Origin of the sequence: Rhodococcus ruber NBRC 15591, from assembly GCF_001894945.1 — a bacterium.
GTDB classification, from domain to species: domain Bacteria; phylum Actinomycetota; class Actinomycetes; order Mycobacteriales; family Mycobacteriaceae; genus Rhodococcus; species Rhodococcus ruber.
In genome coordinates this window covers 171331-285314 of record NZ_BCXE01000001.1, presented here as the reverse complement: position 1 = coordinate 285314, position 113984 = coordinate 171331, and the positions used below count along the sequence as shown (strand labels likewise).

The following is a 113984-nucleotide window of genomic DNA, read 5'->3' as shown; positions in this document are numbered from 1 at the left end:
CTCCATCACCGACCTGCAACTCGTCCAGGGTCTGCTCGCGATGGTCCCCATGTCGGCGGGGGCGCTGCTGCAGTTCGTCCTGGCACTCGTGATCATGGCGGTGCTCTCCCCGCTGCTGACCCTGGTCGCCCTCGTCACCGTGCCGGTGATCGCCGGGGTGGTGGCCCTCGTCCGGCCCAAGCTGTTCGCGGCGACGTGGTCGGCGCAGCAACGCGCCGCCGACCTGGCCCAGCACGTGGAGGAGACCGTCACCGGGGTGCGGGTGGTCAAGGGGTTCGGGCAGGAGGGCCGCGCCGTCGACCAGCTCGAACAGCACGGTCGCGCCCTCTACGCCGAGCGCATGCGCGCCGCCCGGATCAACGCCGCGTTCGCCGCCCCGATGGGGGCCATCCCGCAGCTCGGGCTCGTCGCCGTGATCGCGCTCGGCGGCTGGCTGGCCCTGCAGGGCACCGTCACCGTCGGCACGTTCCTCGCGTTCGCCGCCTACCTGGCGACGATGACGGCGACCACCCGCACGCTGTCGTCGGTGGTGATCATGGCGCAGCTCTCCCGGGCGGCGGTCGAGCGGGTGTACGAGGTGATCGACACCGAACCCGACGTCGCCGACCCGCCGCACCCGGTGCCGTTGCCGGAGGGACCGCTCGGGCTGGTCCTCGATTCGGTGACCTTCGGCTTCGAGCCCGGCCGGCCCGTCCTCGACGGTCTCGATCTCGAACTGGCGCCGGGCGAGACCGTCGCCGTGGTCGGCGCCGCCGGCTCCGGCAAGACCGCGCTGTCGCTGCTGCTGCCCCGGTTCTATGCCCCCGAGTCCGGGACGGTGTACGTCACCGCCGCCGACGGCGAACGAATCGACGTCGGGGCCCTGCGTGCCGAGCAGTTGCGCGAGGCGGTGAGCCTGGTGTTCGACGAGCCGTTCCTGTTCTCGGACACGATCGCCGCGAACATCGCGCTCGGCCGGCCCGAGGCGAGCGCCGAGGAGATCCGCGCCGCCGCGCGGGCCGCGTGCGCGGACGAGTTCGTCGAGGCGCTCCCCGAGGGGTACGACACCGTGGTCGGCGAGCGGGGGCTGACGCTCTCCGGTGGGCAGCGGCAGCGGGTCGCGCTGGCCCGTGCGTTGCTGCTCGATCCTCGGGTGCTGATTCTCGACGACGCGACCTCGGCCGTGGACGCGGAGACGGAGGCCGCGATCTTCGCGGCGCTGCGGGCACGCCCGAAGCGCACCACGCTGATCCTCGCGCACCGGCGGTCCACGCTCTCCCTCGCCGACCGGGTCGCGGTGCTCGACGGCGGCCGCGTGGCCGACTCCGGAACGGTCCACGAACTCGAGACGCGCAATGCCCTGTTCCGGGCCCTGCTCACTGGCGACGAGGACGAGGCGCCCGAGCCGGAGCGCACCGACGGGCACGCCCTCGGCGCGTTGTGGCCGGAGGCGGCGCCCGGCTCCGATCCGGTCGTGGTGCGGGCGGCCGCACCGCAGGGGGGCCCGGGCGGTGGCGGCCGCGGCGGCGGTCCGATGAGCGGCGCCCTCGGGTCGGTCGCCCCGACGCCGGCGCTGCGCCGGGCGGTCGAGGCGTTGCCCCCGGCCACCGAGCGACCGGGGCTGGACACGGCACAGCTGCGGCGCCCCGACCCCGAGTTCCGCCTCTCCCGGACGCTGCGGCCGGTGCGGTGGCTGCTGGCGGCGGTGGTGTTGTGCCTGGCGGTCGAGTCGCTGACGTCGATCGCGTTCCCGTCGATCGTGCGCTACGCCGTCGACCGGGGCGTCACGCCGGGCGAACCCGGCCCGTTGTGGGCGGCCACCGCCGTGGGTGCCGCGCTGGCGCTGCTGGCGTGGCTGGTAGTGGCGCTGCTCACCGTGCTCACCGCGCGTGCCGGTGAGCGGGTGCTGTTCGGGTTGCGGGTGCGCAGCTATGCGCACCTGCAGCGGCTGGGGCTGGACTACTACGAGCGGGAACTGTCCGGCCGCATCATGACCCGGATGACCACCGACGTCGACGCACTCTCGTCGTTCATCCAGACCGGGTTGTCCACGGCGGTCGTGAGCGTGCTGACGCTGGCCGGGATCTCCGTCGCCCTGCTGGCCACCGACCTCACCCTGGGGCTGGTGGCGCTGGCGGTGGTGCCGCCGCTGCTCGCGGCGACACTGTGGTTCCGGCGGGTCTCGTCCACGGCCTACTCGGTCTCCCGTGAACGCATCTCGCTGGTCAATGCGGACTTCCAGGAGAACATCACCGGGTTGCGGGCAGCCCAGGCATACCGCCGCGAGGAATTCGCGGCCCGCCGGTTCGCCGAACGCGCCGATGCGTACCGGCGCAGCCGGATGCGCTCCCAGCGGGCCATCTCGCTGTACTTCCCGTTCATCGCGCTGCTGTCCGACCTCGCGCTGGCCGCGGTGGTGTTCGTCGGGGCCCGGGAGGTGGCGTCGGGCGCGACGACCGCGGGCGTGCTCGTCGCATTCGTGCTCTACCTCGGTCTGTTGTTCGGTCCCATCCAGCAGTTGTCGCAGGTGTTCGACAGCTATCAGCAGGCCCGGGTGGGACTGCGCCGGATCGGTGACCTGCTGCGGACCGAGAGTTCCCTCGAGACGGGCGGCACCGGCACGGTGCCGATCCCGGGACATCTGCGCGGCGACGTACGGCTCGAGCAGGTCGGGTTCCGCTACGCGGGTGCCGACGCGGACGCGCTCACCGGCGTGGACCTGCACTTACCGGCCGGTTCGACGGTGGCACTGGTCGGACGCACGGGGGCCGGCAAGTCCACGATCGTCAAACTGCTGGCCCGGTTCTACGATCCGACGTCCGGTTCGGTGCGCGTGGACGACGTCGACCTGCGCGGCTACCGACTGCCCGAGTACCGGGCCCGGCTCGGCGTCGTCCCGCAGGAAGCGCATCTGTTCACCGGCACCGTCGCGAGCAACATCGCCTACGGGCGGCCCGACGCGGAGCGCACGGCGATCGAGGCGGCGGCCCGCGCAGTGGGGGCGCTCGACATGATCGCCGGTCTGCCGGGCGGCATGCTGCATCCCGTCGGCGAGCGGGGGCAAGGCCTGTCCGCCGGGCAACGTCAGCTCGTCGCGCTGGCCCGGGCCGAACTCGTCGATCCGGACCTGCTGCTGCTCGACGAGGCCACCGCGACTCTCGACCCGGGCACCGAACGCGCGGTGCTCGCGGCGGGCGAGTCGGTGACCCGCAGCCGCACCGCCGTGGTGGTGGCCCACCGATTGGCGACCGCGGCCCGCTCCGACCTGATCGTGGTGGTCGACGGCGGGCGCATCGTGGAGACCGGATCGCACGACGCGCTGCGTCACGCCGGAGGCGTGTACACGACCCTCTGTGATGCGGCCCAAATGCGGGCAGGGAATAATCGGCTGTCGAGAACCGTCGTCGATGGGGACCCCGTCGACTCAGAGATTGTGAGGTAGGTCTCGACCGTGGCAGAGCTTTTTTGTTCGTCACAGTCGCGGGCTAGCCTCATATACATAGGCACTCCGATCGGGTACCGAAGAAAGAAACGAGGCGAACAACTGCCGTGAGCAGCAGCTCTACTTCCCAGTTCGGACAGAACCAGTGGTTGGTTGACGAGATGTACCAGCGGTTCCAGGACGATCCGTCGTCCGTGGACGCCAGCTGGCACGAATTCTTGACGGACTACTCCCCGGAGGCGGCGGTCGCAGGTGGCGCGAACGGTGCCACGCAGACCCAGCGTCCGGCGCAGAGTTCCGCTCCGACCTCCACCGAATCCACTCCCGCCTCGAAGGCCGCCCCGGCCGAGACTCCGCCGAAGGCCACCCCCGCCCCGGCGAAGTCCGACACCGCCCCGGCGAAGTCCGACACCGCCCCGGCGAAGGCCGGCACCGCCCCGGCGAAGGCCGCTCCGAAGCCGGCCGAGCCCGCCGCCAAGCCGGCGGCCGCGAAGCCGGCCCCCGCGAAGCCCGCCGCCAAGCCGGCCCCCGCGAAGCCCGCCGCTTCGGCTACCCAGGAAGAGTCCAAGGTTCTCCGTGGCGCTGCTGCTGCCGTCGCGAAGAACATGAACGCCTCGCTTTCGATCCCGACCGCCACCAGTGTGCGCGCCATCCCTGCGAAGCTGATGGTCGACAACCGGATCGTCATCAACAACCACCTCGCCCGTACCCGCGGCGGCAAGGTGTCGTTCACCCACCTGCTCGGCTACGCCATCGTGCAGGCGGTGAAGGCGTTCCCGAACATGAACCGCCACTTCGCCGAGATCGACGGCAAGCCGAACGCGGTCACTCCCGCGCACACCAACCTCGGGCTGGCCATCGACCTGGCCGGCAAGGACGGCAACCGTTCGCTCGTCGTCGCCGCGATCAAGAACTGCGAGTCGATGAACTTCGCGCAGTTCTATTCCGCGTACGAGGACATCGTCCGTCGTGCGCGCGACGGCAAGCTCACCGCCGAGGACTTCTCCGGGGTCACCATCTCGCTGACCAACCCGGGCGGCATCGGCACCGTGCACTCGGTGCCCCGCCTGATGCCGGGCCAGGGCGCCATCATCGGCGCCGGCGCGATGGAGTACCCGGCCGAGTTCCAGGGTGCCTCCGACGAGCGCATCGCCGAGCTCGGCGTCGGCAAGCTCATGACGTTGACCTCCACGTACGATCACCGCATCATCCAGGGCGCGGAGTCCGGCGACTTCCTGCGGACCGTCCACAACCTGCTCATCAGCGACGATTTCTACGACGAGATCTTCCACACGCTGCACATCCCCTACGAGCCGGTCCGCTGGCGCAAGGACGTGCCGGAAGGCGCCGTCGACAAGAGCACCCGCGTCCTCGAGCTGATCGCCGCCTACCGCAGCCGCGGCCACCTGATGGCCGACACGGATCCGCTGCAGTTCGTCAAGGACAAGTTCCGGTCGCACCCGGACCTCGACGTCACCACCCACGACCTGACCCTCTGGGACCTCGACCGGGAGTTCAACGTCGGCGGCTTCCACGGGCAGCAGCGCATGAAGCTGCGCGACGTGCTGTCGGTGCTGCGGGACGCCTACTGCCGCCACGTCGGCGTGGAGTACACCCACATCCTCGACCCCGAGCAGCAGCAGTGGCTGCAGGAGCGCGTCGAGGCGCACCACGTCAAGCCGACCGTGGCACAGCAGAAGTACATCCTCAGCCGCCTCAACGCCGCCGAGGCGTTCGAGACGTTCCTGCAGACCAAGTACGTCGGCCAGAAGCGGTTCTCGCTCGAGGGCGCCGAGTCGGTCATCCCGATGATGGACGCGATCATCGACCAGGCCGCCGAGCACGAGCTCGACGAGGTCGCCATCGCGATGCCGCACCGCGGCCGCCTGAACGTGCTGGCCAACATCGTCGGCAAGCCGTACTCGAAGATCTTCACCGAGTTCGAGGGCAACCTGAACCCGGCCGCTGCCCACGGATCCGGCGACGTGAAGTACCACCTCGGCGCCGAGGGCAACTACATCCAGATGTTCGGCGACAACGACATCAACGTCTCGCTCACGGCGAACCCGTCGCATCTCGAGGCCGTCAACCCGGTCCTCGAGGGCCTCGTGCGCGCCAAGCAGGACATCCTGGACAAGGGCGAGGGTGGCTTCACCGTCATGCCGCTGCTGCTGCACGGTGACGCGGCGTTCGCCGGCCAGGGTGTCGTGGCCGAGACCCTCAACCTCGCGCTGCTACGGGGCTACCGCACCGGCGGCACCGTGCACATCGTCGTCAACAACCAGGTCGGCTTCACCACGGCCCCCGAGCACTCGCGGTCGTCGGAGTACTGCACCGACGTCGCGAAGATGATCGGCGCGCCGATCTTCCACGTCAACGGCGACGACCCGGAGGCGTGCGTGTGGGTGGCCCGCCTCGCCGTGGACTTCCGCGAGAAGTTCAACAAGGACGTCGTCATCGACATGATCTGCTACCGCCGTCGCGGCCACAACGAGGGCGACGACCCGTCGATGACGCAGCCGGCGATGTACGACGTGATCGACACCAAGCGCAGCGTCCGCAAGAGCTACACCGAGTCCCTCATCGGTCGTGGCGACATCTCGCTCAAAGAGGCCGAGGACGCGCTGCGCGACTACCAGGGCCAGCTCGAACGGGTCTTCAACGAGGTCCGCGAGCTCGAAAAGTTCAAGCCGGAGCCGTCCGAGTCGGTCGAGCTCGACCAGACGCCGCCGGCGAAGCTGACCACCGCGGTCGACAAGTCGGTGCTCGAGCGGATCGGCGACGCGTTCGTCAACGTCCCCGAGGGCTTCTCCGTGCATCCGCGCGTCAAGCCAGTCATCGAGAAGCGTCGCGAGATGTCCCGTGAGGGCCACATCGACTGGGCGTACGCCGAGCTGCTCGCGTTCGGTTCGCTGGTCGAGCAGGGCGCGCTGGTGCGTCTGGCCGGCCAGGACTCGCGCCGCGGCACGTTCACCCAGCGTCACGCGGTGCTCATCGACCGCAAGACCGGCGCCGAGTACACCCCCCTGCAGCAGGTCGCGGCCGAGGGCGGCAAGGGCGGCAAGTTCATGGTGTACGACTCGGCGCTCACCGAGTTCGCGGGCCTGGGCTTCGAGTACGGCTACTCCGTGGGCAACCCCGAGGCGCTGGTGCTGTGGGAGGCGCAGTTCGGCGACTTCGTCAACGGCGCGCAGTCCATCATCGACGAGTTCATCTCCTCCGGCGAAGCCAAGTGGGGCCAGCTCTCCGACGTGGTGCTGCTGCTGCCGCACGGCCACGAGGGCCAGGGCCCGGACCACACCTCGGGCCGCATCGAGCGGTTCCTGCAGCTGTGTGCGGAGGGTTCGATGACGGTGGCCATGCCGTCCACCCCGGCAAGCTACTTCCACCTGCTGCGCCGGCATCACCTCGACGGGATCCGCCGTCCGCTGGTGGTGTTCACGCCGAAGTCGATGCTGCGCAACAAGGCCGCGGTCAGCAACCTCGAGGACTTCACCAACGGTAAGTTCCGCTCGGTGTTCGAGGAGCCGATGTACGAGAGCGACGGCGGCGACCGCGAGAAGGTCACCCGGGTTCTGCTGACCTCCGGCAAGCTCTACTGGGAGCTGAAGGCCAAGAAGGACAAGGAGAAGCGGGACGACGTCGCGATCCTGCGGATCGAGCAGCTGTACCCGGTGCCGCGCCGGCGTATCGCCGAGGCACTCGACCGGTACCCGAACGCGCACGAGTTCTTCTGGGTGCAGGAGGAGCCGGCCAACCAGGGCGCGTGGCCGTTCCTGGGCCTGGCGCTGCCGGAGATGCTGCCCGAGAAGCTGTCGGGCATCAAGCGGGCGTCGCGCCGCGCGATGTCGGCGCCGTCGTCCGGGTCGAGCAAGGTGCACGCTGTCGAGCAGCAGGAGATCCTGGAGAAGGCGTTCGGTCAGTAGGTCACCGGCGGTACCCCGCGGTTCTCACACGAGCCGGGTCGCGCCTGCCCTTCGGGGCAGCCGGCCCGGCTCGCGCCGTTTCCTACGATCCAGCGACGTGACCGAATGTCACATCCGGTCGATCGAATCGACTGGATGTCACATTCGGCCCGCCGGCAGCCAGGGCGAGCGCCGGCAGAGCCGCGACGGCCAGGTCCACGAACTCCTCGCGGGTGAGCTGCGGGTCCCGCAGCCAGGCGATCGTGGTGTCCTCGACGAACGCGATCCAGCCGCGCACCGCCAGGGTTACGGCGGGGCCGGCGTCGATGCCGATGCGGTGCAGGTGCGCGACGGTACGTTCGACCATCGCGGTGCGGGTGTCCTCGAAGACCTGTCGCATGTCCGGATCCCCGCTCGCGGTGCCGCGCAGCATCGACAGGTAGGTGTCGCGGTGGTCGGTGACGTAGTCGACGTACGCGACGATCGTGCCGCGCAGCATGTCCATCGGTTCGAGGCTGTCGTCGGGTGCGGTGCGCTCGAGCATGTCGCGGCTGGTGTGCCGGACGAGTTCGACGTGGAAGTCGTGCTTGGACGCGAAGTAGTGGAACAGCAGCCCGCGCGACACCCCGGCCTGATCGGCGATCTCCTCCACGGAGATCTGCTCGAGCGGCCGTTCGGCGAGCAGCTGGACGCCGAGGTCGACGAGCTGGGCTCGGCGCTCGGCAGGACTGAGCCTGGTGCGCTTGACGATGTTGCCCTTCACAGGTGCCATGCAAACATTCTTGTTGAATCGTAGTCAACAGCTATTGACCCCCACTCAGTATGGCCCTACGCTCATTTACATGAGTCTTCCGGTAACAGACACCATCGCCACCGATGCGCACCCGCGTCAGGTCGACACGCTGATCATCGGCAGCGGGTTCGCCGGACTCGGCGCCGCCGTCCGACTGACGCAGGCCGGCAAGGACTTCGTGGTCCTCGAACGCGGCTCGGAGGTCGGCGGCACCTGGCGCGACAACACGTACCCGGGCGCCGCGTGCGACGTTCCCTCCAATCTGTACTCCTACTCGTTCGCCCTGAACCCGGGCTGGACGCGGTCCTTCTCGCCTCAGCCCGAGATCCAGGCCTACATCGCCTCGATCGCCGACAAGTACGACGTGCGCCGCCGCACCGTCTTCGGCTGCGACGTGCAGACCGTCCGCTGGAACGACGCCACCCACCGGTGGGACGTGCAGACCACCAAGGGCGCGTTCGAGGCCCGGATCGTCGTCTCCGCCGTCGGCGCGCTGTGCGAACCGGCGCTGCCCGACATCGAGGGCATCGACCGGTTCCGGGGCGAGATCTTCCACTCCGCCCGGTGGAACCACGACGCGGACCTCACCGGCAAGCGCGTCGCCGTGATCGGCACCGGCGCCTCCTCGATCCAGATCGTGCCCGCCATCGCCGGCAAGGTCGCCCACCTCGACGTCTACCAGCGCACCGCGCCATGGGTGCTGCCGCGCGCCGACCGCGAGTACACCCCCGTCGAGCGGCTCGCGTTCCGCCACCTGCCCGGATTCCAGCGCCTGTCCCGCGCCCTGCAGTACCTCACCCGCGAGACACAGGTCGTCGGCCTCGCCAAGGCACCGGCGTTCATGAAGCCGCTCGAGCTCGCCGCCCGCACGCACATCCGCCGCCAGATCGCCGACCCCGAGCTGCGCCGCAAGGTCACCCCGGACTTCCAGATCGGCTGCAAGCGGATGCTCATCTCCAACAACTACTACCCCGCGCTGGCCCGCCCGAACGTCGACCTGGTCACCGACGGCATCGCGGAGGTCACCGCGGACGGCATCGTCACCCGCGACGGCACCACCCGGCAGGTCGACGCCATCGTCGTCGCGACCGGTTTCCACGTCACCGACTCGCCCACCTTCGCCGGCATCTTCGGCAAGGACGGCCGCAGTCTCGCCGACGTCTTCGACGCCACCGGCATGCAGGGCTACAAGGGTGCCGCGGTCGCCGGGTTCCCCAACATGTTCTTCCTCGTGGGACCGAACACCGGCCTGGGCCACACCTCGATGGTGTACATGATCGAATCCCAGCTGAACTACGTCGTGGACGCGATCGAGACCATCGACCGCCATCGGATCGGCACCGTCGAGGTGCGCGCCGAGGTGCAGGACGACTACAACCGCAACCTGCAGGACGCCCTGAAGCGCAGCGTGTGGAACAACGGCGGCTGCGCGAGCTGGTACCTCGACAAGCACGGCAACAACACCACCCTGTGGCCGAGCTTCACGTTCGAGTTCCGCCGTATCACCCGGCATTTCGATCTGGATGCCTACCGCAGCGTCGCTGCGGCAGATCTCCCCCCGGTCCCGGCGCAGACGCCGGCGGCCGTTCGTGACACCGATGAGACCGACGCCCGGAAGGTGGCAGCACAGTGAGCGAGTTCGCAGGAAAGGTAGCTGTCATCACCGGCGCCGGATCGGGCATCGGCCGCGCTCTGGCGCTCGAGCTCGCCCGGCGCGGCGCCCGGCTGGCCCTGTCCGACGTCGACACCGTCGGGCTGGAGGAAACCGCGCGCCGGGCCCGCGATCTCGGCGCCGAGGTCAAGGCCGACCACCTCGACGTCACGCAGCGCGAGGCGGTGCTCGACTACGCCGACGCCGTCGCCGCCCACTTCGGCCAGGTCAACCAGATCTACAACAACGCCGGCATCGCCTACCACGGAGAGTTCGAGCGCTCGGAGTTCAAGGACATCGAGCGGATCATGGACGTCGACTTCTGGGGCGTGGTCAACGGCACCAAGGCGTTCCTGCCCCACGTCGTCGCGTCCGGCGACGGACACATCGTCAACGTCTCGAGCCTGTTCGGGCTGCTGTCCATCCCCGGTCAGAGCGCCTACAACTCCGCGAAGTTCGCCGTCCGCGGCTTCACCGAGTCCCTGCGCCAGGAAATGCTGATCGCCGGGCACCCCGTCAAGGTCAGCTGTGTCCATCCCGGCGGCATCAAGACCGCGATCGCCCGCAATGCGGCCGTCCCGGCGGGCGACGACCAGGAGTCCTTCGCCCAGTTCTTCGACCGCAAGCTGGCGCGCACCAGCCCGGAGGACGCGGCCCGCACCATCGTCGAGGGGGTGCGCAAGGGCCGGCCCCGGATACTCGTGGGCGCCGACGCGAAGGTCCTCGACGCCTGGGTACGCGCGGTGGGCCCGTCCTACCAGCGTGTCGTCGCATTCGTCAGTGGCCGCTTCGTGCCCAGGGGCTAGGGTCGCGGTCATGCCACAGCTCCCCCTGCCCGTCGTGCGGGCCGCGTTGCGTCCGGCGTACCGGCTGGCCCTCAACGCCCGGTTGCCGTACTCCGCCCAGCGACGGCTGCTCGAGCTGGTCGCCCCGATCCAGACCCTGCCCGAGGGCACGGTGGTCCGGCAGGTCACGCTCGCGGGCCGGCCGGCCGAACGCGTCACCGTCGGCGCCACCGAACGTCCCACCGCGGTGCTGTACCTGCACGGCGGCGCGTACACGGTGGGCTCCCCCGCCACGCACCGGTCCCTGGCCGCGCACCTGGCCGCGGCCTCGGGTTCGGCGGTCTACGTGCTCGACTACCGGCTGGCTCCCGAGCACCCCTACCCCGCCGCCCTGGACGACGCGGTCGGTGCGTACCTCGAGCTGGTGACCGAGCACGGCGTGACCCCGGGGACCGCCCCGATCGCCGGGGATTCGGCCGGGGGCGGGCTGGCGGTCGCGACGGCGCGACGGCTGATCGACCGGCACGGGGTCCGTCCCGCCGCCCTGGGTCTGATCGCACCGTTGGCCGACCCCGGCTCGCGCGACTTCCCGTTCGACCGGGACACGGTCCTCAACGCCGCCTGGATCTCGGCCTCGGCCCGCGCGTATCTCGGCGGGCACGACGCCGCCGACCCCGGCTACGCGCCCCTGCGGGGAGACCTGAACGGGCTGCCGCCGACGCTGATCCATGTCGGCACCGGCGAGATGCTGTACCCGCAGGTCACCGAGTTCGCCCGCAAGCTCCGCGACGCGGGTGTGGAGGTGACGGTCACCGAGCAGCGCGATCTGTGGCACGTGGCCCATCTGCAGGCCGCGCTGGTGGGTCAGGCCGCCGACGCGGTGGCACAGCTGGGCGGGTTCCTGCGTTCACACGTGCTCGGTGAGCCAGGCCTGCGCGACGACCGCTGAGTCCTCGCCGCCGTCGATCCGGCCGAGCATCTCGGCCAGGTCGGCGGTGGTGAGCTCGCCCGCGACGAGGCTCAGAGCCTCGAGCTGACGTTCCCCCAGGACGTGTTCGCGGAACACGGGGACGACGTTCTGGGCAGCGAACACCGGTGGCTCCGTGGCAGTTGCGTCCTCCGGATCCGTCCCGGGCGCGCGGTCCGGTGCGTCCTCGAGCGCGACCCCCGAGGTGTCGCGCGCGACGACCGAGGTGGTGGTCAGCGCGGCCGCGCTCGCACCCTGCGTGGCCGCGTGCAGCGCCACGTCGTCGTCGCCGGACTCGACACGGCCCGGGACGCAACCTCTTTCGGCCAGGTCCCGCAGGCCGTCGTTCACCTCGAACCCGCCGGACACCGTCACGGTCAGTTCGCCGCACCGGCCGAGAATTCCGGCCACTTCGGTGGTGCCGAGCCGCTCCGCGGTGGCATCGGACACGAGGAGCATCGAACGATCCTGGGCGGCAGCATAATCCGTGATCGCCAGGTCGTCGGGCAGGGAACGGGCGAGGGCCTCGAACACGTCCTCGGCGTCCGTGTCCGGGGCAGCCGGAGCGAAGTACCGCAGCAACCGGCCGGTGTAGTCCGGCACGAGGGTCACCTCGGCCGCGTCCAGCGCCGCCAGGTATCCGGCCCGGTCACCGAGCCCGGTTCGCAGTTCGGTACGGGTTCCGCTTCCGGCCAGGGCGCCGGCGTAGATGCGGGCCAGCAGTTCGCTCGCGACGTCGTCCCCGGATCCGACGACCACCGTGGCGGCATCCGCCGACTCGTCGAGAACCGACGGGCCGCACCCGGTCAGCACCGCGACGGCGACCGTCAGCCCGGCCGCCGTCCGTCCGAATCCCCCGCCGCGCCGTCTCCTCACGTTCCACACGTTGCCCATCCTCGCGCATCCCCGGAAAGCCGAACGCCCCGGCCGGAACCTGGGTGCGGGCTCCGGCCGGGGCGTGCGGTCGATCGCGTCAGTCGGTGACGCCCTCGGCCCGTGCCGCGGCCGCGACGGCCTCGGCGACGGCGGGCGCCACCCGCGGATCGAGAGGGCTCGGGACGATCTTGTCCACGGCCAACTCGTCACCGACGACCGAGAGGATGGCCTCGGCGGCGGCGAGCTTCATGCCTTCGGTGATGCGCCGGGCACCGGCGTCGAGCGCGCCCTTGAACACACCGGGGAAGGCCAGCACGTTGTTGATCTGGTTCGGGAAGTCGCTGCGCCCGGTCGCCACGATCGCGGCGTGCTTGGCGGCGATCGTCGGGTGGATCTCCGGGTCCGGGTTCGACAGCGCGAACACGATCGCACCGTCGGCCATCTCGGCGACGATCTCCTCGGGCACCGTGCCGGCCGAGACGCCGATGAACACGTCCGCACCGCTCAGGGCCTCGATCAGGCCGCCGTGCCGGCCGGCCGGGTTGGTCCGCGCGGCCAGGTCGACCTTGACCTCGTTCAGGTCGGTGCGCTCGCGCGAGACGATGCCCTTCGAGTCCAGCACGGTCACATCCGCGGCGCCGGCGGCGAGCAGGATGTTGGCCACCGCCACGCCGGCCGCGCCGGCACCGGAGATGACGATGCGCAGGCCGGACAGCTCCCGGTTCTGCACCTTGGCCGCACCCTTGAGCGCGGCGAGCGCGACGATCGCGGTGCCGTGCTGGTCGTCGTGCATGACCGGGCAGTCCAGCGCCTCGATCACGCGCTTCTCGATCTCGAAGCAACGCGGGGCCGAGATGTCCTCGAGATTGACCGCGCCGAAGCTCGGGCGCAGCCGGATCAGGGTCTCGACGATCGCGTCGGGGTCCTTGGTGTCGAGGACCAGCGGGATCGAGTTCAGGCCGGCGAACTTCTTGAACAGGGCGGACTTGCCCTCCATCACCGGCAGCGACGCGCGCGGGCCGATGTCACCGAGGCCGAGGACGGCCGAGCCGTCGGAGACGACCACCACCAGGCGGTTGGTCCAGGTGTAGCGGTCGGCGAGGGTCTCGTCGGCCGCGATCGCGCGGGAGACCTGCGCGACGCCGGGCGTGTAGGCGATCGACAGGTCCCGCTGCGTCTCCAGCGGTGCGGTGAGCTCGACGGACAGCTTGCCGTCGACGTGGCTGCCGAAGATTTCCTCGTCGGTCAACTCGACCTTCTGGGGGGTAGGTGCATCAGACACGATTGACACGATGACACTCCTGCTCGAGCCGGAACCACTCGGGTTCCGGTTACTGCGAAGTAGCTGCGCGACGGACATCGGGTGCAGCGCTTCGCCAAGGACATTTCGGTGAAGCTTCCGGGCGCGATCACGGTTACCGCTGTACAACGCTGTACGACTTCCGGAGCGTGATGGCGCCGAGGCGGGTGAGCCCTGGCGACGAGCCCTCTACAGGGTCTGCCATCTTCGTCCGGCTTCGAGGCGGTGGCACCGAGGCCGGATTGAGGAAAAGTTTGCCACCTTCACAAGCCAACAATCAAATCGGTATTTCTTGCGAATGTCTCACGATTTTCGGCGCTCACCTGTGAGTTTGGACAGCCGAGCCGCAATGTCGACCCCACGATCGGGGTCGTTCCGAGGCAAAAGCCCGAGATGCCGACCGGTTACCTGCCGGTAACGCACGGGGGTCCGAACGTCAGCCCCACCACTGGGTGAACATCAGAACCGCGCCCGTGAGATAGACCACAGCCACGCCCGCGACCGCGGCGAGACCACGCCGGCGGTCCGCGAACAGCTGCGCGGCCGTGGCGACGAGCGCCGCGACGACGTGCGCGGACAGCGACGCCGAACCCGGCCCCGGGAAATCCCGCTTGTCCCCCAGGTACTGCGCCACCCAGACCACCGCTGTCAGGACGATCACCGCGCCGCACACCACACCCGACAGGGCTCGCAGTCCCCGCACGACGAACCCGTCCCGACTCGGCGTCCCACCGCGGGGCGATGCCGCCGCGGGCGCCTCGTAGGCGTCGCGCCCGGAGCGGTGAGCGGAGTCGTCGTAGAAGTCGTCGTGCCCGACGGCGCGGTCGTCGCGGCGCGCCGGGCGGCCCCAGGTGCTCATCCCTCGAGCACCTCGACCCCGGTGGCCCGTGCCGTCAGCGCCTCGAACGCCTCGGGGTCCGTCGTGTACCGGCCGAGCGGGACGGCCTTGTTGCCGCCGTGGTAGTCGGACGACCCCGTGACGAACAGATCGAGCTTCGCCGCCATGTCCCGCATGAGCTGCGCGTCGGCCGGAGCGTGGTCCGGATGGTCCGCCTCGAGGCCGCCGAGGCCCAGTTCCGCGAGTTCCTCGATGTGGTCGAGTGCGAGCAGCCGGCCCCGGGACCGGGCACGGGCATGCGCCACGACGGTGACACCGCCGGCGTCGGCGACCATGCGCACGGCCTCCGACAGCGGAGTGTCCGCCTTGGTGACGTAGTAGCGACCCCGCGACGACAGCAGGTCCGCGAACGCGGCCTCGATGCTCGGAACGACCCCCGCCTCCACCAGCGCGCGCGCCAGGTGCGGCCGCCCGGCCACCGGACCGGCGGCGGTGACGATCCGTTCGGGATCGACGGGCAGCCCGTCGGCGGCCATCCGCTCGGCCATCGTCCGGATACGGCCCACCCGCTCCCCGCGCAGGCGCTCCCGCTCGACCGCGAACGCCTCGTTCCGCGGGTCGAACAGGTAGGCGAGCAGATGCACCGCCACGGGCCGGCCGTCCTCACCGCGTCCGGTGCACGACATCTCCATGCCGCGGATCAGCCGCAGTCCCGCAGGCAGGGCGTCGGCCGCCGCGTCCCAGCCGGCGGTGGTGTCGTGGTCGGTCAGGGCGACCACGTCGAGCCCGGCCTCGACCGCGGCACGGACGAGTCCCGCCGGGGTGTCGGTCCCGTCGGAGGCCAGCGAGTGGGTATGCAGATCGATACGCACCCCACCAGTGTGTCAGGTGCCGTCGTGCGGCCCCGGCGGGCGGTCCGGGGCGGGTTAGCATGACGCTGCGACCGCCCGGACGGGCCGGAGCGTGCTGCGCGGAAGGGAACCGATGCCGAACCTGCCCTCGCACCCGTCGCGCCGGACCGGCGCCCCGGCGTCCACCCTGCGCGTCCCCGCCGAGCGGGCGGTGGTGGACTGCGCCGTCTACGTCGACGGCGTGCGGCTGCCGGGCCGTTACGCCCACGGCGCGGCGCTCGAGGAGGTGCGCCGGCGCGGCGCCGGATTCGTGTGGCTCGGCCTGCACGAGCCCGACGAACAGCAGATGACGAGCGTGGGCCGCACGTTCGGGCTGCACGAACTGACGGTCGAGGACGCCGTGCACGCGCATCAGCGGCCCAAGCTCGAACGCTACGACGACGTGACGTTCCTCGTGCTGCGGACCGTGAACTACGTCGAACACGAGTCGGTGACCACGACCAAGGAGATCGTCGAGACCGGCGAGATCATGCTCTTCTGCGGCCGGGACTTCGTCGTCAGCGTCCGCCACGGCGACCACTCCGCGCTGGCGGACGTGCGGCATCGGCTCGAGGCCGCCCCGGAGCGGCTGGCGCTGGGTCCGTCGTCGGTGCTGCACGCCGTCGCCGACCACGTCGTGGACACGTACCTCGCCGTGGTCGACGCCGTGCAGCCGGACATCGACGACCTCGAGGAACTGGTGTTCACGCCCGACACCCGCATCGCGGTGGAGCAGATCTATCTGCTCAAGCGGGAGATCGTGGAACTGCGACGGGCGGTGCTCCCCCTCGCGACGCCGCTGCGCCAGCTGACCCGCGGCGCGGGCAATCCGGTGCCCAAGGAGGTGCGGCGCTACTTCCGGGACGTCGCCGATCATCACACCAAGGTGGCCGAGCGCATCGCGGACTACGACGAGACGCTGAGCACCCTCGTCGATGCCGCGATCGCGAAGGTGACGGTGCAGCAGAACACCGACATGCGCCGGATCTCGGCGTGGGTGGCGATCGCGGCCGTGCCCACGATGATCGCCGGGATCTACGGGATGAACTTCGACAACATGCCCGAACTGCACTGGGAGCACGGGTACTTCGTGGTCATCGGGGCGATCGTCGCGATCACCGTCGGCCTGTTCGTCACCTTCCGCCGCAACAAATGGCTCTGATCACCGCGGCGCGGGACCGCCTGACGCCGGTCGCTTCCGCAGGGCACACCCGTGGGACGTGGGTGCTCGCGGCGGCCCTCGTCCTGATCGTCCTGCAGCTGGCGGTGCGCTCCCTGCTCGCGTTCGGCGGGCAGTTCTACTGGGACGACCTGATTCTGGTCGGACGGGCGGGCCTGCACCCGCTGCTGTCGTTCGAGTTGCTCGGCTACGACCACGACGGCCATCTCATGCCGGGTGCGTTCGTGGTGGCCGACGTGATCACGAGCCTCGCACCGCTGCAGTGGTGGCCGGCGGCTGCGACGCTCGTGGCCGGCCAGGCGTTGGCGTCGCTGGCCGTGCTGCGCGTGCTGTGGTTGCTGCTCGGACCGCGGCCGGCGCTGCTCGGCCCGCTGCTGTTCTACCTGTTCACGCCCCTGACGCTGCCGGCGTTCGCGTGGTGGGCGGCGGGCCTGAATTCGCTGCCGCTGCAGGCGGGCCTGGCGTGGGTGGCCGGCGACGCGATCCGTGCGGCGCGCACGGGCCGACTCCGCTACGCGCTGAGCGGGACGGCGGTCACCGGCGTCGCACTGCTGTTCTTCGAGAAGTCGGTGCTGGTACCGGCGGTGGCCTTCGCGACCGTCGCGCTGATGTACGGGTTGGACGGCCACCCCCGGCCGGTGCGCACCGCGGCGCGACGCGCGGCGCCGCTGTGGCTCGGCTCGGCGCTGGTCCTCGCGGCCTGGGCGGCGGCGTACCTGTCCCTCGTCGAGTCCCGGTTCGGGGCGCCGACGGGCGACATGGTCCGGGGGCTGACGCACCACGGTGTCTCGTTCGGGGTGCTGCCGGCGCTGCTGGGCGGGCCGTGGCGATGGGACCGCTGGAATCCGGGACCGCCGTGGGCGGATCCGCCGACCGGGCTCGTCGTGGCGGCCTGGGCCGCGGTGCTCGCCGTCCTGGTGTGGTCGCTGCGGCGCAGCCGGCGCACGGGCTGGGTGTGGGCCGCGACGGCCGCCTACGTGGCGGCCTCGACGGCCGCGATGATCACCACCCGCTTCGGCCCGGACACGACGTACGAACTGGCCCAGACCCTGCGCTACCACACCGACACGGCCGTGGTCGTCGCGATCGGAACGGCCCTGATCCTGCGCGCCGGCCCACGCGACGACCCGCGGCGCGCACCCGCGCGGCGGATCGTCGCCGCCGGGTGCGCGGTGGTCTTCACGGCGAGCTGTCTGTGGTCCACGACGACCTTCGCGCGCACCTGGGCCGACAACCCCACCGGCGCCTACCTGGCCGCCGCGAGGTCCGCGCTCACCGCACGCCCCGACGTGCCGATCCTCGACCATCCCGTGTCGGTGTGGGTGCTCCTGCCGGTCACCCACCCCCACAACCTCCTGAGCCGGGTGTTCTCGCCGTTGCCGGGACGCGCCGAGATCGGCGCCGTCACCACCGAACTGCAGGTGCTCGACGACCGGGGACGACTCGTGCCGGCGGAACTCGTTCCGGTGCGGCACGTGCTGCCCGGTCCGGTGCCCGACTGCGGGCATCTGCTCACCGAGTCGAGGACGACCGTGCTGCCCGCCGACACGGCGCTCGTGGGCGGGGAGTGGACGGTGCAGCTGAACTACCGCGCCTCCGCGGACGGCGAGATCGAGGTGGGGTTTCCCGCCGCCCCGCGGGTGCGGGTACCGGTCACCGAGGGACTGGGCACGGCCTACGCACGGGTCCCGGGCGCAGGCACCGGGCTGCAGGCCCGCTCGGCATCGGCGGGACTCGACGTGTGCCTGGCGGGGGGCCCGATCGGCGTCGTCGTCCCGCGCTGACCGCGCCCGTCACATTCGGGCTCCCGTCACATTCGGGCCGGGGCGCGGTTCGGGTCCCGCACGTCGATGCCGGCCTCCGACCACGCCTCGCGCAGCGCGTCGCCGCCGCGCAACCGCTTCCACGCGGCCTCGGTGCCCGTCAGCGGGATCACCTCGAAGAACCGCACCGGGTCGGCGGGCTCGGGCAGTACCAGTTCGGGGACGTCGCTCGGCTCGAGCATCACCGCGGTGAAGGGTGCCCCCTGCCACAACGGCTCCCCCAGGTCGAGCAGGGCGTCGTCGGTGAGGACGACGCCCTCCACCGCGGGCAGTGCCGCGAGCGTCGCGAGCGTGCGGACCAGCCCCGGCAGAGTGCCGGTGAGGCCGCGCATGCTCAGAATCAGTTCGGCGCGCGGCCCCCGCGTCGGGTCGGCGACCGTCGCGGTGGGGTCGCCCATCGGATGCCGCGAACACCCCAGGGTCGCGAACCGCACGAGGTCCGGCTGTTCCACGCGGAACCGCAGCACCTCGACGGGTTCGAGTCCGAGGAACGTCACGGACGCCGTCTCCGGCTCGGCGCCCCCGAAGCGGGCGCTGAGATGGGCACGGACGGCGGGCAGCACGGCGTCGATCACCCCTGCAATGTAGACCCGGCGCGGGGCTCGTGCCGCCGGTGCGTCCCGCACCGATCCGGGTCACCGGGAGCCCGTCCGCCGGTACCGTCGTGTCATGGTGCGAGACACCGGCTTCCCCGGCGCCGATGCCGGCGACGACTTCTCCCGGCAGCGCCGGCGCGCCGAGTACGCGCGACTGATCGCCTGGCTTCGCCGCGAACCCGGGGACGTCAACGCCGTGCTGCCGTTCGACGCCGTCGTGCGGGCGCTGGGCCGGGTCGGGGAACGGCGTCTGGGGCTGCAGAGCATCGACGTGGCCTCGATCGTCGGCAGCGTGGACCGGACCGAGGATTTCGACCGGCGGTTCCGGCCCACGTCGGCCCGGCTGCGCCAGCGATGGGAGAAGCTGGCCACGGCCCGCCGCCGGGGCGAGGCCGTGCCGCCGATCACGGTGTACCGGGTCGGGTCGATGCACTTCGTGGTGGACGGGCACCACCGCGTCTCCATCGCCTACGCCCGCGGGGACGCGACCATCGACGCCTACGTGACCGAGATCGTCACCCGGATCTCGCCCGAGGGGGTGAGCCAGCACTCGGACCTGATGCGGAAGGACCACTACCGGATGTTCCTGAGCCGGGTGCCACTCACCGGCGAGCGGCGCGACGCGGTGACCGTCCGGGACCCGTGGGACTACGCCGAGCTGGCCGAGTGCATCGAGGCGTGGGGTTTCCGGCTCATGCAGGAGCGCGGCGAGTTCCTCACCCGCGACGTGGTGGCGCAGCGCTGGTTCGACGAGGAGTTCGTGCCCGTGGTCGACATGGTGCGGGCGGCGGGGATGCTGCGCACCCGAACCGACGCCGAGGCGTACCTGTGGCTGGCCGGCGAACGGTACCGGCTCGTGCGGCGGCACGTGTGGAACGAGGAGATCATCGAGCGGCTGAAGCGGCGGGCCCCCCGGTGAGCGCACGCCGGCCGGTTTGATCCCGCGGCGCCGGAGGTATGCCCCCGGCAGCCACCGAGGGCGTCCGCCGGACGCGCGGACGCCCGGGCCGGTCGAGCAGCGTGCCGGCGCCGGTCCGCGCGGGGGGACCCCGCGCTCCGTACCCTGGTCGGCAGGACCGGGCCCACGACAGGAGAACGCGCTTGACGGCGACCGTGCAGGACGCAGCGGACACCACCCGGGACGTCCGGACCGAGCTGAGCGCGGCCGCGCGCCGCGTGTTCGGCTGGGAGGAGCTGCGTCCCGGCCAGCTCGACGCGATGGAACCACTGGTGCAGGGCCGGGACGTGCTCGCGGTGATGGCCACCGGATCGGGCAAGTCGGCGATCTACCAGGTGCCGGCGCTGCTGATCGAGGGCACCACCCTGGTGATCTCCCCGCTCATCGCGCTGCAGAACGATCAGATCGCGGGGCTCGACGCCACCTCGGCGCCGGACGCGGTCGCGATCAACTCCCGGCAGCGGGCGTCGGAGACCGCAGCCGCGTGGGAGACGATCCGTGAGCGCACCGTGGAGTACGTCTTCCTGGCGCCGGAACAGCTCGCCAACGACGAGGTGGTGGCCCGACTCGCCGCCGCCCGCGTCTCCCTCGTGGTAGTCGACGAGGCGCACTGCGTGTCCGCGTGGGGTCACGACTTCCGGCCCGACTACCTGCGCCTGGCCGATGCGCTCGACCGCCTCGGCCGGCCCCCGGTGGTGGCGCTCACGGCCACCGCGTCGCCGCCGGTGCGGCAGGAGATCGTCGAGGAGCTGCGCCTGCGCGACCCGGTGGTCATCGCCAGCGGGTTCGACCGGCCCAACATCGACCTGGCCGTCGAGCGGTACACCGCCGACGCCGACAAGCGCCGGGCGGTGGTCGAGACCGTCGCCGGACTCGAGACCCCCGGGCTGGTGTACACCGCGACCCGCAAGGACGCCGAGTTCTACGCGGCCGAGCTGACCGAACGGGGACTGCGGGCGGCCGCGTACCACGCCGGTCTGCCGGCGGCCACGCGCGAGCGGGTGCACCACGGATTCCTCGACGACGAACTCGAGGTGGTGGTGGCGACCTCCGCGTTCGGCATGGGCATCGACAAGCCCGACGTGCGGTTCGTCGCCCACGCCTCCGCGCCGGATTCCGTGGACAGCTACTACCAGCAGATCGGCCGCGCCGGCCGCGACGGGCTCGAGGCGAAGGCGCTGCTGTTCTACCGGCCCGAGGACCTGTCGCTCGCGAAGTTCTTCACCACCCACCGCCCGGACGAGGACCTGCTCGGCCGGGCCTTCACCGCGCTGGCGCGCGCGAAGTCACCGAAACGACTGAAAAGCCTTCGCGCCGAACTGGATATCCGGGGACGAACCCTCACCAACGCGGTCAACCTGCTCGAACGCGCGGGTGTGGTCTCCTCGGGACGCAAGGGGCTCACCGCACGCACCGTCGAGGTGGAGATCGCCGTCCGCCGCGCGGCCGAGGTGGCCGCGGTCGGTGAACGGATGGACCGCTCGCGCGTGGAGATGATGCGGGGCTACGCCGAAACCCGTGGCTGCCGCAGGCAGTTCCTGCTCGGGTACTTCGGCGAGTCGCTACCCGATCCGTGCGGGCACTGTGACTGCTGCCGCGAGGGAATCCACGAGCACCGACCGGAATCGCCGAAACACGGCCCTTACGAGCCGATTCCGCTGCACACCCGAGTGGTGCACGCGCAGTGGGGTCCCGGCGAGGTGATGAGCGCGGAGCCGGACCGGATCACCGTGCTGTTCGACGAGTACGGCTACCGCACGCTGTCGCTCGAGGCGGTGGAGGAGCACGATCTGCTGCGCCCCGAGAACTCGGAGCCCGAACCGGAGCCGGACATCGCCTGACGGATCCCAGGGGGCGCCCCGTAAATCCGCCCGCGACTTCGGAATCCGCCCCCGCCGTGGCGTGGGCGGATTCCGAACCGGCGCGGTAATCCTGCCCCGCCCCGGACGGCGGCCTCACTCGACGCTCTGCTGCGCCTTCGCGTAGGCGAACTGGAGGAAGTCTGCCCCGGCGAGGGCGGCGAACAGCCCGGCGACGAGCCGGGTCGGACGCGGTGCGAAGACCATTCCGATGGTGAAGAACGTCGCGACCCACATGTCGAAGCAGAAGGGGCAGCTCAGCAACTCGCCCAGGCTGTGCCGGAGACTGTTGCTCGGTCCGCGGACCTCCTCCATCACCTCGGCCGGGCCGCCCTGCTCCTTGTAGCGCGTGAAGGGCGCGCGAATGGGGCTGGTCACCGCGTCCTTCGTCACCGTGCGCGACAGCTTGTGCGTGCCGAGGGCGAGCACGACGAGGTCCTGCCCGCTCAGACGCTCCGGCAGTCGACGCCCGGTGACCACCGCGGCGATCACCGCGACGGTGACCAGCGTGCTGTACCCGGCGAGGACCTTCGTGTAGCCCCGGAGGGGTATGTCCTCCCCGCCGGTGTACTCGCGGGTCTGTTCGCGGACGGCGTCGACGAGGTCGACGGACGTCTCGGTCTGATTGCTCATCTGCTTCTCCTGCACGTAGCTCGGTCCGCGCAGTAGTACCCACGCACGGCTGTACCCACGCACGGCTGTACCCACGCACGGCTGCCGCCACGCCTCTCCGCTACCCCGCGGGGAATCGCACCTCGTGCGTGGGGGCGGTCGCCCCGCCGAACCGCGCCAGCCGCAGCCCCTCCGCCTCGACCGCCGAGCGTTGCCGGGCCGTCAGGCGCCGCCACGGGGTCACCTCGAGTACGGCCGAGTCCTTCGCGACGGCCAGTTTCGCGGTTCCGGCGACCGTCCCGTCGACGAGGACGGCGGAGCGCACGATGCCGTTCTGCGTCACGATCCGGCGACGGTGCTCGTCGGAGACGATCCGGGTCCGGTCGGCGTGCGAGAGCAGGACGTTGTCGTACGGCGCGAGGATCCGCACCGGCGCCGGTGTCGCCGGATCCGGGCGCGGGGCGTCGGGCAGGTCGAACAGCTCGACGCCGTTCTCGTCCCGGAACACCTCGAGCGACGGGCGCAGCCGTTCGAACACCTCCCCGAGCCGCGTCAGCCCCGACCAGGCCTGGGCGTCGCGCACGCTCGCGGGCCCGAACGCGGCGAGGTATCGCCGGAGGACGACGGCCGGGTCCGGCCGTGCCGGTCCGCGACCGGTCCACTCGTCGAGCGGGGTGAGTCGCGGCTGCCCGGAGCGCCCCCACAGCCCCCGCGGCGGCACCTGCACCAGCGGGAGCAGGTTCCGCAGCCCGTAGGCGAGCGCGGCCGGATCGCGGCCGGGGAATCGCTCCGCGAGCAACGGGCGCAGCTCCTGCAGGCTGCGGGGGGCGTCGCCGAGCAGGTCGCGGCCTGCCGCGGCGAGCTCACGCAGGTCCACCCCGGCCAGACCGGCCGCGTACTGGGTGTTGGTGGCCAGGTCCCGGTCCAGCAGTGGCTGGACCCAGTCCCGCAGCGCCGCAGCGTCGGCGGCCGAGACTGCGAAGACCGTGCCGCGCATGAGTACGGTGCGCACCACGTGCCGTCCCTCGATGAGGTCGGCGAGGGCCGCGGGCCGGAACCGCCGCAACCGCGCCCACAGCGCGAAGTAGGGCGGTGTCGGGGCCTGCGCCTGCAGGCCCAGCAGGTGCTCGACCGCGTCGAGCACCGGGAGGTCGGCACGATGCAACAGATGCTGACGGGCGAGGGTGGCGCGGCCGAGAGCACGGACGGTGAGGGTGCGCGGCGTCACGGGAACACCCTGCCACGGCGGACCGACACGGCCTCGTCGGCGCCTGCACCTGGACGGGGCAACCGAGCGTCCGGTAGATGTTTAGTTGAGTTTAGTTTCATGTTGCAGCGTCGAGGAGAGCCGATGTCCGATCCGAGAGGTGCGCGGCTGCTGGTTCCGGTGCTGTGCTTCATCGTCACCACCATCGCCGTGATGCAGACGTCCGTCGTACCGATCGTCGGCACCATTCAGGAACAGCTGGGGGTGAGCACGACCGCCGCGGGCTGGGTCCTGACCGCGAACCTGCTCGCGGCCGCCGTCACCACTCCCCTGCTGGGCCGGCTGGCCGATCTGCGCGGCAAACGCCCGGTCCTGCTCACCGTCCTCGTCGTGGTGTTCGTCGGTTCGCTGCTGTGCGCCGCCGCGGACTCGTTCACGCTCCTGCTGATCGGCCGGGTCCTGCAGGGCGTGTCGTTCGCGCTGTTCCCCGTCGGCATTGCCGTGCTGCGGGCCGAACTGCCGCCGCAGCGGTTGATCGGGGCGATGGGCCTGTTCTCCGGAACGCTCGGCGTCGGTGGCGCGATCGGCATGGTGCTCACCGGCCTGATGGTCTCGGGCGGCGACTACCGTCGCGTGTTCTGGCTGGTGGCGGCGTTCAACGCCGTCGCGTTGCTGAGCGCGTTCCTCGTCGTGCCGCGACGACCGCGGTCCGCGGACGGACGGATCGACTGGCTCGGCGCGATCCTGCTGGCCGTCGGACTGGCGCTGGTGCTGCTGGCCCTGTCCGAGGGCGGAACGTGGGGTTGGGCGTCGGCGCTCACCCTCGGGAGCGCCGCACTCGGGCTGGCCGTGCTCGCGGCGTGGCTGCTCTTCGAACGGCACGTCGACGAGCCGCTCGTGCCGCCGCGGATGCTCACCGATCGGCCGGTGTTCGTGGTGCACGGCGCCGCGTTCCTCGTCGGCATGGCCATGTTCGTCAGCTTCCTCGCGACGGCGTACTTCGTGCAGACGCCGCCCGCCGTCGCCGGATACGGATTCGGCGCCACCGTGCTCGAGGCGACCGCGGTGTACATGCTGCCCGGCGCGCTCGTCGGGGTGGTCGCCGCGGCACTCGCGGGCCGGCTCATCCACCGGTTCGACGCCCGATGGGTGCTGATCGGAGCGTGCATTCTCGGGATCGCCGGCTTCGCCCTGGTGGCGGTCGTGCACGACCGGAGCTGGCAGCTGATCGTCTCCGGCATCCTCGTGACCACCTTCGTCAGCCTCGCCTATGCCGCACTGCCCGCCCTGCTCGTCGCCGAGATCCGTCCCGATCAGACCGGGGTTGCGAACAGCATCAACTCCATCGCCCGCACGGTGGGCAGTTCGCTCAGCAGTGCGGTGGTCACGACCCTGCTGGCCACGCTGACCGTTCGCGGCACGGGCGTCGTCGGCGAGAGCGCATTCGTCGCGGCATTCGGGTTGGGTGTCGCGGCCGCGGCCGTGGCCGCACTGCTCGTTCTCATCGGCGGGCGACCGGCCACGCGCGCACTGAGCGACCGCGAGGAGGACGAGGTCGAGGCGACGGCCCTGGCCGCCGAATGGAGCACGGTGTCCGGTCTCGCGGCGGAGCACACCGCGACCGGGCAGACCGACGCGGTCCGCCGGGGCTGACCTCGCGGTCGGGAACGGGACGGAACCGGGCGTCCTCAGCCCTTTCCCGTTCTGCGTCCGCTCAACCCTGCAGTGCGCGCACCGCCTCCTCCGCCTGCTGCGCCGCCTCCTCGGCCTTCGCGGCGTCCTCGTCGGCCGTCCGGGCGGTGCGTCGCGCGAACTCGCGCTGGTGTTCCACCCGGCCCAGCTCCTCGCGCAGCCGCGCGACGTGCTCGTCGAGTTGTTCGACCGCGGCACGTGCGCGCTCCGCCACCGACCGGGCCTCGTCGGCGGTGTTCCGCGCCGTTTCCGCCTCGGCGACGGCGGCCTCCAGCGCTCGCCGCGTGCGCTCGGCCTCCTCGATGTCGTCCGCCCCGGTGCCCTTCCGTTCCGGCGCGGGCGGAACGACCGACAGTCCGACCGGTCCGAACCCGCTGTAGTCCAGCGGCGTCTCGAGTCGGCCACCGCGCACCTGCTCGGCCAGCTCGGCCTCGGCGAGTGCGGCGTGCAGGGTCTGGCCCACCTCGCGCAGCGCGGCTTCGGATGCCCGCCGACCGTGCTCGGCGGCGAGCCGGGAGGCCGTCTTCTCGAGCGCACCGATCACCCGCCGTCGCTGGGTGGACAGCCGCCGCAGCTCGGCTCCGGAGAGCTGACGCTGCGCGGTACGCAGGGCCTCGCCGAGTCCGAGCAGGGCCGTGATCTCCTCGGGTCTCTCGCGGACGAGGAGGTTCACCAGCCACGCCGACACGGTCGGCTTGCGCAGCCGGCCGACCGCCGCCGCGAGTTCCCGGTCGCCGGCGTCGCGGGCACGGGCGACGTACTCCTTACGGGCCGCGGTGAACTCACCCGGATCGAGCCCGTACAGCTCGTCGGCGATGTCGTCGAGGTCCACCGGCCTACTATGCACTCCTCGGTCAGAGGGTGACGTTCTCCCCCGTCGCCTGGTCGAACAGGGCAACCTTCGCCGGATCGAACCACAGCTGCACCGGCCGGCCCTTCGCGACGTCGGACTCGGCGGGCAGCCGCGCGACCATCGAGCCGCCGGCGAGATCGGCGACGCCCACATCGGCTGCCAGATCGTCGAGGTCGCTCGAATGCAGCTCCGGGGACTCGACGGTGAAGTACGCGTACTTGTCCGACCCCATGGATTCGAGCACGTCGATGTCGACCGTGAAGATGGTGCCCTGCTCGCGCTGCGCCGGGTCCAGGAGCGCGGCGTCCTCGAAGTGCTCGGGCCGGATGCCGACGACGACGTCACGTCCCGGATCGTGCTTCTGCACGGCCGCCCACCGCTCGGCCGGCAGCGTGAAGTCCCCGATCGCGGTGCGCACTCTGTCACCGTCGAGCCGGCCGGCGAAGAAGTTCATCGACGGCGAGCCGATGAACCCCGCCACGAACAGGTTCTTCGGCCGGTCGTAGAGCTCCTGCGGGGCACCGATCTGCTGCACCAGCCCGCCGCGGAGGACGACCACGCGGTCCCCGAGCGTCATGGCCTCGGTCTGATCGTGGGTGACGTACACCGTGGTGGTGCCCAGGCGCTTCTGCAGCCGGGCGATCTCGGTGCGCATCTGCACCCGCAGCTTGGCGTCGAGGTTGGACAGCGGCTCGTCCATGAGGAACGCCTTGGGATTGCGCACGATCGCCCGTCCCATCGCCACCCGCTGTCGCTGCCCGCCCGACAGGTTCGACGGCTTGCGGTCGAGGTGGCCGGTCAGGTCGAGGATCTTCGCCGCCTCCTCCACCTTTCGCGCGACCTCGTCCTTGGGGACCTTGGCCAGGGTGAGCGGGAAGGCGATGTTCTCCCGGACGGTCATGTGCGGGTACAGCGCATACGACTGGAACACCATCGCGATGTCGCGGTCCTTCGGCGCCTTCTCGTTGACCCGCTCGCCCCCGATCCGCAACTCGCCGGAGGAGATGTCCTCGAGGCCGGCGATCATGTTCAGCGTCGTCGACTTTCCGCAGCCCGAGGGGCCGACCAGGATGATGAACTCGCCGTCGGCGATCGTCATGTCCACGTCGCTGACCGCTCGCGCCCCGTCGGGGTAGAGCTTGGTCACCTTGTCCAGCACGATTTCAGCCATGTGGGTCATCCCTTCACTGCGCCGGACGTCAGGCCGGCCACGATGCGACGTTGGAAGATCAGCACGAACACGATGATCGGAATGGTGATGACCACCGCGGCCGCCGCGATCGAGCCGGTGGGCTCCTCGAACTGGGAGGCTCCGGTGAAGTTCGCGATTGCCGCGGGCGCGGTGATGGACCGCTCGGTGGACGTCAGCGAGATCGCGAACAACAGGTCGTTCCAGCAGAAGATGAACACCAGGATCGCGGCGGTGACGATGCCCGGCGCCGCCAGCGGCGCCACCACCTTCCGGAAGGCCTGCCCGGGTGTGGCGCCGTCCATCTTGGCGGCCTTCTCGAGTTCCCACGGGATCTCCTTGAAGAACGCCGAGAGCGTGTAGATCGCCAGGGGCAGGGAGAAGGTGATGTACGGGATGATCAGGCCCGCCCAGGTGTCGAACAGCCCGAGTCTGCGGATGATGTCGAACAGCGGGCTGACGAGCGAGATCTGCGGGAACATCGCGATCAGCAGCGCGACACCGACGAGGATCTTCTTGCCCGGGAAGTCGAGCCGGGCGATCGCGTACGCCGCCATGGTGCCGATGACCACCGCGATCACCGTGGCGATCAGTCCGATGCCGATCGAGTTGATCAGTGCGCTGGTGAATGCGTCGGTGCGGAAGATGCCGCGGTAGTTGTCCAGGGTCCATTCCTGGGGGATGAAGCGCCCGTCCTTGATCGTGCCGGCCGGCTTGAACGACAGGCTGGCGATCCACAGCACCGGCACGAGTGCGTACAGCAGTACGAGCAGGTTCACCGCCGACCAGCTCAGTTTGCGCCGCGGGGTTTCGGTCGTCGTCATCACCGCTTCCCTTCCGCATCGGAGCCGGGCGCCGAGGCCCCGAACAGTTTGATGAACATGAACGCGATGATCGCCACGCACAGGAAGATCAGGACGCTGATCGCCGAGCCGATGCCCAGGTTGAATGCTTTGAACAGGTTGTCGTATCCGAGGATCGACACCGAGCCCGTGCCGTTCGACCCGCGCGTGAGGACGTAGATGTTGTCGAAGATGCGGAACGCGTCGAGCGTGCGGAACAGCAGCGCCACCAGGATCGCCGGCTTCATCAGCGGGACGATGATCTTGGTCAGCCGGGTCCACGCACCCGCGCCGTCGACCTGGGACGCGCGCAGCAGGTCGTCCGGGACGAGCGCCAGCCCGGCGAGGAGCAGCAGCGCCATGAACGGGGTGGTCTTCCACACCTCGGCGAGCACGATGATCGCCAGTGACGGAAGTTGTTCGGTCAGTGGGGCGCTGCCCTCGGGGAGCAGATTCGCCAGGTAGCCGGTGCCCGGCGTCCAGGCGTAGTACCAGCTGTAGGCGGCGGCGACGGTGACGATCCCGTACGGGATCAGCACCACGGTGCGGACGGTGCCCTTGCCGACGATGGTGCGGTGCATGATCAGCGCCAGCGCCAGCCCCAGGACGAATTCGATCGCCACCGACACGACGGTGATGCCGGCGGTGACGAAGAAGGCCTGCCACCAGAACGCATCGGTGAGGACCGAGACGTAGTTGGCGAATCCGACGAATTCACGCTCGTCGGGGAAGCGCAGGTCGTACCGCTGCAGGCTCAGCCACACCGCGTACCCCACGGGGTAGGCGGTGACGGCGAGCATCATCAGCGCCGCGGGCGCGACCAGCCACAGCCCGAGTCGGCGTTCGGCCTTCTTCCCTTCGGACAGAACAACTTTCCCGCGCTCGGACGATACGGGCCGGTCGCCCTCGGCCGGTGGGACGGGTCGGGTTGCGGGCGTGGTGGTCACGGGATCAGCCCTTCCGAATTGACCGCCTTGCGGACCTGCTCGGCGAGTTCGTCGACCGTGCGCGGCGGGTCGATCTGGTCGACCGGATTGAGAGTCGCGGTGATGAGCGTCGAAATGCTCTGATACGCAGGCGAAACCGGGCGCACCGCCGCGTTCTCGAGACTCTCGCGCACCTCCCGCCACATCGGGTATGCCTGCTGGAACTCCGGATCGTCGTACAGCGATGCCAGCGTGGGCGGGACACCGCCGCCGACGGCGTTGTTGCGCTGGTTCTCCTCGTTGCGCAGGCACTGCACGGCTTCGAACGCGAGGTCGGGATACCTGGTGGTGCGGGCGACCCCGATATTGAACCCGCCGATCGTGACCTCGGCCGGCTTGCCGGGGACCACCGACGGGTACGGGGCGGGGAGGAAGTTCTGCTCGCCGTTCACCGTCAGGACCGTGTTGCCGGTGTTCTCGGCGGTCACGTTGCCGTTCTCGTCGACGAAGGGCAGAAAGCCCTTCTCGGAGTTCTCGACGATGCCGGGGTAGACGAACGGCCAGTTCACCTGGAACGCGGCCTTGCCGCTCTCCATACCGAGACGCGCAGCGGCCTCGTCGGACTGGTTCAGCGACGGGTCCGCACCGGGCGCGGTCGCCACCCGCTTCATGATGTCCAGAGCCGTCACCGCGGCGTCACCGTCGGCCACGGTGACGGTGGTGCCGTCCTCTGCCACGACCGATCCGCCGGCGCTGGCGAGCAGGGTGTTGAACCACACCATCAGGCCCTCGTACTGGCGGGCCTGCACCCCGATCCAGCTGGGGCGGCCCTCGGCCGCGAGCCCGCTCGCGATGTCGATCATCTCGTCCCACGTCTGCGGTGGCCGCCCGTCGGGCATCAGGTCCTTGCGATACCAGAGCAACTGGGTGTTGGTGTTCAGCGGTGCCGCATAGAGGGTGCCCTGCCACGTGGCGGACTCCAGCGGTCCGGCGAGGGTGCCTTCGGACACCGCGGCCGCGACGTCCGGCGGCAGCGGCAGCGCCCAGCCCGCCTCGGCGAACTCGGCCGTCCACACGACGTCGAGTGTCATCAGGTCGAGGGTGTCGTCCCCGCCGGTGAGCCGCCGCGCGAGCTGCAGCCGCTGGTCGTCGGCGCCCTTGGGCAGGGTGCGCTGCTCGATGGTGTACCGGCCACCGGCGGCGGCGGTGCAGTTCGCCGCCGCGGCAGCGTACTGCTCCGCGCCGTCGGCGGCGGTGTAGAAGCTCAGTACCGTCCCGTCGGACTCGCTGCCGCACGCCGCGACCGACGACAGGGCGAACACCGCCGCGGCGCCCACCAGTCCGACCCGCACCGCCCGTCTCCGCACCGCAGCCTCCAGCCGTCGTCCTGCGCGACGGTGACTTCCGTCACACTTGGTGCGAACGTAACGCACCGGACGCCGCCGCGCGACTCAACTGCCGCCCGGAACGGAACTGTGATCGAACGGTCTACAACGCGAGCTTGGCGAGCAGGTCCCGTGCCCGTTCCGCGTTGCGCGGCGCGCACAGCACGTCGTAGCGGCCGGCCACCAGCTGCATCGTCGACGAGAAGTCGCGCTGGCCGCGCGTCGCGGCGTACGGGATGGTCGTGGAGATCAGGCCGAAGACGATGCCACCGACCATGCCGACGAGCAGGGGGCCGAGGAAATCGGTCGAGAAGATCCCGAGCAGCAGACCGAAGAACAGACCGAGCCAGGCGCCGGAGGCGATGCCGCCGCCGATCACCTTCGCCCACGTCAACCGGCCGGTGACCCGCTCGACCTGCATGAGATCGACACCCACGATGGTGACGTCCTCGACCGGGAAGGACTGGTCCGAGAGATGGTCGACAGCGCGCTGCGCCTCGGCGTAGGTCGTGTACGAACCGACCGGCCAGCCGCTCGGCGGAGTCGGCAGGCCCGGCGTGGCGCGTCCCGGCTGTCCGAGGGGGTTGGTCATCTTCGGCTCCTTCTCGTGACTGCGCGCCCCGATCCGGCGCACCCTGTCCATTCTGCCCGTCTGCGCCTTCGGCGCCGGTGCGTCCTTTGGGCTGCTCCCACCGCCCAAAGGACACACCGGCGGCGCAGCCGCCTACTGCGGCGGCTCGAACGTCGTGGTGCGGGCCATTCCGGCTGCCCGGCCCTTCGCCGAGATCACCAGCGCCATCTTGCGGCTGGCCTCGTCGATCATCTCGTCCCCGAGCATCGCGGCGCCGCGCGCGCCGCCAGCCGCGGAGGTGTGCCACTCGTAGGCGTCGAGGATCATCTCGGCCTTGTCGTAGTCCTCCTGCCGCGGACTGAAGACCTCGTTCGCGGCGTCAATCTGGCTGGGGTGCAGCACCCACTTGCCGTCGAAGCCGAGGGCCGCGGTCCGCTGCGCGGAGCGCCGGAACGCCTCGACGTCGCGGATCTGGAGATACGGCCCGTCGATCGCCTGCAGCCCGTGGGCCCGGGCCGCCATGAGGATGGTCATGAGGATGTGGTGGTAGGCGTCGCCGCGGTCGTAGCCGTCGGGCTGCTCCCCGACGACGAGGGTGCGCATGTTGATGCTCGCCATGAAGTCGGCCGGGCCGAACACCAGCGTCTGCACGCGCGGGCTGGCGGTGGCGATCGCGTTGATGTTGGTCAGCCCGAGAGCGTCCTCGATCTGCGGCTCGATACCGATGCGCCCGACCTCGAGCCCGTGGGCCTTCTCCACCTGAGTCAGCAGGAGATCGAGCGCCTGCACATGGCTCGCGTCGGGAACCTTCGGCAGCAGGATCGCATCGAGGTGCGCGCCGGCGCCCCCCACCACGGTGGCGACGTCGAGATAGGTGGCATCGGTGGTCCAGTCGTTGACCCGCACCACCTTCAGCTGCTCGCCCCACCCGCCGTCGTTCAGCGCCTCGACGATCGTCGTGCGGGCCTGCTCCTTCGCCAGCGGGGAGACGGCGTCCTCGAGATCGAGGAACACCTCGTCGGCAGGCAGGCCCTTGGCCTTGTCGATCATCTTGCGGCTGCTGCCGGGAACGGCGAGCACGGACCTGCGGGGCCTGAAGTCGAACGACATGGGCTGGGCAGACCTCCGTGTTCCGAAATCGACGACCGCACGTTCTAGCCTGACCATCATGGCAGCAGTGAGCAAGGTATTCGCGGCGAGGCTCGCAGGTCTGGTGGTCCTGGGACCCGACGGCGAGTCGATCGGCCGGGTGCGCGACGTCGTGCTCACCATCCGGATCGGGCGGCAGCAGCCCCGGGTGCTCGGTCTGGTCGTCGAACTGCCGACGCGCAAGCGAATATTCGTGCCGATGCTGCGGGTGACGGCGATCGAGCCGGGGGCCGTCACCCTGAACACCGGCAACGTCAGCCTGCGCCGGTTCACGCAGCGACCGACCGAGGTGCTGGCGCTCGCGCAGGTGCTCGATTCGAAGGTCCGGGTCGACGACCCCGAGCTGGGTGAGCTCGCGGGCGTGGACGTGGTCGTCGTCGATCTCGGCATCGAACTGACCCGCACCCGGGACTGGGTGGTCTCGCGCGTGGCCGTGCGGGCCCAGCGCGGCCGGTTGGGCCGGCGGTCCGCGATCCATGTCGTGGACTGGCAGCACGTGCACGGGCTGACCTACAGCAACCTCGGAATGCCCGGCCAGGGTGTCTCGCAGCTGCTGCTGCAGTTCGAGGACATGCGCGCCGCCGACGTCGCGAACGCGCTGCGCGAGCTGCCGGAGAAGCGCCGGCACGAGGTGGCGGTCGCCCTGGACGACGAGCGGCTCGCCGACGTCGTGCAGGAGCTGCCGACCGACGACCAGACCGATCTGCTGATGCACCTCGAGGTGGAACGCGCCGCGGACCTGCTCGAGGCGATGGACCCCGACGACGCCGCCGATCTGCTCGGCGAGCTGCCCGACTCGGACGCCGAGTCGCTGCTGCGCCTGATGGATCCGGAGGATTCCGAGCCGGTGCGGCGGTTGCTCGAGCACTCCCCCGACACCGCCGGCGGCCTCATGACCCCCGAGCCGGTGGTGCTCACCCCGGCGACGACGGTGGCCGAGGCACTGGCCCGGGTGCGCAACCCGGACCTCACCCCGGCGCTGGCGTCCATGGTGTTCGTCGTCCGGCCGCCCACCGCGACCCCGACGGGCAAGTATCTCGGCTGCGTGCACCTGCAGCAGCTGCTCCGGGAGCCGCCGGCCGGCCTGGTGGGCGGGATCGTGGACAACGACCTGCCACGACTGGACCCCGACGATTCGCTCACCGCGGTCACCCGGTACTTCGCGACGTACAACCTGGTGTGCGGGCCCGTGCTGGACGACGAGGGGCACCTGCTCGGTGCCGTGACGGTGGACGACGTGCTCGATCACCTGCTGCCCGAGGACTGGCGCGAAGAGGAGGCCGACGATGAGTGACCGTTCCGCCGTGGCCCGGCAGCGCCTCGACACTCCCCGAACCGGCCGGTTCCGGGTCAACTTCGACGTCGAGGCGGTCGGCCGCGTCAGCGAATCGATCGCCCGGTTCCTCGGCACCGGGCGCTACCTGGCCATCCAGACGGTCGTGGTGATCGTGTGGATCCTGCTCAACGTCTTCGCCGTGACGTTGCAGTGGGATCCGTACCCCTTCATCCTGCTGAACCTCGCGTTCTCCACGCAGGCCGCCTACGCCGCGCCGCTGATCCTGCTCGCCCAGAACCGGCAGGAGAACCGGGACCGGGTGTCACTCGAGGTGGACCGGGCACGCGCCGCCCAGACCAAGGCCGACACCGAGTTCCTCGCGCGGGAGCTGGCGGCGCTGCGGCTGGCGGTCGGCGAGGTGGCCACCCGCGACTACCTCCGGCGCGAGCTCGACGATCTGCGCGCGCTGCTGATCGAACCGGAGGAGGAGGACACGACGTCGACGGCATCCGGCAAAACGCGCCCGGCCCGCCGCTGAGACGTGACGCGCTGTAACGTCCATCACAGCCCGTCGATGGTGTCGGTGGGGTGACTGTCCGCGACGAGTAGGTCTGTGGGGTGATGGCGTGCGCTGGCAGGGTCTGATCGCGGTGCCGGTGGTGCTCGGTGCCGGGTTCGCGGCGGTCGCGTCGTCCCCGGCACCGGTGGCTGCGACGGAGCACAGGGAGCCGGTCGCCGTGACGGCGGCGGACGGCAGCACCGGGGTCGGGGTCCTGCCGGCGGACCCGGCGGCGCCGCGACCCGTACGCGGGGCCGAGGCTCCGGCCGGCGCTCCCGCGGCGGATCTTCCGCCCGAGGTCACGGTCGCACCCGGACAGCCGTCGCCCGTGCTGGCCGGTGAGGGCCCCCTGGCGATCCCGGAGCTGGTGCTCTACGCGTACCGGGCGGCCGAGATGCAGCTTGCGATCGATGAGCCCGAGTGCGCACTGCCGTGGCATCTGCTCGCCGCGATCGGACGGATCACGTCGCAGCACGCCGACTCGGGACGCACCGACGTGCTGGGCACGCTCACGACCGCGCGCGTGGCTCCCGGCACGGGCAGACTCGGGCCGATGCAGCTGCCCCCGGCGGTCTGGTCGCAGTTCTCCGCCGACGGCAACGCGGACGGCACCGCGGATCCCCAGAACGTCTTCGACGCCGGTCTGGCGGCCGGCGCCTGGCTGTGCTCGGACGACGCGCGCCTGGCCGAGGCCGACGCCCGCGCCCGCGCGGCTGCCCGGTTCGATCCGTCGCCGGAGTTCGTCGCCAACGTGCAGGCCTGGTCGGCCGCGTACGAGAAGGGCGCCGCGGTCTCGCCGGGGATCGTCGTCCCGCCCTTGGCGCCGCCGGCCGTTCCGGCCCGGCCGAACACCGTCGACGTCGCGGAGACCGTTCCCGCACCCGTGTCCGGGACCACGACGGCACCCACGCCGGCGCCGGTCCCGGCTCCCGCGGTCGAGCCGGTCCCCGTCCCCGCGCCGGCAGTCGAGGCACCGCCGGCCGCGCCGGCTGTCGAGGCACCGCCGGCCGCGCCGGTGCTGCCGCCGCTGCCGTGTCTCGTCCCGGCGCTGTGCCCGGCGCCGCCCGCACCCTGATCGGTCACGCCTCGATCTCGTCGTAACCCCCAGCCCAGCCGTTTGCCCAGCTCAGCGCGTTACATCACGGTAGGGTAACGGAAACGCATCGCTTCCTGTATGGTCGGTACCGCCATGTAACGAAAGCGTCTCGGGGAAGGCGCCCAGGAGGTATCGAGTGGGTCGGCACAGGAAGCCTTCGGAGTCCAAGCTCCGCCGCAATTCGGTCATCGCCCTCACCGGACTGGTTCCGGTCGGCGTGGTCGCCGCGGCCACCAGCGCCGGGGCGAGCCCCAAGACCCTGTTCGGCGTGCAGGACACCGAAGCGGTGGCCGAGCCCGTGACTGCGGCGACCGAGACCACCTACATCGCCGACGGGATCTCCCGCGACGTCGCCGCCGCGGCCGCCCTCATGACCGCACCGGAGCCTACCGCGGAGCCCGCGGCGGCCCCCGCGCCCGCCCCGGAGCCTGCCCCCGCCGCCCCGGCACCGCTCCAGCCCGGCCCCCTCGGGATTCCCGGCATCAACTTCGCCGCCTACCAGAACGCCGAGCGGATCCTCGCCGCCGAGACCCCCGGCTGCAACATGTACTGGACACTGCTCGCCGGCATCGGCCAGGTCGAGTCCGGCCATGCCAAGGGCGGTAAGGCCGACGACAAGGGCAACCTCCTCGAACCCGTGATCGGTCTGCCCCTCGACGGCAGCCTGCGCGGCCAGGCCGTCATCCGGGACACCGACGGCGGCACCCTGGACGGCGACACCGTCTACGACCGAGCGGTCGGCCCCATGCAGTTCATCCCCTCCACGTGGAAGCTCTACGCCGGCGACGGCAACGGCGACGGCGTCGCCGACCCGCAGAACCTGTACGACTCCACCCTCACCACCGCCAAGTACCTGTGCGACGGCGGCAACAACATGCACGACCTCGCGCAGGCCACCAAGGCCATCCATCGCTACAACAACTCCATGGCGTACGTCGCGAACGTGCTCGCCTGGTCGGCCGCCTATTCGACCGGCGTCACCCCCAGCGCGGCGGACCTGCCGCGCATCCACTGAGCGGGTGCCACCTACGATTGATGCCATGGCAGTCAGCGAGTCCGACGTCCGCAGCGCCCTGGCGCGGGTTCAGGATCCCGAGATCCGTAAGCCGATCACCGAACTCGGCATGGTCAAGAGCATCGAGATCGGCGGCGACGGCAGCGTCGACGTCGGCATCTACCTGACCACCGCCGGCTGTCCGCTGCGCACCGAGATCACCGACCGGGTCACCAAGGCTGTGGCCGACGTCGCCGGTGTCTCCGCGGTCCGCGTCGAACTCGACGTCATGAACGACGAGCAGCGCACCGAGCTGCGCAAGTCGTTGCGCGGCGACTCCACCGAGCCGGTCATCCCGTTCGCCCAGCCCGGCTCGCTCACCCGCGTCTACGCGGTGGCCTCCGGCAAGGGCGGGGTCGGCAAGTCCTCCGTCACGGTCAACCTCGCCGCCGCCATGGCCGCACGGGGCCTGTCCGTGGGTGTGCTGGACGCCGACATCTACGGCCACTCCATTCCGCGCATGCTCGGCACCGACGCCAAGCCCACCCAGGTGGAGCGGATGATCATGCCGCCGATCGCGCACGACGTGAAGATGATCTCCATCGCCCAGTTCACCCAGGGCAACACGCCCGTGGTCTGGCGGGGACCGATGCTGCACCGCGCGCTGCAGCAGTTCCTCGCCGACGTGTTCTGGGGCGATCTGGACGTGCTGCTGCTCGACCTGCCGCCCGGCACGGGCGACGTCGCGATTTCCGTCGCGCAGTTGATCCCCGGCGCCGAGATCCTCGTGGTCACCACTCCGCAGCAGGCGGCCGCCGAAGTCGCCGAGCGGGCCGGCTCCATCGCCCTGCAGACCCGCCAGCGCATCGTCGGCGTCGTGGAGAACATGTCGTGGCTCGAGCTGCCCGACGGCACCCGGATGGACGTGTTCGGCACGGGTGGCGGTCAGGCCGTCTCCGAGCGGCTCACCCGCGCCGTCGGCGCGACCGTCCCGCTGCTGGGTCAGATCCCGCTCGATCCGGCGATCCGCGAGGCCGGCGACGCCGGAACCCCGATCGTTCTCAGTGCCCCCGACTCGCCCGCAGGCACGGCGCTGCGCGAGATCGCCGAGAAGCTCGCCGTGCGTCGCCGCGGCCTGGCCGGCATGTCGCTGGGGATCGACACCACCCGTCACCTCTAGGCGCCTGCGGCGCCGGTGTGTCCTTTGGGCTGTCCTGACCGCCCAAAGGACACACCGGCCGCGCAGCGGCCTAGGTCTAGGTCGCGTCCGAGTCGATGGGGGGCTTTTCTCCCGCTGTCAACGGCGGCGGGACGGGCTTGCTCACCGGCTTGGTGCCGGGCTTGTCGAAGTCGCCGGTGAGTAGGGAGTCGTCGCCGTCCAGCAAGTGCTTGGTGATGACCGCCTTCGGCGTCATGCCACGGAGCTGGTTCAGTTCGGACAGGGGTTGCCGCAGGTCGTCGAACTCGGGGCCGAGCTCCTCCTTCAGCTGCTCCTTCGCGCCGGATGCGTAGTCGCGGACCTGCCGCAGCGACCTGGTCACCCAGGACACCGCACCGGGCAGCCGCTCGGGGCCGAGGACCACGAGCGCCGCGACGAGCAGGACCATGAATTCGCCCCAACCGATATTGCCGAACACCGTTCCAGGGTACGTGGTGACGCGGGGTTCGCAGCCCGGAGGACCCAGGTCACAGCGGATTCCCAGCGAAGCGGCAGCGGACGGTCAGTCGGACATCGGGGTCACCTGCACGTCGACCAGGCGTCCCGCACGTACCAGCTGCACCGTGACCGGCTTGCCGATCTCCTGGGCATGCACGGCGACGACCAGTTCGTCCGCGCTGGTCACCTCGCGGTCCCCGACCTTGACGATGACGTCGCCCTCGACGATGCCCGCCTGCTGCGCAGGGCTGCCCTGCTGCACGTTGGCGACCTCGGCGCCGCTGGCGACGTCGTTGGCCACGCTACGGGTGTTGACGCCGATCTCCGGGTGGCGCATCTCGCCGGTGCGGATCAGTTCCTGGGCGACGGCGGTGACGTCGTCGATCGGGATGGCAAACCCGAGACCGACGGAACCACCCGTCTCGGTCTTGATGGCCGAGTTGATGCCGATGACGCGGCCCTCGGCATCGACGAGCGGGCCGCCGGAGTTGCCGGGGTTGATGGAGGCGTCCGTCTGCACGGCGTCGATCACGGCATCGGTGTCGGTGCCCTGCCCGCCCAGGCGCATCGGGCGGTTGAGTGCGCTGACGATGCCGCGGGTGACGGTCTTGCTCAGTCCGAGCGGGGAACCGACGGCGATCACGTCCTCCCCCACCTGCACGTCCTCCGAACGGCCGAGTTCGGCGACCGTGAGGTTGTCCGCGTCGACCGAGAGCACCGCCAGATCGGTCTTGATGTCCCGGCCGACGATCTCGGCAGGCACCTTCGTGCCGTCGTTGAACGTGACCTGGATCTTGGCGTCCGGTGCCGTGGCGGCCATCGAGACGACGTGGTTGTTGGTGACGATGTATCCGGCGCCGTCGATGACGACACCGGACCCGGTACCGGCCTCCTCGCCGAGGGTCACCTGGATCGAGACCACCGCGGGCAGCACCGCATCGGCGACGCGGGCCACCTGCCCGGACGGCAGGTCGCCGTCCTGGTCCACCTGGGCCAGCGTCACGCTACGGCTGGTGAGGGATCCGGTGTCGGACGTGACGAGCGCGACGACGAGGCCGCCGACCATGCCGATGGTCAGCGCGACCGCGGCGAGCGTGGCGAGGGCGCGGGTCTCGATCCGGCCGCCGAAGAGGACCTCCCGCAGCGTGAGCTTCGGGGCGGGCGGCAGCGGCTGCTCGTCGTGGGACTGTGCGGGCGCGCCCAGGCGCACGTTCGTGGCGGGGTCGCGCCACGGGTCCGGCTCGGGACCGTCCGCATCGGCCTCGGCGTCCGGGTCGACGGGGGGCCGTTGCAGGATCTCGGAGGTGTCCGCGGGTCGGCCGAACGCCTCGGCCAGCACCGGATCGGTGGGCGCACCGTGACGGACCGGCGGCTCGGCGGCGCGTTCCTCGGCGGACCGCCCGAACGGGCCGGTCGTGCCGGCCGGACGGCCGAAGACGCGGTTGGCGGCATCGTCGACGGCCGGGCGGTAGACCGGGCGGGGCTGCAGACGGGATGCATCGGCACGGCGGGACACCTCAGGCGCGGCGGCACCGTCCGTCTCCGGAGAGCCGGCCCGACGCTCGGACTCCCCGGCCCGACGCTCGGACTCTACTGATTCCGCTGTCACGCGTGCCCGTCTCCCCCGTGTCCGTCAGTCACGGTGCCCAGTATCACCGATGGACCCAGTATCACCGATGGACCCAGTATCACCGATGGGCCCGCCGTCACCGAAGCCACCCGTATCACCAGCGACTCGTATCACCGACGGCACTGCCACCGGACGTCCCGGACTGATCACCGCACACGGGTTCGGGCACCGTCAACGGCGCCAGCGGATCGGCCAGCGTCGCGCGGCCGACCCGAACCGGTCGGTCGCCGGCATGCCCTGGAAACCGGACGCGGGCAGGTTCCGATGATGCTGCGGAATGTCGGCGAGAGCGCCCAGGAGAGTACTCGACATCGGGGGCGGAGCCATCCGGGCGGCGTCGCGCAACGCGCGACGGGCCTGCTGCTGTGCCTCGACCTCCGCGGCGCACTCCGGGCACACGGCCAGATGCTCGGCCGCGCGGAGATACGCATTCATCCGCAGTTCGCCGTCCACGTACGCTGCCACAGCCTCACTCGCCAGGTGCTCCGTGGAACCGAACCGGCGGGTCGGGTGTGCCCTCGTCATGAAACCCTCCTGGCGGCTACCCCGCATCGACTCGACCGACTTCGACCTTCCCATGCTCGCGCAGGTGCTCACGCAGCGCCTGCCGTCCGCGATGGATGCGGCTGCGCACCGTGCCGAGCTTGACTCCCAGTGTGGCACCGATTTCCTCGTAGGACAGACCTTCGATGTCACACAGGACCACAGCAGCACGATAGTCCGGCGCCAGCGAGTCCAGCGCGGACTGCAGGTCGGCGCCGAGCCGGGCGTCGTGGTAGATCTGCTCGGGATCCGGGCCCGCGGAGGGCACGCGGTCGTAGTCCTCGGGCAGCGCCTCCATGCGGATGCGGTTGCGGCGCCGGACCATGTCGAGGAAAAGGTTCGTGGTGATGCGGTGCAGCCAGCCCTCGAAGGTGCCCGGCTGGTAGTTCTGCAACGAGCGGAAGACCCGGATGAAGGTGTCCTGGGTGAGATCCTCGGCGTCCTGCGCGTTCCCGGACAAGCGGTAGGCGAGCCGGTACACCCGGTCGCCGTGCTCGCGCACCAGCTCGTCCCACGACGGCATCACCGCACGGTCACCGGTGGCGTCGAACACTGCCGTGCCGGTGAGCTCGACGTCGGCCGTGGGCTCGACGTCGGGGCTGGGGAGCTGGGGGGAATCGGCCATGTGGATCGCTGGATCCTCCTCTTCGGGACCGCGTGATCGCGAGTGTCGGATGTCGGGTGTCGTGGTCCAACACCGTGTACGCCGGGTTTGTTCCCGGGCCGCGAGCGCCTGTCGGTGCGGTCTGTTGTGGTACCTACACCTTCACGCACGGTGATGTGGTGCCGATATGAGCAACCTGAGCATCGCCTGAGAATCCTGTCGCCGTGCGCGCCTGCCTGCGACCGGACCCCGGCGACGATAACCTCACTGGGGTGCACACGAATGCCGAACGGATACTGGCTCACGTCGAGAACGTCACAGAGGACGACAACCTCGCCACGGCGCGCGAGCGTGCCCTCGATCTCGGGGCCGAGCCGATCCCGGCAGCGGTGGGTGCGGCTCTCGCGATGTTCACCCGCATGCTCGACGCCCGGACGGTCGTCGAGGTGGGCACCGGTGCCGGCGTCAGCGGGCTGTGGTTGCTGCGGGGCCTGCGCGAGGACGGTGTCCTGACCACCATCGACAGCGAGCCCGAACATCAGCGCGCCGCCAAGACCGCGTTCCGGGAGGCCGGGGTCACGGCCTCGCGCACCCGCCTGATCAACGGGCGCGCGCTGGACGTGCTGCCCCGGCTGGCCGACTCCGCGTACGACCTGGTGTTCGTCGACGCCACCCCCGCCGATCACCCGCACTACGTCCGGGAAGGGGTCCGGCTGCTGCGTCCGGGCGGGGCCATCGTGCTGCACCATGCGCTGCTCTGCGGCCGGGTGGCCGATCCGGCCGAACGCGACTCCGTCGTCCTGGCCGTCCGGGAGGCCACCCGGGCGGTGGTGACCGACGAGCGTCTCGCTCCGGTGTTGCTGCCGGTGGGCGACGGGCTGCTCTGCGCCGCCAAACTCTGAGCCCCGGCGCGGGCCCCGGTCGGATCCCCGCGGTCGGATTCACACGGTCGGATTCACACGGTCAGATCCACACGCCCTTACCGATGGCGACGACGCCGCCGCTGCTCACGGCGAAGCGTTGCCGGTCGCGTTCGAGGTCGACGCCGATGATCTCGCCGTCGCCGACGACGACGTTCTTGTCGAGGATCGCACGCCGCACGACCGCGCCCTTGCCGATGCGCACCCCCGGCATCAGGACACTGCCCTCCACGGTGGCGCCGTCCTCGATCATGACATTGGAACTGAGCACCGAGTTGCGGACGGTGGCGGCGGACAGGATGCTGCCCGATCCGACGATCGACTCCTGCGCGAGACCACCCTGGACGAACTTCGCCGGCGGCCACATCTCGGAGGCGCCGCGGATGGGCCAGCGCCGGTTGTAGAGGTTGAAGATCGGATGCACCGACACCAGGTCCATGTGCGCGTCGTAGAACGCGTCGAGGGTACCCACGTCGCGCCAGTATCCACGGTCGCGTTCGGTGGCGCCGGGCACGACGTTGTCGTTGAAGTCGTAGACGTGGGCGGCGCCCTGGGCGACGAGGGCGGGGATGATGTCGCCGCCCATGTCGTGGTCGGAGTCCGGGTTCTCCGAGTCCGCCCGCAACGCCTCGACCAGCACCTTGGTGGTGAAGACGTAGTTGCCCATCGAGGCGAAGGTGACGTTGGGATCGTCCGGGGTGCCGGGCGGGTGGGCGGGCTTCTCCAGGAACTGGGTGATGCGCCCCTGCTCGTCGCTGTCGATGCAGCCGAACGCGAACGCCTCGCTGCGCGGCACCCGGATACCGGCGACGGTCACCCCTGCGCCGGACTCGATGTGCTGGCGCACCATCTGCTCCGGATCCATCCGGTAGACGTGGTCGGCGCCGAACACCACGATGTACTCCGGATCCTCGTCGTAGACGAGGTTGAGCGACTGGAGGATGGCGTCGGCGCTGCCCGTGTACCAGCGCGGGCCGAGCCGCTGCTGCGCCGGCACCGGGGTGATGTACTCGCCGGTGAAACCCGACAGCCGCCAGGTCTGGGAGATGTGCCGGTCCAGCGAGTGCGACTTGTACTGCGTCAGCACGCAGATCCGCAGGAACCCGGCGTTGACCAGGTTGCTGAGCACGAAGTCGATCAGTCGGTAGGCACCGCCGAACGGTACCGCCGGTTTCGCGCGGTCCGCCGTCAGCGGATACAGGCGTTTGCCCTCGCCGCCGGCGAGCACGATTCCAAGCACATGGGGCTGGCTCCTCACACAGTCAACCTATCCGCCACCCCCCGCCACCGCCAGCGAAGAGCCCATCGGTGGCCGGAACGTCACGCGCCGGATAGTTTGATCCGGTGCGGGTGGCAATGATGACGCGGGAGTACCCGCCGGAGGTCTACGGTGGTGCCGGCGTGCACGTCACCGAACTGGTTGCGCAGTTGCGCCGGCTGTGCGAAGTCGACGTGCACTGCATGGGAGCGCCCCGGGAGGGCGTCTTCGTCCACGGCCCCGATCCCGCCCTGGCAGGCGCCAACCCGGCGCTGACGACGCTGTCGGCCGAGCTGCGGATGGCGCACGCCGCCGGCAGCGCCGACGTCGTCCACTCGCACACCTGGTACACCGGCCTGGCGGGGCACCTCGCCGCCGAGCTGTACGACGTGCCGCACGTGCTGACGGCCCATTCGCTCGAACCGCGCAGACCGTGGAAGGCCGAGCAGCTGGGCGGGGGCTACCGCATCTCGTCGTGGTCCGAACGCAACGCGGTCGAGCACGCGGACGCGGTCGTCGCGGTCAGTGCCGGGATGCGACTCGACGTGCTGGACGCGTATCCGTTCGTCGACCCGGCGCGCGTGCATGTCGTGCGCAACGGCATCGACACCGGCGTGTGGCATCCGGGCCCGGCCGAACCGGGAGAGCCGTCCGCGCTGGAGAAGATCGGCGTCGACCCCGATCGGCCGATCGTCGCGTTCGTCGGGCGCATCACGCGCCAGAAGGGTGTCGGGCACCTGATCGCCGCCGCCCACGACGTCGATCCCGGGATCCAGCTGGTGCTGTGCGCCGGGGCCCCGGACACCCCGGAGATCGCCGCCGAAACCGAGCAGGCCGTGGCCGAACTCGAACGCCGGCGCGGCAACGTCTTCTGGGTCCGGGAAATGCTGCCCACCGAGTCCGTCCGCGAAATCCTCTCGGCCGCAAGAGTTTTCGTATGCCCTTCGGTGTACGAACCGCTGGGAATCGTCAATCTCGAGGCGATGGCCTGCGAGACCGCGGTCGTCGCATCGGACGTCGGGGGCATCCCCGAGGTCGTCGAGGACGGGGTCACCGGCCGGCTGGTGCACTACAACTCCTACGAGCCGCGAGCGTACGAGCAGGCGCTGGCGGCGGCGATCGACGAGGTTGCCGGGGACGCAGTGCTCGCTGCCGAGATGGGCCGGGCCGGGCGGGCGCGGGCCATCGCGGAGTTCTCCTGGGCACAGATTGCGCGGCAGACACTCGCGGTCTACCAGGAGGTCGCCGCCACGCGGCACTGAGCAGGAGGTCGCCGCCACGCGGCAATGAGCGCGGGACGGAGGGCCGGATCAGTCCGAGCGCCGTGCCCACACGGTGACGGTCACCGAGGCCGTCACCGGGAACGGCTCCGGCAGTCCCCCGACCAGTTCGGCCAGCCGTTCGCCGGTCAGGTGGTGCCCCGACGGTCCCATCCCGGCCAGCCGGCCCAGTGCCGGACGGTCGAGTTCCAGGGTGAACTGCACGTCGGCGCGGTCGACCCGCTCGAACCCGCCGGACAACGCCGCCCCGAGCCGCTCGGTCTTGCGTTCGTCCACCTGGACCATCCCCGGCAGCGTCACCAGCTCGCGCAGGTGCGCCGGGGTGGGAGCCGCGACGACGAGCACACCGCCGGGGGCGAGAACGCGATGCGTCTCGGCGGCGTTGCGGGGCGCGAAGACGGACAGCACGTGGGTGAGGACGCCGCTGCGGATCGGTAGTTGCCGCCACACGTCGGCGAGCACGGCCCCGACGCGGGGGTGGCTGCGGGCGATGCGCCGGACCGCGGGTTTGGACACGTCGAGCCCGACGCCGCGGCTGTCCGGCAGCGCGTCGAGCACCGCTGCAAGGTACCTTCCGGTGCCCGCACCCACTTCGAGAACGCGGGCACCGTCGTCGCCGGCGGGGTGCTCGGCACAGGCCCGGGCGACGGCGCCGAGCAGCGGATCGAAGTGTCCGGCGTCGAGGAAGTCCGCGCGCGCGGCGATCATCTCGGCGGTGTCGCCGGTGAATCGCGTCGCGGCCCCGGTCAGGAGGCTGACATAGCCCTGTCGCGCGACGTCGAAGCTGTGCCCGGCCTCGCACAGCAGGACGCCCTCGTCGAGGTCGAGCCCACGCTCGCACTGGGGGCAGGCGAGCAGGTCGGTCACCGCATCGAGCACGGGCAGTCCTTCCGAGAAACACAGAGCACCGGAGTACGAACAGCAACGGGCCCCGCGCACCGTGGCGCGCGGGGCCCGGGGGAACCGGCGAATCGTCGCCGGCTGCCGACACCTAGCTGGTGACGCCCTTGAGCTCTTCGCCGAGCGCTGCAGCTTCCTCCGGCGTGAGTTCGACGACCAGACGTCCGCCACCCTCGAGTGGAACCCTCATGACGATTCCTCGTCCCTCTTTGGTTGCTTCGAGGGGACCGTCCCCGGTCCGGGGCTTCATGGCCGCCATCCTCTGCTCCCTCCAAATCTGCGCTCGACTCTTGCGCGCGTGGGTTACCGTGGGGGCCTCGCCGGAAATCGACGAGGCTCGCGACATCATTCTTCCCTATCCGGCCGACCGCCGGGTAGCTGACTCCGCCCTAATGTCGCCGGAACCTGATCGAACGTCCGTATCGACCCAGCACTCGGCGAGATGGTCGTCGACCATCCCGGTGGCCTGCATGAGCGCATACGCCGTGGTAGGACCGACGAACGCGAAGCCGCGCCGCTTCAGTTCCCGGGCCATCGCCGTGGACTCCGGGGTCACCGCCGGTACCTCCGCCACCGAGCGGAGACGCCGGGCGCGCCGCGCCGGCGCGAACGACCACAGCAACGTGTCGAGGTCCGTCTCCCGCAGGTCGAGCACCGCCCGGGCGTTGCCGATCACCGCCTCGATCTTGCGCCGGTTCCGGACGATGCCGGCGTCGCCGAGCAGGCGGTCGACGTCCGCGGCGGTGTAGCCGGCGACCACGTCGACGTCGAAACCCGCGAACGCCGATCGGAATGCCTCCCGCTTCCGCAGGATCGTCAGCCACGACAACCCCGACTGGAACGCCTCGAGGGCCAGGCGCTCGAACAACTCGTCGCGCCCGTGCAACTCGCGGCCCCACTCCTCGTCGTGGTAGTCCCGGTACAGCGTGGACCCCGGCGGATCCACCGCCCACGGGCACCGCACCCGATCCTCACCCATCGTCACTCCCCCCTGTCCGACGGTCCGGCGCGGCCTCCGCCGCGACGGATGCCCCGGTCCGGCCGCTGTCCGCCTCGTCGCCGCCCGGAGTGACCCCACCGGTGTTGTCGTATTCGGTGTTCTCGTACTCGGTGTTCTCGAACTCGGTGTTGTCGTATCCGGTGTTCTCGTACTCGGCGAGCCGGGCCCGCAGATCGTCGATCTCGTGCGCGAGCCGGTCGAGCGCCCAGTCCACCTCGGCGGTCTTGTAGCCCCGCAGCACCTGCTGGAAACGCAGCTCGCGGACGTCCGCGCCGGTCACGTCGGTGACCGGAAGCGCCGTCGCCGTGGCGCCCGGCGGGATCGGCGCCAGGGTCTCCCCCCGACCGAACACCGCGCTCGCCACGAGGAACAGCACCGCGCCGACGACCACCACGACGAGCAGGTAGAGCAGAACCGTCAGCATGTACCGATCTTGGCACGGCCCCCCGACACGACGGGGTGTCAGGTGACGGTGACGACCGGGGGCCGGTCCACCAGGCTGACCTCCGTGGTGATGGGGACGAACCCGTCGCCGTCCACCAGGAACTGGGTCAGGCCCGCTCCCGAGTCGGGGATCCCGCAACGGGCCAGCATGGTGCCGACGATCTGCCGGCTCATCACCCCCAGCTCCCCCAGCGGCCGGTTCCGATGCTTGCGCACACCGAGGTTGACCTGGGCGATCGCGTCGATACCGAGCCGGTCGTAGGTGTCGAGCAGCAGCCCGATCTCGACGCCGTACCCGGGCGCGAACGGCACCGCCGACAGCAGTTCCCGGGTCCCGGCGTACTCACCGCCCAGGGGCTGCAGCACGCATGTCAGCTCCGGTCGCAGCGCCGCGAGCAGGGGCCGCGCCACCAGTTCGGTGACCCGTCCGCCGCCGTTGGCCTCCTCGGCGCCGCTGACCCGCAGCGGGCGACGGTAATAGCCCTTGACCAGGTGGATGCCGTCGCCGGTGAGCAGTGGCCCGAGCAGCTTCGGGACGAACGCCGGGTCGGGCTCGAGCAGATCCGAATCGACGAACGCGATGAGGTCACCGGTGGTGGCCGCGACGGACCGCCACAGCACCTCGCCCTTGCCGGGCACCGGGGCGAGGCCCGGGACCGCCTCCTCCCGCGAGAGCACCCGCGCACCGGCGCTGCGGGCTCGCTCCGCCGTGCGGTCGGTGGACCCCGAGTCCAGAACGATCAGCTCGTCCACCAACCCGCCGAGGAGCGGATGGATGGTGTCCACCACCCCCGCGACGGTCGCCTCCTCGTCGAGCGCCGGCAGCACCACCGATACGGTCCGGCCGCGTTTGGCGCGTTCCAGTTCGGAAATGCTCCAGCCGGGCTCGTCCCAGCTGTTCGCCTCGGCCCAGGGCCGGGTGAACGCCCCGGCCGACGGCCCTGTCACCGCCGTGCTCATGCCAGCCCCCTGACGGTGCGCGCCGGGGGCCGGGTTCCGGCGACGGCCGCCACCATGTCCACCACGCGCCGGGTCGCCGCCACCTCGTGCACCCGGAACATCCGCGCGCCTGCCGCGGCCGCAAGTGCTGTCGCTGCCAATGTGCCCTCCAACCGGTCGGCGAGTTCCACCCCCAGAGTCTCCCCGATGAAGTCCTTGTTGCTCAGCGCCATGAGCACCGGCCACCCGGTATTTACGAGAACGTCCACGTGCCGCAACAACTCGAGCCCGTGGAAGGTGTTCTTGCCGAAATCGTGCGTCGGATCGATGAGGATGGAGTCGCCGGGCACTCCGGCCTTCGCGGCCCGCTCGGCCGCGGCGACGATCTCCCGAGTCACCTCGGCGACGACGTCGGTGTAGCGCACGCGGTGCGGCCGGGTGCGCGGGACCGCACCCCCGGTGTGCGAGCAGACGATGCCCGCGCCGAGTTCGGCGGCGACGGACACCAGTTCCGGGTCGGCACCCGCCCACGTGTCGTTGATCAGATCCGCGCCCTCGGCGAGCGCGCGTCGCGCGACGTCGCTGCGCCAGGTGTCGACGCTGACGAGCAGCCGGGGGTGCCGGGCCCGGATCGCCGCGACGAACGGCACCACCCGTCGCGTCTCCTCTGCTGCGTCGACCACCTCACCGGGGCCGGCCTTCACGCCGCCGATGTCGACGAGGTCCGCACCCTCGGCCACGGCCCGGTCCACGGCGGCCATCGCGGCCTCGTCGGTGAAGGTCGCACCCCGGTCGTAGAAGGAGTCCGGGGTGCGGTTGACGATTGCCATCACCAGGGCCCGGTCGGTGGCGACCGGGCGGCCGCAGAGGGTCGGCGAGACGGTGACGGAAGCGGTCATGGATCCATCCTGGCATGCACGCCGGGCGGCCGAATCCGAGCGGTGAACCGGAATCCGCCCTCCGCACGGCGTGGGCGGATTCCGGACGCCCGCGCGAATCGCAGGTGCGGCGACGGAACTCAGCCCGCCGGCAGCTCGCCACCGGCGACGGACTCGACGTAGCCGTCGTATGCGGGCCGGTAGCCCTCGTCCGGTCCGGTGAGCACGTACACCGGATCCTCACCGGTGTCGGTGTAGCCCTGCTTGCGCAGGTCCACCTTGCGGCTCTTGAACGTCGAGGTGTGCTCGAGTTCGTCGACGATCCGGACGAACAGCGGCACCGCGTACGACGGCAGCGCCCGGTACAGCTGCGCCGCGACTGCGGCCCCGTCGAACTCGGCGCCCTCGTGGAGCGTGACCGCGGCCATCCCGGCCCGGCCGTCGGTGCCGGGGATCTCGACCCCGTAGACCACCGCCTGCGAGATCGACTCGCTCGCCGACACGGCCGCCTCGACCTCCGTGGTGGCGACGTTCTCGCCCTTCCACCGGAAGGTGTCGCCGAGACGGTCGACGAACGCGACGTGCATGAAGCCCTGACTGCGGACGAGATCGCCGGTGTCGAACCAGGTGTCGCCGTCCTCGAAGCCGTCGCGGACCAGCTTGGACTCGCTCGCGTCCGGATCGGTGTAACCGTCGAACGGGGCGCGGTCGGTGACCTTCGCCAGCAGCAGGCCCACCTCGCCGCGCCCGACCCGGCGCAGCCGGCCGTCCGGTCCCCGCAGCGCCTTGCCGGTCTCGTGGTCGTAGTCGACCACGGCATACGGCAGTGGGCAGATTCCCGCGGTGCGCGGCTGGTTCAGGGCGTTGACGAACGCGATGTTGCACTCGCTCGCACCGTAGAACTCGGCGACGCGGGCGATGCCGAACCGCTCGGTGAACTCGGTCCAGATCTCGGCGCGCAGTCCGTTGCCGACCATCAACCGGATGCCGTGATCGCGGTCGTCGGGCGACGGCGGCTGGTTCAGCAGGTAGCGACAGATCTCGCCGATGTAGACGAACGCCGTCGCGTCGTTGCGTTTCGCGTCGGCCCAGAAGCCGGTGGCGGAGAACTTGCGGCCGAGCGCGAACGTGGCCCCGGCTGCGAGCACCGACGACAGCGACACGGTGAGCGCGTTGTTGTGGTACAGCGGCAGGCAGCAGTACAGGGTGTCGTCGCGGCGCAGCCGGACACCGAGGCTGCCCAGGCCGGACATGGACTTCAGCCAGCGGTAGTGGGTCATCCGGCTGGCCTTGGGCATGCCCGTGGTGCCCGAGGTGAAGATGAAGAAGGCGGTCTCCTTCGCCTGCAGGCGCTCGGTGACGGCGGGGTTCGCGGAGTCGGCGGCGACGGCGAGGTCGTCGAGTTCGCCGACGCGCAGCACCTTTCCGGCCGGTGGCGGCCCGTCGAGGGATTCCAGGGCCTCCTCGCACTCCTCGCCGACCACGAGGACCCGGCTGTCGAGCAGGTCGAGGCTGTGCGCGAGGACCTCCCCGCGCTGATGGTGATTGAGCATGCCGGCCGCGGCACCGAGCTTGACCGTGGCGAGCGCGACGAGCAACGCCTCCGGGCGGTTCTTCATCAACACGGCGACGACGTCGCCAGTGCGCACACCCTGCGCGGTGAGGACGGCCGCGTAGCGGTTGACCTGCGCATTGGCGTCGCCGTAGCTGAGGGCGTCACCCTCGAAGCGCAGGAACGGCCGGTCCGGGTTCCGCTCGGCCAGGCGTTGGAACACCGACCCGATCGACTCGCGCGCCTCCGGACGCCGGGTCAGGCCCGCCGCGCCGCGCAGCAGGCTCGGTACGTCGGGCAGCATTCGCGGAAGCTGGGTGGCGAGACCCACCAGGGAGATGGTCGAACCGGACTCGGGCATGGCATCCTTCGTGGCGGTGGACAACAACTTACTGCAGAGTAAGCAACCGCGGCGCGTTGCGGAAGCCCCTCACCCGGCGCACCGGTCGAGCGCGTCCTCGACGTCCTCGGTGAGCTGCAGGTCGTCGAGGGCGCGACGATTGACGAAGCCGGTCGGCACCATCGACTCGAGCCAGTCCAGCAGTCCCCGGTAGTGCCCCACCGGATCGAGCAGCACCACCGGCTTGGTGTGCATGCCCAGGTAGCCGGCCGTCCACGTCTCGAACAGTTCCTCGAGGGTGCCGATCCCGCCGGGCAGCGCGACGAACGCGTCGGCCCGCTCCTCCATCACCTGCTTCCGCTGGCGCATCGTGTCGGTGACGATCAGCTCGTCGGCGTCGACGTCGGCGACCTCACGGTGCACCAGCGCCTTGGGGATCACGCCGACGGTGTGCCCGCCCGCGGCCCGGGTGGCCTCCGCCAGCGCGCCCATCATCGACACGTTGCCGCCGCCGGAGACCAGCTGCCAGCCGCGTCGTCCGATGGCGGTCCCCACCGCCGCCGCCAGCTCGAGGTAGGAGTCCCCGACGGGACCGGAGGCACAGTAGACGCACACCGCCCGCGCCTCGACCGCGCGCTCGCCGCCGACGCCCTCGACCGGATCGAACCCGCTCACCACGACCCGCCCTCCCCGTACAGCGCCGACTCGTCCTGACCGCGATGGGCATCGACCACGATCTGCACCGCCTCCTCGACACTGTCGGTCAGATACAGCAGGTCGAGGTCGCCCGGCGAGATCCGCCCCTCGCCGATCATCGACTGCCGGATCCACTCGACCAGCCCCGCCCAGTAGTGGGTGCCGAGCAGCACGATGGGAAACCTGGTGATCTTGCGGGTCTGGACCAGCGTGAGCGCCTCGAACAGCTCGTCGAGGGTTCCGAATCCGCCGGGCAGACAGACGAATGCCTGGGAGTACTTCACGAACATCGTCTTGCGGGCGAAGAAGTAGCGGAAGTTCAGTCCGAGGTCGACCCACTCGTTGAGGGCCTGCTCGAACGGCAGTTCGATGCCGAGGCCGATCGAGAATCCCCCCGACTCGCTCGCACCGCGGTTGGCGGCCTCCATCGCCCCCGGCCCCCCACCGGTGACCACCGCATAGCCGGCCGCCGCCAAGGCGGCCCCGAGGGCGCGTCCGGTGACGTACTCGGGGTGGTCGACGGGGGTGCGGGCCGACCCGAACACCGCCACCGCGCGCGGCACCTCGGCCAGCGCCCCGAAGCCCTCGACGAACTCGCTCTGGATGCGCAGCACCCGCCACGGATCGGTGTGCACCCAGTCCGACGGACCCCGGCGATCGAGGAGCCGCTGGTCCATCGTCGTGGTCTCGGCCGCCCGGTCACGGCGCAGCTGGACGGGACCGCGGTGCACCACGTCGGCACTCGCACGGTCGCGGGATCCGGGGTCGGTGTCGCGCGCCATGCGCTCAGATTAGGGGATGCGGCACACCGCGCCTGCCGCATCCGACGCTGTGCGCGTCAGCCGGCGAGGTACCTGCGCAGCGTGTCGGCGACCTCGGTGATCTGTCCCACGGGCACGTGCTCGTCCCGGGTGTGCGCGAGGTTCGGATCGCCGGGACCGTAGTTGACCGCCGGGATCCCCAGCGCGGCGAACCGCGCGACGTCCGTCCACCCGTACTTGGCCCGGAACCGGCCGCCGGCCGCGGCGACGAGGTCCGCCGCGGTGGGGTGGGCCAGGCCGGGCAGCGCGCCGGGCGAACTGTCGGTGAGCTCGAGGGTGACGTCGAGACCGTCGAACACCTCTCGCACGTGCGCGAGCGCCTGCTCGACCGTGCGGTCGGGCGCGAACCGGAAGTTGACGTCGAGGTCCGCGGCGTCGGGCACCACGTTGCCGGCGACACCGCCGGCGATCCGCACCGCGGACAGACCCTCGCGGTAGACGCAGCCGTCGATGTCCACCGACCGCGGTTCGTAGGCCGCGAGCCGCCCGAGCACCGGGGCCAGCCGGTGGATCGCGTTGTCTCCCAGCCAGGACCGCGCCGAATGCGCCCGCACCCCGCTCGCCGCGATCCGCACCCGCAGGGTGCCCTGGCAGCCCGCCTCGATCTGGCCGGCCGTCGGTTCGCCGAGGATCGCCACGTCCGCGTCCAGCCAGTCCCGCAGGTCCCGTTCGATGCGGCCGAGACCGTTGTGCACCGCGGCGATCTCCTCGCAGTCGTAGAACACCAGGGTCAGATCGTGCGCCGGCTCGGCGATCGTGGCGGCCAGGTGCAGGAACACCGCGTCGCCCGACTTCATGTCGGTCGTGCCGCACCCGTACAGCAACTCCCCCGCGCGCCGCGACGGCACGTTGTCCGCGATGGGCACGGTGTCGAGGTGACCGGCCAGCAACACCCGGCTCGGCCGCCCGAGGCGGGTGCGGGCGAGAACCGCGTTACCACTGCGGACGATCTCGAAACCGGTGGTCTGGGTGCGCAGCGCCTGTTCGACGGACTCGGCGATCACCGCCTCGTCCCGGGAGACACTGGGGATGTCCACCAGGGCAGCGGTCAGCTCGATCGGATCGGCATGCAGGTCCAGGTGCGGTGCAGACATGCAAGAACAATACGTGGGGCGATTTACCAGGCCGTCCGCGAGAACGACGACGCCTCGCGTACGCTTCTCGACCGTGAGTGCACAGGGAGCATCAGCAGTAGGCATCGCCAACATCGCGGCGGACGGCACCGTTCTCGACACCTGGTACCCGGCCCCCGAGCTCGGCGAATTCACCGAAACGGGCACGTCCCGGCTCGAGGGCACGGACATTCCCTCCGACTTCGCGCTGCTCGTCGGCCCCGACGAGGCGCGGGAGGTCGAGCAGGTCGCGGTCCGCACCACGATCGCCGACCTGTCCCGGCCGCCGGCCGACACCCACGATGCCTACCTGCGGCTGCACCTGCTGTCGCACCGCCTCGTCCGGCCGCACGGCACCAACCTCGACGGTGTGTTCGGCCTGCTCGCCAATGTCGTGTGGACCAACTACGGCCCGTGCGCCGTGGACAACTTCGAACTGGTGCGTTCGCGCCTGCGTATCCGGGGGCCCGTGGCCGTGTACGGCGTCGACAAGTTCCCCCGCATGGTCGACTACGTCGTGCCGTCCGGGGTGCGCATCGCCGACGCCGACCGTGTCCGTCTCGGCGCGCACCTCGCTTCCGGCACCACCGTCATGCACGAGGGCTTCGTCAACTTCAACGCGGGCACCCTCGGCAACTCGATGGTCGAGGGCCGCATCTCCGCCGGGGTCGTCGTCGACGACGGCTCCGACATCGGTGGGGGTGCGTCGATCATGGGCACCCTGTCCGGCGGCGGCAAGGAGGTCATCTCCATCGGCAAGCGATGCCTGCTCGGCGCCAATGCCGGTGTGGGCATCTCCCTCGGCGACGACTGCATCGTCGAGGCCGGCCTGTACGTCACCGCCGGCACCAAGGTCACCGGTCCCGACGGCACCGTCGTCAAGGCCAAGGACCTCAACGGCCGTTCCAACCTGATGCTGCGCCGCAACTCGGTCAGCGGCGCCGTCGAGGTGGTCCCCACCAAGGGCACCGGCGTCGAACTGAATGCGGCGCTGCACGCCAACGACTGAGTCAGAGAAACCGATCGTGTCGAAAACCGAGCACACCCTCACCGAAGCCGACCACCTCGAGCACGGACTCAAGGTCCGGCACCTGACGATGATGGGACTCGGTTCCGCGATCGGCGCAGGCCTGTTCCTCGGGTCCGGCGTCGGCATCGCCGCCGCCGGGCCCGCGGTGATCGTCTCCTACGTCCTCGCCGGCATCATGATCGTCTTCGTGATGCGCATGCTCGGCGAGATGGGGGCGGCTCTTCCGGCCAGCGGATCCTTCTCCCACTACGCCCGCATCGGCATCGGCGAATGGGCCGGGTTCACGATGGGCTGGCTCTACTGGTTCATGCTGATCATGGTCCTGGGCGTGGAGATCACCGGCGCCTCGGCGATCGTGAGCAGCTGGCTGCCGGGTGTGCCGCAATGGGTCGTGGCCCTGGTGTTCGTCACGTTCTTCGCGGTGGTGAACCTCGCGAAGGTTGCCAACTTCGGCGAGTTCGAGTTCTGGTTCGCGGCGCTGAAGGTCGCGGTCATCATCGCCTTCCTCGTCATCGGAGTGCTGCTGGTGTTCGGCCTGCTGCCGGACACCGAGCCGGTGGGGCTGACCCACCTGCTCGGCGACGGCGACGGATTCGCACCCAACGGCCTCGCCGGCATCGCCGCCGGCCTGCTGGCCGTCGCCTTCGCCTTCGGCGGCATCGAGATCGTCACCATCGCCGCGGCCGAGTCGCGCGACCCCGAGCGGTCCATCGCGACCGCGGTGCGCACCGTCGTATGGCGTATCAGCCTGTTCTACCTCGGCTCGATCTCGATCATGGTGCTGGTGCTGCCGTGGACGTCCGCGAGCGGTGAGACCTCGCCGTTCGTCAGTGTCCTCGACATCGCCGGCCTCCCCTACGTGTCGGGTTTCATGGAGCTCGTCGTGGTGATCGCCCTGCTGTCGGCCTTCAACGCCAACGTCTACGGCACCTCACGCATGGCCTACTCCCTCGCCCGGGGCGGCGACGGTCCGACCGTGCTCGCGAAGCTCTCCCGCACGGGCGTCCCCCGCAACGCCGTGCTGCTGTCCGTGTTCTTCGGATTCGTCTCGGTCCTGCTGAACTGGTGGCTGCCCGAGGACATCCTCGGCATCCTGCTCAACGCGGTCGGCTCCGCCCTGCTGGCGATCTGGATCTTCGTCGTCGTCTCCCACCTGCGGCTGCGGCCGACCCTGGAACAGGAGGGCCGCCTCACCGTCCGGATGTGGGCGTTCCCCTACCTGAGCTGGCTCACCCTCGGCATGCTCGGCGCGTTCATCGTGCTCATGTTGTTCGATCCCGCCGCCCGGATCCAGCTCGCCTCGACGGCTGTGCTGTTCCTGTTCATCGCCGCGGTGTCGCAACTGTGGCAGCGCCGCGCCCGCGCGAGAGTGCAGTAGTCCGGGTTCCCGCCGGCGACCTTCAGCGCTCGCCCCGGTCGGCGAGCGCGTTGACGAAGACGTTCGCGATGTCCGCGGGGTCGCGCGCGACGTAGCTCGAGCCGCTGGTCACCCGGGAGATCTCGGCGAGGGTCCGCGCGTCCGCGTCCTCCGTGATGCCGATCGTCACGACGATCACCGGCCGCGCCGGATCCTGCTCACGCGCGAGGATGTCGAGGAGCTGCGCCTCGGTGATGCTGTCGGGGTCCTCGTTCGCGCCGTCGGTGAGGACGATGACGCTGTTGACCGCGCGCGGGTCGTAGCTCCGCTGGACGGCACGGAACGCCGCGAGGGTCGTGTCGTACAGGCCGGTGCCGCCGCCGACCAGACCGGGCACCTTCTCCGCCTGGGCCGCCATCACCTCCCGCTGGGTGCGCCCGTCGACATCGGTGTCGTACCGCCGGATCGGCACCAGCTCGACGTAGTCCTGGCCCTCGCCGCCGAGGTTCTGCGAGAAGGCCCACAGTCCCGCCGAGACGCTGTCGGGGAACATCGCATTGCCCGCGAGGGCGGCCCGCACCGTCAGGTCCATGCGGGTGCCGTCACCGGCCGGGAACTGCATCGAACCGGACACGTCGATCGCGACGAGCGTGCGGATCGGCAGTGCCATCAACGACCAGGCGCCGAGCGCCTCCTCCGCCATCGCCTCGTCCCGCAGCGACAGCAGCGGCACACCCCCGATGCCGCGCCCTTCGGGCAGCGGCTCGCCGTCGGGTCCGCGGAATCCCTCGTCGTGCAGCACCTCGAGGGCGTCCTCCGTGCCCAGCACGTCGACCAGCACCCGCGCGGCGTCCGTCGCGCGATGGTGCCGGTCGGGGACGGGCGACGTCACCACCACCGGGTATTCCAGCAGGATGCTGCCGTTCGCCGGTACCCGGCTCTCGAGAGCGGACTCGTTCGCCTCCGAGAACGCCAGCACCTGCTGCTCGGTGGAGATTCCGACAGCGTCGTCGGCACCGGCCGCGGCCAGTAGGTCCGCACCGCTGGGTGCCTCCTCGGTGCGAATGCTCTCCTGCTGAGCCAGCGGCACCATCGCGGTCCGCACCGTGCCGACCGCGACGGGGTCGTCCTGGGTCTCCGCCAGGGCCGCCCGGATCGGGGCGGCGGCCACCCCGGTGCGGAGCGGATTGCCCAGCACCAGATCGGGAATCGCCAGGGCGGCCCGCCAGGTGGGCACCTCCGGAACCTGCCCGGGCGGTCCCACCAGGACCGCGGGGGTGCTCGCGACCGCGCCCGCGATCATCTGTACCGGCCCGGCGGCAGTCGGTGCCGCACGGCTCGCCCACCAGCGGGCGTCCGGAATCCACAGGTCGGGCGCGTCGATTCCCTTGCCGAGCAACCCGGCGACGTCACCCGGTTCGGCGGCGTCGACCGTGAACTCGTAGCACCGCGTGTCCGCGCCCCCCGACAGAACGGAACTCACAGCCGGTTCGATGCTCGGGGCGACGGCGAGGCTGTACTGCTCGACGGTGTCGCATCCGCCGGCCAGGGCACGGACCACGCCGACACCGGCCGCCGCGAACGCCACGACCGCCACCCCGACGAGTACGACTACCCGGGTCGATCGGCCGTCACGTGTCGTCCGCGCACTGTGGCGGCCTCCTGCCATCTGGTCCTCCCCTGCCGGTGCCGGGCCGCGCGGCACACACCGTCGTCATGATCTGCGCCACATCGTAACGGTCCGGTCTCACGTGCCGTCCCGAGGTGGGCCGCCGGTTTCCGCGCCGGCCTGGAGCCGTCGCGCGACCAGGGCGGCGTGCAGATGCCGCAGCCCGGAGGGGACGGTCGGGTCGAAGCCGGTGAGCTGCGCGACGCGCTTGAGCCGGTAGTCCACGGTGTTGGCGTGCACGTGCAGGCTCCGGGCGGTGCGCTGGCGGCTCAGTTCGTGGGCGATGTGGGTTTCGAGGGTCTCCACCAGCTCGGGCGCGTGGGTCAGCGGATCGAGCACCCGCACGAGATGCTCGCGGGCCGGCCCGGGGCGGGTCAGCTGGTATTCGAATGCCAGGTCCTGCATCCGGTACACGCCTGCGGGCCGGCGCAGGTGACCGACCAGTTCGAGCAGTTCGTGTGCCTGGTGGGCCGCGGCGGGAATACCCGGGACGTCCGACTCGACGAGCGACATCGTCACCGGCACCCCGGCGGCACGGGCGACCCGCTCGTAGAGCACGGTGCGGATGTGCTCGTCCGGGGTGTCGCCGAGCAGCACGGTGCCGCCCTCGGGTCCGAGCATGGTCAGCTGCCGGCCGTCGCACACCCGGTCCAGTTCGGTCTCGAGCCGCCGCAGGGTGCGCCGGGCGACGACCTCCGGCCGCACGTGCGGGTTGCGCTCGTCCGGATGCCGGTCGAGCCGCACCCCGAGCACCGTGTACCGCTCGGCCAGCTCGAGCCCGCACCGGCGCGCGACGGCGGCGGCGTCCTGCCCGCCGAGCAGGGCGGTCACGAGTTCCTGGGCCGCGACGTCGCGGTTGCGGCGCATCGCCTCGAGCTCGGCGACGAACCCGGTCGTCGCGGCGACGGTGACGTGTTCGAGCAGCGCCATCCACAGCCGCGACGCGGTCGCGACCGATTCGACGTCGCCCTCCCGGGCCCGGGCGGTGACGAGTTCCCAGCCGAGCCGGATGCCCTCGTGGTAGATCCGCAGCATGTATTCCAGCCGGAATCCCGCGCGCGCCCACTGGGCGGCGCTGCTGCGCAGCTCCGACAGATCGGAGTCGGTCGGCAGCTCGCCCGTGTCGAGCACCTGGATCGCCAGGCGCAGGCACCGGACGGTGATCTCCGTGACGTCGCCGCGCAGGGTGTCGCCCGGCTCCAGGGAACACGGCGCGACGTTGTCCGCGAAGTGCGCGACCAGTTTGCGGGCGACCGCGCGCAGGTCGCGCAGCGGGACCGAGGCGGGCCTTCCGTCGACGACGAACGCCACCCCGGGCCTGGAACCGAATTCGGACACCGACATTCCGCGGAACCCCCCATGACTCCGGAAAGAGAACAATCTTACTCTGCCGTAGGAAGGTACGTGCCCTGCGCGAATCGGACAAGGCCCGCGGCGACGTGGCTCACACTCGGAGCCGTCGCCGGGGGTGCGGTCAGGTCAGCAGCTGCTTCTTCTGGACCTTGCCCATCGCGTTGCGCGGGAGGGTGTCCACCACGCGCACCTCGCGCGGGCGCTTGTGCACGGAGAGCTGACGGGCCACGAGCTCGATCAGCGCGGCCGGGTCGACGGCCGGGCCGCCCGGTGCGGGCACCACGAACGCGACGATGCGCTGGCCCAGATCGTCGTCGGGGACTCCCACCACCGCGACCTCCCGCACGGACGGATCGCCGAGCAGCACGGTTTCGATCTCGCCGGCCCCGACCCGGAACCCGCCGGACTTGATCAGGTCCGTCGACTCGCGGCCGACGATGCGGTGGAACCCACCTGCGTCGATCGCCGCGACATCACCGGTGACGAACCACCCGTCCGGGGTCCAGGCCGCGGCTGTGGCGTCGGGACGGTTCAGATAGCCGTCGAACAACATCGGTCCGCGCACCTGCAGTCCGCCGATGCTCTCCCCGTCGTGGGGGACGTCGTGGCCGTGCTCGTCGCGCAGCCGGGTCTCGACACCGCGCACCGGGGTACCCACCCATCCGGGACGGCGCTCCCCGTCGGTCCGGGTGCTCAGCGTCAGCATCGTCTCGCTCATCCCGTACCGCTCGATCGGGGTGAGTCCCGTCAGCTCGCGCAGGCGCTCGAACACGGGGACGGGCAGCGGCGCACTGCCGGACACGAGCAGCCGCGCGCCGCTCAGGGCCTTCGCGGACTCCTCGTCCTCGACCACGCGCGACCACACCGTCGGCACCCCGAAGTAGAGGGTGCCGTGGGCCTCGGCGTACGCCTCCGGGGTGGGCCTGCCGGTGTGGACGAGCCGGCTGCCGACGCGCAGCGGACCGAGCACTCCGAGGATCAGGCCGTGCACGTGGAACAGGGGCAGCCCGTGCACCAGGGTGTCGCGTTCGGTCCAGTCCCATGCCTCGGCCAGGGCGTCGATTCCGGCCGCGATCGCACGGCGGCTCAGCAGCACGCCCTTCGGTGCCCCGGTGGTGCCGGAGGTGTACAGCACGAACGCCGTGCGGGACGGATCGGGTTCCGGGTGGCTGTGCCAGTCGCGGGCGTGCAGCCGCACCGGCACCACGGGCAGGCCGGGCTCGTCCGGCGCGTCCCCGAGCCACGCCTGCGCGCCCGAGTCGCGCAGGATGTGCTCGCGTTCTGCGGGACCGGAGTCCGGTGGCACCGGGACGACGGTGACCCCGGCCAGCAGGCAGCCCACGACCGCGACCACCGTGGTCGCCGTCGGCGCGGCGAGCACCGCGAGACGTTCGGCTCCGCCGATGCGGCGGGCGAGGGCGCCGGCCGCGCCGAGGATGTCGCTGCGCGAGAGCGTGTGGCCGTCGATGCGGACGGCGTCGGGCAGGTCGTCGCCGCGCGCGACGGCCAGAGGGTTGAGGGAACGAAGCAGCGAAGACACGTCGGTCAGGATCGCACAGCCGCCGAGAGGACGGCGCGGCGCGGCGGCGCCACCGTCCCGAGCACCGCACCGAGCAGCGCACCGACGAGGACGGCCACGCCGTGCCCGTCCCCGGCCGCCACCAGCACCGCGCCGGCGAGGCAGCTGCCGACGGCGGCCGCGAGCACGGCGCCGCGGGCACCGACCGCCAGCCACAGACCCGCGATCGACCCGGCGACCGCGAACGACACACCGGAGCTGCCCGCCCCGGTCGACGGGGAGACGAACGCGGTGAACAGTCCGAACAGCAGCTGGCTCACCGCGAACAACCCGATCGCCCGTCCCGGCCCCCACACCCGCACCGCGACGGTCGCGACGACGGCGAGGAGGACCAGGTTGACGAGGGTGAGGAGCACGCCGCCGTCCTGCACGAGCACCGAGGTCAGGACCCGCCACCATTCCTCCTCGGCACGGATCCGCAGCGGGTCGCGGCCGAACGTTCCGAGCAGTGACGGCACGGCCAGGCGCAGCAGCGACGGGACCGCGACGACGAGCCACAGCACCAGCGCCGTCACCGGCGGTGGCCACAGCAGCCGCCCCGGCGGCACCGCGAGTCGACGCTGGGCGAGCAGCACCGCGAGCGCCGCGACGAGGGCGAGCAGGAGCACCGAACCGGGGGCGGCGTCGGAGGTGCTCACGGGCGTCAATGTACCTGCGGACGTACCCGGCGTCCGGTTCCGGCGACGGCGGGTCCGCTCTCCCGGCGCCGGGTCGTCAACCCCGTGACACCACCGAGCGCAGGAAGAACTTCAGGTTCGAGGGCCGCTCCGCGAGCCGCCGCATCAGGTAGCCGTACCACTGCGCCCCGTAGGGGACGTACACCCGCATGCGGTGCCCGGCATCGGCGAGCCGACGCTGTTCGAGGTCGCGGATCCCGTACAGCATCTGATGCTCGAATCCGTCCGGGCCGCGGGCGTACTCGGCGGCGAGCGGTCCCGCGGCCGCCACGATCGCCGGGTCGTGCGAGGCCACCATCGGATAACCCTGCCCGGCCATGAGTACCCGCAGGCAGCGCAGGTACGAGGCGTCCACCTCGGCGGCGTCCTGGTACGCCACCGACGCCGGTTCGCGGTAGGCGCCCTTGCACAGCCGCACCCGCGAGCCCGGGCCGGACAGCTCCCGGCAGTCCGACTCGGTGCGGTGCAGGTAGGCCTGCAGCACGGCACCCACCCACGGGTAGTCCGCACGCAGCCGCCGCACGATCGACAGGGTGGCGTCGGTGGTGGTGTGGTCCTCGGCGTCGACGGTGACCCACACCCCCGCCTCGGCGGCGGCCGCACAGATCTGCCGGGCGTGCCCGAGCGCGACGGCGGGACCTTCGGCGCCGAGCGCCAGACCCAACGCGGTGAGCTTGACCGACACCTCCACCGCCGGCACCGGGCCGCCGGCCCCGGACGACGAAGCCAGGTCGGCGATCAGCGCCTCGTACTCCGCGACGATCGCCCGGGCCTGCGCACGGTCGGTGGTGTCCTCGCCGAGATGGTCGATGCTCACCGAACGCCCCGTGTCGAGCAGGGCCTTCGTCGCTGCCAAGGCGTCGGCGCGGGTGTCGCCGGCGACGAACCGGTCCACGAGCCGCCGGGTGGGCGGCGCCGCGGTGACCAGCGCCCGGACGCGCGACGACTTGGCTGCCGCGAGGATCACCGGTCGCAGCGGGTTCGACGCCAGCCGCGGCAACGCCCGCGACGGCGCGGGCGGCGCCGGCACCGGTTTCGCCGAGACCACGGACCTCACCCGCCCTTCATGTGCGGATACCGGTAGTCGGTGGGCGGCACGAACGTCTCCTTGATCGTCCGCGCCGACACCCAGCGCAGCAGGTTCAGCGGCGAGCCCGCCTTGTCGTCCGTGCCGGACGCCCGTCCCCCGCCGAAGGGCTGCTGCCCCACCACCGCGCCGGTGGGCTTGTCGTTGACGTAGAAGTTGCCGGCCGCGAACCGCAGCGCGGCGGTGGCCTCCTCGACCGCCGCACGGTCCTCGGCGATCACCGAACCGGTGAGCGCGTAGGGGGCGCCCCGGTCGACGAGGTCGAGCACGCGTCCCCATGCGTCCGGCTCCGCGTCGTCGTAGACGTACACGCTCAGCACCGGGCCGAAGTACTCCGTGCACATCGCCTCGTCACCCGGATCGTCGGTGAGCAGGACGGTGGGCCGCACGAACCAGCCGACCCACTGGTCGTACCCACCGCCCACGGCGATCTCGATCGACTCGCGGTCGCGGGCCCGCTCGAGCGCGCCGACGACCTTCTCGTAGGCGGTCCGGTCGATCAGGGCGCCCCCGAAGTTCGACAGATCGGTCACGTCGCCGTAGGTCAGGCTCTCGACCTCGTCGAGGAACTCGGTGCGCATGCGCCGCCACAGGGAGCGGGGCACGAACGCCCGCGAGGCCGCCGAGCACTTCTGACCCTGGTATTCGAAGGCTCCCCGGATCAGGGCCGTGGACAGCACGCCCGGATCGGCCGACGGATGCGCGAGGACGAAGTCCTTGCCGCCGGTCTCCCCCACCAGCCGCGGATACGTGCGGTAGCCGTCGATGTGGGCCCCGACCTCCCGCCACAGGTGCTGGAACGTCCGGGTCGAGCCGGTGAAGTGGATACCGGCCAGCCGCGGGTCGCGCAGGAGCACCTCCGACGCGACCCGGCCGTCCCCGGTGATCAGGTTGATCACGCCGGGCGGCATCCCCGCCGCCTCGAGCAGGCGCATCGTCCAGTACGCCGCCAGGGACTGCGTCGGTGCGGGCTTCCACACCACGGTGTTGCCCAGCAGCGCCGGAGCGGTGGGCAGGTTCCCGGCGATCGCGGTGAAGTTGAACGGGGTGATCGCGTACACGAATCCCTCGAGCGGCCGGTAGTCCATCCGGTTCCACACGCCGGGCGACGAGTACGGCTGGTCGGCGAGCAGGGCGCGGGCGAAGTGCACGTTGAAGCGCCAGAAGTCGACGAGTTCGCACGGCGCGTCGATCTCCGCCTGCTGCACCGACTTGGACTGCCCGAGCATGGTCGCGGCCGCGACGGTCTCCCGCCACGGCCCGGCGAGCAGGTCGGCGGCCCGCAGCAGCACGGCCGCGCGGGCGTCGAACGACATCTCCCGCCACGCGGGAGCCGCGGCCGTCGCCGCCTCGACGGCCGCCGTCGCGTCCGCGGGGGTGGCGTTGCGCAGCGTGCCGAGCACCGCACGATGGTTGTGGGGCTGCACGATGTCGAAGCGATCGCCCTCACCGTGCACGTGCTCGCCGCCGAGGACGTGCGAGACGTCCACCGGTTCGGCCGCGAGCTCCTTCAGCTTGGCGGTGAGACGCTCCCGCTCCGGGCTGCCGGGAGCGTAGGTGTGGACCGGCTCGTTGGCCGGCGCAGGAACTGCAGTGACGGCGTCCATGGGGCCTCCCTGGGCCCAGGGTAGCGCCGAACACCGCCCTGCATCCGGCAATCCTGCTCGGGCAACGGCGCTTCCGCTGCTCGGCGGTGGTGGATCCACCGCCGAGCACGGCTCACGCCAGTCGTTGCGCGGCGGCGGCGATCCGCTCGTCCGAGGCGGTCAGCGCGATCCGCACGTGCTGGACGCCCCCGGGACCGTAGAACTCACCGGGTGCCACGAGGATCCCGCGTTCGGCGAACCAGTCGACCGTCGCGCGGCACTCCTCGCCCCGGCCGGCCCACAGGTACAGGCCGGCCTCGGAATGGTCGACGGTGAACCCGGCGCCCCGGACGGCCGCGAGCAGGATCTCGCGGCGCGCGCGGTACAGCTCGCGTTGCGCGTTCTCGTGTCCGTCGTCGTTCAGGGCGGCGGTCATCGCCGACTGGATCGGCAGCGGCACCATCATCCCGGCGTGCTTGCGCACCTCGAGCAGGTCGGCGACGAGTCCGGCGTCGCCGGTGACGAAGCCGGCCCGGTAGCTGGCCAGGTTGGACGTCTTCGACAGCGAGTGCACGGCGAGCAGGTTGGTGTGGTCGCCGTCGCACACGCTCGGGTGCAGGACGGACAGCGCCTCACCCTCCCAGGTCAGGCCCAGGTAGCACTCGTCGGAGACGACGATCGCGTCGCGGCTGCGGGCCCAGTCCACCACCTTGCGCAGGTGTTCGAGGCCGAGCACCTTGCCCGTGGGGTTCGACGGCGAGTTCACGAACACCAGCGCCGCGCCCTCGGGTCCCAGCCGGTTGAGCCCGTCGGCACGGATGATCCGGGTGCCCGCGAGCAGGGCGCCCACCTCGTACGTCGGGTACGCCAGTTCGGGGATCACCACGAGGTCACCGCCGCCGAGGCCGAGGAGGCTCGGCAGCCAGGCGATCATCTCCTTGGTGCCGACGGCGGGCAGGATCGCGGACTCGTCGATGCCGGTGACGCCGTAGCGGCGGGCCAGCGCCCCGACGGCGGCGGCCCGCAGCTCGTCGGTGCCGTGCGTGGTCGGGTAGCCGGGCACGTCGGCGACGGCGAGCAGCGCGTCACGGATGATCGGTGCGACCGGATCGACGGGCGTGCCCACCGAGAGGTTGACGATGCCGTCCGGGTGCGCGGCCGCCTTCTCCTTCGCGGCGGTCAGCGAGTCCCACGGAAAGTCCGGCAGGCTCGCGGCCACCGAACGACGAGTGCGCGTCACGGTACCGCCGATCACTATTCCTCGCCCATGGGGGGCAGCGCCTTGACGAACGGCGGGTCGTAGTCGACCTTGCCGAGCTTGGCGGCGCCGCCCGGGGACCCGAGGTCGTCGAAGAAGTCGACGTTGGCCTTGACGTACGCGTTCCACTCGTCCGGCACGTCGTCCTCGTAGAAGATCGCCTCGACGGGGCACACCGGCTCGCAGGCACCGCAGTCCACGCACTCGTCCGGATGGATGTACAGCATGCGACCGCCCTCGTAGATGCAGTCCACCGGGCATTCTTCGATGCACGCCTTGTCCAACACGTCCACGCACGGTTCCGCAATCGTGTACGTCACTGGTGTTCTCCCTGCCTCTCTGGTAGCCCGCCGACCTGCACGGTCACGCCGAATCGGGGCGCGCTCCGCGTCCGTCGCCGTCCAGTATCCCCCGCCGCGGGCACCGCCCTCGGAGTTAGGGTGCCCTGACTAGCCCGGTTCCGGGTGGGCGGCCAGCCACTGCTGCCCGTCCGCCGCGGCCCGGGACAGGGCCGCCCGTTCACCGACGTATCCGGCCAGCGCCCCGACCAGCGGCAGCACCCCGAGCGCGCGCCACGCACCGGCCGGCTGCGGACGCCGTGCGAGTTCCGCGTTCACCGCCCGGACCAGGTCGATCGTCGACCGCACCGGACGCCGCACCCACGACAGCGCCGTCCCGGCGTCGCCGCCCCCGGGGAGGTCGCGGCGGCACAGCACGGCCGCGAGCATCCGCACCTGCCGGTCGCGGTCGTCGATTCCCCGTTCCCGGGCGACGGCGAGCAGCACGACCGCCTGGTTGAGAAAGCCGAGGGCGTCCTGCAACGGCAGCATCCGGCCCAGCACGCCCAGCATCCCCGGGAACGCGACGGGCAGCGTCGAGACCGACCCGAGCCCGCCGATCCACCAGTTCACGCGCTCCCGTTCCGAGGCGTCCGCCCACGCCGCCGTGCCCGGCACGCGACCCGCGTCGAGCAGGGCCGCGGCCGCATCGAGCACCTGCCCGATCGCCGTCCGCTCCCGCACCGTGGGAACGAAGGTGCGGGCCTTGAGCCCGAACGGGTCGAGGTACGCCAGGCCGAACAGCGGCCCGACACCGGCTGCGGTCGCGTCCAGAGCCGCCGCGACGACCCCGTCGCCCAGCCTGGGGGTCACGGGCGCGCCCCGCTCAGGGCGCCCCCGTCGACCGGCGCGTAGGCGGTGGTCCGTCGGCGGGCCGGCCGACCGATCCCCTCGGCGATCGCCACGAGTTCGGCCACGGTCTTCTCCGAACCGTGCTGGGAACCGGCCATCCGGGAGATGGTCTCCTCCATCAGGGTGCCGCCGAGGTCGTTGGCTCCACCCTGCAGCATCGCCTGGGTACCGGCGACACCGAGCTTGACCCAGCTGGTCTGGATGTTGTCGATCCGGCCGTGCAGCATGATCCGGGCCAGCGCGTGCGCGGCGCGGTTGTCGCGCATCGTCGGTCCCGGCCGCGACGCGCCCGCCAGGTACAGCGGCGACGACTGGTGCACGAACGGCAGCAGCACGAACTCCGTGAACCCGCCGGTGCGGTCCTGGATCCCGCGCAGCACGTTCAGGTGCCCCACCCAGTGGTGCGGCTGGTCGACGTGGCCGTACATCATCGTCGAGCTGGACCGCAGCCCCACCTCGTGCGCGGTGGTGACCACCTCGACCCACTCCGCCGTCGGCAGCTTGCCCTTGGTCAGTACCCAGCGGACCTCGTCGTCGAGGATCTCCGCGGCGGTGCCGGGGATCGTGTCGAGGCCGGCCTCGCGCAACTCGGTCAGCCAGTCGCGCACCGACATGCCGCTGCGGGCGACGCCGTTGGCGATCTCCATCGGGGAGAACGCGTGCACGTGCATCGACGGCACCCGTTCCTTGACCGCGCGGACCAGGTCGGCGTAGCCGGTGACGGGCAGTTCCGGGTCGATCCCGCCCTGCATGCACACCTCGGTGGCGCCGGCGACGTGCGCCTCCCACGCGCGGTCCGCGACCTCGGACGTGGACAGGGTGAAGGCGTCGGCGTCACCCTTGCGCTGCGCGAACGCGCAGAACCGGCAGCCGGTGTAGCAGATGTTGGTGAAGTTGATGTTCCGGTTCACCACGTAGGTGACGTCGTCGCCGACCGTGTCGCGGCGCAGCTGATCGGCCAGCGCGACGACCGCCTCGAGACCCGGCCCGTCCGCGTGTGCGAGGGCGACGTACTGGGCGTCGGTGCATCCGGCCGGGTCCTTCTCGGCGGCGCGCAGCGCGGAGAGCACGTCCCCGTCCAACCGCACCGGGGCGTGCGCGCCGAGCGCAAGGACCTGCTCGCGCACGGTGTCCCAGTCGCCGAATGCGCTGCCGAGGTCGGAGCGGTACTCGGTGTTGCGACCGGTGACGTCGATCCCGGAGTTCAGATCCACGCGGCCGCTGGACTCCCAGTCGAGGTCGGGCTCCTGCCACGGGTGTCCCTGCGGGGTCACGTCCCGGGCCAGACCGGTCTCCGGGTCCGCCAGCGCTCGGACGTGAGCACCGATCCGCGGGTCGATCCACGGCTGCCCCGCCAGGACGTACTGCGGCTGGGCCGCGATCCGCTCGGTGAGGGTGAACCCGGCGTCGGCACTGAGCTGCGCGAGCAGATCCAGGTTCGGCCACGGCCGTTCCGGGTTGACGTGGTCCGGGGTCAGGGGTGAGACCCCGCCCCAGTCGTCGACGCCCGCGGCGAGCAGCGCACGGCACTCGTCGGCGGCGACGAGGTTCGGCGGCGCCTGGATGCGCACGGACGGTCCGAGCACGAGCCGGGCCACGGCGATCGCGGCCCGGAACTCGTCGAGCCCGGCGTCGTCGTGCTCGCGCATCGCGGTGTCGTCCTTGGCCCGGAAGTTCTGCACGATCACTTCCTGGATGTGCCCGAACGCCTTGTGGGACTTACGAATCGCCGCGATCGACTCGGCGCGCTCGGTGAGCGTCTCGCCGATACCGACGAGGATGCCGGTGGTGAACGGCACCGACAGCCGGCCCGCATCGGTGAGCACCTGCAGGCGCACCGCCGGATCCTTGTCGGGGCTGCCGTAGTGGCACTCGCCCTGCTCGGTGAACAACCGGGCCGACGTGGTCTCGAGCATCATGCCCATCGACGGGGCCACCGGCTTGAGCCGGGACATCTCGGCCCAGCTCATCACGCCGGGGTTCAGATGCGGCAGCAGCCCGGTCTCCTCGAGCACCCGGATCGCCATCGCGCGCACATAGTCGAGGGTCGAGTCGTAGCCCCGCTCGTCGAGCCACTGCCGCGCCTCGGGCCAGCGGTCCTCCGGCCGGTCACCGAGCGTGAAAAGTGCTTCCTTGCAACCCAATTCGGATCCACGCCGGGCGATGTCGAGGATCTCGTCGGGTTCGAGGTACATCCCGTGCCCGGCGGCGCGCAGCTTGCCCGGCACGGTCACGAACGTGCAGTAGTGGCAGCGGTCCCGGCACAGCCGGGTGATCGGCACGAACACCTTCCGGGAATACGTGACCGTGCCCGGCCGGCCCGCCGCGAGCAGACCGGCGTCGCGCACCCGGGCGGCCGAAGCGCACAGGTCCTCGAGGTCCGAACCACGCGCCGAGAGCAGGATCGCGGACTCGTCGACGTTGAGCGTCGCCCCGTCCCGCGCCCGGCGCAACGCCCGTCGCATGCCCGACGGCGACACTCGCGCCGGATCCGTCGCGGACGAGGCGGGCTCGCCCGCGCCGGCGCGGACCGTGGGCAGGGGCAACGTCGCGGGGGTGGCACCGTCGTGGGTCGAATCGGTCATTGGCCGATCATGCGCCACCCGCCGGACCCATGCCACCTCGGGGCCACGTCCCCGGCGCGCTCACTCGCGCGGATAGTCCTCGTCGCCCGGGACGACCCGGCTCTGTTCCAGAGCATCCGCAGGCTCCACCTCGAGCGGGACCGAGGTCACCTCGTCGTCGGCCGGTTCGTCCTCCGCCGGCATCTCCTGCTCGATCCGATCCGCCTCGGGCAGTTCCGTGAATTCGGTGGTCTCCGATGATTCGGTCACGGCGGTCCTCCTCCTCGTGTCGACTCCGAACCCGGGCGCAGCGTTGCCGGGTCTGCTCGCCGATCAGCTTAGCCTGGAACCGACAGGACACCACCGACGAGGAGAACCACGTGACCCGGGACGCTCCCCCGCCCACCGCCGTCGGCGATGCCGCCCCGCCGGCACCGGTGACCATGGCCGACCCGGCGTGGCGTCCCAGCCCGAAAGCGCGGCTGCTGTGGGCGGTGGGCGCGGCACTGCTGTGGGTACCGGTCGTCGCCGCCCAGGTGGTGTGGGCGATCGTCGACTCCGGCCGGTATCCGGGCTGGCACGTCGCCGCCGCCGTGGTCACCGCGGTTCTCGCCGTCGCGCACGTCGGCGTGATGCCGCTGTGGCGGTACCGGGTGCACCGCTGGGAGATCACCGACACCGCGGTGTACACGCGCTCGGGGTGGTTCACCCAGGAGCGCCGGATCGCGCCGATCTCCCGGATCCAGACCGTCGACACGGAGCGTGGGCCGCTCGACCGGTGGCTCGGTCTCGCCACCGTGACCGTCACCACCGCCTCGTCCGCCGGGGCCGTGGCGATCACCGCCCTCGACGTCGGGGTCGCCGACGCCACCGCCGCGCGGCTCACCGCGATCGCCGGCAGCAACCAGGCGGACGCCACGTGAGCGACGTCCCCGTCCCGCCGGCGCGGTCCGACGCCGCCGCCCTCGCCGCCGAGGCCGAGCAGCCGTGGTTGCGGCTCGATCCGCGGATGCTGCTGATCCATCCCGTCGAGGAGGTGCTGCGGTTGCTGCCCGTGCTCGTGGCGTCCGTGGTGCTCGGCAGCAGCAGCGGCAATCACGGCTGGGGCCTGGCGGTGGCGGTGCTGCTGGTGGGGATCGGCGTGCTGCGCTGGTTCACCACGACCTACCGGATCGGGCCGGTGCACGTGGAACTGCGCCGCGGCCTGCTGCAGCGCCAGCTGTTGTCGGTGCCGCGCAGCCGCATCCGGTCGGTGGACGTCGAGCAGCGTCTGCTGCACCGGCTGCTCGGGCTGGCGGTGGTCCGGCTCGGGACCGGGCAGCGCACCGGCGCCGGCCGGGACCGCAACCGGTTCGAGCTGAACGGCCTGGCGATCGGCGCCGTGCCGGCGCTGCGCGACGCCCTGCTCGGCACGCACCCGGGGACGCCGGCCGAGGAGCCCGGGGTGGTCGCACCCGCCGAGACCGAGGTCGCCCGGTTCCGGCCGGGCTGGGTGCGCTACGCCCCGTTCTCGACCACGGGGCTGGTCACCGTCGCGGCGGTGGTGGGACTGGCCTTCCAGTACGGACTCGCCGAGCGGCTCGGCGAGTCGGCCGCCGTCGAGCGTGGGCTGTCGTCGGTCGAGGCCACCGGGCCGTTCGTCGCCGCCGGGTTCGGCCTGCTCGTCCTCGTCGTTGTGGCGAGCCTGGTGGCGTGCGTGCGCTACGTGCTGCTCTATGCGGACCTGTCGGTCACCGACGACGGACGGATGCTGCGCGTGGGGCACGGCCTGCTGCGGCACCGGCACACCACCCTGGATCGGCGCCGTCTGCGCGGGGTGAGCCTGCGCGAGCCGCTGGCGCTGCGCCTGGTCGGCGGGGCCCGGCTCGATGCGGTGATGACCGGTGTCGCCGCCGAGCACGGCGAGTCGTCGTTGCTGCTGCCGCCCGCGCCGTCCGCCGAGGCGCGACGGGTCGCGGCGGCGGTGCTGCGCGACACCCGTCAGCTCGACGCACCGCTGCGTGCGCACGGGCCGGCGGCCCGGCGACGACGGTTCACCCGGGCGCTGCTGCCCGTGGCACTGGCCGTCGCGGCCGCCGCGGCGACGGTCGCGGTCACCGGCCGCACGGTGCCGGTGGCGGCGTGGATACCGGTGGTCGCGGTCGTCGCGACGGGGGCGGTGGGGCTGGCGTGGGATCGCTACCGCAGCCTGGGTCATGCCGTGCTCGGCGCCGGAACGGCGGACGCGCCGGCGTGGTTGATCACCCGCGGGGGCTCACTGGATCGGCGCCGCGTCTCGCTCGAGGCGGACGGCATCATCGGCTGGACGGTGCGGCAGTCGTTCTTCCAGCGCCGCGCGGGAGTGGCGACCGTCGTCGCCGCGACGCCGGCCGGCACGGGCCGCTACGAGGTCGTGGACCTTCCCGCGGAGCAGGCGTGGGCGCTGGTCGAGGCGGTCACACCCGGCGCCGGCGACGCCTGGGTGCGACGATGAACCCGGATATCGGGCGGCCACGCGACCTGGCCACGCTCGACGCCTGCCTGATCGAGTGCCGGGCCTGCCCCCGCCTGGTCGCGTGGCGCGAGCAGGTGGGCCGGGAGAAGCGTGCCGCATTCCGCGACGAGGAGTACTGGGCGCGTCCCGTGCCCGGGTTCGGTCCGGCGGACGCGTCTCTGCTGATCGTCGGCCTCGCGCCGGCCGCGCACGGCGGCAACCGGACCGGGCGGATGTTCACCGGCGACCGCTCGGGCGACTTCCTCTACGCCGCGCTGCACGCGGCGGGCCTGGCGTCGCAGCCCACCGCGACGCACCGCGGCGACGGCCTCGAGCTGTTCGGCACCCGCGTCACGTCGCCGGTGCACTGCGCGCCCCCGGCCAACCGGCCGACGCCGCAGGAACGGGACACGTGCCGCACCTGGCTCGACGCGGAGCTGCAGCTGCTGACGCCGACGCTGCGCTCGATCGTGGTGCTCGGCGGCTTCGGATGGCAGGCGCTGTTCCCGGTGCTCGACGACGCCGGCTGGGTCGTGCCGCGTCCGCGCCCCCGATTCGGGCACGGGGCGGGGGTGGAACTGCTGCCGCGCGGCGACGCCGCGGACCGCGGGCCGTTACACGTGTTCGGGTGCTATCACGTGAGCCAGCAGAACACGTTCACCGGCCGGCTCACCCCGGCCATGCTCACCGCCGTGCTCACGGACGCGGCGCGGGCTGCCGGACTGCACTCGTGAGGGCGGCCATGCGCGCGACGAACAGGTACAACCCGGCGGGGGCCAGGGCACCGACCGGCAGCAGCAGGGTCCGCCAGTCGGCGACGAGGAGCTGATCGCCGCCGGGACCGCCGGCCAGGCACAGGACGAATCCGACGATCCACGCCAGCAGCGGCCACGCCGCGCGCGAGGTGGATCCGGTTTCGGCGCGCATCGCCATCACCAGCAGCACGTTCGCCGCGCCGGCCAGCACGATCGTGATCGGGAACGGCACCGTGCCGATGTACAGGCCGAGGAAGAACACGGACAGCAGCGCGCAGAGGAAGCCGTCGAAGGTCAGCAGCGCGACGATGCCCGTACGCGGCGTCGCCGCCGGGGGCGCGGAGGCCTGCGTGGCGGTGGTGGCGGGATCGACCGTCATGGTTCGATAGTGCGCCACGGGCGCGGGTCCGTGGGCACCGGGTCCCGGCCGATCACGGCACGGGCGGGTAGCCCATGAGCGTGAGCACGTGGCTGGCCTGGTCCGCGAAGCCGTAGAGCGCCTGGTAGTAGGCGGCATTGATCTGGTCCGCGTAGGGACGCAACGAATCGACGAATGCGACGATCTGGTTCTGGACGGACCAGTTGTACATCGAAACCCTCTCGTGTGATCGCGATCACCTTTCCGGTGCTCGTGGTCACACTAACCCAGCCCGGCGAAGAGGTCACGCTCCCGTCCGGGGCCGTCGCCGCGGTCGCCGCGGACCAGTACGTAGTGCTCCTGGTCCAGCACGGGCTGCGCGACGAGGTTGGACAGGGTGAACTGTGCCCCGCCGGGTGCCACGACCACCTGGGTCGCGTGCGCCGCGAGCGCCGCCCGCTTGGCGTCGAGCACGTCGGCGACGTCGACCACGGTGGTGACCTGGTCGTCGGGCACGCTCGGCAGCTCGTCGGGGCCGGGTCGCCGCCACCCGTCGGGCAGGGCGGTCATGTCCTCGATGCCGCGGCGCAGGGCGCTCGCCTCGGTGACGGTCCAGTAGAGCTTCGCCGGGTCCCACGGCGGGCCGGCGTGCGGGTAGGCGTCGGTCCCCGCGGCCTCGACGGCCGCGGTCACGACGTGATGCACCCGGATGTGGTCGGGGTGGCCGTAGCCGCCCACCGGGTCGTAGGTGACCACCACGTGCGGGCGCAGTTCGCGGATCACCGCGACCAGGGCGGCCACCGCCTCGTCCCGGTCGGCGTTCACCCAGGCCCGGGGGTTCGCAGCCGACGGGGTCCCGGCCATCCCGGAATCGCGCCAGTGCCCGGCACCGCCGAGGAAGCGCGGCGCGGGCACGCCGAGGGCGGCCAGCGCCCGGCCGAGCTCGTGGATGCGGTAACCCCCGAGCTGGTCGGCGCGGTCGGCGGTGAGCTGCGCCCATTCGTCCCCGATGACCTCGCCCTCCTCCCCGAGGGTGCACGTCACGACGGTGACCTCGGCGGCCCGAGCGGCGTAGTGCGCGATGGTCCCGCCCGTGGTGATCGATTCGTCGTCAGGGTGGGCGTGCACCAGCAGCAGGCGCCGCGACGCGGGGTCGGTTCGGTCGGTCACGGGGTGGTCCTCCACCAGTTCTGCGCATCGGACAGGGGCCCGGCGGGGATCGCGCCGGTCAGGGTCACGCCCTCGACGCCGGGTCCCGCGGCGATCACGGTGCGGTCCTGCAGGATCGGCAGGGTGACCGCGAGGTCCCACAGCTTCGGCTGCGCGCCGGCCAGGACGGCGGGCACGTCGCCGGCGCCGCGCAGGGCGCCGGCGAGTTCCGGTTCGAGGGCGGGGTCGCACACCCCGGACACGTTGCTCGGTGCGGCGAGCTGCGCCTCGGCGGCTTCGATCTCGTCGTCGGGAACGGTGTCACCCCCGGGACCGGTGTCGGCGCCGGGCACGGTGCCGCTGTCCGGGGCGGGCGCCGGATCCGGCTCGACCGGGGGGCTCCCCTGCCCGGGAATCGCCGGTGGACAACCGAATCGGGACATCGCGGCCGTGGCGGGGTCGCCGCCGGCGCGGGTCCAGCCGACCACGGCGTGCACGGTTCCCCGGACGAGTGCCTCGCCGTAGAGCTCGTCGGGCGGCAGCGTGGTCACGGTGGCCGCGACGCCGGCTCCGCGCAGCTGGTCCGCCGCGGTGTGGGCGACGGCGTCGGCCACCGGGGAGTTCTCCGGCACGCCCAGCACGAGCGCCAGGGGCGCGTCTCCGTGGGCGAGCAGCCCGGTCGTCGCCGCTTCCGGTACCGGCGTGCCGGTCGCTTCGACCGTCGCCGGGTCGGCCGGTACGTAACCGGCCGCGGCGAGGAGCGCGAGGGACTCCTCGCGGCCCGGCCGCGGCGGCATGCTCGGCGCATATCCGGGGTCGGACGGGGCGAGCACCTGTGCACGGGCCGCGACCACGGCCGATTCCGTGCCGGCCGCGACCGTGGCCAGCAGGTCCGGGTCGAGAAGTCCGAGGACGGCGCGGCGCACGCGCGGATCCGCGAACTCGGTCGTGCGGCCGTTGAGGGTCAGTTCCAGGACGCGGGGCTGGAGTTGAGTGCCGGTGCGCACGTGCGGGATCGCGCCGAGCTGGGCGAGCAGCGCGGAGCCGCCGCCGTGCATCTGCGCGACCTGGGCGTCGCCGGTGCGCATCGACTCGGCGAGCTGTGCGTCGGTTCCGCCGCGCCGCAACAGGATCCGGTCGGGCCGGGCCGGGGTCCCCCAGAACCGGTCGTTGCGTTCGAGCAGGATCTCGCCCCGCCCGCGGTCGACGGACCTGACATGGAACTGCCCACCGGACACCGGGATCGATTCGGCGAGGCTCGTGGCGAATCCACCCGGCGTGTCCTTGACCAGGTGGGCCGGCAGGAGGTGGGTGAACAGTTCCCGCCACGCCGGGTAGGGCTCGCGCAGGGTGACGGTGACGGTCTTGCCGCCGCCGGAGGATCCGACGTCCTCGATGAGGCGGTAGCCGGCGGGATCGACCACGCCGGGCTCGGTGATCATCTGCTGCCACAGGTACCGGAAGTCCTCGGCGGCGATGGGTGCGCTGTCGGACCACTGCGCTTCGTCGCGGACCTGATAGGTGATGGTGAACGGCGCCTGCGAGGTGACGTCGGCCGAGACGAGGACGGACTCGTCGAGCATCCACACGGTGGCACCGGGCCGCGCGGGATCGGGCACGGGCCGGAACGCGCTCGGCAGCACCATCCCGGCAACCGTGTTGCCGACGGGCGACTGGTCGGCGAGCAGGTGCGGATTGAACCCGGCGCCCACGTCGTCGACCGCCACCACGACGGTGTTCAGCTGGGGAACCGGGGCGGGGGTCCGGGTGGGTTCGGTCTGCTCGATCGGCGGCGGCGGATCGGCGGTGCACGCCGACAACCCCAGCACCGCGGCGACGGCGGTGATCCCGGCGAACCTGCGCATCCGGCCTCCCTTCCCTCCGGGATGCGGCGGTGGTCCCGGCCGCACCGGGACCACCCCTGCCGCACTACTCGTCCAGTGCCGCGACTACTTGTTGCGAGCCTTCTCCCGCGAGCGGGCGCGGGCCCGGTCGGTGGCCGAGAGGTGCACCTTGCGGACCCGGAGGATCTCCGGGGTGACCTCGACGCACTCGTCGGAGGCGCAGAACTCCATGGCCTCCTCGAGGCTCAGGGTGATCGGCTTGGCGAGGGTTTCCATCACGTCGGCCGTGGAGGAGCGCATGTTGGTGAGCTTCTTCTCGCGGGTGACGTTGATGTCGAGGTCTTCGGCGCGCGGGTTGATGCCCACGACGTGGCCCTCGTAGGTGTCGCTGCCCGGCTCCACGAAGAAGGTGCCGCGGTCGCCGAGCTGGATCATCGCGAACGGCGTGACCGAGCCCGAGCGGTCGGAGACCAGCGAGCCGGTATGCCGTGCGCGGATCTCGCCGGCCCACGGGGCGTAGCCGTGGAAGACGGCGTTGGCGATGCCCGTGCCGCGGGTCTCGGTGAGGAAGTCGGTGCGGAACCCGATGAGGCCGCGCGACGGGACGATGAACTCCATGCGCACCCACCCGGCGGCGTGGTTGGACATCTGCACCATCTTGCCCTTGCGGGCCGCGAGCAGCTGGGTGATCGCGCCGAGGTGTTCCTCGGGGCTGTCGATGGTGAGCTCCTCGTACGGCTCGTGCACCTTGCCGTCGACCTGCCGGGTGACCACCTGCGGCTTGCCGACGGTGAGCTCGAAGCCCTCGCGGCGCATCTGCTCGACGAGGATGGCCAGCGCCAGCTCGCCGCGGCCCTGCACCTCCCACGCGTCGGGGCGGCCGATGTCGAGCACGCGCAACGACACGTTGCCGACCAGCTCCGAGTCCAGCCGGGACTTGACCATGCGCGCGGTCAGCTTGTGACCCTGCACGCGGCCGACGAGCGGCGACGTGTTGGTGCCGATGACCACCGAGATGGCCGGCTCGTCGACCGTGATGCGCGGCAGCGCGACCGGGTTGTCCACATCGGCGAGGGTGTCGCCGATCATGATGTCCGGGATGCCGGCGACGGCGACGATGTCGCCGGCGACGGCGACGTCACCGGGCCGGCGCTCGACACCGATGGTCTGGAGCAGCTCGGTGATCTTCACGTTCTTCACGCCGTCGGCGTGCATCCACGCGACGGTCTGGCCCTTGCGCAGTTCGCCGTTGTGGATGCGCAGCAGCGCCAGGCGGCCGAGGAACTCGGAGGCGTCGAGGTTGGTGACGTGCGCCTGCAACGATGCGGCCGGATCGCCCTTGGGGGCGGGGATGTATTTCATGAGCACGTCGAACAGCGCGTCGAGATTCTCGGCGGACGGCGCCTGTCCGTTCTCGGGCTGTTCGGTCGACGCCTTGCCCTCGCGGCCGGAGGCGTACAGGACCGGCAGGTCGAGCAGCTGCTCGGCGGCCTCGGAAGCCTCGTCGTCGAGGTCGGAGGCGAGGTCGAGCAGCAGGTCGTGGGTCTCCTCGACGACCTCGGCGATGCGGGCGTCGGGACGGTCGGTCTTGTTGACCACGAGCAGCACCGGCAACGACGCGGAGAGCGCCTTGCGCAGCACGAAACGGGTCTGGGGCAGCGGGCCCTCGGACGCATCGACGAGCAGGACCACGCCGTCGACCATGGACAGCCCGCGCTCGACCTCGCCACCGAAGTCGGCGTGACCGGGGGTGTCGATCACGTTGATGACGGTGACGGTGCCGTCGGGGTTGTGCCGGTGCACAGCGGTGTTCTTCGCGAGGATCGTGATGCCCTTCTCGCGCTCGAGGTCACCGGAGTCCATGACCCGGTCGACGAGTTCCGCGCGCTCGGCGAAGGCGCCCGATTGGCGCAGCATGGCGTCGACGAGGGTGGTCTTTCCGTGGTCGACGTGCGCGACGATGGCGACGTTGCGGAAACTGGCGGTGCTCACGCGATGGCTCTCCTGGCTGTTGTCCGGCCACACGGCACTGGACCCAGACGGCACCTCGCCCGTACGGCGTTCTTGCGGTGGCCGCGTCGCGAATGCGAGTCACCTGTTCGCGGCCGTGAACGGCCCGCACAGGCACTGCGGCCTCCAATACAGTACAGGCCGGTCCCGGTGCTCCGCGCGCGCCGACGCCGGATTCACCAGCTCGCGACGCAGAGCGTGACGTTCGCCACGTCGCCCCGCGCCGGCCGGCGCACCCTGCATTCGTCGGCGCACCCTGTATTCGGCGGCCCGGCCATCCAGGTAAGGGCATGCTAACCTTTGGTCCGGAACCCCACCGACGAAAGGCCGGCGACCCGGATGGGCAAGGTGAAGGCGAGCAAGGTCGCGCAGCTCGAGCCCAAGAAGAAGTGCTGCCGCAAGAAGACCCGCTGTGTGCGCTGCCCGGTGGTGGTCATGCGGATGAAGAGACTCGAGCACGAGGGACTGGGCAAGAAGGAGCTCGCGAAGCGCCTGAAGAAGGCCCGCGCCGCCTGACCGGCCGCACCACCGTCAGCCCCGGAGTCGGGCGCGCAGCTCCGGTAGCCACACCCGGTCGTTGGGCACCAGGTCGATCCGTTCCAGCTCGTCGGCGTCCACCCAGCGCAGGGCCGCGTGCTCGAGCGGCCGCGGCTCCCCCGAGACCAGCTCCACGCGGTAGGCGCGCAGCACCCGGCCCCCGCCCAGCGGCACTCCGGCCCCGACGCGCTGCGCCCCGGCGACCTCCACGCCCAGCTCCTCCCGCAGCTCCCGGCGCAGTGCCGCCTCGGCGGACTCCCCCGGCTCCGCCTTGCCGCCGGGCAGCTCCCACAACCCCGCCAGCTCCGGGGGGCCGACCCGCTGCGCCAGCAACAGCCGGCCGTCGCGGAAGATCGCCCCGGCCACCACCTCGTCCGCCCGGCCCGTCGTTGCACTCATGTGCGGCATCGTCCCAGAATGAGACATGGCCGAGTTGCTCTCCGACGCCGACATCGAGGCCGCCCTCGTCGACCTCCCCGCGTGGCAGCGGGACGGGAACGCGATCGTGCGCACCGTCGAGTCCCCCTCGTTCCCCGAGGCCGTCGCGCTGGTGGACCGGGTGGCCGAGGCCGCCGAGGCGGCGAACCACCATCCCGACATCGACATCCGCTGGCGGAAGGTGACGTACTCGCTGTCCACCCATTCCGCCGGCGGGATCACCGCGTCGGACGTGGAACTGGCCCGGACGATCGACGCGCTGGTCCACGGCTGACGGATACGGCCGGAGCGGGGTGCCGCGCCGGGATGCGCCGGGCGAGGATCGTCCACACGTACACCGCGAGCACCCCGAGCACGTTGCACGCACCGGCCCAGGCGAGCACCGCGGGCCGCGAGATGTCCCACATCGAGTCCTGCGCCAGTCCCAGCAGCCACGGCACCCCGACGACGGTGAGTACCGCCCAGACTCCGGCCAGGACGCGCGCCCCCCGCCGGTCCGCGAGCGGGCCGTAGACCAGCCACACCAGCATCGGCAGTACCCATACCCAGTGGTGCATCCAGGAGATCGGCGACACCAGCAGCCCGAAGAGTTCGACGACGACGACGGTGCCGAGGCGATCGTCCGGGCCGAGGGCACGCCAGGCCGCGAAGGCCAGCGCCGCCGAGACCGCGACCGCCGCCAGCCACAGCGGCCCGGTGCCGACGTCGTGCCCCACGATGCGGCTCAGCGCGCCGCGCACCGACTGGTTCCAGACCGACCCCACCGGTCCGATCCGCTCGGCGTCGCCGAACAACGTCGTGAAGTAGGTCCGTGCCTGCTCGCCGAGCGCCAGCCAGCTGACGGCGACGGTGACGACGAAGACCGCCGCGGAGAAGAACGCCGCCGACCACCGCCGTCGCGCCACGAGGTACAGACCGGCGACCGCCGGGGTCAGCTTGATGCCGGCGAGCACCCCGACCAGTCCGCCCGAGAGCCACCAGCGGTTGCTGCGGACCGCGACCATCACCCCGAAGGCCAGGAACACGTTGACCTGCCCGTAGTCGAGGGTCGTGCGGATGGGCTCGGTCCAGATACCGACCGCCGTCCACCCGAGCGCGACCGCCGTCCAGTGGGCGCTGTGGGCCGCGGGACCGAACAGCAGCTCGAGGCAGATGCGCAGGATGCCGAACAGGGCGGCGACGGTCAGCAGCTGCCACAGCACTCCGACCACGGGGAAGGGCAGGTAGTGCAGGGGGAAGAAGACCAGGGCCGCGAACGGCGGGTAGGTGAAGGGCAGGGAGAACTCGGGCGTGTCCCGGGTGTAGGTGAAGTCGTACAGCTCCCCGCGCAACAGCGCCGCGGACCCGTCGACGTACACGTGCAGATCCACGAGATTCATGCCGTTGGGGGTGAGGAAGTTCCACGCCAGGCGCACCCCGACGGACACGGCCAGCAGGGCCGCGCACCACCACAGTCGATGCGGGCGAACCGGATCGGACACTGCGGCGCGGCCTCCCGTCGTCACGTCGCCCCGGGGAAGGACCGGGGACTGATGCAGACTATCCGGTCCACGACGGCGGGCCGAACACGATACTCACATCAGTAACAGTTTCATCTACTCTCACAAAAACCACATGCGTCACACGTAGTCTCGAGCGGACACCACTGATCGGAACACGTTATGGCTAGACTCCCGCGAATACAGGCGGCGGCTGTGAGACCGGCCACGGCTTGTACTGATCGGGGGGCCTACATAAAGTGTCTCCCCGAGCCGTCAGCGGCATCGGAGCCCCTCGCTCCGGCGCCGCTTCAACGACAAGGATGGGGAAAAGTGCTTCGAACCCGAGCAACGCGCAGGATGATCACCGCCTGCGCTCTCGCCGCCGCCGCGGCGCTCACCGTGCCCTCGCAGGCGGTCGCGCAACCCGTCGTTCCGGGCCTCCCCGACACGCTTCAGCTGCCGGTCGAGCTCGCGGGCTACCCGCTGCCGGCGGACCTGACGATCGAGTCCCTCATGGGGATGCTGAGCACCCAGGCCGCCGCACCCGAAGAGGTCGAGGCCCTCGCTTCCCTCGCCCCCGCCATCGTCGGCGCGGCAGCCGGGCCGACGGACGTCGCCGACGGCCGGAACCAGCTGCTCGACCAGGCGAAGGAGCTGCTCGCGAACTCGCAGCTGCCCGACTCCGTCAAGGCCCTGCTCCAGCGCGTGATCACCTTCCTCGACGGCAGCGGCGGTGGCGGTCCCGACCTCCCCGACCCGAACGCCGTGCCGATCTCGCAGTTCCTGTACCCGAGCATCGGCAAGGACTGCATCCGCGACGGCGGCGACTCCATCGGCACCGCACTCGCCGTCGCCGGTCCCGCACCGCTCCCGCCGCCGGGCCCGAAGGCCGGCCAGGCCGGGTTCGTGTTCACCGCGCTGGGAACCGCCAAGTTCGCCGCGCAGCAGGCCCAGCCGCTGACGGTGAGCTGGATCAACGTCTCCAACGGCCGCAGCGGCACCGCGACGCTCACCGACGCGGCCCGGATCAACCCCGACGGCCCGACGACGCTCAGCGCGATCGCGGACACCGGCTCCGGCAACGTGGCCGCGGTGATCTCCGGTGGCATCACCACGCAGGCCGAGGGCGCGGCCCCGCGCTCGTGCACCTTCCTGCCGACGATCGGGCTCGTCACGGTCGCCTGATCGATCGTCCGCACCTTGGCCGAGGCCGCCGGGATCGTCCCGGCGGCCTCCGTCGTCCGCACGCTCGTCGTCCGCACGCTTCCCGCGCCGCCCGCTGCGTGGTAGACCGGGACATGGCCGAAACACCCCTCGGGCACACCGTTTCCCGATCCCTGCGCTCCCGCCGCTCCCACCGGTCGATCCTCTCCCTCCGTTCCGAGGGCTCGATCCTGTCCATCGGCTCGGCGTACTCGATCCTGTCCGTCGGCAGCGTCGGGTCGGTGCTGTCGGTCGGTTCGGTGGGGTCGTTCGGTTCGGCCCTGTCGTCGCTGTCGTTCGCCAGCCTCGGCTCGGCGCTGTCGGGACTGTCCCGCTGGTCGCTGCTGTCGTGGCGCGGCGTCCACGACGCCCCCGAGGACCCGCACCCCACGCTCGTCGTCACCGCCGCCGAACCCGACCCCGCCGCGCACTGCCAGAGTTGACCGGGCAGGCGCTGTCCCGTTGAACGGGCCCGTTCTCCCGCGCCGCCGCCACACCTGGTAGATGTCGTACGTCCGGTCGTCGTCGCGGCCCGGCTTCGAGGAGGCGCATGGCGGTCGAGACCCGGATCCCGTCGGTCGGCGAACGTCCGGCACCCCGTGGCCTCGTCGCTGTGCTCTCCCTCTGCGGCATCGTCGTCGCCCTGATGCACACCCTCGTCGTCCCACTGCTGCCCCAACTGCCGCATCTGCTGGGAACCTCGGTGGAGAGCGCCTCGTGGGCCGTCACCGCCACCCTGCTCGCCTCCGCCGTGATCACCCCGGTCAGCGGCCGGCTCGGCGACATGTTCGGCAAACGCCGGATGCTGCTCGTGTGCCTCGGCACGCTCGTCGTCGGCTCCGCGGTCTGCGCGCTGTCCACCACGCTGTGGCCGATGATCACCGGCCGCGCCCTGCAGGGCGCCGCGAGCGGAGCGATCCCGCTCGGCATCGCGATCCTGCGCGACGAACTGCGCCCGCGCAGACTGCCGGGAGCGATGGCGACCATCAGCGCGACGATGGGAGTCGGCGGAGCCGTCGGCTTCCCCGTCGCCGCGGCCGTCGCGCAGATCGCCCACTGGCACACCCTGTTCTGGTTCTGCGGACTGGTCGGAGTGCTCGCCGCCGCCCTCGTGCTGTGGGTGGTTCCCGAATCCCCCCGGGCGGATCCCGGACGTTTCGACCTGCTCGGTGCGATCGGGCTCGCGGTGGCACTGACGCTGTTCCTCCTCCCCGTGACCAAGGGCAGCACCTGGGGCTGGACGGCGCCCGCGACGCTCGCGATGTTCGCCGGCGCCGCCGCCACCGCCGTCGCCTGGGGCCGGTACGAACTCCGACGGCCGCGACCGCTGGTCGATCTGCGCGTGTCGGGGCGACGTCCGGTGTTGTTCACCAATCTGGCGTCGGTCGCGGTCGGTTTCGCGCTCTACAGCAACAGCCTCGCCTTCCCGCAGTTGTTGATGGCACCGGTCGTCACGGGCTACGGGTTCGGGTTGTCCATGGTCGCGACGGGCCTGGTGCTCGCGCCGAGCGGTCTGGTCATGATGGCGCTGTCGCCGGTGTCGGCGCGGATCACGACGCGGTACGGACCCCGGACGACCCTCGCCGCGGGCGCGGTCGTCGTCTGCCTCGGTTACCTCCTGGCCTACGTCGCCTGCTCGGAGATCTGGCACATCGTGGTCGCCGCCATGATCATCGGTGCCGGTATCGGCCTGGCCTACGCCGCGATGCCGGCGCTGATCATGACCGCGGTGCCGCTGTCGGAGACCGCGGCCGCCAACAGTCTCAACGCGCTCATGCGCTCGGTGGGGACCTCCTCGTCCGCGGCGGTCGTGAGCGTCCTGCTCGCAGCGGACACCCTGAACGTCGGCACCGCCACCGTCCCCGCCCTGGACGCCTTCCGCGCCACGTTCCTGGTGGCGGCCCTGGCCGCCGTCGTGGGCCTGGCCCTGACGGTGGCCGTGCCGCGGTCACGACCCGGCGGCCTCACCCGGCGGTGAGGGACCACTGCCCGTAGTCGGTGCTGAACACGTTGTTGACGTCGATGCCGATACCGTCGATCGTGCCGCCGCCCACCTGGTGCAGGTCGGCCGCGGGATGCACGTAGCCCTCGGCCGTGCCCCAGTCGTGCTGCCAGTAGAACGATCCCAGCCCGGCGTCGCGCGCCCAGGAGATGGTCGGCGCGTTGGCGTACACGCCGGTGTTCCCGGCGCCGAGCACGTCGTGCCAGCCCTGCAGGTACGGCGCGATGAGGTCGGCGAACTGCTGCTCGGACGGGTTGTCGTCGATCGAGGCGTAGATCGGCCGGTCCGCCGGGCCCCCGGCCGCCCGGTGCAGCTCGAGGCCGCGCGTCGCGTGCCGGACCCCGGCGTCGTATCCACCGAGCCAGTCCGCGGTGTCGGCCTTGCCGAACTGGTAGCACGAGACGACCTCGAGATCGCCGGCGACGAGCGCGGCGGCCTCCGACTCGGTCAGCGGCTTGGCCAGCATCCATTCGGCACCCGGCCGCCGGTCCGAGACGTACCGGATGGCCCCGATGTGCCCGGCGGCACGGATCGACGACGGCGACGGCACGGCCGCCGAGTAGTCGACGATCGTGCCGAGCACCTCCCGGCCGTGCGCCACCCCGGGGGCGGCGACGGCCGAGATCCAGGCCGCGCACGAGCCGACGGCCGCATATCGCAACAGTTCCCGACGTGAAACGGCCATCGAACCTCGCTTGGACGAGCGTGCACGGAGGACAGGGTGTCGAGCCTCCGGTATTGCATCACACTCCCGGGTCCCGCGGGGGCACATCGGGATTCGCGGCCCGACGACGGGCGGGGCTAGCGGCCGCCGAGCTCGGCGAAGAAGGCCGGAACCAGAGCCACGTCCTCGACGGTGCGCACCGTGGTGTGGACCCCGAGACCGTGCTCCTTGAGCAGATCGCACAGCCCGTCGCCGTCGACGAGTTCGATGGGGGGCGCGCCGAGCCGGTGCGCCTCGGAGCGGGCGTCGTCGCCGAACGTGCCGGTGGTGACGAGCAGGCCCTTCTCACCGCGACCGGCCATCGCGGCGCGGAACTCGCGCACCACGTCCGCGCCCGCCCGCTCGGGGCCGCGCAGGAACCGGAAGAACACCGAGAAGCCGAGCAGCGACACCCGCAGCACGCCGGTGCCCTCCACGTCGACGTCGTTGTCGGAGCCGGTGTCGAGATGGCCACCGTGCGGCGGGACGGAGACGGTGGTGAATCCGGCGGCGCGGAGCACCGCGACGGCGAGCCGCTCGAACCCCTCGTCGGGGAGCTCGGCGACGGCGGCGAGCACGGGTTCGCGCCACAGCTCGGGATCCTCGGGGGCCGCCGTGAGAGGCACCACCTGCGCCCGCGACGACGCGTTGCGCACGAGTCGTTTGCGTCGCTTCTCCGCGGTGTAGGCCACCTGGAGCGGCTTGATCTCCGATTCCTGCACCGCGCGACCGCGGTCCGTGACGCTCCACACCCCGCGCCGGGTGTTGGCCAGCAGACCCATGCCCTTGAGATAGGTACGCGCCCAGCCGATCCGGTACTCGATCTCGGTGACCGGGCCGTCACCGTGCGGTACGGACCGCGCGGCCTCGGACAGACGCTCGCGCGCGACGACGGCCTTCTCGAGTTCCTCGATCGACGCCGAGCCGCCGAGCCCGATCAGCGCCTGCAGGGTGGGCCACAGCAGATCCGTGTACGGCGGTAGCGCCACCTCGCGGCCGGACGGGTCTTCGACGGGGTTACCGATCACGTTCCGGCGCTGCACACCTTCCCCTATCGTTTCGGCCCTGCTCGCCGCGGCTGTCCGGTCCCGCCACGACGCGCATTTCACCCTAGCCGATGACCGCGGAAGCGAGGGCGGCCGCACTCCTCGTGTCCGGGCGAGGCCGGACCGGGACGGCGCCGCTCGCTACCGTGGGACGGATGGGATTCACGCGCGCCGAACTCGAACGCTGCCGTGACGCGGTGGTGCCCGACCTGATCGGGCCGGGCTGCCGGCTGCTGTTCGTGGGCATCAATCCGGGACTGTGGACGGCCGCGACGGGTGCGCACTTCGCCCGGCCCGGGAACCGCTTCTACCCGGCCCTGCTGCGGGCCGGCATCCTGCTCCGGCCCGTCGACCCCACCTCCGGTATGAGCGAGGACGACAAGGCACACCTGCTCGAGCGCGGCGTCGGGATCACCAATCTCGCCCCCCGCGCCACCGCCCGCGCGGACGAACTCACGGCAGACGAGCTGCGGACCGGGGCCGCGCGACTGGCCGGGGTGGTGGCGCAGCACCGGCCGCGGGTGGTGGCCGTCGCCGGCATCACGGCGTACCGGTCGGCGTTCGGGCAGCGCAAGGCGGCCGCGGGGTTGCAGGAGGCGACGATCGGCGGGGTGCCGATATGGGTGGTGCCGAATCCGAGTGGCCTCAACGCCCACGAGACGGTCGACACCCTCGCCGAGGCGTATGCGGCGCCGGCCCGCGCGGCCGGGATCCTGCCCTGAGCCGGTAGGTCCGGGCCGCTCAGCGGTGCCCCACCTTGGTGAGATAGTCGCGCGCCCGGTAGCCCGGCGGGACACCCTCGACGAGGATGGCCGAACTGTCGGAGTGCTCGGTGCGCAGCGGCAGGATCTCCTGGTAGGCCGGCGACCGGTACCAGGCGCGGGCCTGCTCGATGTCGGGGAACTCGACGATCACGACGTGGCCGGGCCAGGGTCCCTCGTGGACCTCGGGTTCGACGCCGTGGACGAGGAACCTGCCCCCGTACGGCGTGAAGGTGTCGTCGATCTCCTCGATGTAGCGGACGATCTCGGGGCCGAAGTCGACGGAGCGCAGATGGGCGATCGCGTAGGCAGTCATGGGGTCCTCCGGGTCGGTCGGGTGCGACGGTGTGCCGCACACCGACGAGAGTGCCGGGCCGCGGTGCCCGAATCGATTACCCGGCAGGTAATGGCCGTCGTTCCCTTCCGCGCCTACCGTGACTTCCATGACCACCGTGCACGAGGAACCCGTCGGAGCACTGCTGCGGCACTGGCGTGAGCGTCGCGGCCTGAGCCAGCTCGCCCTCGCCAACCGGGCGCAGGTCTCGGCGCGGCACGTGAGTTTCCTCGAGACGGGCCGGTCCCGGCCGACGCGCGTCATGCTGCTGCGCCTGGCCGATCAGCTCGACATCCCGCTTCGGGAGCGCAACTCGCTGCTGCTCGCGGCGGGTCTGGCGCCCGCGTACCCGGAGCACCGTCTCGGGGACGTGCCGATGGCCGCGGTGGCCGATGCGATCGAGCGGATCCTGCGGTCGCACCGCCCGTATCCCGCGCTGGTGGTGGACCGGCACTGGACGATGGTCGACGCCAACGACGCCGTCATGGGCTTGCTGGGCGGATGCGACCCGCGGCTGCTCGAGCCCCCGGTGAACGTGCTGCGGGTGACGCTGCACCCGGACGGGATGGCGCCGCGCATCGTCAATCACGGCCAGTGGCGGGCGCACCTGCTGACCCGACTGCGACATCAGCTCGCCGCGACGGGCGACCCGGTGCTGCGCCGGCTGCACGCCGAACTGGCCGACTACCCCTGCGACGACGGGCACGACGCCGAGCTCGATCCGACCGGCGCCCACGCCCTGGTGGTGCCGCTGCGGCTGCGCACCGACGACGGCGAGCTGTCCCTGCTGAGCACGACGACGCTGTTCGGCACGCCGTTGGATGTCACCGTCGCGGAACTGGCGATCGAGGCGTTCTACCCGGCCGACGAGGCCACCCGACGGGTGCTGGGAGGCCGATGATCCGGATCGGCGAACCGGTGCCGCACGGGCACTGTCGGGAGTAACGTCCGCCCCGAGACCTGTCCCGTCCCACACCGGAGGCATCGATCATGAGCAGGACGAAGTGGTGGGTACTCGAGGGCCCGGACAGCGGGTTCTCCCTCGAGGAGCGAGCGACGGGAGACCTCGTCCTCGTCAATACGCAGACCTCGGAGGAACACACCCTGCACGGCTACGTGTGGAAGCACGCCCCGCACTTCGGGGTGCAGATCATGGGCGAGGGCCCGCCGCCGTACGGCAAGTGGGTGGAGAACCCCGAGGAGTGAGCACCGCCGGTCACGGGACGCGGCGCAGCGGCCGCCGCTCCCCCGTCGTGGTGTCGATCAGCGCCGCGCCGGACACGACCGTCTCGAGGGGCAGCACGTCGTAGACGACCGCGGCCACCCGCGGCAGGTCCTCCAGCCGGGCTCGGGGGCTGAGGGTCAGATGCGGGGTCCATACGCCCGGCCGGTAGTGCTTGTGCAGGTCCGCGCCGACGGCGGTGACGGTGTCCACCACGCGCTGCTGACGGCGCAGGAGGTCGGCGGTGGGTGCCGGCGAGAGCCAGACCCGTCCGCGCCGGAAGGCCCCCAGCGCGTCGGAGTAGAGGGTCAGCGGTCCACCGTCGGGGAGCGTCGCGAGCGCGGCCGTCACGTCCTCGACGTCGTAGCTGCGCAACACCGCGTACGACAGGTGCGGCACGTGCCGGCCGTGGGTATGGGTGAGCAGCGTCGGCACCCCGAGGTCTTCGAGCCGGGCCCACAGTTGCTGCAGGGCGCGCCGGGCGGCGGCGTCGAAGACCAGGCAGACCGCGAGTGCCATCAGCGCACGGTACCGCGGGCGCCGGCGGGCCGGCGGCCGGTTCGGGCGGTCAGTTCAGGGTGGCGTGCCAGACCAGCGCCGCGGCCAGCGCCCCGGCACCGTTGAGGGACCAGTGCAGGGCGATCGGGGCGATCAGGCTTCCGCTGCGGCGGCGCAGCCAGGTGAAGACGAACCCGGCAGCGGCGGTGGCCAGGACCGCTCCGGCGATGCCCAGCACCTGCCCCCACAGGCCGCCGCCGAGGATGCCGCTCAGGCCGCGATTGCCGTTCGTGAGCCCGAGGGACGAGGCGATGTGCCACAGGCCGAACAGCAGCGACCCGGCGGCGAACACTCCGCGCGCACCGGAGACGCGTTCGAGCGTGCCGTGCAGCACGCCGCGGAACGCGAGTTCCTCGGGGATGACCGTCTGCAGTGGAATCACGATCATCGAGGCGAGGAGCGCGCCGGAGATCGTGGCGTAGCGGTCCGACAGGAAGAACTGCCGCGTGAGCGGCAACGCCACCCCCACGGCGATCACGGCCAGCACGACCCCGACGGCGGCCAGGGCGTAGAGGGAACCCGAGCGCCAGTGGCGCGGCGAGAGCCCGAGTTCGTACCAGCGCATGCCACGACGGCGCATCAGCGCGACGAGCACCAGCGCCGCAGCGGGCACCGTCGCGATGCTGGCCCACACGGTGGTGAAGTGCGCGATCAGGTTGGTGGCGACGAGGACGATCACCACGACGGCGACGTCGAACCAGGCATGGAAGCCGCGGAGCGATCCGCGGTGGGCAGGTGCCGTCGTCGGCAGGGTCTCCGCAGTCATGTGTTCTCGAACCCCCGCTGTCGGGTCTGTCGGAACCGATCGAGTACCCGTTCCTGCACTGTACGAACCATCCGTACCAGTGTACGGATTCCGTGCCGGAGCGACCGTGACCGGCGGCACACCGGCGACCGATTTTGGCAGTGATGCAGGTCACGATGGGCGCGGAGGCGGTTTGCGTCACACGCCCCGGCGTCGGAGCGTCCCGTTGCCGGGACTAACCTTGTCCCGAACATCAGCCCCGCTGTCCAGGACAGTTCAGGAGAAGAAATGGCCGACTTCCTCTACGAGGACCTGCTGCCGATCGGGGAAGACCCCACCGAGTACCGGCTGCTGACCACCGAGGGGGTGTCGACCGTCGAAGGCCCGGGCGGCCGCACCTTCCTGCAGGTCGAGCCCGAGGCGCTGCGCCTGCTCACCGAGACCGCGCTGCACGACATCCAGCACTATCTGCGGGCGGATCACCTGAAGCAGCTCGCGAGCATCCTCGACGACCCGGAGGCGTCGGACAACGACAAGTTCGTCGCCCTGGACCTCCTGAAGAACGCCCACATCGCCGCCGCCGGAGTGCTGCCGATGTGCCAGGACACCGGAACCGCGATCGTCATGGGCAAGCGCGGTCAGCACGTCCTCACCCCCGGCGACGACGAGGAAGCGATCGCCCGCGGCGTGTACGACGCCTACACCCGGCTCAACCTGCGGTACTCGCAGAACGCTCCCCTCACCATGTGGGAGGAGAAGAACACCGGCTCGAACCTGCCGGCGCAGATCGAGCTCTATGCCGACACCGCGGCCGGCCACGAGAACGCCTACAAGTTCCTGTTCATGGCCAAGGGTGGTGGTTCGGCCAACAAGTCGTACCTGTACCAGGAGACGAAGGCGATCCTGAACCCGGACTCGATGATGCAGTTCCTCGAGGCCAAGATCCGCTCGCTCGGCACGGCCGCGTGCCCCCCGTACCACCTCGCCATCGTGGTGGGCGGGACCTCGGCCGAGTTCGCCCTCAAGACCGCGAAGTACGCCTCGGCCCACTACCTCGACGAGCTGCCCACCGAGGGTGCGATCACCGGCCGCGGCTTCCGCGACCTCGAACTCGAGAAGAAGGTCTTCGAGCTGACGCAGAAGATCGGCATCGGTGCGCAGTTCGGCGGCAAGTACTTCTGCCACGACGTGCGCGTGATCCGGCTGCCGCGGCACGGCGCGTCGCTGCCGGTGGCGCTGGCGGTGTCCTGCTCGGCCGACCGGCAGGCGAAGGCCAAGATCACCCCGGAGGGGGTGTTCCTCGAGCAGCTCGAGTTCGATCCGGGCCGCTTCCTGCCCGAGATCACCGACGCGCAGCTCGACGCCGAGACCGAGGGCGTGTCGGGCACCGGCAAGGGCGCCGCGGTGAAGATCGACCTGACGCGGCCGATGCCGGAGATCCTCGCCGAACTGTCCAAGCATCCCGTCAAGACCCGGCTGTCCCTCACGGGCCCGCTCGTCGTCGCCCGCGACATCGCGCACGCGAAGATCAAGGAACGTCTGGACGCGGGCGAGGGCATGCCGCAGTACCTGAAGGACCACCCCGTGTACTACGCCGGCCCGGCCAAGACGCCGGACGGCATGGCCTCCGGTTCGTTCGGTCCCACCACCGCGGGCCGGATGGACTCCTATGTCGAGCAGTTCCAGGCCGCGGGCGGTTCGATGGTCATGCTCGCCAAGGGCAACCGCTCGCAGCAGGTCACCGACGCCTGCAAGAACCACGGCGGTTTCTATCTCGGCTCCATCGGGGGACCCGCCGCGCGCCTCGCCCTGGACTGCATCAAGAAGGTCGAGGTTCTCGAGTACCCGGAACTGGGTATGGAAGCAGTGTGGAAGATCGAGGTCGAGGACTTCCCGGCGTTCATCGTCGTCGACGACAAGGGCAACGACTTCTTCGCCGGCACCGGCGAGGTCACCCTGACGATCGGCAAGCGCCTCGGGCTGTGACAGGCGGCTGCGCCGCCGGTGCGTCCTTTGGGCGGTCCCAGCAGCCCAAAGGACGCACCGGGGCGCGGCGACAGGGGCGGCACCGACCAGGGGCCGAGCCGGTGCCCTACCCGGCGCCGTACGTGCCGGATCCGACGCTGCCCCCGGCGTGGATCGTCGACATCGACGGCACGCTCGCCCACATGAGCGACCGCAGCCCCTACCACTGGCACCGCGTGGGCGAGGATTCGCTCTCCCCCGCCGTGATGGCCGCGGTGACGGCGTTCGCCGCCTCGCCGGAGAAGCCGGCGATCGTGCTCGTCTCCGGGCGCGACGGGGTGTGCCGGCCCGAGACCGAGCAGTGGCTGGCCGAGCATCGGGTGCCCTACACCGAACTGCACATGCGCACGCCCGGCGACAGTCGCAAGGACTCCATCGTCAAGGCCGAGCTGTTCGACCGGTTCGTCCGGCACCGGTACCGGGTCGTCGCCGTCCTCGACGATCGTGACCAGGTGGTGCGGATGTGGCGGCGAATGGGACTGGTGTGTTTCCAGGTGGCCGAGGGTGACTTCTGACCCGGTCCGTCAGGACTTCGGCGGGCCGGTTTCCGGTTCGTCGGTGGGGGGATACCGAAGCAGCGTCTGCTGCAACCGCGCCCACTGGTGGGCCAGCCCCTGCAGGGGCGCCAGCGACTTCTCGACCACCTCCAACTGACGGTCGAACGCCGACAGTTGCGCCTGCAGCGCCTGCACCGACTTCCGCTGCGCGTGCAGCTGCTCGACGAGGGCGTCGAACTCGGTGAAGACGGGCGGGGCCAGCTCCATCACCTCCCGGAGCGACGCGAGCATCCGGTCGGCAGGCCTGGACAGGGGGTCGGGAATCGACCCGAGGGCGTCGCTCCCGATCGACGCGACCTCGTCGGCCACCGCGCGGGTTCTCTCGAGCAACTCCTCCATCGCGGACCCGAGCAGTCCGAATCGACGCGTCTCGCCGTCCTCCGCCATCGTTACCCCTCTCCGCCATCACTACGGTTCGGTCCCGAACCGATCATGCACCCCGGGACGCGACCCGGCAGCCGAACATCGTAGGGGCGCCCTCAGGCAGCGCGGGCGTCGGTGCGCGAGAGGACGGCGGGCGCCTGAGCGACGAGACCCTGCAGGAACCGGACGATGGTGTCGGGCGAGGGATCGGCGGCCGGGGTCAGCATCGCGCACAGCCGCCGGTAGCTGTCGGTGTCGAGTTCGGGCTGCGCCCGGAACTGGGCCGTGAGTGGGACAGTGAACACGACTGTCCGGTCCTGCGAGCGGATTTCGAGCGTCGGCCCACCCACGGACGCGATCAGCCGGACCTCGAACCGGTTCGCGCCCGTGGTGTGCACGAAGCCCACGGCGCGCACGTTGGCGCGGGCCATCTGCCGGTACAGCGGCCGCAACCCGCCGAGGACCATCGACGGCAGCGCGACGGCACGGGAATCGACGGCATACATGAGCGCACTTCCTTTCGTTCCGGGCGCCGCAGCACGACACTCCGGGATGTTATCTGGAATCATTCCAAAATATCTGCCGGAGGGCAACGCCCGTCGTCACCACTGCGCGCCGGCCACCTGCTCGACCGTCGCGTCGAGCCGGTTCCACACGTTGATCAGCGAGATCTGCAGGATCAGCGCCGCCAGTTGCGGCTCGTCGTAGTGGCGGGCGGCCTCGTCCCAGACGTCGTCGGGCACCGGGTCGGGCCGGTCCGCGAGCCGGGTCACCGCCTCCCGTCAGCGCCAGGGCCGCCCGCTCGCCATCGGTGAAGTACGGCGCCTCGCGCCACGCCGCCACCGCGAACAGCCGTTTGTCGGTCTCCCCGTCCTTCTTGGCCAGCCGCGGGTGCATGTCCACACAGACGCTGCATCCGTTGATCTGGCTTGCCCGCAGATGCACGAGGTGGGTGGTGCGCGCCGGCAGTCCGCCACCGTCGGCGGCGTTCCCCAGTGCCTGCAACGCCGTCACCGCGTCGGGCAGAACAAGCGCGGGATTCGTCATTCGAGCCTTCATGATCGTCTCCTTGTCACATCCGGGGTCGTGCGTTCGTCACAGCCATGACGGATCCCGACGACAGAATGTGACGACATGAGCGACGGAAACTTCTCGGCCCACCCCGGCGGCGCCTTCCCCGCCGAACAGTTCGAGGCACATCGGGACCGTCTGCGGGCAGTGGCCTTCCGCATGCTCGGCTCGGCGAGCGAGGCCGACGACGCCGTGCAGGAGGCCTGGCTGCGTCTGCACCGCTCCGGCACCGACGAGGTCGCCAACCTGGGAGGCTGGCTGACGACGGTGGTGAGCCGGGTATGCCTGGACATGCTGCGCTCGCGGGGCTCGCGCCGGGAGGTCCCCCTCGATGCCCGATCGTCCCGAACCTCGGTCGACGGACCCGCGCGACGTTCCGGAAAGCGCTGCACTGCTGGCCGATTCGGTCGGGGTGGCATTGCTCGTCGTGCTCGACACCCTCGCCCCGGCCGAACGCCTTGCGTTCGTGCTGCACGACCTGTTCGCCGTCCCCTTCGACGAGATCGCCCCGATCGTGGAACGCTCCCCCGCCGCCACCCGCCAGCTCGCGAGCCGAGCGCGGCGGCGCATCCAGGGCGCGACCGCTCCACGGGCCGACCTGATGCGCCGCCGTCGCCTCGTCGATGCGTTCCTCGCCGCGTCGCGGGAGGGGCGGTTCGACGACCTGCTGGCCCTGCTCGATCCGGGTGTGATCCTCCGCGCGGACGACATCGCCGTGGCGACGGCCCGTGCCGGCGCGGCTCACGGCACACCGGCGCTCGCGCGCGAGCTTCACGGCCCCCACAGCGTCGCAGAGGTTTTCGACGGCCGCGCCCAGGCCGCCCGGGCAGTGCTCGTCGACGGAATGCCCGGCGCCGCATGGGCGCCGGGCGGCCGTCCGCGCACGGTGTTCGCCTTCACGATCGAGGACGACGCGATCGTCGAGATCGAGGTGGTGTCGGATCCCGAGCAGCTCGCGGCGCTCGAGGTGACGTTCCCGGACGCCGGCTGACACGCGGGTGCGCACCTCTCGTCGTGGCACGCCGGAAGACGGTGCAGGAGGTGCGCACCCGCCAGGACTCAGACCGGGGAGCCGGACACCGCGCGGGAGTGATCGATGTCGTCCGGGATCGTCTGCTCCGCGGCGAGCACCTCGGGGTCCTCGACAGGAGCGCCCGGGCCGAAGTGCGAGAACTTCTCGATGTGCTGATCGAGTGCGAGCGGGTTCGGGGTGCCGTAGGTGAAGTAGGTTTCCCACGGCAGCTTGGCCCCACCGACTGCGAGGCCGGTGTCGATGTCGGCCATCTGCCACGTCTTCGTCTCGGCGTCCGGATCGAGATGCAGGTAACCGGCCTCGCCGAACAGCTCGATGCGGTTGCCGCCGGGCTCGAACACGTAGAGGAACTGCCCCTGCGTGATGCCGTGCTTGTCGGGACCTGCCTCGATCTGAATGTCGTAGTCCCGGAACATCTCGACCGCGTCTGCGAGGTGCTGGCCGGTGCCGTAGTAGAACGCGAGGTGGTGGAGCTTGCCGTGTCCGCCGGTCATGTCACGCATGCAGGCGACCTCGTGACCGAGCAGGTTCGAACTCATCCAGGCGCCGATCTCCACGCCGCCGTCCACCACGCGTTCGGTCGTGCGGAATCCGAGGTGCCGCTCGAACGAGTCCTTCACCGCGGTCACGTCGGAGGACATGAGGTTCAGGTGATCGATCCGCTTGACCGGAATACCCTGGAGCGGCTTCTTCGACGGACGCGACAGGATCTTGCTCTGCAGCTCCTGCGGCGCGACGTACTTCTCGACCTCCCACAGCAACTGCAGGTTGTGGCCGTCCGGGGACTGGAATTCGAAGGTCTTTCCGTAGCCGAACTGATCCTCGCTCCATTTGCCCTCCACGTTGCCCTGCTTCAGGGACGCGACGCGGCGTTCGAGAGCTTCCGACGAGCTGGCGCGCAGCGCAGCATGGCCCATGCCGGGCTCCTGAGCCTCGGTGACCTTCAGGCTCCACTGGTAGGGATCCTCGTACCCGCGCAGGTAGACGGACTGTCCTTCCCGGTGCGTGACGTACATGCCGAGGAACTTCGTGAAGAAGTCGAGGGTTTCCTGAGGCCTCGGGGTGAACAGCTCCGCGCGGGCGAGGTGCGCGATGTCGAAACGGGCGGTCGTGTCCGTCATGATCTCTCCTGATCTGCGCTGGCCGGCGAGGATACCGGCTGTGCTCTTCGTCACGAGCGTGCGCGCACCTCGAGTCCGCTGTGCACGTCGTTCGGAATAGCCGAATCGCCACTCGGGGCATCGGTCCCGCGTTCGAGACCTCCGGACGAGGGGCCGACAAGGGGACCTTCCGCCCTAGCGTGGTCCGCATCACCCCCGAGTTGAGGGAAGGCCCCACAGATGAGTCGTTTGAAAGCCGCGATCGTCGGTTCCGGGAACATCGGCACGGATCTGATGTACAAGCTGCTGCGGTCCGAGCATGTCGAGCCGGTGTACATGGTGGGCATCGACCCGTCCAGCGAGGGACTCGAACGGGCCCGGCAGGCGGGCCTGGAGGCGTCCGCCGAGGGCGTGGACTGGCTGCTGAGCCGCCCCGAACTCCCTGACGTCGTGTTCGAGGCCACCTCGGCGAAGGTGCACGCCGCAACGGCGCCCCGCTACGCGGAGGCGGGAATCAAGGCGATCGACCTGACGCCCGCGTCGGTGGGCCCGTACGTCGTGCCGGCCGTCAACCTCACCGAGCACCTGGACGCGCCGAACGTGAACATGGTCAGCTGCGCCGGGCAGGCCACCATCCCGATCCTGTATGCGATCAACGAGGTCGCCGACGCCTCGTACGGCGAGATCGTGGCGGCCATCGCGTCGAAGAGCGCGGGCCCCGGCACCCGTCAGAACCTCAGCGAATTCAGCGAGAAGACCGGCCGGGCACTCGCGCAGGTCGCCGGCGCGGACCGCGCCAAGGCCATCTCGGTGATCAACCCGGCCGAACCGCCGATGAACATGCGCGACACCGTCTACGCCAAGGTCCGCAACCCCGACCCGGACGCGATCGAACGCGCCGTGATCGACATGGTCGCCAGGGTGCAGCAGTACGTCCCCGGTTACACCCTGCGGCTCGTCGACGTCGACGGCGACCTCGTCACCGTCATGCTCGAGGTCGTCGGCGCCGGCGACTTCCTGCCCACCTACGCCGGAAACCTCGACATCATCACCGCCGCCGCCGTACAGGTCGCCGACGTCCTGGCGCAGCGCAACCTCGTCCAGGGAGCAGCCCAGTGAGCACCACCGACACCACCCCCCACACCGGGCGCCGCAAGGTCACCCTCGTCGACACCACCCTGCGCGACGGCATGTCGTCGGTCTCGCACCGATTCACCCCCGAGAATGTCGCCGACATCGCCCGCGGCCTCGACCGGGCCGGCATCCCCACCATCGAGGTGGCCCACGGCATCGGCCTCGGCGCCTCCTCGATCCAGTACGGCTTCGCCGCCGCCACCGACCCCGAGTACGTACGCGCCGCCGTCGACGCCGTCGACAATGCGGACATCGCAGTGCTGTACGTCCCGGGCATCGCCACCCTCGCCGAACTGAAGTCCGCGATCGACGCCGGCATCAAGACCGTGCGCGTCGCGGTGCACTGCACCGAGGCCGACTGCGCCCAGCAGCCCGTCGAGTGGGCCAAGGAGCAGGGCCTGAACGTGATGACGTTCCTGATGATGAGCCACAAACTCGACCCGGAGCCGCTCGCCGAGCAGGCCGCCAAGCTCGACTCCTACGGCGCCGATGTCGTCTACGTGGTCGACTCCGCCGGCGCGATGGTGCCCCGGCACGCCGGTGAGCGCGTCGCGGCCCTGCGACAGGAGATCTCCGCCGACATCGGTTTCCACGCCCACAACAATCTCGGAGTGGGCATCGCCAACGCGCTCACCGCCGCCGAGAACGGCGCGACGTTCATCGACGGGTCCCTGCGCGGGCTCGGCGCCAGCGCCGGCAACGCACAGACCGAGGTGCTCGCCGCCGCGTTCGAGCGGGCCGGCTGGGATACCGCCGTCGACCTGTTCCCGCTGATCGACACCGCCGAGCACGTCGTCGCGCCGCTGATGACCGACCCGCAGATCATCGACGAGACCGCGCTGATCCTCGGCTACGCCGGGGTGTACTCGACCTTCTTCCACCCCACCAAGCGGGCCGCGAAGAAGTTCGGCATCTCCACCCGCGAGATCCTGCTCGAACTCGGGCGCCGCGGCGTCATCGGCGGCCAGGAGGACATGATCGTCGACGTCGCCTCCGAACTGGCCGGCCGCACCTACGAGCTCCCGGCCCGCGCCGGAGTCTGACACAGGGAGACTGCCATGACACAGACCCAGAACCCGCCATCGGTCACGCAGGTCCGTCACCTGATCGGCGGCGAATGGAAGCAGGCGTCGGACGGGGCCACCTTCGAATCCCGCGACCCGCACGACGGTGCGCTACTCGGGATCGTACCCGCGGGCACGGCCGAGGACGGTGCCGCGGCGATCACCGCCGCCCGCAGTGCGTTCGACGACGGCCCGTGGCCGCTGCTGTCCCCGAAGGAGCGCGCGAAGATCCTGCACGCGGTCGCCGACACGGTCGACGCCCACCGAGAGGAACTCGCCCTGCTCGAGACCCGCGACGGCGGCAAGAGCATCAATCAGTCCCTGCACGCCGAGATCCCGCGGGTGGCACACAATCTGCGCTTCTTCGCCGACTACGTCGCGATGGCCGCGAACGAGGCATACCCGGACGGGGACCTGCTGTCGTACGTGCTCTACCCACCGGCCGGTGTCGTCTCGGCGATCAGCCCGTGGAACGCGCCGCTGATGCTCGCCACGTGGAAGATCGCTCCCGCCTTGGCATTCGGAAATACCGCTGTCCTCAAGCCCGCGCCGCAGACCCCGCTGACCGCGCACCGCTTCGCCGAGCTCGCCCTCGAGGCCGGGCTGCCCGAGGGGGTGCTCAACGTCGTGCACGGGTTCGGCGGTGAGGCCGTCGCCGGGCCGCTGACCTCGGATCCGCGGGTGGATCGGATCACCTTCACCGGCTCGAGCGCCACGGGCGTGAAGATCCTGCAGGCCGCCGCGGCCCATCACACCCCGGTCTCGGCGGAGATGGGCGGCAAGTCCGCGAACATCGTCTTCGCCGACGCCGACCTCGACGTCGCCGTGCCGATGGCGATCCGGGCGATCTTCGGCGGCAACGGGCAGGTGTGTCTGGCCGGTTCCCGCCTTCTGGTGCACAACAGCATCATGGACGAGTTCCTCGCCCGGTTCACCGAGGAGGCGGACAAGCTCACCGTCGGCGACCCGAAGGACCCGGCCAACTTCCTGGGCCCGCTCATCGAGCAGCGCCACCTCGACAAGGTGCACGGCTACGTCGAACTCGCCCAGGAGGAAGGCGGCAAGGTCGTCACCGGTGGTGCCCGCCTGACCGACGACGCCCGCGCCGCCGGGTTCTACTACCCGCCCACCGTCGTCACCGGGCTGACAAACGACTCCCGCACCGCACGGGAGGAGATCTTCGGCCCGGTCGAGACCGTCCTCGGATTCGATACCGAGGAGGAAGCGCTGCGCATCGCCAACGACTCCCCCTACGGTCTCGCCGGAATGCTGTTCACCCAGAACCTCGACCGCGCCCACCGGATGGCCGCCCGCTGGAAGGCCGGCACCGTGTGGATCAACTGCTTCTTCGAGCGCGACCTGCGCCTGCCGTTCGGTGGCGAGGGCGCCAGCGGCCTGGGACGCGAGGGCGGGCAGTACTCCCGCGACTTCTTCACCGAGCCGCGGGCAGTCACCCTCCGGCTGCGCGGCTGAAACGGAGCAACGGATACGCACGCCGAATCGGAATCCGCCCACGACCATGTCTGGGCGAGTTCCGATTTCGCGTCTCGATTGCGGCCACACCCACGAATCAAGGAGCACAGACATGGCCTCACCCGCACTGTGCGTCGTCGTCGGCGCAACCGGCGCGATGGGCACCGAGTTCACCCGGCGCCTGGTCCGGCGCGGGATGCGCGTCGTCGCGGTCGCCCGAAATGCCGAGGACCTCGACAAGCTCGCGACCGAGGGCGATCTGATCGTTCCGTGTGTCGCCGACATCGCCGACGACAGTGCCATCGGCGCGATCGCCGCCCGTCTCGACGCGCCCGTGCGCCTGGCCGTGTTCGCGGCCGGGCTGCCGGTGCGCGGCTCGGCCGACACCATCGCACCGGGGGACCTCGCGGTAGGCGCGAATATCAAGGTGGGCGGACTGGTGCGGCTGCTGCACGCCGTCCGGGACCACCTCGTACCGGGCTCGCGTTTCGTGACGATCGCCGGTTCGCTCGGACTCGAACCCGGCCCGCTCGACGCCGGGCCGGGGACGGTGAACGCCGCAGTCTTCAATCTCATGCGCCAGCTCAGCGCACTCTACGGCCCGAGCGGCGTCACCACCCACACCATCGCACCGGGACCCGTCGACACTCCACGGCTGCGGAAGTTCGTCGAGACCGAGGCCGCCGAGACCGGGCGCGACCCCGGCGAGATCTGGGATCGCTATCGCGCCGCGACCACGCTCGGCCGCCTACCGACGCTCGACGAGATCGGCTGGACTCTGGAGATGCTCCTCGCTCCCGAGGCCGCCGTGCTGCACGGAAGCGTCCTCAACGTCGACGGCGGGACCCGGCACGGAGTCCAGTAATCCTGTACCCCGAAGCGTCACGAAGGAGCATCGATGCCCGTTGCACACTTCCACCTCGTCGACGGCGCCTACACCGCCGGGCAACGACGTCGTCTGCTCGCCGACGCGAGTCGCTGTTATGCGGAGATCCTCGACTCCCCGATCGAGCGGGTGCGGGCGTTCGTCGTCCGGTATGACCCCGACGACGTCGCGACGTCCGGCACGGTGATCGCCGACGGCGGCACCCCGGCCCCCTACTTCACCGCGATCGTCCTGGCCGGACGCCCCATCGCGCAGCGGCAGGAGCTGGCAGCGCGTTTCACCGATCTGATCGTCGAGATTCTCGGGGCGCCGAGGGAGTCGGTGCGTGGCCGGATCGTGGAGGCGGACCCAGTGAACTGGTTCATCGCAGGCGACCCCGCCGCCGCCGCCCGCGCCGACGAGGTCGCGGCACGGGCGGCAACCACACAGCGGGCGCGCTGATCGCCGGCACCTGAGCGAATGTGCCGTCACGTCGGTCTACCCGACACCACGGCACATTCGCTCGGGCATCCGCCGCGGAGCACTCGCGGCGCCTCCTCCATCCCGCGAGCCACCACGTCCACTTCGGGACACACGACACTGTCGCCGACGACGGTGATCGTGAACCGCCCCGCGTACGAGAACGCGCCCGCACCGAGGCTGGTGTTGCCCACCGGAAGCCGAACGATCATCTGACCGAGCAGGCTTCCGCGGGCCGGCCCCGACTGCTGCCCGTGCAGTGAGACGGGGACGACCGCCCGCAGCACGACGTCGTCGGCCGGTTCGCCCCGGCGACACAGCAGTTCGCGCAAGCCCCCCGGCGAAGACCGAGAGCAGCACATCGTCGATCTTCTCCTCGTGCCGAGGCGGCGCGGGCGTCAGCGGCACGTCCGGGGCGGCGTCGAGGAGCACGCCGAGCATCGCCACCCCCGCCGGGCCGTCGGCGATCACATGGTGGACCCGCAGGTAGACCGCATGTGAATGCTCTCCGAGCCCCGGGATCACCCACAGCTCCCACAGCGGCCGTGACCGGTCGAGCGGGCGCCGCCGGATCGATTCGACCACCGGGAACAACTCCCCGCCCCGTCCCGCTGCGACCGCCCGGATGCGCCCACCTGGCGTCGCGTCCCTCCTGCGAACCAGATGTCCGCAGACAGGGCACGGAGGGATTCCGTCGGATACGCGGGAGGGTGGCCGCGACACCCGCCGCGGCCACCCCCGCTCTACCTCGATCAGAAGCCCCAGGGGTCGTCCCTGCCCTGCAACTCGAGCGACCGGAAACTGCCGGTGTAGAACACCAGGGGGTGCCCGTCGTCGTACCAGAGCTGCTCCACCCGGCCCACGTGCAGCGTGTGGTCACCCGCGGGATGGGAGTCGACCACCGTGCACGCGAGGTGCACCAGCGCGCCCTCGAGGAGGGGCACTTCCTTCCGCCACACGAACCGGACCAGATCCGGCTGGTGTGCCGCACCGGCGAAGTGCAGGGACAACGGTTCCTGGTCCCCGGCGAGGATCGAAACCCCGTACCTACCGGTCTCCCGGATCCGCTCGTTCATCCTGGCGCGGTTGGCGATCGACACGAGCACGAGCGGCGGGTCGAGCGACACCGAGGTGAAGGCGTTGGCGGTCATCCCGTGCACCGAAGCCTCGTCCTCGCACTCGGCGGTGGTGACGATGGTGACGCCGCTCGCGAACCGCCCAAGCGCTTTTCGCATATGTTGTGGAGTGACCTCGAGATCGGCCACAGCAGTGCTCCTCATCGTCTCGCTCCGTTCAGCCCCGGACGATCTTCAGATCGTCGTTGCCGATCAGATCGGGGCGCGTCCAGCCGTCGACGTCGTACTCGGACATGCACTGCTCGGCGAAGCCCTTGAGCTGGTTGTCCAGGCCCTGGGCCTGGTAGGCGAACAGCGTCTGGAAGCGCACGGCCTCGTGGTCACCGCCGTAGTTGCGCTCGTACAACTCGTGCCGGCCGCCGAACTCGGTGCCGACGGCATCCCAGAGCAGCTTGAGCAGCTTGACACGGTCGATGGCCGCGATGCCGTTCGACCCGCGCACGTACCGGTCGAGGTACGGCCGGATGTCGGGGTTGCCCCAGTCGCTCGCATGGGAATTCAGGTAGATCAGACCGCTGCCGAGAGTCTGCTGGATGATCTCCTTGATCCGCGGATAGCCCACACCCATGAAGGTCCGATACGCCAGGCCGTAGTTCAGGTTCGGTTGCACGGCCCCGCCCACCCACGGATCGGGCGTCTTCGCCATCGCGTCGGACAGTCCCCAGAACATGTCGCGCCAGTTGAGGATCTCGCCGACCTGCATCTGCACCCCGCGGAATCCGGCCGAGCCGGTCATCTCCACCGCCTTCATCACACAGCCGGCGATGAAGTCGAGCTTCACGGCGAGACGGGCGCAACCGTGAAACATGAAGCGCGACATGAACCCGGATTTCATGACGAACCCGTTGGTCGTCTCGGCGTCGTAGGCGAAGACGTTCTCCCACGGCACCAGCACCCGGTCGAACACCATGATCGCGTCGTTCTCGTCGAATCGGCTCGACAGCGGGTAGTCGAACGGCGTACCCATGACGGCGGCGTTCATCTCGTAGGACGTACGACAGAACAACTTCAGCCCCGGTGAATCCATCGGGACGGTGAAGATCAGGCCGAACTCCTTCTTGCGGAGCGGCAGGCCGTAGTGCGCGATGAAGTTGGCATTCGTGATCGCCGAACCGGTCGCCACCACCTTCGCGCCCGACACGATCAGACCCGCGTCGGTTTCCTCGACCACGTGCACGCAGATGTCGGCGGTCTCGTCGGCGGGCTTGTCGCGGTCGATCGGCGGGTTGACGATCGCGTGGTTGAGGTAGAGCACCCGCTCCTGGGACTTCTTGTACCAGTCGAGGGCGTTCTGCTTGTACTCGCCGTAGAAGTCGGCGTTGGCTCCGAGGGTGCCGAGGAACGACGCCTTGTAGTCGGGCGAGCGGCCCAGCCAGCCGTACACCTCGCGCTGCCACGTGGCGATCGCGTCGCGGGCGAGGAGCAGGTCGTCGGCGCTGCGTGCCGTCTTGAAGAACGGATGGGTGAAGCCACCGTTGCCGGTGTCGGTCGGCACTGTGAGGATGCCCTTCGCCTCCGGCTTGTGCATCGCGTCGTACATCCGTGCCACCGACCGAACCGAATTTCGGAAGGCCGGGTGCGTGGTGACGTCGTCGACCCGCTCACCACGGAAGTACACCTCGCGACCGTCGCGCAGCGACTCGATGTACTCCTCGCCCGTCATGGGACGGACGGTGTTGGGTGCTCCCACGGCGTCGCCGATGATCGCTGATGTCGTCATGATGTTCACTCCTGGTCTCGGGCGGTGGAGAGTCGTTTCGGGGACCGGCGGGATCGACCGGCGTCGCGCTGCGACGCGGTCGGCACCGATTGCGTTGCCCTGATTGGGGATCCGCTCTCGGATGTCGCCTTCGGCGCGATGTCGGTATATCGTTCCGGACGCCAAGTCCCTGTGATCTGGAACACTAGAAGGCGGAGGTCTGCTGGAACATGGCTGAGCGCGAACAATCGGGTGACTCCGCGCGCAACGGAGCGGCGCCCGCCCTCGTGTCCCTACGCACGCGGGAGCTCGACACCCGCGAAGGCCGCACACAGTGGGCGAGCACCCTCGAGCTGCTGTACGGCGAGATGGACGTGGCGTGGCCCGATCCGCGGCAGCACTTCGACGCCGAGTGGGGTGGACGGCCCTTCGGGGACCTGCACATCAGCACGATCCGCGCCGACGCCCACACCGTGGTGCGGTCCCCCGAGATGATCGCCTCGGACAACTGGGCGGGCTACCTCGTGTGCATCGTGACCGAGGGCCGCGTCGAGGTGCAGCAGTCCGGTCGAGCCACCGTTCTCGAGCGCGGGGGATTCGCGCTGCTGGACTGCTCCGCACCGTTCGTCTTCCACTCCCCCGCGCCGTTCCGGCAGATCGTGGTGCGGTCCCCCGCCGAGCTGCTCACCTCACGTCTACCCGGCCGGATCGTCGAGCACGGCACCGCCCGGTCGATCGGCGGCGACACCGGGGCCGGCGAACTGGTCGGCCGATTCTTCGTCGACCTCTCGACCACGACGGCGCCGATCTCGCCGGGGGCCGCCGTGTCGTTCGCCTCCTCGGCCGTCGACATGCTGGCCACCGCGCTCGCGAAGGGACCGCTCGCGACCAGCGCCTCGCAACTGCATCGCACCGAGGACCTCACCCGCGTCCAGCGGGTCATCGAACAGAAACTGCACGATCCCGAGCTCACGCTGTCGGACGTCGCGGCCGACGCCGGGATGTCGTTGCGTAACGTGCAGAAACTGTTCAGCGCGGCCGGGATCACCCCCCGGGCATGGCTGTACCAGGCCCGCCTCGAACGCGCGCGGAAGTACCTGCTGACGACCGAGATGTCCGTCGCGGAGGTCAGCGAATGCGCGGGTTTCCGGGACGTCTCCCACTTCAGCAGGACGTTCCGCGCCTCCTTCGGCTCCAGCCCCGGTCAGTACCGCAAGGGAAGAACCGACCGCCCACCGGGCCACCGGCACTGACGGCGAACGGCCGGGTGCCCGGGACGAACCCGAACACCCGGCCGCAGAACCGGTCACGTCGGCGACAGCACCGGCGGCGCGGCGCCGACGGTGAACTCCTCCTTGAATATCGACCGGGGCGCCATGCGACGCCGTTTGAGCGCCTTGACCGCCGCGGCGACCATGGCGGGTGGTCCGCACAGGTACGCGCTGCGCCCCCGGCAACTGGCGAAGTCGTCGAGCACGACGTCGGTGACCATGCCGGTCGCGCCGTCCCACTGCTCCTCGCTGAGCACGGGGTGGTAGCGGAATCGGGAATCGGCAGCCTCGAGTGCCCGGAAGAAGTCCACGTCGTACAGATCCGCCTGCCCGCGCCCTCCGTGGTACAGGTCGATGCTCGGGACGAGATCGCTGGAGAGAGCATGGCGCACAATCGACTTCAAGGGGGCTAGTCCCGTCCCGCCGCCGATCAGGATGGCCGGTTCCTCCTGGGGGTGAACCAGGGCGAACTGCCCCAGCGGCCCGCGCAACTCGATCCGGTCTCCCGGGCGAAGCGAGCCGAAGATCCACCCCTCCGTCGCGAGCCCACCGTCGACCTTCTTGATGTGGAACTCGAGCCGACGCGACTCGGACGGCGGATTGGCCATCGAATATTGGCGTGCCACCACGGAACCCGGCACAACCAGCTCGGCGTACTGGCCGGCGGAGAATTCCATCGGCTCGTCCAGCTCCACGACGAGCCGGCGGGTGCACCGGGCGATGTCGGTCAGCTCGAGCACGGTGCCGGCGTGATCGCGCAACGGATGCCTCGGGCCGACCGGCGCAGTCTCGCTCAACGGCGCGACGGTCAGATCGGTGCGCGGGCTCGCCTGGCAGGCCAGCGCGAGCCCGCTCGCACGCTCCGTCTCGGAAAGGACCGTATCGTCCACCCGCCCGTGGTCCACCTCCCCGCACAGCACGCGGATCTTGCAGGTGCCACACGTGCCCTGCGAGCAGGCATGCGGGAGCCACCGGTTCTCCCGTAGCGCGGATTCGAGGATGGAGCGGTCCGCTGCGGCACGAAAGGGCCGTTCCCCGTCCGAGACGGTCACCGAATGTTCCACTGTCACACCTCCCACCGCACACGCAATCCCTGCGGGCCGCGGAAGGTCCAGCCCCAGAAGTCCGGCGTGTGGTCGAGATCGGGCTCGATGTTCGGGATCGTCTCGAACAGCTCCTCGAGCGCGATGCGGACGATCGCGGTGCCGAGGTAGGTTCCGGCACAGGCATGGTTGCCGGAGCCGAACGCGAGATGCGGCATGACCGGCCGATCCACGTCGTAGGCGTCCGGGTTCTCCCAGGCGGTCTCGTCCCGGTTCGCCGAGCCGTAGGCGAGTATCACGGGTGTACCCGCAGGCAGGTCGACACCGCCGATCGTGACATCGTGGTTCGCGACCTTCACCGCAGCGCTCCAGATCGGCGCCACCCACCGAGCGCCCTCGTTGATCGCGCGCGGCACGAGGGCCGGATCGTCGACGACCCGTTCGAGCTGGTCGGGGTGCTGCAGCAGGCCCGCCAGGGTGGTCGTCATGACGTGGCCCGGCTCCTGCAGAGCACCGAGCAGGAACACGTAGATGTTCGGGTAGATCTCGGCGCGATCGCGCACCTGTCCCTCGGGCATCCCGTCGTGCAGCCAGTGCGAGATGAGGGTGTGGTCGGGGTGGGCGGTCCAGTGGTCGAGCATGGGGTCGACCGTCGCGACGATCTCCTCCTTGACCCTGTCACCGGCCTCGAAGGGTGCCGGATCTGCGAAGTTGCCGTGCTCGTCGACCGCGGCGTTGCCGTAGGACAGGGCGAGCGTCTGGAACCAGCGCACGAGCGTCTCGGACGGGACGTCCGTCAGGCCCATGAGGTCGCCGACGGCGCGGACGCTGACCGGCGCGAAGTATGCCTCCTGGATGTCGGCGGCTCCGAGGTCTTCGATGCGCTCGAGGATCCGCTGCGCCTGCGGCCGGACCAGGGCCTCGACATAGGTGTCGACGGCGGCGGGACGCAGTTGCGGATCGATCCACTCCCGGATCCTGCGGTGCTGCTCGCCGTTGGAGTCGAGAACCGTTCCCTTGCCGAACGTCCGGCCTCCCGAGGGGGCGATCACGGTGGACCACGCCTGCGGGTCCTGCGTGATCTGCAGGCACAACTCGCGGGTCGCCACGACGTGCATCCCCACTGCGGGCACATACGCGACCGGGGCTTCACGGCGGAGGCGCTCATAGATCGGATTCGGGTCGCGATCCAGTTCCTCCATGGTGATCTCGTCGATCCAGGTGTGGGTGGTGGTCATGATGTCGTTCTCCTGTCGTCGGCTCGTCCGGAGGCGACGGTCGAGGGTCGCGCAGACGGTGCGTCTCGCGGTATCGTCCGCCCGCCGAGTTCCTGTGATCTGGAACACTAGGAGGAGGAGGTGAGCAGGAACATGACCGACAGTGCACCGAAGGATGACTCCCCGTGCACCGCGGAGGCCGGTCGACCGGTGGCGCTGAGCGTTCGTGAACTCGAATCCGCCGAAGGCCGTGCGCGGTGGGCGGATACGCTCGACCGGACCTACTGCGAGATGGACGTCGACTGGTCCCGATCGAACGACCGGTTTGCTGCCGATCTGGTCGCTCGCCCGATCGGCGACGTGATCGTGAGCGTGGTGCGCGCCGATCCGCACACGGTGGTGCGGACCCCCGCGATGATCGATTCGGATCCCAACGACGATTTCCTGCTGTGCCTCATCACTCAGGGTTCCGCCACCCTGACGCAGGGGCCGCGGACGGCGATCCTCGAGAACGGCGCCTTCGGCGTCGTGGACTCGTCGACGCCGTTCGTCGTCGACGGCACAACCGAATTCGAGCAGATCGTACTGCGGGCGCCGCGCCGGCAGCTCACGTCCCGACTGCCGCTCGACGCGGTGGAGAGCGTGACGGGCCACGGCATTTCGGGGCAGACCGGCATCGGGCGACTGGTGTCGCGTTTTCTGGTCGACGTGGCCGCCACCGAAACCCCCCTGTCCGGTGGAACCTCGGATTCTGTGGCCGCCGCGGCGCTGGACCTGCTCGTCACCGCGATCAGCGACCGGGTGACTCCGCTGAACGCCACGAAGCGGGCGCACGCGGACGACCTGCGCAAGGTCCAGGCCACCATGGCCCGGTACCTGCACGATCCCGATCACACGCTCGCCGAGATCGGCATGGAACTGGGAATGTCGCTGCGCTACATCCACAAACTGTTCAGCACGGCGGGAACCACTCCCCGCACGTGGCTGTACGAGGTGCGACTCGGCCGCGCCCGAACGATGCTGCTGGAAACCGATCTCACCGTCACTGCGATCAGTGTCCACGTCGGGTTCCGGGACGTATCGCATTTCAGCCGCGCGTTCCGTCGCCGGTTCGGCTCCAGCCCTGCACATTTCCGCCTGAACCCCGCCGTGCGCGGGTAGTCGTCACCGGCGAGGGCCGGCCGTCCACGCTCGCACGAGCGACGACCAGCCCCCACAGAACTGCCGAAACCTATCCGGTGTGGTCCCGCCCGAAAATCTGCCGGGCGAGCACCCATTTCTGAATCTCGTTGGCTCCCTCGTAGATCTCGCCGATCTTGCTGTCCCGGTAGATCGCCTCGACCGGGCCTTCGGTGTCGTCGGCACCGAGGGACTGCACGAATCCGAGTCCGCCGAACGCCTGCACGGCATCCCGGGCGATGCGCGCCGCCAGGTCGGTTCCGCGCAGCTTTGCCATCGCCGCTTCGGGCTCGGGAAAGTGTTCCCCCGCGTCGAGCCGGAGCGCCGCTTTCAGGTACAGGCTACGGGCGGACTCGAGATCTGCCGCGTAGTCGGCCATCACGAACTGCCAATGCTGTTTGGAGGCCAGCGAACCACCGAACGCGTGCCGCGACTTCAGATGCGCGACGGTCCGGTCGAAGGCGGCCTGCGCCATGCCGACGCCGGCGGCGCCGATTCCGATGCGGCCGTAGGTGAGTGTCCGGAGCGCGACGCGCAGGCCACCGCCGACCCGCCCGAGCACCGATTCCGGCCCGAGCGGAACACGGTCGAGGATCACGTCGGCCGTGATCTGCCCGCGGTTGCCGAGTTTGCGGTCGGGTGTGCCGACGGTGACGCCCGGTGCGGTGGTGGGAACGATGAAGGTGGTGAGGCTGTCGCCGGTCCGGGCGAGCACGACGACGACACCGGCGACGACCGAATTGGTGATCCACCGCTTGCGGCCGGTGAGCACCCACCCGTCGCCGTCCGGGCTCGCGACGGTCTGCACCGCCTCGGGAGACAGATCGCTCGAGGCACCGGGCTCGCTCGTCGCGAACGATCCGACGATCTCCCCGTCGACGACGGCACGCAGCCATCGGCGCCGTTGCTCCTCGGTGCCCTGGTCCAGTGCCGTGCCGGCGAGGATGCAATGGACGTCGTAGATCGCGGCGACGCTGTTGGAGTAGTACGCCAGTTCCTCGACGGCCACCGCGGTGGCCGTGGCGCGGTGCGTGAGTCCGTCGCCACCGACGTCCGCGGTGAAGGGAAGGCGGAACAGACCGTTCGAGGCCATGACCTCGAACGCGTCCCGGGGGAACCCGTCGAGGCGCTCGTCCCCGCCGGCGATCCGGCCGGCGATCGGCGAGACAGCCCGAGCGGCGAAGTCCCGGACGCGGTCGCGCACCTGTTGCACCTCCGGTGGCGAAAGCAGGTCGTGGTACATCCGGTCCGCCACCCGTTCGCAGCCGGGCTCGGGCTCGGCAACCAGGGTGAGGGCGCGCTGTGGGTTCGACGTCATCGGGTTCTCCAGGGGACGCAGGGGATGGTGTCTCCCTTGTGTATCCCGCTTCCCCGCCCCGATGCGGCTCGATCACGATGCTCGACGTCGTCGCCGGCCGGCGCTGTCGCAGTCCGGGATATCCGGACCGTTCAGGCCCGTGTCTCACGCTCGGCGATCGTCACATCGCCTGCGGCGAAGTGTGTCTTCGGCGTCTCCCGCAGCACCACCCGGATGTTGGGCAGCGGCGCGTCCAGGGCCCGGTGCGCCGCCTGGGTCAGTTCGTGGATCAGCCTCCGGAGCTCGTCCGGGCTGCGCCCCTCCGCGATCGTCACGTCGATGAGCGGCATCGTCAGCCTCCCGCCACGGTGACGGTGCCGAGGGTGGTGAAGTGCGCGGCGATGCGCGCCCCCGGCTGCACCGGCACGGCGTCGGTCATGCCGCCGGTGAGCACCACCCACCCTGCCTCGATGGCGAGTCCCCGCTCGGCCAGGGTGTTCACGGCGAAGGCCAGCGCCTCCGCGGGATGTCCGTGTACCGCAGCGCCCGTTGCCGAATCCACCACCTCGCCGTCGATCTCGAGCAGACACGCCTCGAGGGCGAGATCGAGATCCTCCGGCGCGCGGCCGACCGGACCGGTCACGTACCGTCCGGACGAGTTGTTGTCCGCGACGGCGTCCATCATCGAGAACTGGTAGCCGGAGAAGCGGCTGTCGATGATCTCGATCGCGCCGACCACGTGCTCCACCGCGGCCAGTGCGGTCGCGGCCGAGACGCCCGGCCCCTCGAGCCTGCGGCCCATGACGAACGCGATCTCCGGCTCCGCGCGAGCGTGGATCATCTTCTCGCGCGGGACAGGCTCGCCGATCGGCAGGATCATCCTGTCCGTGAGCCACGCGGTGGACGGCGAGTCCACGCCCACCTGCCGTTGCTTTGCCTTAGACGTGACCCCGAGCTTCACGCCGGTGAGCCGCTCGCCGCGGGCGAGCCGCATGCGCAACGCGATGTCCTGCGCGGCGTACGCGGTCCCCAGGTCCAGTCCGTCCCATTCCGCGAGGATCGACGTCTGCGGGGTCGCCGTGTCCTCCGCCCGCAGAAGCACGTCGGCGACGCGGGCCGCGCTCCACGACTGGTCGCTCATTTCTCGTCCTTTCCGCCGAGCACGGCGGTGACGCTGCCGAGCCCGCTGATGTTCGCCACGATGGAGTTGCCCGCCGCCACGGGAAACGCCCTGGTCATGGAGCCGGGAAGCACCACATGCCCCGGTTCGAGGGTGACCCCGAGCGGGCCGACCGTGTTGGCCAGCCACACCAGCGCGTTGAGCGGGGACCCGAGGACGGCTCCGCCGGCTCCCGTCGCCATGAGTTCACCGCCTATGTGGAGTGTGCATCCGATCAGCCTCAGGTCGACGTCACCGAGGGAGACCGGCCGGCTCCCCAGGATCACGCCGCCGGACGAGGCGTTGTCCGCGATGGTGTCGAAGATGCCGATCTTCCAGTCCCGGATCCGCGAGTCGACGATCTCGAGTGCGGGCAGCACGAAGTCCACGGCCCGCGCAGCTTCGGCGGCGGTGACGCCCGGACCGGCCAGCGGCCTGCCGAGCACGAACGCCACCTCGGGCTCGATCCGCGGCTGCAGGAAGCGGCCGGCGGGGATCGGCTGATGCTCGAGGTGGAACATGCTCGCGGTCAGATGCCCGAAATCGGGTTGATCGACACCCATCTGCCGCTGGATCGCGCGGGAGGCCAAGCCCACCTTGTGGCCCTTGACGACATCGCCGGCCAGCGTCCACTGCTCGACCTGCAGCTGTTGGATCCGGTAGGCGAGTTCGATCGACGCGTCGGGATGATCGGGGGTGAGCGGATCGATCGGCTCCCCCGTGCGATACACCTCGAGCAGTCGGTCTGCGGCCTTGTGGGCGGCGGTGTCCATGGCTCCTCTTTTTCGCTTGTCGTGTTCGTGCAGTCGGATCGTGATCAGGAGGCGCGCGGACTCGCCTCCACGAGAGCGGCGGCACTCGGGTCGTCCCGCAGCGGTACGGGACTGCAGTCGTGGGCTTCGGCGATCGCCCGGGTGATCTCGTGCGCGGCGCCGACCACGGCCCGCTCGAGCTGCGGTCGCCGCTGGGCGAAGCGCGTCGCGGGCACGCTCACGCTCACGGCCGCCACGACGGAGCCCAGGTCGTCGCGCACCGGGGCGGCGACGCAGTGCACCTCGGAGACGGTCTCCCCGAGGTCCGCAGCGAAGCCGGCCGAGCGCACACCGGCCAGGGCGTCCAGAAGTGCCTGGGGGTTCGTGGTGGTCGACGGTGTCAGCCGCCGCAACGGACGCATGGCCAGGTACCGGCGCACCTCGATCTCCTCGAGTTGCGCAAGCAGCACCTTGCCCACCGCCGTGGAATGCGCGTCCAGGCGCGTCCCGACCCGGGCGCCCTGCACGGTGATGTTGTGATTGCCGAGGATCTTGTCCACGTAGAGGACGTTCCATCGATCCATGACCGCGAGATGAGTTGTCTCTCCGTACTTCTCCACCAGACGCTCGAGGACGGGGGCGGCACAGGACCGGACGTCGACGGTGCCGCGCAGCGTCTCCCCCAGCTCCACGACGCGCCACCCGAGCCGGTAGCGTCCGCGCACGCGGCACTGGAGCAGCCCCGTGTCGACCAGGCTCGACAGCAGAGCGTGCGCGCTCGATCGGGGAACGTCGATCGCCGCCGCGACCTCGGAGACCCCCCACTCGGGTTGCTGCACCGTGAACAGGTCCAGCACCGGTCCGATCCTCTGCACCGTCTGCAGTGACGCCACGTCCAGGTCCGTCCTTTCGGTCGCGGCGGAGGCCTCGGATGCGCACGGCCCGCCGCCGGATGCTTGTGATCTGGAACACTAGGTCCCCGGAGTGCGGGCGAACATGGCTGGGAATGCACAGAAGGATGACTCCACGCGCACCGAGGGCGCACATCCCGTGGCGCTGCCTTCGGAATCGGTGCGAGACGTGCGCACGCGCGGGGGCCGGCGGGCTACGCGCCCGACGACATCCGCAGGTGCGACACGACGTGCGCGAGGGTCGGGTCGTCGAGCTGACCGGTGCGCCGCATGGCGACGCCCCCGCGGGCCGTGCGGACCCAGCGCCTCGTCACGGGCACGGCCCTCGGGACCTTCGCGGTGGCGGCGGCCTGCGGCCCGGCGCCGGCCGCCCGGGCGTAGGGCTCAGGCCTCGAGCACGTGCCCCTTGCGCTCCGGCAGCGTGAAGGCGGCGACGGCGGCGAGCACGAACGCCGCCGCGAACACCCCGAACACGAGGGCGTTGCCGCCGCCGGTGAGCAGCCAGGGCACGAGCAGCGGCGCCACGATCGACGCAATGCGCCCGAACGCGGCCGCCGCGCCGGTCCCGGCGGCGCGCACCGACGTCGGATACAGCTCCGGTCCGATCGCGTAGAGCGCCCCCCAGGCGCCGAGGTTGAAGAACGACAATGCCATTCCGGCGGCGACGATCTCGGTGGGCGTGTCGGCCAGCCCGAACAGGCCCGCGGCCGCGGCCGAGCCGACGAGGAAGCTCGCCAGGGTTGCGCGGCGCCCCCACACCTCGATCAGCCACGCCGCGACGGCGTATCCCGGCAGCTGCGCGAGCGTGATGATCAGCGTGTACTGGAAGGACTTCACCAGGTCGAAGCCCTGGTTCACCAGCAGGCTCGGCAGCCAGATGAAGGCCCCGTAGTACGAGAGGTTGATGCAGAACCACACCGTCCACAGGGCGGCGGTGCGCCGCCGCAACCGCGGCGACCAGATCGACTCGGCGGTCGTCTCCGTGAGCACCGGACGCGACGTCTCCTCCGCGTCCGTCGGCGCCGCGACGCCGGCGGACATCTCGAAGGACCGCACGGCCTTCTCCGCCTCGGCGTAGCGGCCCCGGCGCTCGAGGTATCGCACGGATTCGGGTAGTCCGAACCGCACGACCACCGCGTACAGGGTGGGGACGATTCCCACGGCCAGCGCCCAGCGCCAGCCGTCGTCGCCGAGGGGGATCACGAAGTAGCCGATGAGGGCCGCGAGGATCCATCCGGCCGCCCAGAACGCCTCGAGCGCGACGACCATGCGACCCCGCTGCCGGCGCGGCGCGTACTCACTGACGAGGGTCGACGCGACGGGAAGCTCGGCGCCGAGACCCAGGCCGACGACGAACCGCAACACGATCAGCACCGCGACGGAGCCGGCGAGCGCCGCCGCGCCGGTGGCCAGGCCGTACACCAGCAGTGTCACCGCGAACACCTGGCGCCGGCCGATCCGGTCGGCGAGCAGCCCACCGACCGCGGCTCCGACTGCCATTCCGACGAAGCCGATCGACCCGATCCACGACAGCTGGGTCGCGCTCAGATTCCACTGCACGGCCAGGGCGGCCATCACGAAGGAGATGAGCCCGACATCCATGGCGTCGAGTGCCCAGCCCACACCGGAGCCGAGCAGCAGCCTGCCGTGTCTGCGGGTCAGCGGCAGCTCGTCGAGCCGCTCGGTGCGCGTGGTCATCGACCGAAAGCTATCACCGCCGCCCGGTGCCCGCTGGGCTCGCCGGTTCAGCCGCGGGCGGCCTCCTCGAGCGGTGCGATCTCGATCCTGCGCATCTGCAGCATCGCCTCGGTGACCCGCCGCCCCACCTCGGGGCCGGTGTCGGAGAGCAGCTCGAAGAGCCGTCGCGGCACCACCTGCCAGGACAGCCCGAACCGATCCTTCAGCCAGCCGCACTGGCTCTCTTCCCCGCCCTCGGTGAGAGCGTTCCAGTAGTGGTCGACCTCGTCCTGGTCGGCGCAGTCGATTTGGAACGACACCGCCTCGGTGAACGAGAACTCCGGGCCGCCGTTGAGCGCGACGTAGCGCTGGCCGTCGAGTTCGAAGTCGACGGTCATGACGGTGCCGGCCGGCTTGGGCCCGGTGTCCTGGTAGTACGTGGTGCTCAGGATGCGCGAGCGGGGAAACACGCTGGTGTAGAACTTGGCGGCCTCCTCGGCCTCGGTGTCGAACCACAGGAACGGGGTGATCTTCGGCATCGCCTTCTCCTTGCTCGGTGGATGACGGCGCCCTGTCGGCGTCACAGATATCGACCCGGGCCGACGCCGGAACTCATCGCGGCCGCGGTCCGGAGCGTGCATCCGTTTCGGGATGCCGACAGCCTTTCCGGCCGGCCGGAACCGGTGTCAGGTTCTGGAAAGAGGTGTCAGGTCGCTGCCGTCCGTGAGATCACGAACCTCCGCGTACCGGGCGCGCACGGCCGGGACCGGGTCCGCCTCGTAGCGCCGCACGCCGCCACCCTCCCACCGGGGTGGTTCGGTGCCGCCGGCCAGCACCCAGGCGGCCTGCCGGGCCGCGCCGGCTGCGACGTACTCGCCCGGCTCCGGCACCTCCACCGGGACCCCGAGGATGCCGGGCGCGAGTTCGCGCAGCGCCCGGGAACGGGCGCCGCCGCCGACGAGCAGCACCCGCCGCACCGGCACGCCCTGCGCGGTGATGTGGTCGAGACCGTCCGCGAGCGAGCACAGCAGTCCCTCCACGGCCGCGCGCGCCAGGTGTTCCCGTGTCGAATTCGTCAGGCGCAGGCCGTGGATCGCGCCCGTGGCGCCGGGCCGGTTGGGGGTGCGCTCGCCCTCGAGGTACGGCACCAGCACGAGACCGCCGGCGCCGGGCGGGGCCGACAGCGCGAGCCGCGACAGTTCGTCGTGGTCGACCCCGAGCAGCGCGGCCGTGGCGTCGAGGACCCGCGCCGCGTTGAGGGTGCACACGAGCGGCAGGTGCCGGCCGGTGGCGTCGGCGAAGCCGGCGACGAGCCCGGACGGATCGCGGCTCGGGGTGGCCGAGACGGCCGAGACCACGCCCGAGGTGCCGACGGAGACGATCACGTCGCCCTCGTGCGCGCCGAGGGCGAGGGCCGCGGCGGCGTTGTCCCCGGCACCGGGTCCGAGGGCGGCGCCCGCGACCGTCTCCCCGACCCGTTCGGCCGGTCCGGCCACCCGGGGCAGCACGGGCCGGCGGCCACGCAGCGCGAGGTCGAGCAGGTCGGTGCGGTAGGAGCCGTCGGCGGCACTGTAGTAGCCGGTGCCGCTGGCGTCGCTGCGGTCGGTGACGAGCGCGCCGACGCCGGAGGCTCCCGCGAGCTGCCACGTGAGCCAGTCGTGCGGCAGGCACAGTGCCGCAGCGCGGTCGGCGTGGCCCGGTTCGTGGTCGGCGAGCCAGCGCGCCTTGGCGACGGTGATCGC

General features: G+C 70.9%; 109 protein-coding genes and 3 pseudogenes (2 of these 112 only partly in view). 40 read left to right on the top strand and 72 right to left on the bottom strand.

Annotated features, from left to right (window positions below; translation table 11 throughout):
- Both RR3_RS01310 and RR3_RS01305 read left to right on the top strand, forming a co-directional pair.
- Positions 1-3421 carry the 3' portion of an ABC transporter ATP-binding protein gene (locus tag RR3_RS01310; RefSeq protein WP_010592416.1) on the top strand. Its footprint begins 380 nt before the window's first position, so only the last 3421 of its 3801 coding nucleotides appear in the window; the start codon falls outside the window, past its left edge; its stop codon occupies positions 3419-3421.
- Positions 3422-3528: 107 nt separating this feature from the next.
- A complete protein-coding gene (locus RR3_RS01305; RefSeq protein WP_072786284.1) occupies positions 3529-7347 on the top strand; it encodes a multifunctional oxoglutarate decarboxylase/oxoglutarate dehydrogenase thiamine pyrophosphate-binding subunit/dihydrolipoyllysine-residue succinyltransferase subunit in 3819 nt (1272 codons plus the stop codon).
- An 82-nt stretch (positions 7348-7429) separates the two neighbouring features.
- Here RR3_RS01305 and RR3_RS01300 read toward each other — a convergent pair whose 3' ends face one another.
- Positions 7430-8098 carry a TetR/AcrR family transcriptional regulator gene (locus RR3_RS01300; protein WP_010592418.1) on the bottom strand — a complete coding sequence of 223 codons (669 nt, stop codon included), beginning with the start codon at positions 8096-8098 and terminating at the stop codon, positions 7430-7432.
- A 70-nt stretch (positions 8099-8168) separates the two neighbouring features.
- Here RR3_RS01300 and RR3_RS01295 point away from each other — a divergent pair, with 70 nt between their 5' ends.
- The 3 genes from RR3_RS01295 to RR3_RS01285 are packed head-to-tail and all read left to right on the top strand — an operon-like array spanning position 8169 to position 11504.
- Positions 8169-9752 (top strand): flavin-containing monooxygenase, encoded by a 1584-nt coding sequence (locus RR3_RS01295; protein WP_017681985.1) that lies wholly within the window; start codon positions 8169-8171, stop codon positions 9750-9752.
- The gene (locus RR3_RS01290) at positions 9749-10576 is read left to right on the top strand and encodes an SDR family NAD(P)-dependent oxidoreductase (protein WP_010592420.1); all 828 of its coding nucleotides are present in this window, start codon (positions 9749-9751) and stop codon (positions 10574-10576) included. Before RR3_RS01295 ends, RR3_RS01290 begins: the two co-directional genes overlap by 4 nt.
- A 10-nt stretch (positions 10577-10586) precedes the next feature.
- Positions 10587-11504 carry an alpha/beta hydrolase gene (locus RR3_RS01285; RefSeq protein ID WP_010592421.1) on the top strand — a complete coding sequence of 306 codons (918 nt, stop codon included), beginning with the start codon at positions 10587-10589 and terminating at the stop codon, positions 11502-11504.
- Here RR3_RS01285 and RR3_RS01280 read toward each other — a convergent pair.
- From RR3_RS01280 to RR3_RS01265, 4 genes are all read right to left on the bottom strand, one after another.
- Positions 11463-12398, bottom strand: coding sequence for a glycine betaine ABC transporter substrate-binding protein (locus RR3_RS01280; protein ID WP_228287171.1), 936 nt, complete (start codon positions 12396-12398; stop codon positions 11463-11465). The genes RR3_RS01285 and RR3_RS01280 overlap by 42 nt on opposite strands.
- Positions 12399-12495: 97 nt before the next feature.
- Positions 12496-13689: an NAD(P)-dependent malic enzyme gene (locus tag RR3_RS01275; RefSeq protein WP_026138053.1), complete on the bottom strand. Its 1194-nt coding sequence runs from the start codon at positions 13687-13689 to the stop codon at positions 12496-12498.
- A 445-nt stretch (positions 13690-14134) separates the two neighbouring features.
- Entirely contained in the window at positions 14135-14557 is a 423-nt protein-coding gene (locus RR3_RS01270) for a hypothetical protein (protein WP_010592424.1), read from the bottom strand.
- Positions 14554-15408 carry a PHP domain-containing protein gene (locus tag RR3_RS01265; RefSeq protein ID WP_017681983.1) on the bottom strand — a complete coding sequence of 285 codons (855 nt, stop codon included), beginning with the start codon at positions 15406-15408 and terminating at the stop codon, positions 14554-14556. Before RR3_RS01265 ends, RR3_RS01270 begins: the two co-directional genes overlap by 4 nt.
- 112 nt (positions 15409-15520) lie before the next feature.
- Between RR3_RS01265 and corA the strand changes: the two genes are divergently transcribed.
- Both corA and RR3_RS01255 read left to right on the top strand, forming a co-directional pair.
- On the top strand, positions 15521-16588 hold the full coding sequence (gene corA / locus RR3_RS01260) for a magnesium/cobalt transporter CorA (protein WP_010592426.1): 1068 nt from the start codon (positions 15521-15523) through the stop codon (positions 16586-16588).
- A complete protein-coding gene (locus RR3_RS01255; protein ID WP_017681982.1) occupies positions 16579-18390 on the top strand; it encodes a hypothetical protein in 1812 nt (603 codons plus the stop codon). Before corA ends, RR3_RS01255 begins: the two co-directional genes overlap by 10 nt.
- Before the next feature lie 26 nt (positions 18391-18416).
- On the opposite strand, the gene RR3_RS01250 is transcribed toward RR3_RS01255, so the two are convergent.
- A complete protein-coding gene (locus RR3_RS01250) occupies positions 18417-19004 on the bottom strand; it encodes a suppressor of fused domain protein (protein WP_010592428.1) in 588 nt (195 codons plus the stop codon).
- Positions 19005-19098: 94 nt separating this feature from the next.
- On the opposite strand from RR3_RS01250, the gene RR3_RS01245 reads away from it, so the two are divergent.
- Both RR3_RS01245 and RR3_RS01240 read left to right on the top strand, forming a co-directional pair.
- Positions 19099-19944: a ParB N-terminal domain-containing protein gene (locus RR3_RS01245; RefSeq protein ID WP_010592429.1), complete on the top strand. Its 846-nt coding sequence runs from the start codon at positions 19099-19101 to the stop codon at positions 19942-19944.
- A gap of 182 nt (positions 19945-20126) precedes the next feature.
- Positions 20127-21824 (top strand): RecQ family ATP-dependent DNA helicase, encoded by a 1698-nt coding sequence (locus tag RR3_RS01240; RefSeq protein ID WP_017681981.1) that lies wholly within the window; start codon positions 20127-20129, stop codon positions 21822-21824.
- A gap of 114 nt (positions 21825-21938) precedes the next feature.
- Here RR3_RS01240 and RR3_RS01235 read toward each other — a convergent pair whose 3' ends face one another.
- Both RR3_RS01235 and RR3_RS01230 read right to left on the bottom strand, forming a co-directional pair.
- Complete coding sequence (locus tag RR3_RS01235; RefSeq protein WP_026138052.1) at positions 21939-22475, bottom strand: DUF1360 domain-containing protein; 537 nt, start codon at positions 22473-22475, stop codon at positions 21939-21941.
- 100 nt (positions 22476-22575) lie between these two features.
- Positions 22576-23682 (bottom strand): winged helix DNA-binding domain-containing protein, encoded by a 1107-nt coding sequence (locus RR3_RS01230; RefSeq protein WP_017681979.1) that lies wholly within the window; start codon positions 23680-23682, stop codon positions 22576-22578.
- Between the two features lie 123 nt (positions 23683-23805).
- Between RR3_RS01230 and RR3_RS01225 the strand changes: the two genes are divergently transcribed.
- Entirely contained in the window at positions 23806-25314 is a 1509-nt protein-coding gene (locus RR3_RS01225; RefSeq protein ID WP_064066159.1) for an MFS transporter, read from the top strand.
- 61 nt (positions 25315-25375) lie between these two features.
- Here the strand turns inward: RR3_RS01225 and RR3_RS01220 are convergent, their stop codons facing one another.
- The 7 genes from RR3_RS01220 to RR3_RS01190 all read right to left on the bottom strand — a co-directional run bounded on the left by RR3_RS01220 (position 25376) and on the right by RR3_RS01190 (position 32229).
- Entirely contained in the window at positions 25376-26185 is an 810-nt protein-coding gene (locus RR3_RS01220; RefSeq protein WP_017681977.1) for a hypothetical protein, read from the bottom strand.
- 22 nt (positions 26186-26207) lie between these two features.
- The gene (locus tag RR3_RS01215; protein ID WP_010592436.1) at positions 26208-27377 is read right to left on the bottom strand and encodes an ABC transporter ATP-binding protein; all 1170 of its coding nucleotides are present in this window, start codon (positions 27375-27377) and stop codon (positions 26208-26210) included.
- Between the two features lie 5 nt (positions 27378-27382).
- Positions 27383-28219, bottom strand: a complete 837-nt coding sequence (locus tag RR3_RS01210; protein WP_010592437.1) for a carbohydrate ABC transporter permease — start codon at positions 28217-28219, stop codon at positions 27383-27385.
- Positions 28219-29103 (bottom strand): carbohydrate ABC transporter permease, encoded by an 885-nt coding sequence (locus RR3_RS01205; protein WP_174557540.1) that lies wholly within the window; start codon positions 29101-29103, stop codon positions 28219-28221. The genes RR3_RS01210 and RR3_RS01205 overlap by 1 nt, the downstream gene beginning before the upstream one ends.
- A 77-nt stretch (positions 29104-29180) precedes the next feature.
- Complete coding sequence (locus RR3_RS01200) at positions 29181-30515, bottom strand: ABC transporter substrate-binding protein (protein ID WP_064066160.1); 1335 nt, start codon at positions 30513-30515, stop codon at positions 29181-29183.
- A 136-nt stretch (positions 30516-30651) separates the two neighbouring features.
- On the bottom strand, positions 30652-31140 hold the full coding sequence (locus tag RR3_RS01195) for a YflT domain-containing protein (RefSeq protein WP_003936099.1): 489 nt from the start codon (positions 31138-31140) through the stop codon (positions 30652-30654).
- Between the two features lie 132 nt (positions 31141-31272).
- The gene (locus RR3_RS01190) at positions 31273-32229 is read right to left on the bottom strand and encodes an HpcH/HpaI aldolase/citrate lyase family protein (RefSeq protein ID WP_017681973.1); all 957 of its coding nucleotides are present in this window, start codon (positions 32227-32229) and stop codon (positions 31273-31275) included.
- Positions 32230-32287: 58 nt separating this feature from the next.
- Here RR3_RS01190 and RR3_RS01185 point away from each other — a divergent pair, with 58 nt between their 5' ends.
- The 5 genes from RR3_RS01185 (at position 32288) to RR3_RS01165 (ending at position 37373) form a co-directional block, all read left to right on the top strand.
- On the top strand, positions 32288-33562 hold the full coding sequence (locus RR3_RS01185) for a magnesium transporter MgtE N-terminal domain-containing protein (RefSeq protein ID WP_026138051.1): 1275 nt from the start codon (positions 32288-32290) through the stop codon (positions 33560-33562).
- Positions 33555-34082, top strand: coding sequence for a DUF1003 domain-containing protein (locus RR3_RS01180; RefSeq protein ID WP_010592442.1), 528 nt, complete (start codon positions 33555-33557; stop codon positions 34080-34082). Before RR3_RS01185 ends, RR3_RS01180 begins: the two co-directional genes overlap by 8 nt.
- A gap of 88 nt (positions 34083-34170) precedes the next feature.
- Positions 34171-35178 carry a lysozyme family protein gene (locus RR3_RS01175; protein ID WP_010592443.1) on the top strand — a complete coding sequence of 336 codons (1008 nt, stop codon included), beginning with the start codon at positions 34171-34173 and terminating at the stop codon, positions 35176-35178.
- A 157-nt stretch (positions 35179-35335) separates the two neighbouring features.
- The gene (locus RR3_RS01170; protein ID WP_010592444.1) at positions 35336-36214 is read left to right on the top strand and encodes a lytic transglycosylase domain-containing protein; all 879 of its coding nucleotides are present in this window, start codon (positions 35336-35338) and stop codon (positions 36212-36214) included.
- A gap of 25 nt (positions 36215-36239) precedes the next feature.
- Entirely contained in the window at positions 36240-37373 is a 1134-nt protein-coding gene (locus RR3_RS01165; RefSeq protein ID WP_003936093.1) for an Mrp/NBP35 family ATP-binding protein, read from the top strand.
- 76 nt (positions 37374-37449) lie between these two features.
- On the opposite strand, the gene tatB is transcribed toward RR3_RS01165, so the two are convergent.
- The 4 genes from tatB to sigE form a co-directional block, all read right to left on the bottom strand.
- Complete coding sequence (gene tatB / locus RR3_RS01160) at positions 37450-37830, bottom strand: Sec-independent protein translocase protein TatB (RefSeq protein WP_010592445.1); 381 nt, start codon at positions 37828-37830, stop codon at positions 37450-37452.
- A gap of 84 nt (positions 37831-37914) precedes the next feature.
- Positions 37915-39366: a S1C family serine protease gene (locus tag RR3_RS01155; protein ID WP_017680198.1), complete on the bottom strand. Its 1452-nt coding sequence runs from the start codon at positions 39364-39366 to the stop codon at positions 37915-37917.
- A gap of 285 nt (positions 39367-39651) precedes the next feature.
- On the bottom strand, positions 39652-40005 hold the full coding sequence (locus RR3_RS01150) for a zf-HC2 domain-containing protein (protein ID WP_010592447.1): 354 nt from the start codon (positions 40003-40005) through the stop codon (positions 39652-39654).
- A 16-nt stretch (positions 40006-40021) separates the two neighbouring features.
- Positions 40022-40648, bottom strand: coding sequence for an RNA polymerase sigma factor SigE (gene sigE / locus RR3_RS01145; RefSeq protein ID WP_010592448.1), 627 nt, complete (start codon positions 40646-40648; stop codon positions 40022-40024).
- A gap of 251 nt (positions 40649-40899) precedes the next feature.
- Here sigE and RR3_RS01140 point away from each other — a divergent pair, with 251 nt between their 5' ends.
- Complete coding sequence (locus tag RR3_RS01140; protein ID WP_010592449.1) at positions 40900-41529, top strand: O-methyltransferase; 630 nt, start codon at positions 40900-40902, stop codon at positions 41527-41529.
- A gap of 61 nt (positions 41530-41590) precedes the next feature.
- Here the strand turns inward: RR3_RS01140 and glgC are convergent, their stop codons facing one another.
- Positions 41591-42805, bottom strand: a complete 1215-nt coding sequence (glgC, locus tag RR3_RS01135; RefSeq protein ID WP_003936087.1) for a glucose-1-phosphate adenylyltransferase — start codon at positions 42803-42805, stop codon at positions 41591-41593.
- Positions 42806-42891: 86 nt separating this feature from the next.
- Here glgC and glgA point away from each other — a divergent pair, with 86 nt between their 5' ends.
- Positions 42892-44067 (top strand): glycogen synthase, encoded by a 1176-nt coding sequence (glgA, locus tag RR3_RS01130; RefSeq protein ID WP_072786282.1) that lies wholly within the window; start codon positions 42892-42894, stop codon positions 44065-44067.
- A gap of 48 nt (positions 44068-44115) precedes the next feature.
- On the opposite strand, the gene RR3_RS01125 is transcribed toward glgA, so the two are convergent.
- From RR3_RS01125 to dapE, 10 genes are all read right to left on the bottom strand, one after another.
- Positions 44116-44964, bottom strand: coding sequence for a putative RNA methyltransferase (locus RR3_RS01125; protein WP_010592452.1), 849 nt, complete (start codon positions 44962-44964; stop codon positions 44116-44118).
- A 112-nt stretch (positions 44965-45076) separates the two neighbouring features.
- Positions 45077-45244 (bottom strand): DUF3117 domain-containing protein, encoded by a 168-nt coding sequence (locus tag RR3_RS01120; protein WP_003936084.1) that lies wholly within the window; start codon positions 45242-45244, stop codon positions 45077-45079.
- 96 nt (positions 45245-45340) lie between these two features.
- Positions 45341-45964 carry a DNA-3-methyladenine glycosylase I gene (locus RR3_RS01115; protein ID WP_010592453.1) on the bottom strand — a complete coding sequence of 208 codons (624 nt, stop codon included), beginning with the start codon at positions 45962-45964 and terminating at the stop codon, positions 45341-45343.
- Positions 45957-46409: a DivIVA domain-containing protein gene (locus RR3_RS01110; RefSeq protein WP_010592454.1), complete on the bottom strand. Its 453-nt coding sequence runs from the start codon at positions 46407-46409 to the stop codon at positions 45957-45959. Before RR3_RS01110 ends, RR3_RS01115 begins: the two co-directional genes overlap by 8 nt.
- A 38-nt stretch (positions 46410-46447) precedes the next feature.
- Positions 46448-47389 (bottom strand): glucosyl-3-phosphoglycerate synthase, encoded by a 942-nt coding sequence (locus RR3_RS01105; protein ID WP_064065830.1) that lies wholly within the window; start codon positions 47387-47389, stop codon positions 46448-46450.
- Positions 47386-48267, bottom strand: coding sequence for a dihydropteroate synthase (gene folP, locus RR3_RS01100; protein WP_010592456.1), 882 nt, complete (start codon positions 48265-48267; stop codon positions 47386-47388). The genes RR3_RS01105 and folP overlap by 4 nt, the downstream gene beginning before the upstream one ends.
- A gap of 119 nt (positions 48268-48386) precedes the next feature.
- Complete coding sequence (locus RR3_RS01095) at positions 48387-50159, bottom strand: long-chain-acyl-CoA synthetase (protein WP_010592457.1); 1773 nt, start codon at positions 50157-50159, stop codon at positions 48387-48389.
- 69 nt (positions 50160-50228) lie between these two features.
- The gene (locus RR3_RS01090; RefSeq protein ID WP_010592458.1) at positions 50229-50816 is read right to left on the bottom strand and encodes an LOG family protein; all 588 of its coding nucleotides are present in this window, start codon (positions 50814-50816) and stop codon (positions 50229-50231) included.
- A complete protein-coding gene (locus RR3_RS01085; protein ID WP_010592459.1) occupies positions 50810-51616 on the bottom strand; it encodes an LOG family protein in 807 nt (268 codons plus the stop codon). Before RR3_RS01085 ends, RR3_RS01090 begins: the two co-directional genes overlap by 7 nt.
- Positions 51617-51672: 56 nt before the next feature.
- Complete coding sequence (gene dapE / locus RR3_RS01080) at positions 51673-52749, bottom strand: succinyl-diaminopimelate desuccinylase (RefSeq protein WP_064065829.1); 1077 nt, start codon at positions 52747-52749, stop codon at positions 51673-51675.
- Between the two features lie 73 nt (positions 52750-52822).
- On the opposite strand from dapE, the gene dapD reads away from it, so the two are divergent.
- Together dapD and RR3_RS01070 are read left to right on the top strand one after the other, a co-directional pair.
- Positions 52823-53776 (top strand): 2,3,4,5-tetrahydropyridine-2,6-dicarboxylate N-succinyltransferase, encoded by a 954-nt coding sequence (gene dapD, locus RR3_RS01075; RefSeq protein ID WP_010592461.1) that lies wholly within the window; start codon positions 52823-52825, stop codon positions 53774-53776.
- A gap of 16 nt (positions 53777-53792) precedes the next feature.
- A complete protein-coding gene (locus tag RR3_RS01070; RefSeq protein WP_010592462.1) occupies positions 53793-55175 on the top strand; it encodes an amino acid permease in 1383 nt (460 codons plus the stop codon).
- Between the two features lie 22 nt (positions 55176-55197).
- Here RR3_RS01070 and RR3_RS01065 read toward each other — a convergent pair whose 3' ends face one another.
- The 11 genes from RR3_RS01065 to RR3_RS01015 form a co-directional block, all read right to left on the bottom strand.
- Entirely contained in the window at positions 55198-56751 is a 1554-nt protein-coding gene (locus RR3_RS01065) for a substrate-binding domain-containing protein (protein WP_010592463.1), read from the bottom strand.
- Between the two features lie 150 nt (positions 56752-56901).
- Positions 56902-58167 (bottom strand): PucR family transcriptional regulator, encoded by a 1266-nt coding sequence (locus tag RR3_RS01060; RefSeq protein WP_010592464.1) that lies wholly within the window; start codon positions 58165-58167, stop codon positions 56902-56904.
- Positions 58168-58297: 130 nt separating this feature from the next.
- Positions 58298-59716 (bottom strand): acyl-CoA synthetase, encoded by a 1419-nt coding sequence (locus RR3_RS01055; RefSeq protein ID WP_010592465.1) that lies wholly within the window; start codon positions 59714-59716, stop codon positions 58298-58300.
- Between the two features lie 5 nt (positions 59717-59721).
- Entirely contained in the window at positions 59722-60393 is a 672-nt protein-coding gene (locus tag RR3_RS01050) for a rhomboid family intramembrane serine protease (protein ID WP_017680207.1), read from the bottom strand.
- 76 nt (positions 60394-60469) lie between these two features.
- The gene (locus RR3_RS01045; protein ID WP_048771766.1) at positions 60470-61489 is read right to left on the bottom strand and encodes a proline dehydrogenase family protein; all 1020 of its coding nucleotides are present in this window, start codon (positions 61487-61489) and stop codon (positions 60470-60472) included.
- The gene (gene pruA / locus RR3_RS01040; RefSeq protein WP_010592468.1) at positions 61486-63126 is read right to left on the bottom strand and encodes an L-glutamate gamma-semialdehyde dehydrogenase; all 1641 of its coding nucleotides are present in this window, start codon (positions 63124-63126) and stop codon (positions 61486-61488) included. The genes RR3_RS01045 and pruA overlap by 4 nt, the downstream gene beginning before the upstream one ends.
- Before the next feature lie 112 nt (positions 63127-63238).
- Positions 63239-64360, bottom strand: a complete 1122-nt coding sequence (dapC, locus tag RR3_RS01035) for a succinyldiaminopimelate transaminase (RefSeq protein WP_017680209.1) — start codon at positions 64358-64360, stop codon at positions 63239-63241.
- Positions 64360-64683: a ferredoxin gene (fdxA, locus tag RR3_RS01030; RefSeq protein ID WP_003936066.1), complete on the bottom strand. Its 324-nt coding sequence runs from the start codon at positions 64681-64683 to the stop codon at positions 64360-64362. The genes dapC and fdxA overlap by 1 nt, the downstream gene beginning before the upstream one ends.
- 129 nt (positions 64684-64812) lie before the next feature.
- Positions 64813-65514, bottom strand: a complete 702-nt coding sequence (locus RR3_RS01025; protein ID WP_010592470.1) for a hypothetical protein — start codon at positions 65512-65514, stop codon at positions 64813-64815.
- Positions 65511-68138 (bottom strand): bifunctional FO biosynthesis protein CofGH, encoded by a 2628-nt coding sequence (locus RR3_RS01020; RefSeq protein ID WP_010592471.1) that lies wholly within the window; start codon positions 68136-68138, stop codon positions 65511-65513. The genes RR3_RS01025 and RR3_RS01020 overlap by 4 nt, the downstream gene beginning before the upstream one ends.
- A gap of 60 nt (positions 68139-68198) precedes the next feature.
- Positions 68199-68387: an Rv3202a family protein gene (locus RR3_RS01015; protein WP_010592472.1), complete on the bottom strand. Its 189-nt coding sequence runs from the start codon at positions 68385-68387 to the stop codon at positions 68199-68201.
- A 110-nt stretch (positions 68388-68497) separates the two neighbouring features.
- On the opposite strand from RR3_RS01015, the gene RR3_RS01010 reads away from it, so the two are divergent.
- From RR3_RS01010 to RR3_RS01000, 3 genes are read left to right on the top strand one after another with little or no spacing between them, the layout of a single operon-like run.
- Entirely contained in the window at positions 68498-69040 is a 543-nt protein-coding gene (locus RR3_RS01010) for a PH domain-containing protein (protein WP_010592473.1), read from the top strand.
- Positions 69037-70590: a PH domain-containing protein gene (locus tag RR3_RS01005; RefSeq protein ID WP_017680212.1), complete on the top strand. Its 1554-nt coding sequence runs from the start codon at positions 69037-69039 to the stop codon at positions 70588-70590. Before RR3_RS01010 ends, RR3_RS01005 begins: the two co-directional genes overlap by 4 nt.
- A complete protein-coding gene (locus RR3_RS01000) occupies positions 70587-71324 on the top strand; it encodes a uracil-DNA glycosylase (protein WP_010592476.1) in 738 nt (245 codons plus the stop codon). The genes RR3_RS01005 and RR3_RS01000 overlap by 4 nt, the downstream gene beginning before the upstream one ends.
- On the opposite strand, the gene RR3_RS00995 is transcribed toward RR3_RS01000, so the two are convergent.
- The 5 genes from RR3_RS00995 to typA form a co-directional block, all read right to left on the bottom strand.
- The gene (locus RR3_RS00995) at positions 71287-71724 is read right to left on the bottom strand and encodes a hypothetical protein (RefSeq protein WP_048771770.1); all 438 of its coding nucleotides are present in this window, start codon (positions 71722-71724) and stop codon (positions 71287-71289) included. The genes RR3_RS01000 and RR3_RS00995 overlap by 38 nt on opposite strands.
- A 52-nt stretch (positions 71725-71776) precedes the next feature.
- The gene (locus tag RR3_RS24775) at positions 71777-71935 is read right to left on the bottom strand and encodes a hypothetical protein (RefSeq protein WP_006933951.1); all 159 of its coding nucleotides are present in this window, start codon (positions 71933-71935) and stop codon (positions 71777-71779) included.
- Positions 71936-71985: 50 nt separating this feature from the next.
- Positions 71986-72873, bottom strand: coding sequence for an N-acetyl-1-D-myo-inositol-2-amino-2-deoxy-alpha-D-glucopyranoside deacetylase (gene mshB / locus RR3_RS00990; RefSeq protein ID WP_010592478.1), 888 nt, complete (start codon positions 72871-72873; stop codon positions 71986-71988).
- Positions 72870-74717 (bottom strand): ABC transporter family substrate-binding protein, encoded by a 1848-nt coding sequence (locus RR3_RS00985; protein ID WP_064065828.1) that lies wholly within the window; start codon positions 74715-74717, stop codon positions 72870-72872. Before RR3_RS00985 ends, mshB begins: the two co-directional genes overlap by 4 nt.
- 84 nt (positions 74718-74801) lie before the next feature.
- The gene (typA, locus tag RR3_RS00980) at positions 74802-76688 is read right to left on the bottom strand and encodes a translational GTPase TypA (protein ID WP_010592480.1); all 1887 of its coding nucleotides are present in this window, start codon (positions 76686-76688) and stop codon (positions 74802-74804) included.
- 357 nt (positions 76689-77045) lie between these two features.
- Here typA and RR3_RS24770 point away from each other — a divergent pair, with 357 nt between their 5' ends.
- Positions 77046-77222 (top strand): hypothetical protein, encoded by a 177-nt coding sequence (locus tag RR3_RS24770; RefSeq protein WP_003936054.1) that lies wholly within the window; start codon positions 77046-77048, stop codon positions 77220-77222.
- Positions 77223-77237: 15 nt separating this feature from the next.
- On the opposite strand, the gene RR3_RS00975 is transcribed toward RR3_RS24770, so the two are convergent.
- A complete protein-coding gene (locus tag RR3_RS00975; RefSeq protein WP_048771775.1) occupies positions 77238-77642 on the bottom strand; it encodes a (deoxy)nucleoside triphosphate pyrophosphohydrolase in 405 nt (134 codons plus the stop codon).
- Positions 77643-77667: 25 nt separating this feature from the next.
- On the opposite strand from RR3_RS00975, the gene RR3_RS00970 reads away from it, so the two are divergent.
- Positions 77668-77955 carry a 4a-hydroxytetrahydrobiopterin dehydratase gene (locus tag RR3_RS00970; RefSeq protein ID WP_010592482.1) on the top strand — a complete coding sequence of 96 codons (288 nt, stop codon included), beginning with the start codon at positions 77668-77670 and terminating at the stop codon, positions 77953-77955.
- On the opposite strand, the gene RR3_RS00965 is transcribed toward RR3_RS00970, so the two are convergent.
- Complete coding sequence (locus RR3_RS00965) at positions 77900-79162, bottom strand: mannosyltransferase (protein ID WP_010592483.1); 1263 nt, start codon at positions 79160-79162, stop codon at positions 77900-77902. The two genes, RR3_RS00970 and RR3_RS00965, sit on opposite strands and share 56 nt — an antisense overlap.
- Positions 79163-79492: 330 nt before the next feature.
- Between RR3_RS00965 and RR3_RS00960 the strand changes: the two genes are divergently transcribed.
- From RR3_RS00960 to RR3_RS00950, 3 genes are all read left to right on the top strand, one after another.
- Complete coding sequence (locus tag RR3_RS00960; RefSeq protein WP_026137630.1) at positions 79493-80347, top strand: Rv1157c family protein; 855 nt, start codon at positions 79493-79495, stop codon at positions 80345-80347.
- A gap of 113 nt (positions 80348-80460) precedes the next feature.
- Positions 80461-80808: a hypothetical protein gene (locus RR3_RS00955; protein ID WP_010592485.1), complete on the top strand. Its 348-nt coding sequence runs from the start codon at positions 80461-80463 to the stop codon at positions 80806-80808.
- 107 nt (positions 80809-80915) lie between these two features.
- Positions 80916-82343 (top strand): MFS transporter, encoded by a 1428-nt coding sequence (locus RR3_RS00950; protein WP_017680219.1) that lies wholly within the window; start codon positions 80916-80918, stop codon positions 82341-82343.
- On the opposite strand, the gene RR3_RS00945 is transcribed toward RR3_RS00950, so the two are convergent.
- Together RR3_RS00945 and RR3_RS00940 are read right to left on the bottom strand one after the other, a co-directional pair.
- A complete protein-coding gene (locus tag RR3_RS00945) occupies positions 82330-83052 on the bottom strand; it encodes a DUF1906 domain-containing protein (RefSeq protein WP_017680220.1) in 723 nt (240 codons plus the stop codon). The genes RR3_RS00950 and RR3_RS00945 overlap by 14 nt on opposite strands.
- Positions 83053-83168: 116 nt before the next feature.
- On the bottom strand, positions 83169-84113 hold the full coding sequence (locus RR3_RS00940; protein ID WP_010592490.1) for a restriction endonuclease: 945 nt from the start codon (positions 84111-84113) through the stop codon (positions 83169-83171).
- Between the two features lie 158 nt (positions 84114-84271).
- On the opposite strand from RR3_RS00940, the gene RR3_RS00935 reads away from it, so the two are divergent.
- Positions 84272-84838: a mismatch-specific DNA-glycosylase gene (locus tag RR3_RS00935; RefSeq protein ID WP_010592491.1), complete on the top strand. Its 567-nt coding sequence runs from the start codon at positions 84272-84274 to the stop codon at positions 84836-84838.
- Between the two features lie 19 nt (positions 84839-84857).
- Here the strand turns inward: RR3_RS00935 and RR3_RS00930 are convergent, their stop codons facing one another.
- Positions 84858-85193 (bottom strand): DUF1330 domain-containing protein, encoded by a 336-nt coding sequence (locus tag RR3_RS00930; RefSeq protein ID WP_026137631.1) that lies wholly within the window; start codon positions 85191-85193, stop codon positions 84858-84860.
- A gap of 127 nt (positions 85194-85320) precedes the next feature.
- Between RR3_RS00930 and RR3_RS00925 the strand changes: the two genes are divergently transcribed.
- Positions 85321-86112 (top strand): helix-turn-helix domain-containing protein, encoded by a 792-nt coding sequence (locus RR3_RS00925; protein WP_010592493.1) that lies wholly within the window; start codon positions 85321-85323, stop codon positions 86110-86112.
- Between the two features lie 89 nt (positions 86113-86201).
- Positions 86202-86417 carry a hypothetical protein gene (locus RR3_RS00920; protein WP_010592494.1) on the top strand — a complete coding sequence of 72 codons (216 nt, stop codon included), beginning with the start codon at positions 86202-86204 and terminating at the stop codon, positions 86415-86417.
- A gap of 10 nt (positions 86418-86427) precedes the next feature.
- Here RR3_RS00920 and RR3_RS00915 read toward each other — a convergent pair whose 3' ends face one another.
- Positions 86428-86952: a 2'-5' RNA ligase family protein gene (locus RR3_RS00915; RefSeq protein WP_010592495.1), complete on the bottom strand. Its 525-nt coding sequence runs from the start codon at positions 86950-86952 to the stop codon at positions 86428-86430.
- Between the two features lie 49 nt (positions 86953-87001).
- Positions 87002-87757, bottom strand: coding sequence for a CPBP family intramembrane glutamic endopeptidase (locus RR3_RS00910; protein WP_064065827.1), 756 nt, complete (start codon positions 87755-87757; stop codon positions 87002-87004).
- 267 nt (positions 87758-88024) lie between these two features.
- Here RR3_RS00910 and RR3_RS00905 point away from each other — a divergent pair, with 267 nt between their 5' ends.
- Together RR3_RS00905 and RR3_RS00900 are read left to right on the top strand one after the other, a co-directional pair.
- On the top strand, positions 88025-89722 hold the full coding sequence (locus RR3_RS00905) for a fumarate hydratase (protein WP_064065826.1): 1698 nt from the start codon (positions 88025-88027) through the stop codon (positions 89720-89722).
- Positions 89723-89823: 101 nt separating this feature from the next.
- Positions 89824-90276 carry a phosphatase domain-containing protein gene (locus RR3_RS00900; protein ID WP_010592498.1) on the top strand — a complete coding sequence of 151 codons (453 nt, stop codon included), beginning with the start codon at positions 89824-89826 and terminating at the stop codon, positions 90274-90276.
- 9 nt (positions 90277-90285) lie between these two features.
- Here the strand turns inward: RR3_RS00900 and RR3_RS00895 are convergent, their stop codons facing one another.
- The 3 genes and pseudogenes from RR3_RS00895 to RR3_RS00885 all read right to left on the bottom strand — a co-directional run bounded on the left by RR3_RS00895 (position 90286) and on the right by RR3_RS00885 (position 91740).
- The gene (locus RR3_RS00895; protein WP_010592499.1) at positions 90286-90705 is read right to left on the bottom strand and encodes a hypothetical protein; all 420 of its coding nucleotides are present in this window, start codon (positions 90703-90705) and stop codon (positions 90286-90288) included.
- Between the two features lie 92 nt (positions 90706-90797).
- On the bottom strand, positions 90798-91187 hold the full coding sequence (locus RR3_RS00890; protein ID WP_010592500.1) for a hypothetical protein: 390 nt from the start codon (positions 91185-91187) through the stop codon (positions 90798-90800).
- Positions 91188-91283: 96 nt separating this feature from the next.
- Positions 91284-91740 (bottom strand): annotated as a pseudogene (locus RR3_RS00885) (carboxymuconolactone decarboxylase family protein).
- A 75-nt stretch (positions 91741-91815) separates the two neighbouring features.
- On the opposite strand from RR3_RS00885, the pseudogene RR3_RS00880 reads away from it, so the two are divergent.
- Positions 91816-92743 (top strand): annotated as a pseudogene (locus tag RR3_RS00880) (sigma-70 family RNA polymerase sigma factor).
- Between the two features lie 68 nt (positions 92744-92811).
- Here the strand turns inward: RR3_RS00880 and RR3_RS00875 are convergent.
- On the bottom strand, positions 92812-93906 hold the full coding sequence (locus RR3_RS00875; protein WP_017680229.1) for a VOC family protein: 1095 nt from the start codon (positions 93904-93906) through the stop codon (positions 92812-92814).
- A gap of 219 nt (positions 93907-94125) precedes the next feature.
- On the opposite strand from RR3_RS00875, the gene RR3_RS00870 reads away from it, so the two are divergent.
- From RR3_RS00870 to RR3_RS00850, 5 genes are all read left to right on the top strand, one after another.
- On the top strand, positions 94126-95004 hold the full coding sequence (locus RR3_RS00870; RefSeq protein ID WP_010592504.1) for an acetaldehyde dehydrogenase (acetylating): 879 nt from the start codon (positions 94126-94128) through the stop codon (positions 95002-95004).
- Positions 95001-96062, top strand: coding sequence for a 4-hydroxy-2-oxovalerate aldolase (dmpG, locus tag RR3_RS00865; protein ID WP_017680231.1), 1062 nt, complete (start codon positions 95001-95003; stop codon positions 96060-96062). The genes RR3_RS00870 and dmpG overlap by 4 nt, the downstream gene beginning before the upstream one ends.
- Positions 96063-96077: 15 nt before the next feature.
- Positions 96078-97556 carry an aldehyde dehydrogenase gene (locus tag RR3_RS00860; RefSeq protein ID WP_010592506.1) on the top strand — a complete coding sequence of 493 codons (1479 nt, stop codon included), beginning with the start codon at positions 96078-96080 and terminating at the stop codon, positions 97554-97556.
- 112 nt (positions 97557-97668) lie between these two features.
- Complete coding sequence (locus RR3_RS00855) at positions 97669-98421, top strand: SDR family NAD(P)-dependent oxidoreductase (protein ID WP_010592507.1); 753 nt, start codon at positions 97669-97671, stop codon at positions 98419-98421.
- Positions 98422-98454: 33 nt separating this feature from the next.
- On the top strand, positions 98455-98883 hold the full coding sequence (locus RR3_RS00850; RefSeq protein WP_017680232.1) for a tautomerase family protein: 429 nt from the start codon (positions 98455-98457) through the stop codon (positions 98881-98883).
- A gap of 26 nt (positions 98884-98909) precedes the next feature.
- Here RR3_RS00850 and RR3_RS24575 read toward each other — a convergent pair whose 3' ends face one another.
- The 4 genes and pseudogenes from RR3_RS24575 to RR3_RS00830 form a co-directional block, all read right to left on the bottom strand.
- Positions 98910-99233: a hypothetical protein gene (locus tag RR3_RS24575; protein WP_017680233.1), complete on the bottom strand. Its 324-nt coding sequence runs from the start codon at positions 99231-99233 to the stop codon at positions 98910-98912.
- Between the two features lie 91 nt (positions 99234-99324).
- A pseudogene (locus RR3_RS25060) lies at positions 99325-99486 on the bottom strand (wax ester/triacylglycerol synthase domain-containing protein); the annotation flags it as partial.
- A 167-nt stretch (positions 99487-99653) separates the two neighbouring features.
- Complete coding sequence (gene nphA / locus RR3_RS00835; protein WP_190242367.1) at positions 99654-100181, bottom strand: NADH-dependent flavin reductase; 528 nt, start codon at positions 100179-100181, stop codon at positions 99654-99656.
- A 13-nt stretch (positions 100182-100194) separates the two neighbouring features.
- Positions 100195-101757 carry a 4-hydroxyphenylacetate 3-hydroxylase family protein gene (locus RR3_RS00830; protein ID WP_026137634.1) on the bottom strand — a complete coding sequence of 521 codons (1563 nt, stop codon included), beginning with the start codon at positions 101755-101757 and terminating at the stop codon, positions 100195-100197.
- A gap of 209 nt (positions 101758-101966) precedes the next feature.
- Between RR3_RS00830 and RR3_RS00825 the strand changes: the two genes are divergently transcribed.
- Positions 101967-102989, top strand: a complete 1023-nt coding sequence (locus RR3_RS00825; protein ID WP_017680237.1) for an AraC family transcriptional regulator — start codon at positions 101967-101969, stop codon at positions 102987-102989.
- Between the two features lie 53 nt (positions 102990-103042).
- Here the strand turns inward: RR3_RS00825 and RR3_RS00820 are convergent, their stop codons facing one another.
- Complete coding sequence (locus RR3_RS00820) at positions 103043-104071, bottom strand: NADH:ubiquinone reductase (Na(+)-transporting) subunit F (RefSeq protein WP_026137635.1); 1029 nt, start codon at positions 104069-104071, stop codon at positions 103043-103045.
- A 2-nt stretch (positions 104072-104073) separates the two neighbouring features.
- On the bottom strand, positions 104074-105288 hold the full coding sequence (locus tag RR3_RS00815; protein WP_017680239.1) for a cytochrome P450: 1215 nt from the start codon (positions 105286-105288) through the stop codon (positions 104074-104076).
- Positions 105289-105420: 132 nt separating this feature from the next.
- On the opposite strand from RR3_RS00815, the gene RR3_RS00810 reads away from it, so the two are divergent.
- Positions 105421-106428, top strand: coding sequence for an AraC family transcriptional regulator (locus tag RR3_RS00810; protein WP_010592515.1), 1008 nt, complete (start codon positions 105421-105423; stop codon positions 106426-106428).
- Positions 106429-106498: 70 nt separating this feature from the next.
- Here the strand turns inward: RR3_RS00810 and RR3_RS00805 are convergent, their stop codons facing one another.
- From RR3_RS00805 to xylB, 9 genes are all read right to left on the bottom strand, one after another.
- Positions 106499-107764, bottom strand: coding sequence for an acyl-CoA dehydrogenase family protein (locus RR3_RS00805; protein WP_017680240.1), 1266 nt, complete (start codon positions 107762-107764; stop codon positions 106499-106501).
- A 131-nt stretch (positions 107765-107895) separates the two neighbouring features.
- Complete coding sequence (locus RR3_RS00800; RefSeq protein ID WP_010592517.1) at positions 107896-108093, bottom strand: tautomerase family protein; 198 nt, start codon at positions 108091-108093, stop codon at positions 107896-107898.
- Between the two features lie 2 nt (positions 108094-108095).
- The gene (locus tag RR3_RS00795) at positions 108096-108884 is read right to left on the bottom strand and encodes a 2-keto-4-pentenoate hydratase (protein ID WP_010592518.1); all 789 of its coding nucleotides are present in this window, start codon (positions 108882-108884) and stop codon (positions 108096-108098) included.
- On the bottom strand, positions 108881-109675 hold the full coding sequence (locus RR3_RS00790; protein WP_010592519.1) for a 2-keto-4-pentenoate hydratase: 795 nt from the start codon (positions 109673-109675) through the stop codon (positions 108881-108883). Before RR3_RS00790 ends, RR3_RS00795 begins: the two co-directional genes overlap by 4 nt.
- Positions 109676-109719: 44 nt before the next feature.
- Positions 109720-110547 carry an IclR family transcriptional regulator gene (locus RR3_RS00785; protein WP_064065824.1) on the bottom strand — a complete coding sequence of 276 codons (828 nt, stop codon included), beginning with the start codon at positions 110545-110547 and terminating at the stop codon, positions 109720-109722.
- 212 nt (positions 110548-110759) lie between these two features.
- On the bottom strand, positions 110760-110885 hold the full coding sequence (locus RR3_RS25055; RefSeq protein ID WP_255325545.1) for a hypothetical protein: 126 nt from the start codon (positions 110883-110885) through the stop codon (positions 110760-110762).
- Between the two features lie 64 nt (positions 110886-110949).
- A complete protein-coding gene (locus RR3_RS00780; protein ID WP_064065823.1) occupies positions 110950-112263 on the bottom strand; it encodes an MFS transporter in 1314 nt (437 codons plus the stop codon).
- A gap of 47 nt (positions 112264-112310) precedes the next feature.
- Entirely contained in the window at positions 112311-112781 is a 471-nt protein-coding gene (locus RR3_RS00775) for a VOC family protein (protein WP_010592522.1), read from the bottom strand.
- Positions 112782-112928: 147 nt separating this feature from the next.
- Positions 112929-113984 carry the 3' portion of a xylulokinase gene (xylB, locus tag RR3_RS00770; RefSeq protein WP_064065822.1) on the bottom strand. Its footprint extends 366 nt past the window's final position, so 1056 of the gene's 1422 nt are visible here — the last part of the coding sequence; the start codon falls outside the window, past its right edge; its stop codon occupies positions 112929-112931.

What these genes read in the sequence shown, in the direction of transcription:
- RR3_RS01300 (WP_010592418.1), bottom strand. Translation starts at nt 8,098, where the DNA reads ATGGCACCTGTGAAGGGCAACATCGTCAAGCGCACCAGGCTCAGTCCT.
- RR3_RS01295 (WP_017681985.1), top strand. Translation starts at nt 8,169, where the DNA reads ATGAGTCTTCCGGTAACAGACACCATCGCCACCGATGCGCACCCGCGT.
- RR3_RS01285 (WP_010592421.1), top strand. Translation starts at nt 10,587, where the DNA reads ATGCCACAGCTCCCCCTGCCCGTCGTGCGGGCCGCGTTGCGTCCGGCG.
- RR3_RS01270 (WP_010592424.1), bottom strand. Translation starts at nt 14,557, where the DNA reads ATGAGCACCTGGGGCCGCCCGGCGCGCCGCGACGACCGCGCCGTCGGG.
- corA (WP_010592426.1), top strand. Translation starts at nt 15,521, where the DNA reads ATGCCGAACCTGCCCTCGCACCCGTCGCGCCGGACCGGCGCCCCGGCG.
- RR3_RS01255 (WP_017681982.1), top strand. Translation starts at nt 16,579, where the DNA reads ATGGCTCTGATCACCGCGGCGCGGGACCGCCTGACGCCGGTCGCTTCC.
- RR3_RS01245 (WP_010592429.1), top strand. Translation starts at nt 19,099, where the DNA reads ATGGTGCGAGACACCGGCTTCCCCGGCGCCGATGCCGGCGACGACTTC.
- RR3_RS01235 (WP_026138052.1), bottom strand. Translation starts at nt 22,475, where the DNA reads ATGAGCAATCAGACCGAGACGTCCGTCGACCTCGTCGACGCCGTCCGC.
- RR3_RS01225 (WP_064066159.1), top strand. Translation starts at nt 23,806, where the DNA reads ATGTCCGATCCGAGAGGTGCGCGGCTGCTGGTTCCGGTGCTGTGCTTC.
- RR3_RS01215 (WP_010592436.1), bottom strand. Translation starts at nt 27,377, where the DNA reads ATGGCTGAAATCGTGCTGGACAAGGTGACCAAGCTCTACCCCGACGGG.
- RR3_RS01210 (WP_010592437.1), bottom strand. Translation starts at nt 28,219, where the DNA reads ATGACGACGACCGAAACCCCGCGGCGCAAACTGAGCTGGTCGGCGGTG.
- RR3_RS01195 (WP_003936099.1), bottom strand. Translation starts at nt 31,140, where the DNA reads ATGACCAACCCCCTCGGACAGCCGGGACGCGCCACGCCGGGCCTGCCG.
- RR3_RS01190 (WP_017681973.1), bottom strand. Translation starts at nt 32,229, where the DNA reads ATGTCGTTCGACTTCAGGCCCCGCAGGTCCGTGCTCGCCGTTCCCGGC.
- RR3_RS01185 (WP_026138051.1), top strand. Translation starts at nt 32,288, where the DNA reads ATGGCAGCAGTGAGCAAGGTATTCGCGGCGAGGCTCGCAGGTCTGGTG.
- RR3_RS01180 (WP_010592442.1), top strand. Translation starts at nt 33,555, where the DNA reads ATGAGTGACCGTTCCGCCGTGGCCCGGCAGCGCCTCGACACTCCCCGA.
- RR3_RS01165 (WP_003936093.1), top strand. Translation starts at nt 36,240, where the DNA reads ATGGCAGTCAGCGAGTCCGACGTCCGCAGCGCCCTGGCGCGGGTTCAG.
- RR3_RS01150 (WP_010592447.1), bottom strand. Translation starts at nt 40,005, where the DNA reads ATGACGAGGGCACACCCGACCCGCCGGTTCGGTTCCACGGAGCACCTG.
- sigE (WP_010592448.1), bottom strand. Translation starts at nt 40,648, where the DNA reads ATGGCCGATTCCCCCCAGCTCCCCAGCCCCGACGTCGAGCCCACGGCC.
- RR3_RS01120 (WP_003936084.1), bottom strand. Translation starts at nt 45,244, where the DNA reads ATGGCGGCCATGAAGCCCCGGACCGGGGACGGTCCCCTCGAAGCAACC.
- RR3_RS01115 (WP_010592453.1), bottom strand. Translation starts at nt 45,964, where the DNA reads ATGGGTGAGGATCGGGTGCGGTGCCCGTGGGCGGTGGATCCGCCGGGG.
- RR3_RS01110 (WP_010592454.1), bottom strand. Translation starts at nt 46,409, where the DNA reads ATGCTGACGGTTCTGCTCTACCTGCTCGTCGTGGTGGTCGTCGGCGCG.
- RR3_RS01105 (WP_064065830.1), bottom strand. Translation starts at nt 47,389, where the DNA reads ATGAGCACGGCGGTGACAGGGCCGTCGGCCGGGGCGTTCACCCGGCCC.
- folP (WP_010592456.1), bottom strand. Translation starts at nt 48,267, where the DNA reads ATGACCGCTTCCGTCACCGTCTCGCCGACCCTCTGCGGCCGCCCGGTC.
- RR3_RS01095 (WP_010592457.1), bottom strand. Translation starts at nt 50,159, where the DNA reads ATGCCCGAGTCCGGTTCGACCATCTCCCTGGTGGGTCTCGCCACCCAG.
- RR3_RS01085 (WP_010592459.1), bottom strand. Translation starts at nt 51,616, where the DNA reads ATGGCGCGCGACACCGACCCCGGATCCCGCGACCGTGCGAGTGCCGAC.
- dapE (WP_064065829.1), bottom strand. Translation starts at nt 52,749, where the DNA reads ATGTCTGCACCGCACCTGGACCTGCATGCCGATCCGATCGAGCTGACC.
- RR3_RS01060 (WP_010592464.1), bottom strand. Translation starts at nt 58,167, where the DNA reads ATGTCGGTGTCCGAATTCGGTTCCAGGCCCGGGGTGGCGTTCGTCGTC.
- pruA (WP_010592468.1), bottom strand. Translation starts at nt 63,126, where the DNA reads ATGGACGCCGTCACTGCAGTTCCTGCGCCGGCCAACGAGCCGGTCCAC.
- RR3_RS01020 (WP_010592471.1), bottom strand. Translation starts at nt 68,138, where the DNA reads ATGACCGATTCGACCCACGACGGTGCCACCCCCGCGACGTTGCCCCTG.
- RR3_RS01000 (WP_010592476.1), top strand. Translation starts at nt 70,587, where the DNA reads ATGAACCCGGATATCGGGCGGCCACGCGACCTGGCCACGCTCGACGCC.
- RR3_RS00995 (WP_048771770.1), bottom strand. Translation starts at nt 71,724, where the DNA reads ATGACGGTCGATCCCGCCACCACCGCCACGCAGGCCTCCGCGCCCCCG.
- RR3_RS24775 (WP_006933951.1), bottom strand. Translation starts at nt 71,935, where the DNA reads ATGTACAACTGGTCCGTCCAGAACCAGATCGTCGCATTCGTCGATTCG.
- RR3_RS00985 (WP_064065828.1), bottom strand. Translation starts at nt 74,717, where the DNA reads ATGCGCAGGTTCGCCGGGATCACCGCCGTCGCCGCGGTGCTGGGGTTG.
- RR3_RS24770 (WP_003936054.1), top strand. Translation starts at nt 77,046, where the DNA reads ATGGGCAAGGTGAAGGCGAGCAAGGTCGCGCAGCTCGAGCCCAAGAAG.
- RR3_RS00975 (WP_048771775.1), bottom strand. Translation starts at nt 77,642, where the DNA reads ATGAGTGCAACGACGGGCCGGGCGGACGAGGTGGTGGCCGGGGCGATC.
- RR3_RS00970 (WP_010592482.1), top strand. Translation starts at nt 77,668, where the DNA reads ATGGCCGAGTTGCTCTCCGACGCCGACATCGAGGCCGCCCTCGTCGAC.
- RR3_RS00955 (WP_010592485.1), top strand. Translation starts at nt 80,461, where the DNA reads ATGGCCGAAACACCCCTCGGGCACACCGTTTCCCGATCCCTGCGCTCC.
- RR3_RS00950 (WP_017680219.1), top strand. Translation starts at nt 80,916, where the DNA reads ATGGCGGTCGAGACCCGGATCCCGTCGGTCGGCGAACGTCCGGCACCC.
- RR3_RS00945 (WP_017680220.1), bottom strand. Translation starts at nt 83,052, where the DNA reads ATGGCCGTTTCACGTCGGGAACTGTTGCGATATGCGGCCGTCGGCTCG.
- RR3_RS00935 (WP_010592491.1), top strand. Translation starts at nt 84,272, where the DNA reads ATGGGATTCACGCGCGCCGAACTCGAACGCTGCCGTGACGCGGTGGTG.
- RR3_RS00930 (WP_026137631.1), bottom strand. Translation starts at nt 85,193, where the DNA reads ATGACTGCCTACGCGATCGCCCATCTGCGCTCCGTCGACTTCGGCCCC.
- RR3_RS00925 (WP_010592493.1), top strand. Translation starts at nt 85,321, where the DNA reads ATGACCACCGTGCACGAGGAACCCGTCGGAGCACTGCTGCGGCACTGG.
- RR3_RS00920 (WP_010592494.1), top strand. Translation starts at nt 86,202, where the DNA reads ATGAGCAGGACGAAGTGGTGGGTACTCGAGGGCCCGGACAGCGGGTTC.
- RR3_RS00915 (WP_010592495.1), bottom strand. Translation starts at nt 86,952, where the DNA reads ATGGCACTCGCGGTCTGCCTGGTCTTCGACGCCGCCGCCCGGCGCGCC.
- RR3_RS00910 (WP_064065827.1), bottom strand. Translation starts at nt 87,757, where the DNA reads ATGACTGCGGAGACCCTGCCGACGACGGCACCTGCCCACCGCGGATCG.
- RR3_RS00905 (WP_064065826.1), top strand. Translation starts at nt 88,025, where the DNA reads ATGGCCGACTTCCTCTACGAGGACCTGCTGCCGATCGGGGAAGACCCC.
- RR3_RS00895 (WP_010592499.1), bottom strand. Translation starts at nt 90,705, where the DNA reads ATGGCGGAGGACGGCGAGACGCGTCGATTCGGACTGCTCGGGTCCGCG.
- RR3_RS00890 (WP_010592500.1), bottom strand. Translation starts at nt 91,187, where the DNA reads ATGTATGCCGTCGATTCCCGTGCCGTCGCGCTGCCGTCGATGGTCCTC.
- RR3_RS00875 (WP_017680229.1), bottom strand. Translation starts at nt 93,906, where the DNA reads ATGACGGACACGACCGCCCGTTTCGACATCGCGCACCTCGCCCGCGCG.
- RR3_RS00870 (WP_010592504.1), top strand. Translation starts at nt 94,126, where the DNA reads ATGAGTCGTTTGAAAGCCGCGATCGTCGGTTCCGGGAACATCGGCACG.
- RR3_RS00860 (WP_010592506.1), top strand. Translation starts at nt 96,078, where the DNA reads ATGACACAGACCCAGAACCCGCCATCGGTCACGCAGGTCCGTCACCTG.
- RR3_RS00855 (WP_010592507.1), top strand. Translation starts at nt 97,669, where the DNA reads ATGGCCTCACCCGCACTGTGCGTCGTCGTCGGCGCAACCGGCGCGATG.
- RR3_RS00850 (WP_017680232.1), top strand. Translation starts at nt 98,455, where the DNA reads ATGCCCGTTGCACACTTCCACCTCGTCGACGGCGCCTACACCGCCGGG.
- nphA (WP_190242367.1), bottom strand. Translation starts at nt 100,181, where the DNA reads ATGAGGAGCACTGCTGTGGCCGATCTCGAGGTCACTCCACAACATATG.
- RR3_RS00830 (WP_026137634.1), bottom strand. Translation starts at nt 101,757, where the DNA reads ATGACGACATCAGCGATCATCGGCGACGCCGTGGGAGCACCCAACACC.
- RR3_RS00825 (WP_017680237.1), top strand. Translation starts at nt 101,967, where the DNA reads ATGGCTGAGCGCGAACAATCGGGTGACTCCGCGCGCAACGGAGCGGCG.
- RR3_RS00815 (WP_017680239.1), bottom strand. Translation starts at nt 105,288, where the DNA reads ATGACCACCACCCACACCTGGATCGACGAGATCACCATGGAGGAACTG.
- RR3_RS00810 (WP_010592515.1), top strand. Translation starts at nt 105,421, where the DNA reads ATGACCGACAGTGCACCGAAGGATGACTCCCCGTGCACCGCGGAGGCC.
- RR3_RS00805 (WP_017680240.1), bottom strand. Translation starts at nt 107,764, where the DNA reads ATGACGTCGAACCCACAGCGCGCCCTCACCCTGGTTGCCGAGCCCGAG.
- RR3_RS00800 (WP_010592517.1), bottom strand. Translation starts at nt 108,093, where the DNA reads ATGCCGCTCATCGACGTGACGATCGCGGAGGGGCGCAGCCCGGACGAG.
- RR3_RS00795 (WP_010592518.1), bottom strand. Translation starts at nt 108,884, where the DNA reads ATGAGCGACCAGTCGTGGAGCGCGGCCCGCGTCGCCGACGTGCTTCTG.
- RR3_RS00790 (WP_010592519.1), bottom strand. Translation starts at nt 109,675, where the DNA reads ATGGACACCGCCGCCCACAAGGCCGCAGACCGACTGCTCGAGGTGTAT.
- RR3_RS00780 (WP_064065823.1), bottom strand. Translation starts at nt 112,263, where the DNA reads ATGACCACGCGCACCGAGCGGCTCGACGAGCTGCCGCTGACCCGCAGA.
- RR3_RS00775 (WP_010592522.1), bottom strand. Translation starts at nt 112,781, where the DNA reads ATGCCGAAGATCACCCCGTTCCTGTGGTTCGACACCGAGGCCGAGGAG.